The following is a 115343-nucleotide window of genomic DNA, read 5'->3' on the forward strand; positions in this document are numbered from 1 at the left end:
GGCCGTCACCATGGAGGCGCGCGGGTTCGGCGCCACACAGCGCACATGGGCGCGCCCCAGCACCTTCTCCCGCCTCGACCTGTGGGTCTGCGCCGCCGGCCTCGCCATCTCCGCCGCCGCGCGGTCGGGACCGCCGTGGTCGCGGGAACCTGGAACCCGATCTGGACCTGACGCGACCGCCAGACTGCCTCCCTCATCCCCGGAACGGTGCGGGCATCGGCCAGCGGTTGCGCGGCGCTCAGATCAGGTGGGAATGGGCAGCCCAGTGCTAACCGTCCCCGCCCACGCGCGCCACCGCACTGGTCCAATCCGAGTCCGCGACTGTCTCGCTTCCTTGGTTTTGATACGCGCGACTTATGCGACGGCAGCAGGGCGGCGAGAAGCCACTTTGGCGCGCATGGTGAGTTCGACAGCATCACTAACCTCGGTGTTTCATGCAGCCGGCGGGCGTGGTCCGGTGTGCCGGGTTTGACCGGTTCTGGCCTCGTGGTGGAGGCCGTGGCATTGGAAGGGCCCGGCTGTCGCGCCGGGTGGGCGGGGTTCCGAGGTCCTTTAGGTCGGAGGGGCAGGGTCGGCGGTCAGCCGAAGGCGGTGCGTATCCGGCTCCAGCCGGTGGCGATCGCGGTGGCCCAGCGCCAGGTGGCGTCGATGCGCAGCCGTGTCTGCCGGGCGGCTTTGGTGATGCGGGCGGCGACGTGCAGGACGCGGTAGCGGAAGGCGGCGATCTCGCACCTGGCCAGCGCGGGGTCGCCTGGGAAGGCGATGAGCTTGGTCCAGGCGATCAGGTCGGTGGCCATCAGGACGACCTCGAGCCAGGCGTTGTTCTCGTTCCAGGCCCGGCACGGCAGGTTCCGGAGCCCGGTGGCCTTGGCCTGGCGGATGCGGTCCTCGACGCGGGCGTGCTGACGGTGCCGTAGTTCGAGGCCGGCGATCTGCCCGGGGACGACGCCGGGTGGGGTGTCGGTGAGGAACGCGGTGATCCGCATGCCGTCGACGTCGGTGAAGGTCAGCTGCGCCCCGGGATGGGGCCGTTCCTTGCGCAGGATCAACCGGGAGCCCTCGGGCCAGGCCGTCAGGTCGACGGTGTCGGTGACTTCGGCGACCCAGGCGCCCTCGCGCAGCCCGTCGGTCTCGATGGCCCGGTGCCAGCACCGCTCGGGGATGGCGTCGACGATGTCCTTGATCCGGAAGTCCACGGGGAACCCGAAGGAGAACCCCACCCCCTTCTCGCGGCACGCGGCGGCGAACGTGTGGGTGGCGCCGGCGGAGTCCGACCGGGCCAGCACCCGCGGACCGTCCGCCTCGCCGGGGCGGGGCCGGGCATGCTCGGGCAGCGCGGCCAGCGCCATCTGGAGCACGGCGACGTGGTCGGCGGCAGTGTTCGACCCGGCGTTGCCCTTGCGCAGCAGCCCAGCGAGTGCCTCCCCGCCAGCGATCTCCGGGCGGTCGAGGAAGGCCAGCAGCGGGTGGAATCCGAAGGTGCGCTTCCAGGTCGCGGCGGCGTTCTCCTTCTCCGAGTGCGCGATGGTGATCGTGGCGTCGAAGTCGATCCGCAACTCCTCGGAAAGGTCCGGGCCCGCCCCGGCGGCCCACGCCCGCTCCCGGGCCGCCGCCCGGGCCGCGCGCACCGCGGGCAGGTGGTCGGCGTCGACCCGGTCCAACACCCGCCACACCGTCGGCATCGAGGCCACCGGCCCGAAGACGTCCTGCCGGTCCCCGAGGACGGCGATCCCGCTGATCGCGTCCGCGCCGTCGGCGACCGCGACCGCCAGATCGGTCAGCACCCGCCCCGGCGCGTGGATCGGCACCCCCCGGTAGGTGTCCAGCAGCGCGCCGTCCACCGCCTGGACCAGGCCGGTGTACCCGGCCAGCTCCCGCAGCATCCCCACCCCGGCGTGGGACACGACGCCCTCGCCGTCCGCGCTGACCTTCAACCGTCGCAGCGACCCGTTACGCTTCACCCGGAAAGTGCCTCTCTGGAGCGACTACCTGGACTCTCGACAAGCCCAAGTTTTCCGCACCAGACGGGCACTTTCCGCTATCCCGGCACCGTGTCATCAGCGACCGGCGTGAAAGGCCGAGGCTAACGACGCCATTTAACCCGCCCAGTCATCGGCTAGCGCTGATCAACCCCCACTGAACAGCCGGCGTCGACGGGGCGTGGCGCGGTGTCGAAGCTGTACGCACGTCCGCCAACGCCGTCGCGCCCGTCGTGCACCACCACCGCTCTTACCTGCAGGGCTCAAGGCATCGCGGCGACAAGCCCCGAAGGCGCTTTGGCACCGACGACGATGGCATCACAGCGCGGAACGTCCTCGCTCAGCCATTCGGGGTCGTGTCGAGGACGATGCGGAAGCGCGGTGCGCCCGCACTGATGCGGTCGAGAGCTTCGTTAGCCTGCTCGAGCGGCATGCGCTCGAGCATGGGCCGAACGCCGTTGCCGATGGCGAAACGCATCGCCTCTTCCGTGTCGAGCGCGCTTCCTGCCAGTTGACCGGTCACGATCTGTCCGTTCATGACGAAGCTGAGGAGGTCAACGGATCCACCGTCGACACCAATCAGTGTGAGACGTCCGTGGACCCGGAGTCCCTTGATGAGCTTGGCAACCGGAGCGGTGGTGGGAACTGTGCTGATGATCAGGTCCGCCCCGCCCATCTTGTGCAGTGCCGCGCCCGGGTCGCTGGCGGAAGTGTCGATGTAACCGTGTGCTCCCAGCTCGCGTGCGACACTCTCCCGTTCCCGGCCGCGGGCGATGGCCACAACCTCGTAATTCATCTTCGAAGCGAACTGCACGGCAAGGTGCCCGAGTCCGCCAAGACCGAACGCTGCTACACGGCCACCAGCCGACACGTGTGCATGTCGGACGGCATTGAACGTGGTCACACCGGCACCCCCATCGGCGCAGCATCAAACGGGGGTGAACCGGCTGACCACCGCCGGCCCGGCCGAGCCGGGCGCGGCGGCAACCGCCGGGTCCGGCCCACCGCGCCAGCGGGCGCGGTCAGGCGACGGTCATGGTCGCCGTCAGCGGTGTGTCCTCGCTCGACGTCCCGACGTGGACCACGTACTCCCCCGGCAGCACGACGAAGTCGTGCGCGCCGTCGTCCCACACCGACAGCGGGTGGTTGGTCGCGCGCGGGTCGATGACCACGCTGACGCGCTCGGACGCGCCCGGCTCGAGCCAGACCTTGCGGAAACCCACGAAGCGCTTGGGCGGCTCGTGCGCGGCCGCCGGAAGCGAGAGGTAGACCTGGGCCACCTCGGCGCCGGCCACGTCGCCGGTGTTGGTCACGGTGAACTCCAGGCTCAGCGGGGTGGTGCCGTCCGTCTCGGTGGCGTCAACCGTGAGGTGGGAGACCTCGAAGGTCGTGTACGACAGCCCGTGGCCGAACGGGAACAGCGGCTCGATGCCCTGGGCCTGGTACCAGCGGTACCCCATCTGCAGGCCTTCGCTGTAGCGGATCACCGGGTAGCCGGCGCCCTCGTCGGTGCCGGGGTAGCGCTCCGGGTGCCCCGCCACCGGGGTGTCCTCCCATGCCTTGGGGTAGGTGGTCGGCAACTTTCCGGACGGGTTGACGACACCGAAGAGCAGATCGGCAACGACGTGGCCGTCCTCGCTGCCCTGGTTCCACACCTCGAGCACGGCCGGGACGGCGTCGATCCACGGCATGAGCACCGGGTTGCCGTCCTTGAGCACGACGACGGTCCGGTCGTTGACCGACCCGACCTCGGCGATCAGCCGGTTTTGGTCGTTGAGCATGTTGGCGTCGGGCTGGTCCGCCCCCTCCGTGGCCACCAGCCCGGCCATGATCACGACCACGTCGGCGGCCGCGGCGGCCGCCTTGGCCTCGTCAAGGTTGGACAGGTCGTCGGCGACGGTTACCTTCTCGAGCACGGCGCTCGAGCCGAGGCCGTCCAGGACGTCGCGCAGGCCGTCCATCGGCCGCACGGTGTAGAGCGGGTCCACCTTGGAGCTGCCGCCGCCGCCGAGGCAGGCCTCGTCCACGTAGGTGGCCTGGCCGATGACGGCGATGCGCCCCACGCCCGGGTCCAGCGGCAGCACCCTGTCGTCGTTCTTGAGCAGGACGGCGATCTGCTCACCGATCCGCCGCGAGATCGCGCCGTGGCCGGCCGCGTCGATCTGGCCGGGGGCGTACGGGCGCTCGAACTGCCCGAAGCGGAACATCTGCGTGTAGCGGCGCACCAGCGCGCGGTCGACCGTCTCGATCTCCAGGCTCGTGTCCGCCAGCGCCGCCTTGACGTTGGCCTCGTTGAGCCATTTCGCGTCGGGCATCTCGTGGTCGAGGCCGGCGTTGATCGACGGCGCTGCGGAGCGGCAGGACCAGAAGTCGGACTGCACGTATCCCTCGAAGCCCCACTCCTCCCGCAGGACCGTGTGGAGGAGGTAACGGTTCTCGGTGGCGTAGGTGCCGCGAACCCGGTTGTAGGCGCTCATCACCGCGGCGATCTCGGCGTCCTTGACGAGCATCTCGAACGGCAGCAGGTACAGCTCGCGCAGCGTGCGCTCGTCGACCTCGACGTTCGCGCGGAAGCGCTCGTACTCCTGGTCGTTGACCGCGAAGTGCTTGGCCATGGCGATGACGCCGTGCTCCTGGATCGCCCGGGCGACCTCGACGCCCATGACGCCGGAGAGGTAGGGGTCCTCGGAGAAGTACTCGAAGTTACGGCCGGCGGTGGGGATGCGGTGCAGGCAGACGCCCGGCCCCTCCAGGACATGCTGGCCGAGGGTAGCGGTCTCCGAGCCGATGACCGTGCCGTACTCGCGGGCGAGTTCGGGGTCGAAGCCGGCGGCGAGGCCGATCGTCATCGGCAGCGCCGTGGCCGGCGGGCTGGGGGTGCCGTCGCCCATGCCGACGCCCACCGGCCCGTTGGTGATGCGGAAGCGCGGGATGCCGAGCTCGTCGATGCCGGCGACGTGGCGCTCGACGCGGATCTGCGCGGCCAGCTGCTCCATGTCCTCGCCGGACTCGGCCGCCTGGGCGGCGAGCGCGTAGATGTCGATGGTCTCCATCGCGCCGTGCAGCTGGGCGATCTTCTGCTCCAGGGTCATGGCGGCGACCAGCTTCTGGGCCCGTTCCCGGGGCGGGAGCGAGGTGTCCGCCCACGGGCGGTCCGTGAGGGCTTGGGCGGTGGTGGCGTTGGCCATGACGATCTCCTTGCAGTTGGTGGGAGCGTGGGCGACGGCGAAGCGCTGCCGCGTCGCGTCCCCGATGGCGGGGGCTGGGAGGAGCCGCCCGTCGGGGGGCGTGGTTCCTCGGGCGTTCTGTTCGGTTGGGCGCCGCGAGCGGCCTGGCCCGTCCCGCCCGGGCGGGACGGCCCAGGAGGCTCAGCCCTCGGCGGCCAGCGCGGCGGCCTTGCGAGCCTCGGTCTCGGCGGTGATCTCCTTGAACCGCGCGTCGGTCAGCGGGTAGCGCGACATGACCAGCACGGCCAGCAGGGCCAGCGCCGCGGGAGCCAGGCCGGCGGCGATGCGGATGCCCTGGATCGCCTCGGCGCTCTGGACCGCCGCACCACCGACGTACCCGGTCAGCCCGATGATCCCGGCGGCGGCGAAGCCACCGAAGGCCTGCCCGAGCTTGCGGACGAAGGAGAAGACCGCGTACGTGGTGCCCTCGGTGCGCTTGCCGGTCTGCCACTCGCCGTACTCGACCGTGTCGGCCTCCATGGCCCACATCAAGATGTTGACGAGCCCCTGGCCGGCGCCGAGCAGGAAGTAGCCCACGTAGGCGAAGACGGGTGTCGAGGACGGGGCGAGCCAGAGGATGAGCGCGCCGGCGAAGAACACCAAGCCACCGAGGAGGTAACCGTTCTTCTTCCCGATCCTCGACACGAGCTTCCCGACGAAGGGGGCGACGACGAAGATGGCGCCGGTCATGAGCAGCGACAGGACGGGGTAGATGCTGGCGTTGCCGAGGACATCGCGGGCGTAGTAGATGCCCAGGGTGTTCAGCGCAAGGGTCGCGGTGAGCATGATGAGCGCGCTGATGCACAGCATGAGCAGCGGCTTGTTCCTCAGCACGGTCCTCATCGCGGCCCCGAATCTCACCGAGTCCTCGGCCGGGCGGGCGACCTGCTCCCGGGCGGTGAAGAAGGTGAAGAGGTACAGCCCCAACCCGACGACCACGAAGATGAGGGTGATCGTCGTCAGGGACGACTGGAGGCCGGCGGCGGCCTCGGCGGAGGCCGCGGCCTGGGCCGCGTCGAGCTCGGCCTGGCTGGCACCGGCGCCCAGCTCGGCGGACTTGGCCGCGAAGAGGTTCGCGGAGCTCCACCGCTGCACCTGGGGGGCGACGACGAGAGCCAGCAGCAGGCCCGTGGCGGCGGCGCCGACGTTGCGGAAGGTGGCGAGCTTTGCCCGCTCGGTCGGCACCTGGGTCATCGTCGCGGCGAGCGAGCCGTAGGGAATGTTGACGACCGAGTACAGCGTGGACAGCACGCCGTAGCTCACGTAGCCCCAGAAGAGCTTCATCGCGTCGGAGTCCGCGGTCGGCAGGGTGAAGGCCCAGACGCTCGCCAGCAGCAGCGGCAGGGAGCCTAACAAGATCCACGGCCGGAACTTGCCCCACCGGGAATGGGTCCGGTCCACGAGGCGGCCGATGACGACGTCGACGAACGCGTCATAGACGCGGACGACGAGGAAGATCGTGCCGGCGGCGGCGGCGGGGATGCCGACGACATCGGTGTAGTACAGGAGCAGGAACATCGAGGCCATGGAGAAGGCCAGGTTGTTCGCGGCGTCCCCGGCGGCGTAGCCGAGGTAGTTGCTCAGCCTCAGCTTCGCCGGGAGCTTGGCGACTGTCGTCGCGCGGGACACGCGTTCGGTCATTGGATTCTCCGTCTCGTTCACCAGCGCATCGGTGCGCCGATCCGGCACCTGCGTGCCGCCCACAGTGAGTGGCGGCACACAGAGCGCCCAAAACGTTGCCGAAAGTTGCCGTGGCAAGCACAGTTGCCAGACCGTCCGGCGGCCCCCTGAAGGGCGCGCGTGCGGCGGTAAATGCGCACGTCACGGCGAAGGCGCCCCGCAGCCGCCCGGTCGCCGGTCCGCACGGCAACAGACGGCAACGGATGGCCACCGGCGTCCACCGGCGGTCAGAGTGGGGTCACCCACGACGCCCCGCTCACCGAGGAGCCCCGCCCATGCGCCCGCCGCCCGGACCACCGGTCGAGATGACTGCCGACACCGGCCCCGGCACACCCCTCCGAACCCGCGGCACGACGGCTCGGTGCTGCGGTGGGGCGCGTCGCACGGTAGGGGCAGGGTCCGGGTGAGCCGCACCGTCCGGCGGCGGGCGGTGAGCCCCCTCGGCTACGCCGACGGCCGCATCGCGGGCACGCCGCTGGAGATGCTGGCGCAGGCCTTCGCCGACTTCCATGACATCGGCTTCACCGCCGTCCGGGTCGACGTGCCGCCGGACATGCACCTGGACGACTACGCGCACTGGATCGGCACCTACGAGCTCGCCCCCGTCCCCGGCGTGTTTGCCGCGACGTTCGACGGCGCTGAGGACCTCGCCCCGATGCTGGAGCGCGCCCGGCTGCTCGCGGCGCAGCACACGGCCCTCGGACTCGACCGGATCATGCTCATCGCCGCCCCCGTGCCGGACCGCCTGGCCCGGCCGGCCGTCGGCGCGAACTCCTCCCGCGCACGACTCGCCCGCGTGGTCGACGAGCTGGGTGCCGTCGCGGCGACGCTGGCGAGCGAGGGCGTGCGCCCGCTGCTCCACCCCCGGGTCGGCGGCCTCGTCGAGACGGAGGCGGAGGTGACGGCGGTGCTCGCGTCGTCCGACGTGCTCGGCTTCGGCCCGGACACCGGGCACCTGCGCTGGGCCGGCATGGACCCGGCCGCGCTGATACGGCGCTACGCCGACCGGGTCGGTGGGGTGCACCTGAGCGACGTCTTCGCCGACTTCACCCAGCCCGCCCGCCGGGGCCGCGGGAAGAGCTACGGCGAGCTCGTCGCCACGGGCCGGGTCTGGGCCGAGCCGGGGGCCGGCGTCGTCGACCTCGAGGCCGTCCTAGCCGCCCTGCCCGGGAGCTTCGACGGCGACGTCGTCGCCGAGATCGAACGGCCGAGCCACTTCTCGGTCTACGAGTCCCACCGTCTGGCGTACGAGTGGATGTCGGCCCACACCCTCGTCCCCGTCGCCTGCTGAAACGTACGACCCGACCGACGCCCACCTATCGAAAGGATCCCCATGCTGCGTCCCCAGGACACCGCCACCCGCGAGAAGAAGCGGCTCGACGGGTTGTGGAGCTTCGCCCTCGACCCGGACGGCGAGGGCCGCCGGGCCGGCTGGGAGCGCGGCGCGCTGCCCGGCGGCCGTCTCATGGCGGTGCCGGCCAGCTTCAACGACGTGGTGGCGGACCCGGCGGTGCGCGACTACTTCGGGGACATCTGGTATCAGACCGTGGTGCGCGTGCCCCGGGGCTGGGCCGGGGAGCGGATCGTGCTGAACCTCGAGTCCGCCACGCACCGCGCGACCGTGTGGGTGAACGGGCGCGAGGTCGTCCAGCACGAGGGCGGGTACACGCCCTTCGAGGCCGACGTCACCGACGTCGTCGCGCCCGGCGAGGAGGCGCGCATCACGGTCGTCGTGAACAACACGCTAACCTTCCAGACCATCCCCCCGGGCGTCATCGAGGAGACCTCCAGCGGAAAGAAGCAGCGGTACTGGCACGACTTCTTCAACTACGCCGGCCTGCACCGCTCGGTCTGGCTCTACAGCACCCCGCCGGCGTACGTCTCCGACATCACCGTCGTCACGGGGCTGGATGGCGCCACCGGCACGGTGCAGTACGCGGTGGAGACCGAGGGCGGGGCCGCGGACGTCGCCGTCGTGCTCCGCGACGCCGACGGCGCCGAGGTGGCGACCGGCTCGGGCGCCTCCGGCACGCTCACCGTGCCTGATGTGCACCGCTGGGCTCCCGGGGACGGCTACCTCTACGACCTGGAGGTCAAGCTCCTCGACGACGGCGCGACGGTGGACAGCTACTCCCTGAAGGTGGGCGTGCGGACCGTGGAGGTGCGCGGCACCGAGTTCCTCATCAACGGCGAGCCGTTCTACTTCAAGGGCTTCGGCATGCACGAGGACCACGCGGTGATCGGCAAGGCCCACAACGACGCCCACCTCGTCAACGACTTCGAGCTGCTGCGCTGGGTCGGGGCGAACTCCTTCCGCACCTCCCACTACCCCTACTCCGAGGATGTGCTGGAGCACGCGGACCGCCAGGGCATCGTCGTCATCGACGAGACCGCCGCCGTCGGGCTGAACATGGGCCTCGGCGGCGGCATCTTCGGCGGCCAGGGCTACACCACCTTCTCCCCCGAGACCGTCAACGACGCCACCCAGGAAATCCACGCGCAGGCGATCCGCGAGCTCATCGCGCGGGACAAGAACCACCCGAGCGTCGTGCTGTGGAGCATCGCCAACGAGCCGGAGTCCGAGACCGAGGCGGCCGAGAACTACTTCCGTCCCCTCTTCGACGTCGCCCGGCAGGCGGACCCGACACGGCCGGTGGGGTTCGTCAACGTCATGCTCGCCCCGCACGGCAAGTGCCGCGTCTCCCAGTTCGGGGACGTGCTCATGCTCAACCGGTACTACGGCTGGTACGTCGACACCGGCGACCTCGAGGCGGCCGCCAAGAACTTCAAGGCCGAGCTGGACGCGTGGGCGACAGAGGGCAAGCCGATCATCATCACCGAGTACGGCGCCGACACCTACCCCGGCCAGCACGACCTCGTCCCCCAGCCCTGGTCGGAGGAGTACCAGGTCGCCTACCTCGACACCAACCACGCCGTGTTCGACAGCGTGGAGGCGGTCGTGGGCGAGCACGTCTGGAACTTCGCCGACTTCGCCACCACCTCCGGCATCATGCGGGTGGGCGGCAACAAGAAGGGCGCCTTCACCCGCGACCGCCAGCCCAAGGCCGCCGCGCACGTGCTACGCAAGCGCTGGCGGGACTGAGCCTACCTAGGGGCGCCGGCGCGACCTTCGCCGACGCCCCAGACCCAGAGCCCCGCCGCTGCCCCGGACTCCGGCGGCAGCAGCGGGGCGCCGGTACCTTGGCGGAGAACTCGCGCGATTTTGCAGAAGTAAGCGCGATTTTACTGAGGTACGACCACGCCTAGGGCGTGTCTCTTAATGCCTTGAGCCAGATGGTGATCGCTCGCAGGACGACGCCGCCGCGGTAGGTCAGCGCGAGCTTGTCGTAGCGGGTGGCCAGGGCGCGCCACTGCTTGAAGACGTTGAAGGAGCGTTCGACGACGTTGCGCCGCTTGTAGGCCTCTTCGTCGTAGGTGACGGGCCGGCCGCCCTTGGACCCGCGTCGCTTGCGGTTGGCGATCTGGTCGGAGCGTTCGGGGATGACGGCCTGGATGCCGCGCCGGCGCAGCAGCGCCCGGTTCGCCCGGGAGGAGTAGGCCTTGTCGGCCAGGGCCCGCACCGGCGTGGTCCGGGCCCGCCCAGGACCCAGCCGGGGCACGCGCACAGAGTTCATCAGGTGCTCGAACATTGGCGAGTCCCCGCCCTGCCCGGGTCCGAGCACCATCACCAGCGGGCGCATGTTGCCGTCGCAGACGTGGTGGATCTTCGTGCTCAGTCCGCCGCGGGAGCGGCCGATGGCGTGATCAGGCGGCTCCTCGCCGGGTTTCATGTAATTCGACAGCTCCCCCTGTGTCCCTCGGGAGGTTCGTGGCGTGCTGGTGGGCACGGTTGATCGTGGAGTCCACCGACACCTCCCAGTTGACCAGTCCGGCCGCATCCGCCTGCGCGAGCAGGGCGGTGAGGATCTTGTCCCAGGTCCCGTCGCCGCTGAAGCGGCGGTGCCGCTTCCACACCGTCTGCCACGGGCCGAAGCACTCGGGCAGGTCCCGCCAGGCGATCCCGGTGCGGTAGCGGTAGACGATGCCCTCCACCACCGCGCGGTGGTCCCGGAACCGCCGTCCCCGACGGCCCTCCGAGGACGGCATCAACGGCTCGATCAACTCCCACTGGGCATCCGTCAGCACGGCATAACGTGACACCACCGCAGCGTTTCAGTCCACCGGCCCCACTATTGGGAGACACGCCCTAGAACAGCCGGTCCGGCAACGCCGGCTTCCACCACGAGCCGTTCGACGGCGAGGGCATCTGATCGACGTACGTCCGCAGGCCGCGGCCATGGCGCAGGCACCACCGGGGCGGTCAGCCCGCCGTGCCGCCTCCAGCGTCGTCTGCTGCCTTCGGGCGGTCGGAGCTTCGCAGCGTCATCGTCGACGCGTCGTTGCGCAACTACGAGGGCGGCATCCAAATGTCACCGTCGTTCAACTTCGGGCGGGGCTGCAGGGGCTTGTCTTGCTCCCTGTCGGTAACGTCCTCCACCTCTTCCAACGGTGTTATCTCCAACGCTCGCAGCACCTGTCCTTCCTCGTTCCTGATAGCCAGGAAGAACGGACGCTTCTTCTTGTCTGGGTGCGCATCCCTACGCTCCTTGAGCCAGGCCGTCACCTGATCGGTAACGTGGTCGAGCAGCAACTGGTAGCTATGGCCAACGAGAGCGTCCGCACCTTCCGACTTAGTTCATCTTGCCGCTGCTGGGGCCCTTGGAGAGTCCGCCGATGCCGGGGTGGTAGTCGAAGAGAACCTGGCGGTCCCGCCCGCAGGGGCCGACCGGTCCCCGCCCATGGTTGCCCACGGCAACGATGGTGGTGATCTCCCGGGCGCCGTCCGCTCGGGCGGCGCCGAGGGCCACCAGCTCCGCGCAGGGCCCACCGGGGTGAGTCGGCCACCACAATTCCGGCGCTGCCACCAGGCGCCGCGGTGCCGTCCCCCGCTGCTCGCGACACATTCAGTGCGTGAGGGCGGCACCGCGAGGGACACCGACTGCCCTTACGCCCAGTCGCGGCTGTCCCGGTCGCCGGCCAAGTGCCGGCAGACGCTCGCTCGCGAGATGCCGAGCGCCTTGGCGATCTGCGTAGGGCTTTCCCCATTCGCGCGGACGGGCGCGGACGGCGGCGAGTTTGTGGGGTCCATGACCGTGGGTCGGCGCCGGTACGCCCCTGCGCCCGGGCGCTTCGAGGCCGGCCCTCGTGCGTTCCCGGATGAAGTCGCGCTCGAACTCGGCGAAGGCGGCCATCATCGTGAAGAAGAACTTCCCCTCCCCCATCGGCGTGTAAGTCCCTGCCGGAGTGCCGGTCAGGATCCGCAGGCTGATCCCCCGGGCGCGGAGGTCGTCGGCGATCTTCAGGACGTCCTTGGTCGACCGGCCGAGCCGGTCTAGCTTCCACACCACCACGTGTCCATGCCGTCACGGAGGTAGTCCAGCGCGGCGGTAAGCCCTGGCCGATCAGTGGACCGGGTCGTGATCTTCTCCTCGAAGACCCGGATGCATCCGGCCGGCTGGAGGGCGTCGCGCTGCAGCTGGGAGTCTGGGACTCGTGAGCGCCGCCAGCCGATGGTTGTCTGGGCGGCGTTCTCTGGTCAAAGCGTTCAGGATGCCGCAGGGCCGGTGGCCGGCACACAGGCCCAGACGTGCTTGATCCTGCCGCTTTCGCTGGTGTGCCAGCCTTAGTCCCGGCTGAGGGCGTCCACGATCAGCAGGCCGTTGCCGCCCGGACCGGGCCGCCGGCGGATACATCGCGGGCGTGCGGCGCGGGTGGTGGTCCTCGACGTCGATCACCCACCCGTTCCGGGCTTGGTAGAGCCGCGTGGTCACCGGCGCGCCGCCGTACTTCAGCGCGTTGGACGCCAGCTCAGAGACCACCAGCGCGAGGCGGTCGAGCAGGCCCGCGGCCTCGACGCCGTCCTCGGTCAACTCAAGGACCACCGCGAGCAGGGCCTCCCGCAAAGGGCCGAGACCGTCGGGAGAGGCGAGCTGCCAGCGCGCCAGCGCGGGTGCCGAGACAGGAGGTCGGAGCTGGCGAACGGCCATACCCGCCGCTGACACCAGGACCTGCCTCCTCAATCGAAACGAAGCAGACGTGCGGGCGCAGTCCAGGAACCCGCGTGCCAGCCCGCCTCTCGAGGACCGTGGCACTCGTGCGGAGGTGCTGGTCAGCCGCTCCTCTTCCGGTGGGGGCTGAGGTAGTAGGACAGGCGGAACTTGCCGATCTGGACCTCGCCGCCGGCGTGCAGGGGATGAACTCGATGCGCTGGGGGTTGACGTAGGTGCCGTTCAGGCTTCCCACGTCCCGGACGGCGAATCACCGTTGCTCGGCGACGAACTCGGCCTGCCTGCGGGAGACCGTGATGTCATTGAGGAAGACGTCAGCGTCGGGATCGCGGCCGACGGTGGTGCGGTCGGTGTCGAGCCGATACCGCGCGCCGGGGCGGTATCTCCTGCGGTCAGAAGCTCGCTCGAGGCCTCACGGCGCGACTCCTCTCCGAAGAGGCTGGCTCCCACGATGGTGGTGTCGTCGCGCTGCTCCCGGTCGGTCATGACCCCTCCCTCGACGCTCTACCCCTCCCCCGCCCGGCGCCGCCACGTGCTCGGCTCTGCCCGGCCCGGGCTGCAGCGCTCCAGGTCCAGTTCTTCGGCGCGCCGGCCCGCAACTCGGATACGGCCGGTTTTTCTCCGGTTCACCACGCCCTCGCTGAATCGTCTGGTGCGCCCCATTCTCGCGTCGGCCGGCGGCCGATTGTTGTTCACCGTCGGCTGAAAACGTGGCTCCCGGTCGGCCGGGGGGCCGGCCGTAAATCCGACAGGAGCCACGTCACTGTGAACGCCAGATATCTGCTTCACCGACCGACCCGCCTCACCGCAACCGCTCTAGCACTCGCCGCCTCCGGCGCGCTGCTGGTGCCCGCCGCCGCCACCGCCGCTCCAGGCGGCAGCCCGGAGGGCACGCCCTGGGCCGAGACCGCCTACCGAGGCGGCGTCGACGTCGTCAAGGGACCCGACGAGAACCAGGAGATTCTCGACGGCACCGTCTTCGTAGACAAGGACAAGGACTCAGTCCAGGACCCCAACGAGCAGGGCCTCGCCGGCGTGACCGTGTCCAACGGACGCGACGTCACCACCACCGACAGCCACGGCCGATACGACCTCCCGGCGTTCGACAACATGACCGTCTTCGTCACCCAGCCCCGCGGCTACCAGGTCCCGGTCGACGAGGACAACGTCGCCCAGTTCTTCTACCACCACCTGCCCGCCGGATCACCGGAGCTGAAGTACGGCGGCATCGCCCCGACCGGTGACCTGCCGGACGAGGTGAACTTCCCACTCGCCAAGTCCGCGCTCACTCAGTCCCCCGAGCAGCACTGCGTCATCGGGGCCGACGTGCAGACCTACGACCTGGAAGAGGTCGAATTCGCCCGCAACGGCGTCTTCGCCGACCTGGCCAAGCGCACCGACTACGCCGGGTGCGGCGCCCTGTTCATCGGCGACGTCGTCGGGGACGACCTGTCCCTGTACCCGCAGACGCGGGAGTTGGTCAGCGTGCTCAATGGCCCGGCGCGCTTCCTGCCGGGCAATCACGATCTCGACTTCGACTCGCCCGAGAGCGAGCACAACTTCGACACCTTCAAGGCCCAGCTCGGCCCGGACTACTACTCCTACGACGTCGGCAAGGCCCACGTCGTCGCCCTGAACACGATCGAGTACCCGACCAAGGTGCCCCCGCGGAAGAGTGACTACACCTACGGTCTCGACGCGGACCAGATGGAGTGGCTGCGCAACGACATCGCCCAGGTGCCCGAGAACACGGTCATCGTGCTCGCCTCCCACAGCCCGCTGCTCGAGTTCTACTACAGCAACTCACACCGCACGAAGCAGCTCGAGGAGATCTACGAGATCCTCGAGGGCCGCGAGGTCGTGGCCGTCGCCGGCCACACCCACATGTCGGAGAACCTGCGCGAGGGCGACCTCATGGCCGGATGGACGGACATCGTCGGGGACGAGGGCCTGCCGTTCACCCATCTCACCGTCGGTGCGGTGTCAGGCCAGTGGTACGCAGGAAGGGTGCTGGACGAGGGCTACCCCACCGCCATCCAGCGAGACGGCACTCCTCCCGGCGTACTGACGCTGGACATCAAGAACGTCGAGGTCACGGAGCGCTACACCGTGGTCGGCGGCGACGAGTCCGAGCAGATGGCGCTGGGCCTGAACACCCTGCGCTACCGCGACTGGTACGAGGACAACGTCAGCAAGCCGCGCGGCACGGCGCCGGCGCTGGAGAACCCGCTCACGGTCACGGGCGACGACCTGGCCGGCGACACCTGGCTGACCACCAACTTCTGGATGGGCTCCACCGTCGAGGTCAGCATCGACGGCGGCGAGCCGACCGAGGCGGTCCGCACCCAGCAGATGCAGGGCGAAACCCCGCTCGTCGGGGCCGAATGGTCCGACCCGGCCGCCATTCATGAGCAGTTCGTCCACGGCGGCGGCCTGGCCGACCGCTCGATGCACCTGTGGCGCCTCGAGCTGCCCGCCGACCTCGCCGTCGGTGAGCACACCGCCGAGGTAACCGCGACCGACGTCCACGGCCGGACCTACACCGACACCCTCACCTTCGAGGTCACCGAGTAGTCCGGGTCGCCGCGGCTCGTTCCATCCCGGTGCCGGCACCCAGGAGGGCCCACGGCCCGGCTGGTTGCCGGCACCGCCGCATCGGCCAGCAACCTCGTGCCGGTCCGGCCGCTGCTCACCGCCGTCGGTGCACGTCAGGCGTGACTCCAGGGGATGCTCTGCAGCACACGCTCGAGGTCCAGCTCCCCGAGTCGGGTCTGGCCGCCGCGGTCCATGAGCACGCGATGCCTACAGGGCTCGCTTCGGGGTCGCGCCGATCAGCCGCCGTGCTGAACCAGCACGGCTACGAGATCGCCCCGAGCACCTACTACGCCACCAAGGCCCGCGGCGCCTCCGCCGCGTATCTTCAGGATCCGTACCTCGCGAATACCCTGCGGAACCTGTTCGAGCTCAACCGGGGGCTGTACGGGATCCGCAAGCAGTGGAGTCCACTTCACCCACACCACCCGGAGCTTCCGAAGAGCGAGAAAATTCGGTCTGCGGCTCCGTCGGACCAGCCCATCAGCACGAATTCACGTGGGCAGACTTGAACCACCGTGGAGCGCGGTCGCGGCACATTGCGAACGAATTCGGGACGAGCAAATGGTCGCTGCGTGCGTTCTCCCAGGCAGCGACCATGTGATGGAGCTAGAGGGACTCGAACCCTCGACATTCTCCCGGAGGTTCGCAAGCTTAGGCACTCCCTGGAGTCCGTTGTCTCGAACGCTCGCTGACCACGTCGTAGCCTCCAGAAACGGCGAAATATCAATAGTTCTCAGCGAGCTGACTCCAGGGTCGCACCTCTCCTCAGCGTGGTCAAACACAGTCATTCGACAGTCGCAGACGCGTGGAACTCGCGTGGAATCGGGGCTCACGCCTGGAACTCGCGTGGAATCCTCTGAGCCCATGCCAAGGGGGTCTACAGGCAACGGCAGCCACGGGCGATTCTCACAACAGGTGCAGCTCTCGTTCATATCCGAGCCCGAGAACCTCCCTTATGACATTGCGTAGTCTCCGGCTCCCTCCCCCGCTGTCGAGTGCCACTGAAGTTGAGCAACTCCCACTGGATCCGAGCCGCGGCCTGCGCAAGTCCCGTTGGAGTTGAGCAGCGCGCCTCCCCCGCTCGGTGGGGCGGGTGATGTGGACTGGCGGCGTGTCAGCGTTGACGCTCCAGAACGCGCCGGCCACTTCGCGCAGCGGCGTGGCCGCGGACGGGTTCGCGCTGCGTTATGTCGACGCTTCGGGTGTCGAATGCGACGTATCGCTCGAGGACGCTGAGCTGCGCACTGCCCGAAGGCCAAGCACGATGAGCCAAGCGAGCATGCTCAGGTTGAATGGTCCGGCCAGGAAGCTCAGGCCAGCGAAGATCCCGGACGATGCGGCAGCGAATCCGAGCACGCCGGTGAACACGCCCCAATAGCCGAACCATGGTGGTGCGCCCAAGTCGCGCAGGAACCCCATTCCTGTCATAAGCGCGCCGAGCCCCAACACACCGAAAGCGAGCACCGACGCGGATGAGGCCACGGCCCAGAGTGCGTCGCCGGCGGCACTGTCCGACCCGCCCGAAGCGGCCATCGGCCGGATGATGCCGTCGTAGAGGCCGATCACGAGCAGGTTCTCCACTAGATGGATCGTGGCCGCCAGCGCCAGCTCCCCTGCGCCGACGGCGACCAGCGCCGAGCGGTGTCCATACCGAGCCATCAGCCACCAGGAGAATCCGGCGAGGATGACCATTGCAAGAATGAGGACCCAAGCTCCCGCGATGGCGCGATCGATGCTCACTACCCGTTCGGCCAGATCCGCCGCGGAGTGGTGGGCTTCGGGCATCTCCGCACCGGTGAGCCAGAGAGCGAGGCCGACAATAGCCGCGGCAGCGAAGCCGATTGCGGAGAGGCCGCCCCAGCGCGCGAACCCTGCAGACGTCATGCTCGCTTATCCTGTGCTCGTTCGTGCCGGACCTAGGACCGCTCGGGACTCCGGGGCCGCTACTCGGTCGGCCCGTCGCGGAGGGTGCGCCGCAGCGGGATCGAGGAAGCGATGGCGAGGGTGAGCCCGGACGCGAGGCCGATCGCCGCGACCCAAGCTCCTCGCGGGGTGGTGAGCGCCAGGTCGGGCCCGCCGATGCCGGACGGCGTCGCCGCGAGGCCCGCGATCAGGACGAGCACGACGACGCCGCACAAGGCGCGCCAGCCGGCTCGGCCCCGTCCCGCGAGTGCGAATCCGCCACCGATGCCGATGATGGCGAAGGCGATGGCGTCGCCCCCGAGACCCGCGGTGAGCAGGCCGACGAGCGCACCCGGCATGAGCAGCGGGGCGTCGCGAGCGCCAACGGGGCGAGGACCAGGAGCCGCAGGTGCTGCGCCCAGCCTAGCAGGGCGCCGGTGACGACGGCGGGCACGAGGATGGCAAGGAACGTCCCGCCCCAGCTGAAGGTCGACTGCGCCCCGGCCATCTCGGCCATGTAGGCGCGCAGGCCCGCCCCCCAAGCGAGACCGAAGACGGCGCCGACGGCGACGTGGGCGGCCGCGGACGGCCTCTGGAGTTGCTGCTCCGGCGGTGTGGTTTTGGGTGAGCTGGTCCGACATGGCGGTCTCCAGAAGCTCAGGGTCTTTCGGGTGATGGACGGCTTTCGGAGCCGAGGAGAACTCCCGGAGCCGAGGCGTTAAGGTTCCCTGACAGTCAGGCCAACTTAGAACCGAGCAGCGTGCCGCCGCAAGACCAGAACACCATCGCGATGCTCGGGCAGGCGTACAGCCTGTTCGGCTTCCGGATCGTCGAGTGCGTCGTGGGTGCGGGCTATCCGCAGAAGCCGCGACACTTGGCCGTGTTCGCGCAGATCAGCCCTGATGGCTCCCGCCTGAGCAACCTCGCCCGCGGCGCGAACATGACGCCGCAGTCGATGGGCGAGATCGTCGACGAACTCGAGGAGCTCGGCTACGTGCGGCGCGAGCCCGACCCCTCCGACCGGCGGGCGAAGCTCATCCGGCTCACCCCGCTCGGGCGCCGGACCGTGGACGCCGGCAAGGCCACCGTCAACGGCATCGAGGAGAGCCACCGCGGTGCTGGGGCCGAGGGGCATGCCGAGCTCCGGCGCCTGCTCGGGCGTCTGCTCGCGTCGGCGGAGGGTCAGCGGTAGCGAGGGAGCAGCCGTCGCGCGCGGACGCGCGCCGGGGGTGGGGGTCGCTGTCGCATCAGCGGGGCCAGTGCCGACACACGTGCTGGCTGTCGGATTCCCCGAGCGTGGTCAGTGCGGCGGCGTAGCCGTTCAGCGGTGGTCGCAGCTCGCTCGTTGCCGCATCCGCCTCGACCGCAGTCAGCCGTGGGACGGCATGCCCTTGTGCCAGTGCAGCCGTCTGCGCCTTGAGCGCCGCCTCCCGGTGCACCCAGTCTTGAGCGGCCCGGGGGTCGGCGAGGTCGGACACCCGCTGGACGTCGACGCCCACCGGCCCGTGCGGGCTCAGGGCGACGACGACCAGCAGGCCGGAGTGCGAGACGGACACCCAGGGCCCCGGCGCGCCGGGCCCGATGATCCGCGGGGCGCCGTGGGTTCCGCCGCACTCGGTGCAGGTGCGGTCCACCACCACCTGGTCTGGCCGCATCCCGAGGTGAGCGGCGGCCGCTACGCGGAGCAGTGCGGCGCCAACCAAGGAGCGGCCACGGTCAGCCGGACGCTCAAGGGACTCCACCCGCGCCCGCTCCGTGGCGTCGAGCAGGGCGAGCAGGTCGCGGTGCGCCGCGGCGAGGGAGGACCACCACACCTCCACAGCCACCCGATTTACCTCCCGCTTGTGTGCCGTATATAGGTAAGGCTAACCTCACCCGTCGTGGCCGCCCTGACTCCCACCATCCTTCCGCGCCCCGGCGGCACGCTGCTGCCTTGGCCCGCGGACCCTACTGTGCTGGGACGGCCCGCGCTGCTCACCGCGTCCGGGGACGTCCTCACCTACGAGGAGCTGCGTGCACGCGTCGGGGACCTCGCTGGCCGGCTCCCGGACGCCGACGACGGCCGGCGGCTCGTGCACCTGCCGCTGCGGCCAGACGTCGCAGGCGTGACGGCGTACCTGGCCACCCTCCAGGCCGGTCACGTGGCGCTGGTGACTGCCGACGACGCCCGCACGGCGGCGGGCATCCTCGATCGCTACCGGCCGGACGTCACGGCGACCGGCGACGTGGAGCAGCCGTTCGAGGTGACCTCGCCGGCCCCGCGGCACCTTCTTCACCCGGACCTTGCGCTGCTGCTGAGCACCTCCGGCAGCACCGGCTCGCCCAAGCTCGTGCGGCTGTCGCACCGGAACCTTCTCAGCAACGCCGCCGCGATCGCCGAGGCATTGCGGATCACCCCGGCCGATCGGGCGATCACCAGTCTCCCCCTGCACTACTGCTTCGGGCTGTCCGTGCTCCACTCCCACCTGGCGGCCGGCGGCTCCGTGCTGCTGCACGACGGGTCGGTCCTGGACGAGGCGCTGTGGCGCGCGGTGGACGACCTACGGGTCACGACGCTGGCGGTCGTGCCGCACATGGTCGAGCTCATGGAGTCCACCGGCGTGCTGCAGCGGGCGCACCCCGCGCTACGCCTGCTGGCCCAGGCCGGAGGACGGATGCACCCGGACCGCGTGGTCCGCACCGCGGCCCTGGGCCTCGAGCAGGGCTGGGAGCTGGCCGTCATGTACGGCCAGACCGAGGCCACGGCTCGCATCTGCGTGCTCGACCCGGCGTTGGTGGCCGACCACCCCGACGCCGTCGGACGCCCCGTGGCCGGCACCTCCCTCCATCTCGACACCACCGTGCCGGAGGCCACCGACGGCGCCGGGGAGGTGGTGGTGCGCGGTCCCGGCATCATGATGGGCTACGCCGAGCACCCCGACGACCTCACCGTCGGCCCCATGCTGGACGAGCTGCGCACCGGCGATCTGGGCCGGGTGGGGCCGGACGGCCTGCTGCGGCTGCTCGGCCGGCGATCCGGCTTCGTGAAGGTGATGGGCCTGCGGGTCGACCTCGCCACGGTCGAGAGCGCCCTCGAGTCCGCCGGACTGACCGCGTGCGTCGGCGGTGACGACACCGGCCTGACGGTGGCGGTCGAGCCGGAGGCAGCCAGCAGTGCCGTCGAGACTGCCGCGCGGGCGCGGCGCCTCGCCGGCGAGGCCTCGGGCCTCGGCCCCGCAGCGGTGGCCGTCGCCGTCGTCGAGCTGCCCCGCCTGGACAACGGCAAGGTCGACCGCCCGGGATGTGCCGCAATCGTGCGTGGGGGCTCGCCGGAGGCGTGCGAGGAGACCCGGCTGCGCACCGCCGAGTCGGTCGGTGCCAGCCCCACCCTCGCCGTCCGCGTGGCCCGCGCCGTCGGCGAGGTGCTCGGCCTGGACGCCGTCGACCTCGACCGCACCTTCGTCCAGGCGGGCGGGGACTCCCTCAGCCACGTGCAAGCCTCCGTCCGGCTCGAGGGCCTCATCGGCCCGCTCCCCCGCGGCTGGCACCACCGCCCCCTGGGCGAGCTGGTGGAGCTGGGGCGCTCCCGTGCCGGCTCCCCGGCGTCAAAAGCGCGGGCGCACTCCGAGGACCCCCTCGGCGGGCGGCGCGGATGGCGCACCGTGGAGACCTCGGTCCTGCTGCGCGCGATCGCCGTGGTGATCATCTGCGGCTCACACGCCGACCTGTTCCGCATCCTCGGCGGCGCGCACACCCTGCTCGCGGTGGCCGGCTTCAACGCCGCCCGCTTCGGCCTGTCGGCGCCCACGGCGGGCGGTCGGTGGCGGGCGACCGCCCGCACGCTCATCGGGGTCGCGGTCCCCACCATGGCGGTGGCCCTGGTCGGCATGGTGGCCCAGGAGCGCTACGGGTGGGCCAACGTCGTGCTGGCCAACTGGATGGTCGGCGACGTCACCTACGGGTTCCGCAATGAGCTGTGGTTCGTCGACGCGCTGGTCGCGAGCTCGCTGGTACTTACCGCCGTCCTGTCGGTGCCGGCGCTGTCCCGGTCCTGGCGCCACGACCCTTGGCGTGTGGCGGCGGCGGTCGCGGTCGTGGCCCTCGTGCCGCGCTTCGTCGTCCTCCACCTCGGGGAGGGCGTGCTGCGCGGAATCATGCCGACGACGTTCTGGCTCTTCGCGGTCGGCGCGGCCGTGGCACATGCCGACACCCGCCGGCGCCGCCTGCTCACCCTCGCCGTCGCCGTCCTCGGCGGGGCGACCTTCTTCCCCGACGACCCGGTGCGCAATGCCACCGTCCTGGCCGGCCTCGCGGCGCTGACGCTGGTGCCGGAGGTCCGCCTGCCCGGCCGGTGGGTGCCCGTGATCGGCCTCCTCGCGGCCGCCTCGCTGTACGTCTACCTCATTCAGTTCCAGATCCTCGACCGCGTCCCCACGCCGCTGGGCGCCACCGCCGTCGCGATCGCCGCCGGCTGCCTGTTCTGGCGCCTGGCCGACCGGCCGGTCCGGCGGTTGCAGGACCTCGTTCCCCTCTCGAGCCGACGAAACGGAAAAATCTCGTGTCCTTGAACCGCCACCCCTTGCTCGCCGCCCTGCTGGCCCTTCCTTTGGCGCTCTCCGCCTGCGCCGCCAAGGGCGAGGGCGAGCAATCCTTCGAGGCCGAGCCCGATGCGCTGCAGGTCTACTCCTCCCAGCACCGCAACGTCACCGAGGCCTGGGCGGAGGCGTTCACAGAGGCGACGGGCATCGAGACCCAGGTCCGCGAGGGCCAGGACTCCTCGATGGGACACATGATCGTCGAGGAGGGCGAGGCGTCGCCCGCGGACGTCTTCCTGACGGAGAACTCCCCGGCGATGACCGTGGTGGAGCGCGCCGGCTTGCTCGCGCCGGTGGCCGAGGAGACCCGGGCGCAGGTCCGCCAGGGGATGGCACCCTCTTCCGGCCTGTGGACGGCGATCGCCGCCCGGTCGACCGTGCTCGTCTACAACACCGACCAGATCAGCGAGGACGAGCTGCCCACCTCGCTCATGGACCTCGCCCGCCCGGAATGGGGCGGCCGGTGGGGTGCGGCACCCGGCGGCGCCGACTTCCAGGCCATCGTGGCCGGCATGCTGGCCGACCGCGGGGAGGCCGAGACCCGTACCTGGCTCGAGGCGCTGGCCGACAACGCCGAGGTCTACCAGAACAACATCGCCACGATGAAGGCTGTCAACGCCGGCGAGGTACCGGTCGGGATCATGTACCACTACTACTGGTACCGCGACCAGGCCGGGGACAAGGAGGGCAGCGCCAACACGGCGCTGCACTACTTCGGCCACCAGGACCCCGGAGCCTTCGTCAGCCTCTCCGCCGGCGGGGTGCTCGCCTCGTCCGACATGCCCGACGAGGCCCAGCAGTTCCTTTCCTACGTCACCAGCCCCGAGGGCCAGCAGGTCCTCCTCGACAGCGGCTCGATGGAGTACGCGGTCGGCGCCGGCGTCGAGTCGGACCCGGCGCTGCCCCCGCTGGATGACCTCGAGGCGCCACCGGTCGACCCGTTCACCCTCAACTCCGACGAGGTCGTCTCGCTGATGACGGATGCTGGCATTCTCTAGGGCGCGAGGAGTCGCGGTCCCCGCCGCCCTGGTTGCCGCGCTCGCCGTCCTGCCGCTGCTGGTGGTGCTCGCCAATGCGCTGTCCGCAGGAACCGAGGGTGCCGCCGAGTACCTGCTCCGACCCCGGGTCGGCGAGCTGCTGGGCCACACCGGCATGCTCGTCGTCGTGACGGTGCCCGCCACCGTCGTCGTGGGCACCCTCGCCGCCTGGCTCGTGGAGCGCACCGCCCTGCCGTGGGCGGGGCTGTGGCGTGCCCTGCTCCTGGCCCCGCTGGCGGTGCCGGCGTTCGTCAGCGCCTACGCGTGGGTGACCGTGGCGCCGTGGCTGACCGGTTTCGCCGGTGCCGCCCTGGTGACCACGCTGGCGTACTACCCGTTCGTGTTCCTGCCCGTGGCCGCCCTGCTGCGCACGCTCGACCCCGCCGACGAGGAGGTGGCCCGCTCCCTGGGCCTGTCACCGGCCGCCGCCGTCGCCCGCACCGTGCTCCCCCGCCTCCGGCCCGCGCTGAGCGGCGGGGCGCTGCTGGTGGCGCTGCACCTGCTGGCCGAGTACGGCGTGCTGGAGATGATGCGGTTCCAGACGTTCACCACCGCCATCATGCAGCGGTACGCCGTCGGATTCAGCGACAGCTCCGGCAGCCTCCTCGCCTCGGTGCTGCTGGCGCTGTGCCTGCTGGCGCTCACGCTCGAGGTGGTCGCCCGCGGGCGCCGACGCGTGGCCCGGGTCGGCTCCGGGGCCCAGCGTCCCGCTCCGCGGCTCGCCCTGGGAGCCTGGACGGTGCCCGCCCTACTGTTGCTGACCGCGGTCGTGTGCCTGTCTCTCGTCGTCCCCGTCGCCACAGTGTCGCGCTGGCTGCTCTCCGCCCTCGGCACCGCCGATGAGCTGGGCGTCGACCTGCTGCGCGTGACCGTCAGCACGCTGGGGCTGGCGTTCCTCGGCGGACTTGCGACCACATTGGCCGCCCTGCCCGGGGCGTGGTTGCTGAACCGGCACCGCTCGGCGCTGACCATGCTGCTCGAGCGCGCCACCTACCTCGCCAGTGCCCTTCCCGGGGTGGTAGTGGGCCTGGCCCTGGTCACCCTCGCCGTGGACTGGGCCCGACCGTTCTACCAGACCGGCTGGCTGACGATCCTGGCCTACGCCATCCTGTTCCTGCCCCGCGCCATGGTCTCGCTGCGCGGCGGGCTTGCCGCCGCACCGCCGGAGCTGTCCCAGGCCGCCCGCTCGCTCGGCCTTCACGGCCCGGCGACCTTCGTCCGGGTCGTCCTTCCGCTCATGGGGCCGTCGGTGCTCACCGGGTTCGTCCTCGTGGCTCTCGCGGTCAGCACCGAGCTCACCGCCACGCTGCTGCTGGCCCCCACCGGGACCGACACCCTCGCGCTGGCCTTCTGGAGAGAGACCGGCGAGCTGGACTACGCCGCCGCGGCCCCCTATGCGGCCGTCATGATCGCGTTGTCCGTGCCCCTGACCATGCTGCTGCGGCGACAGATCCTGGAGGAGCGATGACCGAGGTCCGGCTGCGGGCCGTCACGGCCGGCTACGGTCGGGAGGCCGTCCTCAACGAGGTGGACCTCGTCGTGCCGGAAGGCACCACGACGGCGGTCCTGGGTGGCTCGGGAAGCGGCAAGACGACGCTGCTGCGGGTCATCGCCGGCTTCTTGCGGCCACGTTCGGGGCAGGCCGTCATCGGTGGCCGCACCGTCGCCGGTGCGGGCGTGTGGGTGCCGCCCGAGCGCCGTGGCGTCGGCTACGTCCGACAGGAGGGCGGGCTGTTCCCCCACCTGTCGGTCGCGGGAAACATCACCTTCGGGCTCCCGTGGCCGCGGCGCCGGCACCGGGATCGCGTGCTCGAGCTGCTGGACCTCGTGGGCCTCCCCGCCCAGATCGCCGACCGGCGGCCCGACCAGCTCTCCGGCGGGCAGCAGCAACGCGTAGCCCTGGCCCGGGCCCTCGCCCCGCGCCCGGGGCTCGTGCTCCTCGACGAGCCGTTCTCCTCGCTCGACACCGCCCTGCGCGCCGCCACCCGGGAGGCAACCGCCCGCGCCCTGCGCGCCACCGGCGCCACAGCCGTCCTGGTCACGCACGACCAAGCCGAGGCACTGTCCTTCGCCGACGAGGTCGCAATCCTCGGCAACGGCAGCATCCGGCAAGTAGCGCCGCCCAGGGTGGTCTACGGCGAGCCCATCGATACCGAAGTGGCGGAGTTCCTCGGCGACGCCGTCCTCGTCCCCGGAACCGCGACCGAGGGCCGGGTGGACTGCGCACTGGGCACGCTGCCAGTGCGGGGTTACGTACCCCGTGGCGCCGTGGAGGTCATGCTTCGACCTGAGCAGATCACCCTGACGCCCGCCGGCGCCGGCCACCTGGATGCCACCGTGCGCAGCGTCGCGTACTTCGGCCACGACGCCGTGGTGGAACTGGACCTGACCGACAATTCATCAGCGCAGGGGGTCCGGGCCCGCGTCGTCGGCCTGCAGCCACCCGAGCCCGGGGACCGCGTCGGCCTGGCCGTGGTGGGGCCGGTGCGTGCGTTCCCACGCGACTGACCCGGGTCGTCAGGTCCTCCGCGTTCCCGGAGACAGGACCACCCTCTGCTAGCCAGGTGGTCAACCCCGTCGTGGCAGCCGAGGACGGTTCACAACCTCGGTAGAGACATACCAGGTGCGTCCTTCAGGACGAGTTTGTTGCGGGCCTAGCCTCGGCCTTTCACGCCGGTCGCTGATGACACGGTGCCGGGATAGCGGAAAGTGCCCGTCTGGTGCGGAAAACTTGGGCTTGTCGAGAGTCCAGGTAGTCGCTCCAGAGAGGCACTTTCCGGGTGAAGCGTAACGGGTCGCTGCGACGGTTGAAGGTCAGCGCGGACGGCGAGGGCGTCGTGTCCCACGCCGGGGTGGGGATGCTGCGGGAGCTGGCCGGGTACACCGGCCTGGTCCAGGCGGTGGACGGCGCGCTGCTGGACACCTACCGGGGGGTGCCGATCCACGCGCCGGGGCGGGTGCTGACCGATCTGGCGGTCGCGGTCGCCGACGGCGCGGACGCGATCAGCGGGATCGCCGTCCTCGGGGACCGGCAGGACGTCTTCGGGCCGGTGGCCTCGATGCCGACGGTGTGGCGGGTGTTGGACCGGGTCGACGCCGACCACCTGCCCGCGGTGCGCGCGGCCCGGGCGGCGGCCCGGGAGCGGGCGTGGGCCGCCGGGGCGGGCCCGGACCTTTCCGAGGAGTTGCGGATCGACTTCGACGCCACGATCACCATCGCGCACTCGGAGAAGGAGAACGCCGCCGCGACCTGGAAGCGCACCTTCGGATTCCACCCGCTGCTGGCCTTCCTCGACCGCCCGGAGATCGCTGGCGGGGAGGCACTCGCTGGGCTGCTGCGCAAGGGCAACGCCGGGTCGAACACTGCCGCCGACCACGTCGCCGTGCTCCAGATGGCGCTGGCCGCGCTGCCCGAGCATGCCCGGCCCCGCCCCGGCGAGGCGGACGGTCCGCGGGTGCTGGCCCGGTCGGACTCCGCCGGCGCCACCCACACGTTCGCCGCCGCGTGCCGCGAGAAGGGGGTGGGGTTCTCCTTCGGGTTCCCCGTGGACTTCCGGATCAAGGACATCGTCGACGCCATCCCCGAGCGGTGCTGGCACCGGGCCATCGAGACCGACGGGCTGCGCGAGGGCGCCTGGGTCGCCGAAGTCACCGACACCGTCGACCTGACGGCCTGGCCCGAGGGCTCCCGGTTGATCCTGCGCAAGGAACGGCCCCATCCCGGGGCGCAGCTGACCTTCACCGACGTCGACGGCATGCGGATCACCGCGTTCCTCACCGACACCCCACCCGGCGTCGTCCCCGGGCAGATCGCCGGCCTCGAACTACGGCACCGTCAGCACGCCCGCGTCGAGGACCGCATCCGCCAGGCCAAGGCCACCGGGCTCCGGAACCTGCCGTGCCGGGCCTGGAACGAGAACAACGCCTGGCTCGAGGTCGTCCTGATGGCCACCGACCTGATCGCCTGGACCAAGCTCATCGCCTTCCCAGGCGACCCCGCGCTGGCCAGGTGCGAGATCGCCGCCTTCCGCTACCGCGTCCTGCACGTCGCCGCCCGCATCACCAAAGCCGCCCGGCAGACACGGCTGCGCATCGACGCCACCTGGCGCTGGGCCACCGCGATCGCCACCGGCTGGAGCCGGATACGCACCGCCTTCGGCTGACCGCCGACCCTGCCCCTCCGACCTAAAGGACCTCGGAACCCCGCCCACCCGGCGCGACAGCCGGGCCCTTCCAATGCCACGGCCTCCACCACGAGGCCAGAACCGGTCAAACCCGGCACACCGGACCACGCCCGCCGGCTGCATGAAACACCGAGGCTAGCGGCTGAGCTCATGCTGGCGCTGGTTGATTTCTCGGCTCTTTCGCGCCTTGGGCGCCTTCTTGCCGGCGGCCTTCACGGCTTCGGACGGGTGTGTGGCCTGGCTGACGTCGGCCGTCATACGGGCGGCGACGGTCTCCTCGTCGATGCCACGTCGCTCGAGGTCGGCGGCGAACGCTTCGCGCCGCGCGGCGCTGTCGTAGCTCGGCCGCCCTCATGTCTCCACCAGGGCCAAGTCGCCGGTGCGGGCCAGGGCGGGGCGCAGGTCGAGCAGGCTCTCGAGCACCACGGCCGCTTTCTTGGGCGGCTGGTAGGGGCCGATCTGGTCTCCGACCAGGCCGTCGTGGGCGGCCTGCCACCGCGCGAGCCGCAGGGTCGGGGCTGCTACAAGCACTTCGAATCCGCCTGGCCGCCACCCTGCTCGCCGACCTCGGCATTGGACATTGACCGAGGTCCACGTCCTTAGCCCCCTGAATGCGCTGCTCTCCGTGACCGCCGGGCTAGGAGCCGCCTCGCTTGGCTTGACGATCGCGCTGGCGGCGTAGGGCTGATCCCGATGGCCCGCCCCCGACTTGGGCATGAGATGATCGCCAGGCCTCGCGAGCGAATGGGGCAGATGCGGGGGGCGGTCTTCCCCGGTGTCATCATGGTCACGCGCTCCTATGCTGTCGGATTCGCGCAAGCACCCGGGTCACGACCATCGACCTCCACGGCCACCAGGGCACCGGCCAGCGTGGCGAACATATAACCGAACGCCATCCCAGGGGCCCGGACAGCGACCAGTTGCTGGATGTCGAGCGTGTAGGTGGAGAACGTTGTGAATCGGGCGTGACGCGCTTTGCTGGCGTGCATTGTCGTTTGTGGCGAGGTGCTGCGGTTAGAGCTGGCCTCCGAACCGTGTTTCGGCGGCGGTAGGGCGTTTCTAGGCCGCGGGGCGGCCGCTCGGCCGCTGGAAGAGGGCTCCGGGGGCAGGCCGCGCCGGCCCCCCGGTGGCCCATTCAGGCCATTGCGGGTGCTGCCCTGAACAGCTTGAGGATGTTATGAACGGTCGCGGCGAAATGGAGCTCACTACGCACCGCTCGGAGCCCGCGGCGGGAGAAGCGTCTGAGCCCAATGACGTCTTCGAGCCGGCCGTTCGTGCCCTCGACCATCGGCGCGCGTTGCCGGTACAGCTCGCGGCCCTCTGGGGTGCGCAGGCGGTGGTCCATGGCTTCTAACGGATCCGCCCCCTCCGGTGGTGGTCCGCTGGTCGGCTCCTGTCGAGCGCGGCGTGCGTCGTCGCGGCCCTGGCCGGTCGCGATCAGGCGCGCCGGCCCGGGCACGGTGACGTTCTCCACGCTGCGGTAGCCAGCGTCTGCCAGCACCACGCCTACTTCTGTCTGACTGCTCCCGCAGGCGGTGAGCACACCGACGGCCTCGTCCAACTCGGTGAGCATCGGGACGAACGCGACGTTGTCGGCAGGGTTCTGCACGACATCGGCGACGAGGATGACCTGGTCCTGGCTTACGGCGAGCTGAGCGTTGTACCCCTGAACCCAACCCTTGCGGGTCGCCATGGACCTGGCGTCGGGATCGGTGATGTTCCGAAACCACTCCTTCGCGTTCCCACCCGGCCTCTCCCGTGGGGGCGGCCCGGCAGCGGCGCGTTCCTTCGCCCGTTCCAGCGCCTCACGCGCCCTGGCGACCCGGACGCACGCCTCCATGCTCACCGGGGCCCGGCCGCTGGGCGTGCGGCCCAGGGCGGCGGCCTGAGCCTTGCGCCGCTCCCAGCTATCGAGCTTCTGCTGATGGGCCGCCACCGCCCGGTCGAGCCGCATTTGCGCCACCACCACCGGATCGACACCCCGCGGCGCGCGGCCCGGATGCTCCCGTTCCGAACTAGGCAGGGTGGGGTCCGACATCATCTTCACCCACGCCTGAGCCTTGGCCTTGTCCTTCTCGCTGCGCTCGGCCACCTTCGCCGACTTCTCGGCCTCGATATCTGCCAGCGCCTTCTTGATCCGATCCTGCCGAGTCACCGGGTCCGCGAGGTCGGCGGGCAGCTCGTCGCCGAGCGCATCACCGAAGAGGGCGTCCTCGCGGGCGCCAACCTGCTCCGCCTCGGCCAAGATCTTCTCGACCTCCTCACGCAACCACTTCTCACTTCGCAACGCGTAGTCCGAGGCGTTCGCGGCGATCTTCGTCCCGTCAATCGCGACGGTACCGAGCTTGGCCAGACCGGCCTTCCCGCACAGCTGGAGGACCTGGGTGAACAACCCCCTCACGGCATCCTCCCGGTCCTTGCGGAACCGGGACAACGTGGTGTGATCGGGCACGTCCTGGGCACACGCAATCCGGAAAGCGACGTCGCTGCGGCACAACCGCTCAATCTGCCGAGAAGACTTGACCCCCATCGCGTAGCCATAAACCAGCACCGTCAGGAGCATCCGAGGCGCCTACCCCGCCCGGCCCACCCCGCCGAGCCGGGACCCGGCCTCGAATTCGCTGATGTCCAATGAATCGATCACCGAGATCACGAACCACACCAGATGCCCCGGCGGCAACCACTCCCGCATATCCGGAGGCAACAAGTACTGCTGATCCCGATCGACCGGCCGGCACCCCCTCGCCATACCCCATTCTCGAAGACACCGAGCCCCGAGCTGCGGAGCCACGCCATTTCGCAACAGGCCCACTCCCCGGAGCCCGTTGTCACTAACGCTCGCTGACCACGTCACGTCCTCCAGGAACGGCGGAATATCAACGGTTATTCAGCGAGTGAGACTCCAGGGTCGCACCTGTCCCTAGCGTGGTCAAATACAGTCATTCGACAGTCGCAGACGCGTGGAACTCGCGTGGAATCGGGCCTCACGCGTGGAACTCGCGTGGAATCCCTTGAGCCGATGCCGAGAGCCCCTGAGGGTGACGGCAGCCACGAGGGAGATTCTCACAACAGGTGCATCTCTCGTTCATCTCCCGAGCCCGAGAACCGACGCTACGCCAGTTGCTACCTCTCCAGAGGGACAGATCCATTCTCTCGTTTGTCTCTGTCCGGTACGGCTGCCAAGGACTCCAGCTCGTTTGGCGACGGAATTCGTCCCTGTGCACCAACTGCCGTCGTGGATAGGGCAGCCGACGCAGACGCGAGGTGGGCTGCATCAGCGAGAGGTGTCCCTTGGGCGACGTAGTGGCACAAGGTGCCGGCGAAGCAGTCGCCGGCACCGGTCGCGTCCACCGCGTCGACGATGAAGGGTGGGATGAGCACGGTCGTGCCGTCGGGATGGTGGATGCTTGCCCCCTTCTCACCCTGGGTGCGTACGACCGGCGCTTGTGGGACTGAGCCGGTGGCCGTGAGCGCGGCGTAGCCGGCGTCGTTGGTGATGACAAGCCGGCACCGGGCGAGGGCATGAAGGAAGTCGTTGTCTGCGAGCATCCAGCCCTCGAGGCCCGCGACGAGGCGGTCGCCCAGCCCCTCGCGAATGAGCCGGGTCACGGCCTCTGGGGAATAGCTGACGTAAATGAGGTCGCAGGCGCGCAGATCCGCGACCGCGGTCGGTGCGTTCGCGAGTGGGCTAAGTCCGACGCCGATGTCGACGATCACGGTGCGACCGGTGCCCCGACGAAGGATCGTCGCGGTCGCGGTGGTACCTGGGCTGACGGCGACGTGGGTGGTGTCGATGCCACGTTCGGTGAGTGCGCGCCTGACCCAGTCTCCGGTCGGGTCGTCACCGACGTTTGCGTGCAGGCTCACCTGAGAGCCGAGGGTGGTGGCCACCGCGGCCGCGTTCGCTCCTGTTCCTCCGAGCAGCCTGGCGGTGGCCCGGGGGATGACTTTCTCGTCCGGGGCGTCGGCCTCGTCGAGGTCGATGACGTAGTCGAACGCCACGTCGCCGACGACGCCGATGCGGCCGCTCACGCCTCGCAGACTCCGGACAGCATCTCCATGGCGACGCCGCACGCCAGGCGGACGCTGATCCCGGAGAGGTCGTAGATGGGCGCGATCTCGACGAGGTCCATCGCGATCGGGTTGGCCCTGCCGAGCAGGCGGGCGATCTTCAGGGTCTCGCGGGAGGTGAACCCTCCGGGTTCGGGTGTACCGGTGCCCGGGAACGCGGAGGCATCCACGGAGTCAAGGTCGAAGGAGACGTACAGCCCGTCGACTCCGTCGCTGGCGGTCTCGATGGCTTGGGCGATGGCGCGTTCGATGCCGAGTTCCTCGATCTTCTCCATCCCGTACCAGGTGATGCCCTTCTCGGCTGCGGCCTGGACCTGGTCCTTGGGGTTCAGCCACCCGTGGATCCCGAAGACCACGACGTTGGCAGGGTCGACGTTGGGGATCTCGGCCGCCCGCATGGTGGGGCAACCGCTGGTGAGGGTCTCACCGGCCCAGTCGGTGGCCGTGTCGAGGTGCGCGTCGATGCTGAGGTAGCCCATGCGCCCGACGGTGGAGGCGGCTCCGCGGGCAGCTCCGATCGCCAGCGCATGGTTGCCGCCGACGGAGAAGGGGATGGCACCCTGCCTGCGCACCGTCCTGACGTGCTCGGCGATCAGGTCCATCGTCCGTTCGGCGTTGGGCGGCATGACGGGCACGTCGCCGACGTCGACGGTGGGCATGGCCTCCCACAGGTCGAAGTCGCGCTGGGCGTCGTAGCCAAGGAACCAGCTGGACGCGTCGCGGAAGGCGCGCGGGCCCATGTTCGCCCCGTTGCGGCCCGCGTTGCCCTCGTCCCACGGGATGCCGACCATCGCGCAGCGGGCCGCCCCGATCTCCTCGGGTCGCACCAGGGGCCGGCCGAAGAAGGTCGCGACCCCGGACTGGATCACCCGGAGCTCCTCGAGGCCCGTCATCGGACTGGTCATCTCGCCTTACCTCTTTCATTGGTTTTTGCGCCGGCGGACCCGCCGGCAGGATCGGTGTCTACTTGCCGACGCCCATCGTCAGACCCTGCACAAGGTGGCGCTGCATGTACAGGGCGGTGAGCATGCCGGGCAGCGCGGAGATCACCGCGGCGGCGGCCATCCAGCCCCAGCGCACCTGGTCGAAGCCGATGGCCTGAAGGATCCCGACGGTCACCGGCTGCGTGTTCTTCCCCGAGAGCACCAGGCCCATGAGCAGGTTGTTCCAGCTGAAGATGAAGGCCAGTATCGCGGCGCTGGCCACCCCGGGCCGGATGACCGGGAGGACGACCCGACCCAGGGTCCGCAGCGGCCCGCAGCCGTCCAACTGCCCGGCCTCCTCGATCTCAACCGGCACGTCGTTGAGGAAGGTGCGGACGATCCAGATCACCAGCGGGATGGTGATGAGCTGGTGGGCAAGGATCAGCCCGAGGTAGGAGTCGTAGAGCCGGACGTTCTGGAAGATCCCGTACAGCGGGATGATCACCATGAGCTCGGGCGCGAATCGGAAGGACAGAAACGTGAAGGCAATGGATTCACTGCCCTTGGTACGCCCACGGACCAGGGCGTACGCGGCGGGAATCCCCACGGCGAGGGAGAGCAGGACCGCGCCGCCGGAGACGAGGACCGAGTTCAGCAGATAGCCCATGAACTCGCCCGCACCACTGCTCATCGCCCCGGAGTCGCCGAAGAGCACGGACCGGTAGTTCTCGAGCGTGGGGGCGAAGAGGAAGGTCGGGGGGTAGGCGATGACGTCGTCGTACCCCTTGAAGGACATCAGGAGGACCCAGACGATCGGGAAGAGGATGAAGGTGATGACCGCGACGTAGGCGACCAGAAAGCCGAGCTTCGGGATGTTTCGGGACATGGGTCACCCAACCGCGTTGATGGTGCGCCGCCACAGCTTGAGCAGCCAGAAGCTGACGACGTAGACGATGAGCCAGAGGATGAAGATGATCGCCATGGCACGGGCGGGGCTGGAGAAGCGGAAGGCCTCCTCGTAGCCCATCACGTGCAGCAGACGCGTGGAGTCGATCGGGCCGCCCCGGGTCACCGGCCAGATGAGGTCGAACTGCTTGAGGGAGTCGGCCACGCGGAAAATCGCGACGAGGAGGACGTAGGGCGCGATCCACGGCAGGCTGATGTGGCGGAAGAGCTTCCATGGGCCTGCGCCGTCCATCTTGGCCGCCTCGTCAAGCTCGGGGGGCAGGGACTGCAGACCGGCGAGGATGATGAGCGTGCTGAAGGGCAGGAACGCCCATGTGTCGATCACGACCACGGAGATGAGCGCGCTGGTGGTGTCGGTCAGCCAGGGCAACGGACCGATTCCGACGAATCCGAGCAGGTAGTTGAGCACCCCGGAGCTCGGCTGCATCATCGTCTTCCACATCAGTCCGGCCACGATCGGCGGGACCAGCAGCGGCAGGACCAGGACGCGGCGGCCGAGGTAGCTGCCCAGGCTGGTCCGCGCCAGCAGCACCGCTACACCGATGGCGAGCGGCAGCTGAATCGCGAGCACCAGTGCCACGTACAGCAGGGTCCGGCCGAGGCTGCCGAGGAAGCGCGGGTCTCCGAACAGCTCGACGTAGTTGGCCAGCCCGACGAAGCTGGCGGTGGGGCTGTAGCTCTTCTCGTTCGTGAGGCTGGCCCACACCCCGTCGGCGAAGGGCACCATGATGCCGATCAGCAGCAGCAGTGCCGGCAGGAGCATGAGGGTGTAGGCGCGGCGGGCCCTGTGCTGTGCCCCGCCACGGCGGGCCGCCCCCTCGGGGACGGCCACGCCTGGTGACCGGGTCGGCGCAGGTGCGGGCCTGAGCGACGTCGACATAGTTCTCCTTCGAACAGCGACCACGGGTGTTGCGTTAGGGAGCGAGGATCGTGGAGATCTCGTCGGCGGCGGCTTGCAGGTTCTCTTCCGTCTTGCCGTCGAAGTAGGACTTCTGGAGGGCCTCCGCCCAGATGTCCAGGACGCGGGTCAGCTCGGGGTGCGGGGGGAAGCGTATGGCGGCGATCTCTCCGGTCGCCTCCACCACCTCCCGGTACTGCCCCGGGGTCTCGCCCCAGGCGTCCACCATGGCCGAGAGCTCTGGGTCCTCCCAGGCCGAGGTCCGGACCGGGTTCATGTTGCCCGCCATGTGGGTCTCGAGCAGGACATCAGGGCTGGTCAACCACTGCATGAATGTCCACGCGGCACCCTTGTCCTCCGAGGCCGCGCTCATGCTCACCTGCCAGATCCAGGCGCTGGACGCTCGGCCCTCGGGCCCCTCGGGGATCATGGCGTAGCCGATGTCGTCGCTGACGGCGGATTCCTCGGGGTTCTCGTACGTGGCGGCGAACAGGTCAGCCTCGTTCACTGCCATGGCGAAGCGGCCGCTGGCCATGCCCTGCAGCACCTCGTACCAAGTGAAGGCGCTGGCGTCCTCCGGCGACCCGGCCTTGATGATCTCCACGAACGTCTCAGAGGCCTCGACGGAGGCGTCGGACGCGATGGCCACCTCGCCGTTCTCGTCCAACAGCTCGACGCCGTAGGACTGCGCCATGGACCCGAAAGTCAGGTAGGTGAGGTCCCAGTACCTGTCGAACCGGGTGACGACGGGGTACTGGTTGCCCTCCAGCGTCTCGCTGAGCGCCGTGGTGGCGTCGAGCAGCTCCTCGTAGGTCTGCGGCACCTCGACCCCGGCCGCCTTGAGCATGCTGGGACGGTAGGTGAGGTTGTAGGCCTCGAAGTTGATCGGCAGCGCCCACGTGGATCCTTCACCGATGCCCGAGAGCAGTTCGCGGTTCCAGCGTCCGGCGTCGTAGATACCGGGGATGAAGTCCTCGACGTTGTACTCAGGCATGGTCACCGCGTCGTTCTCGACGTACCCCTCCAGGGGCTCAAGCCAGTCGGCGGCGGCGTACTGCCAGTTGTGCAGGGGGTCGGTCATGAAGACGTCGTAGTTGCCGGCTCCCGCCGAGAGGTCGGCCTGCAGCTTGTCGAAGCCCTGCTGCTCGCTGAGCACCTCGATGTTGACCTTGATCCCCGTCTCCTCCTCGAACTGAGGGAGTAGCGGCTCGAGCGCCGCGACGAAGGGATGCTCGATGAGCAACAGGTTCAGTTCGGCGCCCTCGAAGGCGCGCGGGTCGTAAGACTCGCCCGCGCGCAGCTCGGCTCCTCCGCCGTCGCCGGCCCCGCCACCGCTGTTGGCAGGGCCGCAGGCAACGAGCGCGAGCGTCGAGGCGCAGATGAGGCCTGTGAGAGCCGTCGTCCGACGATTCATGATCGACTCCTTGAACGTGGGGGGTTGGGGGTTAGAGGTTTGCCTGGGCGACGCGGGTAACGTCGTTGGCGAGCTGTTCCAGGTCGAGGTCGTTCGCCTGTACGACCTCCGCGAACTTGTCCTTCGGCACGGCACCGAAGCCGCTGTACGCACCGGCGATCGCCGAGGCCATGCAGCCGACCGTGTCGGAGTCATCACCGGCGTTGGCGGCAGCCACGGCGGTCCACCAAGGGTCACCGGCAGCGGCGACGAAGAAGCCGATCGCCGCGGGAACCGCCTCGGAGGTGTGCAAGCCTGTGCCGACGCACGCGGCGATCTCGGTGATGGCGGTGTCGAGGTCCGGGCTTGTCGAGGCGATCTGGACGGCCTGCTCTATGCGGCGGCGTACCAGGGCGCCGGCGACCTCGCGCCCCTCGGTTGCGCCGATCTCGTGGCCGAGGTCGGCGCCGGTGAGCGCTCCGCGGACGACGTCGAGGATCGTTGCGTCGTCGCGAAGCGCTACGGCGACTGCGGCGGCGATGGCACCCGCGCCGGAGACCCCGATCGATGTGAAGTGGCTCGGCTGGCACGTCACGGCGGCGACCCTGACGGCAGCCTCGATGTCGCCAGGGTGTACCAGGCCGGCAGGAGCGACGCGCATGGCCCCACCGTTGCTGGCCCCGACCGTCGCCTCACGGCCGTCTCGTCCGATGGTCTCTGGATCTGCGCCGGCCTTCAGAGCGTCGATGGCCTTGCGCGTGCTCGGACCCGCGAAGTGGGGAAAGTAGTCAGGGTTCCGGGACCAGGTGATGAGCATGTCCGCCACGTCCCGTGCCGTGACGGTTCCTCCGCCGCGCACGAGAGCCTCGGCCAGCAGGATCATCTGGCTGGAGTCGTCGGTGATCTGCGCGGCGCGGCGGCCCTTGGCGTACGGGGAGTCCATCGGCGGGGCGAAGAAAGTCTCGACCCGGCCGCCGAAGGTCTGACGGATCTCGGCGATGCTGCGCTGCTCGGTCGGTGCACCGAGGGCGTCACCGATGGTGGCGGCGGCCAGCGAGCCGAGGATCTTCTCCCTCAGCCGGGTGAAGCCGGCTGCCGGCTCCCTCGTCACGGACAGTTCCTGTGCGGTCATCGTGTCCCCTCGTCTCGGCGGCCGACTCTGGCCACCCGGCTGGTGACGTGGAACACTAGGATGTGTACCAACAAGTGTCAACACTTGTTAGAACAAGTTGTGACGAGTCGTCGGACGGCCGGCCGTACCTGGATTCCAGCCGCTCCGCGGTCAACTGGCGACAGGGAGCCTGAGATGACAACCGCACATCAACGCGTCGCCGAACTCTTGCGCGAGGAGATCTCCAGCGGACGCTGGGGGCCGGGCACACAACTTCCCGGCGAGCTCGAGCTCATGGGTACTTACGGAGTTTCCCGGAACACCATCCGGCGCGCCCTGGACACGCTCTCGAACGCCAACCTGGTGCGCCGGCAGCAAGGAAAAGGCACCTTCGTCGCCGAACAAGGCGTCAGTCACGTCCTCGGCGACCTCAAGAGCTTCACCGACATCATCGCCGACCTCGGGATGCAGCCTGGCATTCGGGCGGTGCGCGTATGCGTCGACCCCAGCGCGCCGGACGCCGCGCGCAAGTTTCTACCGGGTGCGCACCTCTGGCTGATCGAACGGGTCCGCACAGCCAACAGCCAGCCATTCGGCTTCATGCAGTCATGGGTTCCAGACGCGCTGGCGACCGCGGTCACCACGGAGGCCCTCACGGAGAGGCAATCCCTCTACCGCTTGATGGACGAAACCTTTGGCCTCAGGCCGAGCGAAGCCACTGAGATCATCAGGGCCGAAGCTGCGACCGCCAGCGAGGCTCAGGCCCTGGAGGTTCCGGAGGGCAGCCCGTTGCTGAGCACCTATCGCTGGACCATGGACCACCGAGGCCAGCCCATTGAGTACGTCAGAAGCGCGTCCCCGGGGAGCCTCTACGAGTACGTCGTCAAGCTGCAGCAATAAACCTTGCCCTACAGCGTTGCAGCGTCGGATCAGCCTCATCGGGGGCGTAAGCCCGAAGCTCGCCGCATGGGCATGGTCCGAACCACCCCGTCGAGGACGATCCGATAAGCACCACATCCTTATGACAAAACGTCGTCTGCGTATCTCATCCGATACATCACCGCGTGTCGAGCCCCACTGAAGTTGAGCAATTCCCACTGGACCTGAGCAGCGACCTGCGCAAGCCCCATTGGAAGTGAGCAGCGCGCCTCCCCTGGTCGGTGCGTGGGTGGCGTGGACTGGGCGGGTGTCGGCTTGACCCTTCAGGCCGCAGCGACTAGGGCGTGTCTCCCAATAGTCGAGCCGTTGGGCTGAAACGCTGCGGGGGTGTCGCGTACTGCCGTGCTGACGGATGCCCAGTGGGAGTTGATCGAGCCGTTGATGCCGTCCTCGGAGGGCCGTCGGGGACGGCGGTTCCGGGACCACCGCGCGGTGGTGGAGGGCATCGTCTACCGCTACCGCACCGGGATCGCCTGGCGGGACCTGCCCGAGTGCTTCGGCCCGTGGCAGACGGTGTGGAAGCGGCACCGCCGCTTCAGCGGCGACGGGACCTGGGACAAGATCCTCACCACCATGCTCGCGCAGGCGGACGCGGCCGGGCTGATCGACTGGGAGGTGTCGATCGACTCCACGATCAACCGTGCCCACCAGCACGCCACGAACCTCCCGAGGGACACAGGGGGACCTGTCGAATTACATGAAACTGGACGAGGAGCCGCCTGACCACGCCATCGGCCGCTCCCGCGGCGGACTGAGCACGAAGATCCACCACGTCTGCGACGGCAACATGCGCCCGCTGGTGATGGTGCTCGGGCCAGGGCAGGGCGGGGACTCGCCAATGTTCGAGCACCTCATGAACTCTGTGCGCGTGCCCCGGCTGGGCCCTGGGCGGGCCCGACCACGCCGGTGCGGGCCCTGGCCGACAAGGCCTACTCCTCCAGGGCGAACCGGGCGCTGCTGCGCCGGCGCGGCATCCAGGCCGTCATCCCCGAACGCTCCGACCAGATCGCCAACCGCAAACGCCGCGGTTCCAACGGCGGCCGGCCCGTCACCTACGACACCGAGGCCTACAAGCGGCGCAACGTCGTCGAACGCTCCTTCAACGTCTTCAAGCAGTGGCGCGCCCTGGCCACCCGCTACGACAAGCTCGCCCTGACCTACCGCGGCGGAGTTCTCCTGCGAGCGATCACCATCTGGCTCAACGCATTAAGAGACACGCCCTAGGAGACCGACTCGGGACGGGTTTGTACTGCGCTATGTCCCCCTGCAGATGTCGCGCGCGACGCATAGTTCGAAGCTGGCGCTGAGGTGGCATTGGAGCACGGTCGTCCCGTGCGGGAGTTCCCGTCCTACCGGGGCCAGCGGAACTGGCGAGCCTGTGGGGGTCGGCCACCGTGGGCGCACACGTGGGCTATGAGTCCTGGCTCGAGCGCGACCACGTCATGGCGCTGGACTTCGACAGCAAGGCGCTGGAGTTCGACAGCAACGTGGTGGCGTTGGCCCCGCAGCCGTTCTGGTTCGACTTGAGCTTCAGAGAGCGTCATCAGCGTGCGGGCCCAGGTGATGTCCTCTCTGCGGCACCTTGTCGCGGAGTCCGTGCCGGAAGGTTGCCACGACGATCTGAAGCGCCAGCTCACCGTGCCACGACTGCCGTCGCCGGCCGATCCCGTGCGCAACCGGCACTTTCCCGCACCACGTTGCGGAAACGGATCCGTGTGCCCACCGTCAGGTGAGGGCGGAGCGCTCATGGCGCGGGAGCGTGGTGAAGCTGTTGCACACGTCGGATGGTTCCACTACCTTGTGACCGCAGTCACAAACCTATATGGCCGTTGAAGCGCGGCGGGAGAGTCCCGTCCAGCACGATCGGTCGGGCGCCGAAGGAGCAATTTCCTCCCCGGGAAACTCTCAGGCCCCGTACCGCCGCGACGAGGCGCATCTGGAAAGTAGCACGTTGTCGTGCTCGCCGAAGGAGCAAGCCCCGCCCCTGTCTGGGTGGGGCGGAAACTCTCAGGCTGTGCAACAGATCGGGGAGGAACCAAGAAGCCGCGCGGCGACCGCGCAGAATTCTGGAGTTCCTCTATGACGATCATCTTGGCTCGCCCCACCACTGTGCGCGCGAGCGACGAGCACGCTTTCGCCCACCGCCACATCGGCCCCTCCGACGCCGACGCCGCGTCGATGCTGCACACCCTCGGCTACGACAATCTCGAAGAGCTGGTCGATGCCGCGGTGCCCGCGGACATCCGCCAGAAGGCACCGCTGGATCTGCCTGCGCCACGCGCCGAGGCAGAGGTCTTGCGGGACCTGCGCATGCTGGCCTCGAAGAACGTTCCGAAGACCCAGATGATCGGCCAGGGCTTCTACGACACTCTCACCCCGCCGGTAATCCTGCGCAACGTCCTGGAGAACCCGGCCTGGTACACCGCCTACACCCCGTACCAGCCGGAGATCTCTCAGGGTCGTCTGGAGGCGCTGCTGAACTTCCAGACGATGGTGGCGGATCTGACCGGGTTGCCGGTGGCCAACGCCTCGCTGCTCGACGAGGCCTCCGCCGTGGCCGAGGCCGTGCTGTTGATGCGCCGGTCCAACAAGGCCCGGGCCGAGGCGAAGACCGTCCTGGACGTGAACCTCTTCCCGCAGACCATCGCCGTCGTCAAGGGCCGGGCCGAGGCCCTGGGCTTCGAGGTCGAGGTCGCTGACCTCTCCGCGGGGCTGCCCACGGGTGAGATCTCCGGGATCGTGCTCCAGCAACCAGGTGACAACGGCGCGGTCGTGGACCACGCGTCGGCCATCGCCGCGGCCAAGGACCGCGGGGCCATGGTCACCGTGGCCGCCGACATCTTGTCCCTGGCGTTGATCGTCCCGCCCGGGGAGCAGGGTGCGGACATCGCCGTGGGCAACACCCAGCGCTTCGGGGTCCCGCTGTTCTTTGGCGGACCCCACGCTGCCTATATGGCCGTTCGTCCGGGCCTGGAGCGTTCCCTGCCGGGCCGCCTGGTGGGCGTGTCCGCCGACGACGCCGGAGTGCCGGCCTACCGCCTGGCCCTGCAGACCCGTGAGCAGCACATCCGCCGGGAGAAGGCCACCTCCAACATCTGCACCGCCCAGGCGCTGCTGGCTGTCGTGGCGTCCATGTACGCCGTCTATCACGGCCCGGCCGGCCTGAAGGCGATCGCCCAGCGCGTTCACCGCCACGCCCGCACCCTCGCCGCGGTGCTGGCTGGGGCCGGCATCGAGCTGGTGACCGGGCAGTTCTTCGACACCGTTCGCGCCCGCGTGCCAGGCCGCGCCACGGCAGTGGTCGAGGCCGCCGAGGCGCGAGGTGTGAACCTGCGCCTGGTCGATGAGGACACCGTCTCGGTCTCGGCCGACGAGGCGACCACGCTTGAGCACCTGGTGACAGTTGCGGAGGCCTTCGGCGTCGCCGACGCCGAGCAGGCGGTGGATACCGCACAGGACCAACTGCGTGGCGGGGACTACGCCCTGCCGTCGGAGCTCGTGCGCACCTCGGCGTACCTGACGCACCCGATCTTCAACACGATCCGCTCCGAGACCCAGATGCTGCGCTACCTGCGCCGGCTCGCCGACCGGGATCTGGCCCTGGACCGGACGATGATCCCGCTGGGCTCGTGCACCATGAAGCTGAACTCCACCGCCGAGATGGAATCCATCTCCTGGCCGGAGTTCGCCAGCATCCACCCCTTCGCCCCCGGCCACCAGACCGCCGGGTGGCGCGAGCTCATCGCCGACCTCGAGGCGCGCCTGTGCGCCGTCACCGGCTACGCCGGGGTCTCCATCGCCCCCAACGCCGGCTCCCAGGGCGAGTACGCCGGGCTGCTGGCCATCCGCCAGTACCACCTCGCCAACGGCGACACCGAACGGACCGTCTGCCTGATCCCCGCCTCCGCCCACGGCACCAACGCCGCCTCCGCCGTGCTGGCAGGGCTCAAGGTCGTCGTTGTGAAGACGGCCGCCGACGGCACCATCGACGCCGCGGACCTCGACGCCAAGATCGAGGCGCACCGCGACCAGCTGGCCGCCATCATGATCACCTACCCCTCCACGCACGGGGTGTACGACGCCGACGTGCGCGAGGTCTGCGACAAGATTCACGCCGCCGGCGGCCAGGTCTACATCGACGGCGCCAACCTCAACGCCCTCGTCGGGCTGGCCCAGCCCGGCCGCTTCGGCGGGGACGTGTCCCACCTGAACCTGCACAAGACCTTCTGCATCCCCCACGGGGGCGGCGGGCCCGGCGTGGGCCCCGTGGCCGTGGCCGAGCACCTCATGCCGTTCCTGCCGGGAGTCGCGGCCGGGGAGTCCAACGGGCGCGCCGGCACACCGGTCACCTCCACCCCGTATGGCTCCGCCGGCGTGCTGCCGATCTCCTGGGCCTACATCGCGATGATGGGCGCCGAAGGCCTCACGGACGCGACCAAGACCGCGCTGCTGACGGCCAACTACGTCGCGGCCCGCCTGACCGAGCACTTTCCGGTCCTCTACACCGGCAACCGGGGCCTCGTCGCCCACGAGTGCATCCTGGATCTGCGCGAGCTCACCGCCAAGACGGGGGTCACCGCCGAGGACGTGGCCAAGCGCCTGATCGACTACGGCTTCCACGCCCCCACCCTGTCCTTCCCGGTGGCCGGGACGTTGATGGTCGAACCCACCGAGTCCGAGGACCTCCCCGAGCTGGACCGGTTCATCGAGGCCATGATCGCGATCCGGCAAGAGATCGACCAGGTCCTGGCCGGGGAGTTCACCGTGAAGGACTCGCCGCTGCGCCGGGCCCCGCACACGGCGACCGCGGTCGCGGCCACCGACTGGGACCGCCCCTACAGCCGCGAGCAGGCCGCCTTCCCGGTCGCCTCGCTGCGCCAGGACAAGTACTTCCCTCCGGTGGGCCGGATCGACGGTGCGGCCGGGGACCGCAACCTGATCTGCTCCTGCCCGGCCCCCCAGGCCTTCGAAGACTGAACCGGCGCAGCCACGAAAGGCACCGACATGACTGTCAGCACCACTTCCCGACACACCGCCCTGCACGAGCAGCACGCCGCCCTGGGGGCCTCCTTCACCGACTTCGGGGGCTGGGACATGCCGTTGAAGTACGCCTCCGAGCTGGCCGAGCACCGAGCTGTGCGCCAGACGGCCGGGCTGTTCGATCTCTCCCACATGGGTGAGGTGCGCGTGCTGGGACCGGACGCGGGCACGTTCCTGAACACGGCCTTGGTCGGCAACCTCGCCGCGATGGCCGTGGGGCGGGCCAAGTACTCCCTGATCTGCACCCCTGAGGGCGGGATCATCGACGACCTGATCAGCTACCGGCTGGCGCAGAACGAGTACCTGGTGGTGCCCAACGCCGGCAACGCACCGGCCGTCGTCGCCGCCTTGGAGGAACGGGCGGCCGATTTCGACGTGGCGATCGTCAACGAGTCCGCCGAGACGTCCCTGGTCGCGGTCCAGGGACCGGCCGCCGAGGCGCTCGTGCTGGAGCTGGTCCCGGCCGCGCAGCAGGAGCTGGTCACAGGCCTGAGGTACTACGCCGCCACAGCCGTCCCCGTCGCCGGGACCCCGGTGCTGCTGGCCCGCACGGGCTACACCGGTGAGGACGGGTTCGAGCTCTACGTGCCCAACGCCCAGGCCGCGTCCCTCTGGGATGCGCTGTTGGAGACCGGTCAGGGACACGGGCTGATCCCGTGCGGGCTGGCCAGCCGTGACTCCCTGCGCCTGGAGGCCGGGATGCCGCTCTACGGCCAGGAGCTCTCCCGGCAGACCGATCCGTTCTCAGCCGGGCTGGGGGCGGTCGTGTCTTTCAAGAAGCAGGAGAACTTCATCGGCCGCCCGGCGCTCGAGGCCATGAGGGCCTGCGGTACGCCCCGGCGCCTGGTGGGCCTCAAGGGCCTGGGCCGGCGCGCCGGCCGCAGCCACTATCGGGTGCTCAAGAACGGGACCGTGGTCGGGGAGGTCACCTCCGGGGCGCCAAGCCCCACCCTGGGCTACCCGATCGCCCTGGCCTACGTCGAGAGCGAGTTCACCGAGCTCGGCACCACGCTGGAGGTGGACCTGCGAGGCAAGGCCGAGCCCTTCGAGGTCGTGCCCCTGCCCTTCTACCACCGCCACAAGTAGTCCCCTTACCGGCTTACTGAAAGGACCACACCATGAGCACTGTCCTGCCCGCGCTGCGTTATTCCGCAGAGCACGAATGGGTCGACGACGCCTCACCGGCCAGGATCGGCATCAGCCAGGTGGCCGCCGACAACCTTGGCGACATCGTCTACGTTGATCTGCCCGAGGCCGGGTCCACCATCACCGCCGGGGAGGCCTGCGGGGAGATCGAGTCCACCAAGTCCGTCTCCGAGCTCTACGCCCCGGTCACCGGCACCGTGGTAGAGGTCAACGCCGAGGCCGTGGACAATCCGGGCCTTCTCAACGAGGACGCCTACGGCGCCGGCTGGCTGTTCACCGTCGAGGTCGCCCAGGAGGGGCCGCTGCTGTCGGCCCTGGAGTACGCCGAGGCCTACGGGGGCGAGCTGGCATGACTGCCCACACCAAAGCCCCTAGCACCACCTTGGACCTGGACCTCGCCCAGCTCGACCCCGAGGTCGCCGAACGCATCGACGCCGAGCAGCGCCGCCAGCAGGACGGGCTGGAGATGATCGCCTCGGAGAACCACACCGCCGTCGCGGTGATGCAGGCCCAAGGCTCGGTGCTGACCAACAAGTACGCCGAGGGCTACCCGGGCCGGCGCTACTACGGCGGCTGCGAACACGTCGATGTCATCGAGCAGCTGGCCATCGACCGGGTCAAGGCCCTCTTCGGGGCCGGCTACGCCAACGTCCAGCCCCACTCCGGGGCCCAGGCCAACGCCGCGGTGATGCACGCCCTGATCAAGCCCGGGGACACCATCCTGGGCCTGAACCTGGCCCACGGCGGGCACCTGACCCACGGGATGAAGCTGAACTTCTCCGGCAAGCTCTACCAGGTCGTGCCCTACGGCGTGGAGGAGGCCAGCTGCACCGTAGACATGGACGACGTCGCCCGCCTCGCCCGGGAGCACCGCCCGAAGCTCATCATCGCTGGTTGGTCGGCCTATCCCCGGCAGCTGGACTTCGCCCGCTTCCGGGCGATCGCCGACGAGGTCGGCGCCTATTTCATGGTCGACATGGCCCACTTCGCCGGTCTGGTCGCCGCCGGGCTGCACCCCAACCCCGTTCCGCACGCCCACGTGGTCACCTCCACCACGCACAAGACCCTCGGCGGACCCCGTGGCGGGATCATCCTGTCCAACGAGGCCGACCTCGCCAAGAAGATCAACTCTGCGGTGTTCCCCGGCCAGCAGGGCGGTCCGCTGGAGCACGTGATCGCCGGCAAGGCCGTGGCGTTCAAGATCGCCGCCAGCGAGGACTTCCGCAGGCGGCAGGAACGCACCCTCGAGGGCGCGAAGATTCTCGCCCACCGCCTGCTCTCCCCGGACGTGACGGCCGCCGGGATCACTGTGGTCAGCGGTGGCACCGACGTGCACCTGGTGCTCGTGGACCTGCGCAATTCGGTGCTAGACGGCCAGCAGGCCGAAGACCTGCTGGCCCAGGTCGAGATCACCGTCAACCGCAACGCCGTGCCCTTCGACCCGCGCCCGCCGATGGTCACCTCCGGGCTGCGCATCGGCACCCCGGCCCTGGCCACCCGCGGCTTCGACGAAGAAGCCTTCACCGAGGTCGCCGACATCATCGCCGAGACCCTCATCGCCGGTGCCACCGCCGGGGCCGACGGGGCCGACCCGGCCGTGCTGGCCGCCCTAAAGGCCCGGGTCCAGGCCCTGGCCGCGGCCCACCCGCTCTACCCGGGACTGGCTCCGCTGAGCGGCGGCTGACCGCCGAGCGGTAAGGGCGCCCGCCCCCGGGCACCTACGACGGCGTGTGGTGCGGACCGGGGCACGACCCGGCCCGCACCCACCGCACAAAGCTTCCCTCGTCTGGAGCATCACCATGGCCATCAGCGTCTTCGACCTCTTCACCGTGGGCATCGGCCCCTCGAGCTCCCACACCGTCGGCCCCATGCGCGCCGCCCTGCGCTTCGCCCAGACCCTGGTCGAGGACCGTCTCCTGGAGCGCACCGCGGACCTGCGCGTCGACGTCTACGGGTCACTGGCCGCCACCGGCCGCGGCCACGGCACGTTCACCGCGATCCTGCTCGGGCTGGAGGGCTACGACCCGGAACAGATCCTGCCCGCCCAGGTCGAGAAGCGACTGGCCGGCATCGCCGCCACCGGCACCCTGCGGCTGTGCGCCCCCCTCGGACACCGCAAGGACATCCACTACACGGTCGAGGACATCGTGCAGCACCCGCTGACCGTCCTGGATCGGCACACCAACGGCATGCGTTTCCAGGCCCTGGACGCGACTGGTGGGGTGTTGGCCGAGGAGACCTGGTTCTCCGTCGGCGGCGGATTCATCGTCCGCGACGGCGAAGAGGGCACCTCCGCCGAGCTGGCCGGCGCCGGCACCCGGGTGCCATACCCCTTCCGCACCGCCCAGCAGCTGCTCGGCCACTGCCGGAACACCGGGCTGAGCATCGGTGAGGTCATGCTCGCCAACGAGAAGGCTTGGCGCAGCGAGGAGGAGATCCGGGCGGGGCTGTTGCACATCTGGGAGGTGATGGAGCAGAGCAAGGACTCCGCGATCGCCCGCACCGGCGTGCTGCCCGGGGGACTGAACGTCCCCCGCCGCGCCCCCGGCTGGCACGGGCGCCTACGCATCGAGGACCCGGACCGGGATCCGGGCTTCTGGCAGGAATGGGTGAACCTGGTGGCCCTGGCGGTCAACGAGGAGAACGCCTCCGGGGGCCGGGTGGTCACCGCACCCACCAACGGGGCGGCCGGCATCATCCCGGCGGTGCTGTTCTACGCCACCCACTACTCCCCCACCATCCTCGCCGCTGCTATGGAGTCCCCGGAGGCGCACGAGGCGACGAAGCAGGAGATCGTCACTCGGTTCCTGCTCACCGCCGGAGCGATCGGGGTCCTGTACAACGAACAGGCCTCGATCTCCGGGGCCGAGGTCGGCTGTCAGGGCGAGGTCGGATCCGCCTCTTCGATGGCCGCGGCCGGGTTGGCCGAGATCATGGGCGGCACCCCGGCCCAGGTGGAGAACGCGGCCGAGATCGCCATGGAGCACAACCTCGGGCTGACCTGCGACCCGATCGGCGGGCTCGTCCAGATTCCGTGCATCGAACGCAACGCGATCGCCGCGGCCAAGGCGATCAACGCCGCGAAGATGGCGCTGTGGGGCGACGGCACCCACCACGTGAGCCTTGACGAGGTCATCGTGACCATGCGCGAGACCGGCAAGGACATGAGCCACAAGTACAAGGAGACCGCCCTGGGGGGACTCGCCGTCAACGTCGTCGAATGCTGACCCGGCACGGGCCGGAACAGCCGGCTTGAGACACCCCCCGGAACCACCCATCGGTCAACGCCACGATGACCACGAGCAAGGGAGCTCGCCCATGACCGTCCCCCCGAAGGCCGGCGCATGCTGCGCATCGAGGCCCGCAACGTCCAGACCCCGATCGAGCGCAAGCCCGAATGGATCAAGGCCAAGGTCAAGACCGGTCCCGCGTACCTTGACCTGAAGAAGCTCGTCAAGGCCGAGGGGCTGCACACGGTGTGCCAGGAGGCCGGATGCCCCAACATCTACGAGTGCTGGGAGGACCGGGAGGCGACGTTCCTCATCGGCGGCTCGGCGTGCACACGGCGATGCGACTTCTGCCAGATCGACACCGGCCGCCCCCAGCCGATCGATCGCGCCGAGCCGTACAAGGTCGCGACCACTGTCAAGAAGATGGGGCTGCGCTACGCCACCGTCACCGGCGTCGCCCGCGACGACCTCGACGACCAGGGGGCCTGGCTCTACGCCGAGACCGTCCGCCAGATCCACCAGCTCAACCCGGGAACCGGGGTCGAACTGCTGATCCCGGATTTCTCCGGCGAGCCTGCACTGCTGGACGCGATCTGCGATGCGGCACCTGAGGTCTACGCGCACAACCTCAAGACCGTGCCCCGGCTGTTCAAGGCCATCCGCCCGGCCTTCCGCTACGACCGGTCCCTGGCGGTGCTCACTCACGGCCGGGACCGGGGACTTATCACCAAGTCCAACCTCATCCTCGGCATGGGCGAGACCCATCAGGAAGTCTCCCAGGCCATGGGCGACCTCCACGAGGCCGGCTGCGACCTGCTGACCATCACCCAGTACCTGCGCCCCTCCCCACGCCACCACCCCGTGGAGCGCTGGGTGCATCCCCAGGAGTTCGTCGAGCTCCAGCACGAAGCCGAAGAGATCGGCTTCCTGGGCGTGATGAGTGGACCACTGGTCCGCTCCTCCTACCGCGCCGGACGTCTCTGGTCCCAGGCCATGGCCCGCAAGGGCCTGCCCACCCCGGCGCCAGCGGCGATCTGACCCACCAGCATGCGGCACATGGGCAACCCGCCCGGCCCGCCGGTTTCCACCACCCATCCGAAGATCCCATTCGAAGAGGCCACAACATGAGCGCAACCCACCAGCCGCCGCACCTCGACAGAGCGCTGTCCAGTCGCCACATTCAGCTCATCGCCATCGGCGGCGCCATCGGAACCGGCCTGTTCATGGGCGCCGGAAAAACCATTGCCGTCGCTGGCCCATCGGTGATCTTCGTGTACATGATCATCGGCTTCATGCTGTTCTTCGTCATGCGCGCCATGGGAGAGCTGCTGCTGAGCAACACCAACTACAAAAACTTCTCCGACTTCGCCGGAGACATCCTGGGCCCCTGGGCCTCCTTCTTCACCGGCTGGACCTACTGGTTCTGCTGGGTCGTGACCGGCATCGCCGACGTGGTCGCGATCGCCCACTACGTCTCCTTCTGGTGGCCCGACCTGCCGCTGTGGATCCCGGCCATCGCCTGCATCCTGCTGCTGCTGGCCCTGAACCTGCCAACGGTGCGCGCGTTCGGTGAAACCGAGTTCTGGTTCGCCCTGATCAAGATCGTCGCAATCCTGGCGCTCATAGTCGTGGGACTGGTCATGATCGTCACCGGCTTCGAGACCGACGGCAGCCGCGCGGCCTTCTCCAACCTGTGGGCTCACGAAGGCATGTTCCCCACCGGCTTCATGGGCTTCGTGGCCGGGTTCCAGATCGCCGTGTTCGCCTTCGTCGGCGTCGAGCTCGTGGGCACCACCGCCGCCGAGACCAAAGACCCCGAGATCAACCTGCCGCGTGCGGTGAACTCCATCCCCATCCGTGTGCTGCTCTTCTACGTCGGGGCCCTGGTCATCCTCATGGCCGTGCGTCCCTGGACCACCTACAGCGGCGGCGAGTCCCCGTTCGTGGGCATGTTCGCCCTGGCCGGGCTGGCCGGGGCCGCCGGCGTGGTGAACTTCATCGTCCTGACCTCGGCGACCTCCTCGGCGAACTCCGGCATCTACTCCACCTCCCGCATGGTCTACGGCCTGGCCCAGGACGGCGACGCACCCAAGGCCTTCGGCCTGCTCTCCCGCCGCAAGGTCCCGCGCAACGCACTGCTGTTCTCCTGCATGTTCCTCCTGGCCGGTGTCGCCCTGCTCTACGCCGAGGGCAGCGTCGCCGAAGCCTTCACCCTGGTCACCACCATCTCCGCGCTGTGCTTCATGTTCGTCTGGTCGATCATCCTCATCAGCTACATCGTCTACCGACGTCGCCGCCCCCACCTGCACGCCGCAAGCAAGTTCAAGATGCCCGGCGCAACGTTCACGCCCTACATGGTGCTGGCGTTCTTCGGCTTCATCATCTGGGCGCTGACCACCCAACCGGACACGCTCGCCGCCCTGCTCTTCACCCCACTGTGGTTCGTGGGCCTGGGCATCGGATACCTGGTGCTGCGCCGCAACCCGGAGCACGCCGCCCTCCGGGCACTCCACGACGCCAAGGCCCTCCAGGAGAACGCCACCGCCGCGGGGTGGAACTCGATCCCTGAAGCGGTCGGCGCCGCTCGCCCACTGTCGGGGCGAGGCGACGGCTCACAATGATGTCCTTCGACAACGATTGCGGCGGAGTGACTCCCCTGGAGTGGTGTACGTAGCCGGCAGGCCATGGCGGCGCAGCGTGAGCCGAACGCCTTCACATTTCCCCCGGCACCCCGATCCTCCTGCTAGAAGGAGTCACTCGAGACGCATCAGGGCGAGGTATCGAGTGGTTCTCCGCATGGCACCGGCCCCACACCGTCTTCGACGTCGACGCACACGTCGGACTTGACCGCCCCACGGCCGCGCAACCGGCACTGTCGGACCGGTGACGGCGCCCTGACGGAGCTACGCAACCTGGTGCGGGAGCTCGCCACGCTGCTCGACGTCTGAGCGAGTTGAGAAGCAGCGAGTTCACGCACCGATGCAACTCGCCCCCTACTGGTCCGATAAATTGACTATATCGATTCGCGCTCTATGAAGCTCTATGAAACCGCTCTCCTCGCCGCTGTTGACACGTCAGGTGAGGAACCTTTCCGCGCGGATACTTTCACCCTGAATCAAGCGGTGGTGTGCGAAGAGCTGGGAAAGTCTCCGAAGTTCACTGGCGGACGTTCATCCTGACTGCCGGCCGCATCCAGGACGCGGATGACGATGTCGGCGGGTAGGCCAGTCTCCTTGGTCAGCCACTGGACGATGTTGGACCCGTCAAGCAGCGCCACGGCACGGGGAATCAGGACCGGCGCTTCGGGCGGTCCAAGTGGGCCGGGCTCAGGCAGTCCCCAACTGCTCAGCTGGCGCATCGCTCGCTGGTAAGTCGTGTCTCCGAAGCGCCCAAGCTTGTAGGTGCGCACGACAAGGGCCCTCAGGCTCACTCCCCACCGACGCTTGAGGGTATGCAGCACCGACCAGTCCAGCCGCGCCGGCAGCTCTGGGCCAATCTGCGCGGCGGGAGCCAGGAACTCTGCAGCGAAGGCATGCGCCTGGTCCTCGATAAGGCGAGAGCCCGGCTCGGTGTCGTGGTGCATCAGCAGGTGCCCCAGTTCATGCGCAGCGTCGAAGCGACTGCGCGCCTTGTCCCCCTTGAGAGGGTTGAGGAGGACCAGGGGACGCGAGCCGCTCTGGTGCGAGAACGCGTCCACGCGTCGCGTCGCGTCGTCCAGGCGCACGACCGCAACACCATGCGCTTCCAGCAGCCGCACCATGTGCGGTACCGGACCGGAGCCAAGGCCCATGCGCGCACGCGCCTGTTGGGCGAGCTGGACCACCTCCTCTAGATCCAGGTTCGGCGAGACATCCAGATCCGGGAGACGAATGGCGGGAAGCTCGACGTAGCGCTCGACGGCCTCGAGGACGACGAGCGTGAGCTCAGCGAACGCCAGGGCCTTCTCTCGTTCCAGAGAGCTCGTCGACCGCAGGCTGCGAAAGTGCGCGCTGCTAGCGGGCAGGGCCTGCACCGGGTATCCGGCACGGAAGAAGTCCGGCGGGACTCCCAGCACCTCACACATCGCTTCCACGACCGGCAGAGTCGGCTTTATCTGCCCCTTCTCGTACTGCGTTATGGCCGCGGGGGTCACTCCCACAGCTCGGGCTATCCAGGTTCGCTGCAGGCCAGCCAACCGCCGACCCAAGGCGAGGCGGGACGGGTCGAAGTCGGAGGCAACACCTGCAGCGCGACGGTGCGTAGCTCGCTTACGAGCAGCCTGGAGGTCAGCTGCTTCGCTCATGCGGAGTCACGAGCGCCCTGGGCCTCGATCGGGCGCGGACGCCGCCTGAGGACGAGGTCCGGCTCGGCCATGGCGTTGTGATCGGGCGCGAAGGGCGCACCGTCCCCGCCGAGCGGCATGCCGCCGCCGGAGCGACCGTCCTTAATCATCTTGACGGCCATCCATGGGGATGGTCCGGCGCTAGGAAAGCCAACGAAGATTCGGACATGCCCCTCATTCAGGCCTTGCCACGCGAGATGGAGGTGCTTCAGCGCCGCCAACTGCCCTGTTGGGTGCGGGGTCTCCACTGGCAAGCTCTCGAACAAGGTGCCCTCAACCGGGGTGTAGACGCGAGAGTTCGCCGCAGCGCCGTCAACGCGTACGTCGCTCGCGCTCCAGTCGATGGAGTGAGGGTCCCAGCGAGGGTTTCGTGTGCGCACCTTGCTGGTGTGCATTACACGGCCAGCGAACTGGACCTCGAGCGTCTGACCGCCCCGGACGCGGAGGCCGTCAACGTTGCGGACGCGCAGGCGGGCCTCGGCGCGGTGAAGGATATTGCGGCTGCACTGAATGCCCAGCGAGGTCGCGTCGTCACCAAGGGCCTCCGGCTCGTGCCGCTCGAGGTTTATCTTCCACACGGTTTCCACCGTCTGCACCAAGGCGTCGAGCGGTCCGTCGTGCCTCCAGTGCTCGATGACCTCAGCCAGCAGAGCCTCGGCGGCACTCTCACCGTTCATGGGTCAAACTGTAGCAGTAAGCCACCACTTTGGTCTGAAAATTAAGTGGGCGTGTCTCACCGCCGTGGTGTCCCGGCCCGGGCCCGTGAACCGTCGGCCATCGAGGTCGAGGTCGTGGGCGTCCCAGCCCTGCCGCTTCAGGGCGGCCTCGATCGCCCGGGCGGGCTGGGCGTGCAGGGAGGTGTCCGGGCCGGCGTCCTGCCCGGCCGCCCGCACGGTGGCCAGCACCGCCCACCCCTGCTCGGCGGCGTGCGCGCGGGTGGTCAGGACCACCGCGGCGGCGCCGTCGGAAATCGGCGAGGCGTTCCCGGCGGTGATGGACCCGCCCTCGACGAACGCCGGCCGCAGCTTGGCGAGGGGTCTGAGGCGTGGTGTCGGGCCGGATGCCCTCGTCGGTGTCGACCACGCTCTCGCCCTTGCGGCTGGTCACCGTCAGCGGGACGACCTCGGCGGCCAGCACGCCGTCGGCCCACGCCTTGGCGGCGCGCTGGTGCGACGCGGCGGCGACGGCATCCTGCTGCTCCCTCGTGAGGGGGTAGCGCTCGGCGGTGTACCGCTCGGTCGAGGTGCCCATGGCCTCGTGGTCGAAGGCGTCGGTCAGCCCGTCGTGGGCGGTGTGGTCCAGCAGCGTGACCGGCCCGTAGGCGTACCCCGCGCGCGACCCGGGCAGCAGGTGCGGGGCGTTGGTCATCGACTCCAGCCGCCATCGGCGCCGGCAGCCGGCGACGACGACGTCGGCCTCGCCCGAGCGCAGGGCGGCGCGGACCCCGCAGGGCAAGCTGCGCGGCCAGCTCGCGCCGTTCACCGCCGACGAGCTCGGCGCCGCCGCGATCCGCGGCGCGCCCTGGCCGATCTCTGGGCGCTCATGCCTGCACCTGAACGGCGGTCAGCGCCTCGGAGACGGTCAGCTCCGGCTCGGTGCGCTCGCGGACCTCCGCCACGGACACCCCGGGGGCGGTCTCGACGAGCACCAACCCCTCGGAGCGGACGTCGATGACGGCCAGGTCGGTGATGATCCGGTCGACCACGCCGCGTCCGGTCAGCGGCAGCGAGCACTCGGAGACGATCTTCGCGGCGCCGTTCTTAGCGTTGTGCTCCATGAGCACGATGACCTTCCCCGCGCCGTGGACCAGGTCCATCGCCCCGCCCGGGCCCTTGACCATCTTCCCCGGGATCATCCAGTTCGCCAGGTCCCCAGCCGCGCTGACCTGCATGCCGCCCAGGATCGCCACGTCGATCTTCCCGCCGCGGATCAGCGGGGCGGGAGGTGGTGCTGCAGTCGGAGGAGAGGGCCTCCCTGACCACTACGAGACGGAACGCCGACCGGTAGCATCCCGAGTCATCCGCGACGCACGCGCGAACATGGAAATCCTCTCCAAGGAGCTGTTCGTCGAAGGACTCGACGTCGACGACGACGATGGGCGGCAATTGCGCCGTGAGGTGGCAGGACGGAACGCAGAGGTCAAGAGGCCAGAGATGTGGTCACCCGGGCTCATACTCGGTCAGGAGTACTCCTCTCCTCTCCTCATACCCGACTCGGTCTCCAGGCCGGCCGAGAGCGTCACCGAGTTTGAACCAACACTGGCCACAGGCCTACGGCTACCGCACGCGTGGCTGTCCGAGAGCAGGTCGCTGTTCGATGCACTCGGACGCGAGTTCACACTCCTCGTACTGGACCGGCGAACTGACATCTCACCGATCGTTACCGCAGCAGCGGCAAGGAAGGTTCCTCTCACCGTCCTTCCGCTGGACGATCCGACCCCCCAGGGGCTTCTTTCCAGTCCTCTGGTACTGGTGCGACCCGACCGAATTGTGGCCTGGCACGGCCAGGAGCCGACGGACATTGACCTGTTGTGGGACACCGTCATCGGCAGCCCCTTGTCCCAGCAAGAGCCAATCCGCACAGCTACTCCGTCCGAACTGACGCACCGCACCTGACTTCCCGGGGGATCACCCGGGATCGCCTGGCTCATCACGGCCCGTGCGTGTCGAGCTGCTCTACGTCGACGTCTGCCCGAACTGGCCCGTCGCGCATGCGGGCTCGCCCACGTGCTCGAGGCCAGCGGACTACAGGCAGAGCCGATCGAGGTCATCGAGGTCGGACCGGACGCGCAGCCGAGGCGGCCTCGATTTTGCCGAATCGCCCACGACTCGGATGAACGGGCACGACACCTTTCCCGCTCGCGGGCGGAAGCCAGGAACTGCTGGGCGGCCTGTCAACGACGGCTGAAAGCGGACCCTCGTGTGCTCCTTGCGCCGTCCCGGCCCGGCGAGGTAGAAGATGGCCGCACCACCTGTCGTGGTGCGGCCATCTCCCGCGGGGTGTTGCTCCCGCATGTCCAGCTGCAGGTGGTCAGACCACCTGCCAGTTGACGGTGTTCGAATAGCGCGGTGTGGGGGTGGCAGCAGCGGTCTCTCGTTTGACGACGGGGAGCACTTCGGTCATGAAGAGTTCGAGGGATTCGTTGACCATGTGCCAGGGAAGGTTGCCCACGTCGATCTGGCCCAGGAAGCGATCGATCCCGAGCAGTTCCACGCGCTTCATGATCTCGTCGATGACCTGCTGCGGGCTACCCACGGGCAGGCCGTGCTCGATCCATTGGTCGTAGGCCTGGCGCGGGAACGCGCCGCCTCCAGTCATGCCCATCTGGCGGAAGTACTCCGCGTAGTAGGGATAGAAGGAGTCACGGGCGCCCTGTGAGGTCTTGCCGACGAACATGTGCCCGCTGGCACCGAGGCGCAGCCTGGCGGGGTCGTGTCCGGCTTGCTCGGCGGCGCGGTGGTAGAGCTCCACGCGCGGGACGAACTGCTCGGGGCCTGTGAAGAAGCCCATGATCATGGGCAGGCCGAGGGCGCCGGCGCGCATGGCGGAAGCCGGGGTGCCGCCGATGGCCACCCAGACCGGCAGCGGTTCCTGCTTGGCGCGCGGGATGATCGGTGCCTGGTTCAGCGGAGCGCGGTGCCGGCCGTGCCAGGTGACCACCTCGTCCTCACGGATCTGCAGGAGCATCTTCAGTTTCTCGTCGAAGAGCTCGTCGTACTGGGCGAGGTCGTAACCGAAGAGAGGGAACGATTCGGTGAAGGCACCTCGGCCGGCGACGATCTCGGCGCGCCCGTGGGAGAGATGGTCCAGGGTGGCGTACTGCTGGTACACGCGCACGGGGTCCTGGCTGGAGAGCACCGTGACACCGCTGGTCAGGCGGATGCGCTCGGTCACGGAGGCCATGGCGGCCAGGACCACCTCGGGGGCGGAGATGGTGAAGTCGGGGCGGTGGTGCTCGCCCAGGGCGATGACGTCCAGCCCGCCCTGGTCGGCCTTACGGGCGAGCTCCACGAGCCGGTCCAGGCGGGTGGTCACGTCCGTGGTGGCCTTGCCGTCCGGGTGCTGGTTGATCTCCCCGAAGGTGTAGATACCGAGTTCCATGGATGATTGTCCTTCTCGTAGTCGTCTTGGTCGGCCATGAGGGCGGGGCGGTGTGTGGCCGGACGGTCAGCGGACCGTGGCGGCGCGGGCGAGCTCGAGTTGTTCCTCGAGGCCCGGCCGGTCGAACCAGCCCGTGAAGATCTCGGTGCCCGGTTCCAGGGCCGCACCGGCCGCCAGCGGGCCGGCATCCACGGCATCGAACCCCAGGCGATCGATCAGCTCCATGGCCCTGGCGCGGGCGGCGTCGTCGTCCCCGGCCACGGCCAGGGCGCGCCGCGCCGGGGCCCCGGCCGGGGCGTGGTCCATCTCGAGGTCGTGGTAGCCGATGTGGTTCAGGGTTTTGACCACGCGCGCTCCCGCCAGGTGCCCGGCCACCATCTCCGAGGAGGACCGGGCGGCCTCGAGGGCGGGCACGTGCCCGTCGGTCTCGGCCCAGTAGTTCATCGCATCGACGACGACCCGCCCCGTGAACATTCCCGGGTCGAGGGTGGCGTACCTGTTCAGCGGCACGGCCAGCACCACAAGGTCCGAGGCCCGGGCCGCCTCGGCGGCGGTCACGGCTCTCGCGCCGGGTGCCATGACCTCGACGATCAGCTCGATGGCGGCGGGGTCGCCCGACGCGGCGATCGCCACGTCGTAGCCGGCGCGCAGAGCCTGGCGCGCGATCGCCGTCCCTACCCGGCCGGCGCCCAGGATGCCGAGGGTGGGGCTCATGCTGGCACCTTCGTGCCGAGCTCGGCGTCGACGAGCGGCTTGACCTCGGTGCCGAGCAGCTCGATGGAGCGCAGGAAGTCGCGCTGGGGCAGGTGGCCGATGTCGATCTGGAAGATCTGGCGCACGTGGCCCAGGTCCCGGTGCAGCGCCACGATGCGGGCCGCGACCTCCTCCGGGTTGCCGACGAAGAACGCACCGTCCGGGGCGGTGTCGCGGTCGTACGCACGGCGGTCGGGCCCGCGCCACCCGCGGGTGGGGGCCAGGGCGGCCATCATGTTGCCCCAGTGGGTGAACCACAGGTCCTTCGCCCGGGCGGCGTCGTCGTGGATGAAGCCCAGGTTGGCGACCGCGACCTTGATGTTCTCCTCCGGGTGTCCGGCGCGCCGGGCGGCGGTGCGGTACAGGTCCGCCAGGCCGGCGAAGCGGGCGGGCTGGCCGCCGATGATGCCGTAGGCAATCGGCAGGCCCTGCTGGCCCGCGCGCATCGAGGAGGACGGGCTGCCGCCGGTGGCCCGCCACAGGGGCAGGCGGCCGCCGTCGGGGCGTGGGACGACCACGGCGTCGGTCAGCGGGGCACGGAAGCGGCCCTGCCAGCTGATGGTCTCGTCCTCACCGAGGTCGTTGAGCCGCATCAGCAGGGCGAGCTTCTCCTCGTACAGGGCGTCGTAGTCCTCCAGGGCGTAGCCGAAGAGCGGGAAGGACTCGATAGAGGAGCCGCGGCCGGCGGTTATCTCCGCGCGCCCGCCGGAGATCGCGTGCAGGGTGGCGAACTGCTGGAAGACCCGCACCGGGTCGTCGGTGCTCAGCACGGTGACGGACGATCCGAGGCGGATCCGCTCGGTGACGGTCGCCGCGCCAGCCAGCACGGTGGCGGCCGCCGACGCTGGCATCTGCCGGGTGTGGTGCTCGCCGATGCCGAAGTAGTCCAGCCCCACCTGGTCGGCCAGCCGGATCGCCTCGAGCAGATTGCGCTGCGCCTCGGCGGTGCTGCCCAGCCGACCCGTCGCAGGGTCGCGTTGCACGTCGCCGAAGCTGTAGATCCCGAGCTGCAAGCTCTCGTCCTCTCCTCTATGCGACCGCGGCAGACCTCGTGGCCGACACGTTGTTCAACCGACGATATTTGCTGCTGATGGATTGTGCAACCACGCACCTCCGGTAGCATTGGTTGCATGAACTTCGAGTCACCGGACCGCGGAACCGGCGCCCACGCAGAGGACTTCGGCTGGTCTTTGGGAGTCCTGCTGCGCGCCTACAAGAGCGCAGTCACTGGGGCCGTCGAGGACCTCCCGCACGGCCACCGCGGCTACCAGATCCTCAGCACGGTCGTCCATGACGACCAGCCCAGCCAGCTGGCCCTGGCCAACCACCTGGGCATCGACCGGACGGTGATGACGTACCTCCTCGACGACCTCGTTGAGGCAGGCTTGGTCGAGCGCCGACCCAACCCGGCCGACCGGCGTCAGCGCAGGATTGTCGCCACCGAGGCCGGCACCCAAACCCTGACCAAGTTCGAGCGGCGCGTCCAAGAGGCCCGGGATGACGTCCTCGCCGCCCTCGCCCCTCGCGAGCGGGAGACGCTCTGCACCCTGGTGCGCCGCGCCGCCTGCGACGTCCGCGGCGTCGACACACGCGAGGACCCCTGCGAGGTGGCCGAGAAGGTGCTGGCCGACACCCAGCAGGCAGTCACCCCTCAGGGCTAGATCGCATCGCTCACGTACTAGTCGATCCCGGCTGGGCGCGCACTACCGCGCGCTCGCTGCTGAAGCTTTTCCGTGCTCCACCAACCGATCGAGGGACATGCCCGACCTCAGCGCCTCCTGGCTCGCCCGCCTGAGTGCCTCGCGCCAGCAGCCCCTGCAGGGCGACACGGTCCGCTCCCGCGGCGCGGGGCGCGCCGCCGTCGCGGCCCCCACCCGTACCGACCCGGCGGAGGCGGTGCCCTGGTCGGTGCGGGCCGTGGCGGCCTGGTCGTGGCGCGTCCTGGTCATCGTCGCCGCCGGCGCGACGCTCGTCTACGCCGTCGTCACCTTCAAGACGGTCGTGGTCTCCTTCCTAGCCGCGCTGCTCATCGCTACGCTGCTGGAACCCTTTTCGGCCTGGCTGCGCCGCAGGCTGCACTTCCCGCAGGCGCTGGCCTCCCTGACCGCGATCCTCGCGGCGGTCATGTTCATCGGCGGGCTGCTCACGCTGGCCGGGCGCTCGATCTACCACGGCTTCGGCCAGCTGGCCGACCGGGCGGTGCAGGGCTTCGGCGAGCTCACGGCCTGGCTGGCCGAGGGGCCGCTGGCCATCCCGCAGGACCAGATCGACCAGTGGATGGGCCAGCTCACCGACCAGGTTCAGGCGAACTCCGACGTGCTGGTCTCCGGCGTCGCCAACGTGACCGGCTCGGTGACGACGGTCATCACCGGCGCCCTCATCGCGCTGTTCTGCCTGTTCTTCTTCCTCAAGGAGGGACGCCAGATCTGGCAGTGGTTCGTCCGGCTGGCCCCGCGCACGGCCCGCGAGAGCATCAACGAGTCCGGCATCCGGGCCTGGGTGACCCTGGGCGGCTACACGCGAACCCAGATCCTCGTCGCCTTCGTCGACGCCGTGGGCATCGCCCTGGGCGCCGCCATCCTCGGCGTCCCGCTCGCCCTGCCGATCGGCGTGCTGGTGTTCCTCGGCGCCTTCATCCCCATCGTCGGCGCGCTGCTCTCCGGGACGGTGGCGGTGCTCGTTGCACTCGTGGACCAGGGCCTCGTCACGGCGCTGATCATGCTGGCCATCGTGCTGGCCGTGCAGCAGATCGAGGGCAACCTGCTCCAGCCCTGGCTGCAGAGCAACGCCCTCGCGGTGCACCCGATCGCGATCCTGCTCGCCGTGACCGCCGGCACCGGCATCGCCGGCATCCTCGGCGCCCTCTTCGCCGTGCCCGTCGCCGCGGTGATCAACACCGTGGTGCTCTACCTGCACGGCCACGACAAGTACCCCCAGCTGGCCACCGACCTCAACCGGCCTGGCGGGCCACCGGGCGCCGTCACCTCAGCCATCGAGGAGGACTACGCCCACACGGGCGACGAAGCCAGCACGGCCGTTCCGGTCTGAGGAGGCCGTCGACTGCGCCGGAAGGGATGTCGGGGCCACCATGTCGTTCTCAGTGGCGGCCGACGGCGGGACCTTCATCCGCACTGATGTCACCCTAGCCGGTGCGCATCTAGGGCGTGTCTCCCAATAGTCGAGCCGTTGGGCTGAAACGCTGCGGTGGTGTCACGTTATGCCGTGCTGACGGATGCCCAGTGGGAGTTGATCGAGCCGTTGATGCCGTCCTCGGAGGGCCGTCGGGGACGGCGGTTCCGGGACCACCGGGCGGTGGTGGAGGGCATCGTCTACCGCTACCGCACCGGGATCGCCTGGCGGGACCTGCCCGAGTGCTTCGGGCCGTGGCAGACGGTGTGGAAGCGGCACCGCCGCTTCAGCGGCGATGGGACGTGGGACAAGATCCTCACCGCCCTGCTCGCGCAGGCGGATGCGGCCGGGCTGATCGACTGGGAGGTGTCGGTGGACTCCACGATCAACCGTGCCCACCAGCACGCCACGAACCTGCCGAGGGACACAGGGGGAGCTGTCGAATTACATGAAACCCGGCGAGGAGCCGCTTGACCACGCCATCGGCCGCTCCCGCGGCGGACTGAGCACGAAGATCCACCACGTCTGCGACGGCAACATGCGCCCGCTGGTGATGGTGCTCGGGCCAGGGCAGGGCGGGGACTCGCCGATGTTCGTCCACCTGATGAACTCTGTGCGCGTGCCCCGGCTGGGTCCTGGGCGGGCCCGGACCACGCCGGTGCGGGCGCTGGCCGACAAGGCCTACTCCTCCCGGGCGAACCGGGCGCTGCTGCGCCGGCGCGGCATCCAGGCCGTCATCCCCGAACGCTCCGACCAGGTCGCCAACCGCAAGCGCCGCGGTTCCAAGGGCGGCCGGCCCGTCACCTACGACACCGAGGCCTACAAGCGGCGCAACGTCGTCGAACGCTCCTTCAACGTCTTCAAGCAGTGGCGCGCCCTGGCCACCCGCTACGACAAGCTCGCGCTGACCTACCGCGGCGGCGTCGTCCTGCGAGCGATCACCATCTGGCTCAACGCATTAAGAGACACGCCCTAGTCGCCTGTCGGGCACGCTCCGCCGGTGGCCTGCGCCCGACCGGTCTCGATGACCCCCTGAGGGACAGCGGAGGCGTCAGGGGCGAGCCGGGAACGCACGGTCGAGCATCTCGGCCGTGACGGGTTTCACCATCTCGTTGCGGCGGATGTAGTCGGGCTGACAGGATTCAAACCTGCGACCCCTTGTTCAAATGGGGCTGGCCCTCCGACCTCGCGCAACGACGCGTCATGTCTAGCGAAACCGCTCAACACCTGCGGTTTCGCCTTTGATTCGAGCCAGGTACATCACGCATCGATTTGCGGCGTCGAGCGCCGACGATTGGTGTTTATGCGGGGTTTTCGTGGGGTCTTCCAGTCTCCACGATCGATGCCCCCCACTGCTGTCGATGCCGCGCCCCCCCCCCAGCCCAGTCATTTGTACGGGCCCCCGCTCGTCCTTCAGGCTGGCGAGGAACTCGCCCAGGTCGGACAGGGTAACGCATGCAGCAGGCGCAAAGGGGCGTAGCTGACCGCCTCAGACTTCCAAGGGGAGCGCCTCGCGTTGGCCGCCGCCGCCGCACAGGGCGACGGCGGCGCGCTGGATGCCGTCGGAGGCGAGCTGGTGGGCGGCGTGGACCACGAGGCGGGCGCCGGAGGCGCCGATGGGGTGGCCGATGGCGATGCCGCCGCCGTGTGGGTTGACCTTGGCCGGGTCGACGCCGAGCTCGGCGGTGGACTGGGCGACGACGGCGCCGAAGGCCTCGTTGATCTCGATGAGGTCGAGGTCGCCGGCGTCCCAGCCCTGCCGCTTCAGGGCGGTGGCGATGGCGATGGCGATGGCGATGGCGATGGCGAGTCCACGTGGGCAGACTTGAACCACCGTGGAGCCGGGCCCCGGCAAGTTGCGAACGAGTTCGGGACGAACGAACGGGCACTGCATGCGTAATCGCATGTCAGCGCCCATGCGGTGGAGCTAGGGGGTGGGAGCTAGGGGGATTCGAACCCCCGACCTTCTCCCGGAGGCTCACAAGTCCCGGCACTCCCCGGAGTCCGTTGTCTCGAACGCTCGCTGAGACGTCCTGACCTCTACAAACGGTGCAATACCAACGGTTCTCAGCGCGCGGACTCCAGGGTCACACCGCGTCGCAACCGTGGTCAACCGCCGTCATCTGATGGCTCGAGATGCGTGGAACTCGCGTGGAATCGGCGCTCACGCGTGGAACTCGCGTGGAATCCCATCTCCTAGTTGTCCCGAGTCGGGACGTCGGATCGCCGTAGGAGCCGAAGAACGGTGTGTGGTCTCACTGAGCTTCTGGGGGCCAAGCACGTGAGGCTCCGGGTCGCTCCTGACCCCTTCATCAGGGCTGCGCCGGTACACAGAGCCACGGTAGAGACGCGTGCTGCAAGGCACGGACAGGATCCGAGGGAGATCGTCCCTCGACGGTGGGTGAAGCGCCCCGGGTTGGGTGGAGGCTCGGTTAGTTGGTTCCGGCCTCGATCATGACGGGGCTCTCAGGGTAGTGCTGGGCGTGGCTGACGTACGCGACGATGCGCAATCGCCGCGCGTTCATGCTCGCTCGCGTGGCAGAACCGTGGCAGAGGAGCCGATCCGTGGCACAACCGTGGCACGAATTCGTCCGCCGACGATTTGGGTTCACCGTCGGCCATGGGGACGGGTGGTAGCCACACACCCACCCGCCCCCGCCTGCGCGCCCTGGTTACGGCCCTGCAAGAGCGGAACAGCTCAGCCGGTGCCCTAGCCGGCCTTGACCAGGTCTGCCCCCTTCTCACCGATCATCACGACGGCAGCATTGATGTTGCCCGACACGATCGTCGGCATCACGGACGCGTCGATCACTCTGAGGCCCTGCACGCCGTGAACCCGCAGCTGGGGGTCGACGACAGCGAGCTCGTCGGTGCCCATCCGGGCCGTTCCCGAGTAGTGGAACCCGGTATCGGCCGAAGTGCGGATGTATTCGAGGAGCCCTTCGTCGGCGTCGCCTTCCGGACCGGGTGCGATCTCCTGTACCTCAAGACGCGCGGGCATGGCGTCGGCGATCTGTTTGGCGATCTTCATGCCGGCGAGGATGGTGCGGACGTCCTCCTCCTCGGCCAGGTGGTTGAACACGAAGGACGGGCTCTGCCTGGGGTCCGCTGACGTGATCTGCATACGCCCGCGGCTGAGGGGCCGGTTCTGGTACATGCCCAGGCGGAACCCGGAGAAGTTCGCCAGGCCCCAGCCGGCGTCGGCGGGCATGAACGGCAGATAGTGCAGGTGCAGATCGGGGGCCTCGACGTCCGGTCGAGTCTTGATGTAGGCGCCGCCGAGGGAGGCGCCGATCGTCAGCGGCCCGTTGCGCTTGCCGGCGAAGTAACCGAGACCGGTCAGCGCCTGTTTGAAGATGTTGCCGGCCTTGCGGTTCAGCGTCCACGGGCTCGAGGTCATGTACTTGCGTCCGACCTGAACATGGTCCATGAGGTTCTCGCCGACGCCTGGCACGTCCTGGAGCACCTCGATCCCGTGCTCCCTGAGCAGCTCCCCGGGGCCGATCCCGGAGACCTGCAAGAGCTGCGGAGTCTGCAAAGCCCCGGCGCTCAGGATGATCTCGCGCCTGGCTCTGACCCGGTAGCTCTTGCCGTTGCGCTCGTAGATCACGCCCGAAGCGGTCGTGCCGTCGAACTCGATCTTCGTGACGAACGCGCCGGGGAGGACCCTGAGGTTTGCCCGCTTCCGGTTGGGGTGGAGGTAATTCAGCGAGGTCGAGGACCGACGACCGTTCCACGTCGCCAGATCCCAGTACCCGGCACCTTCGATGTCGGGCCGGTTGAAGTCGGAGTTCCGCGGGATGCCGAGGCTGGACGTGGCGGCGTCGATGAACGACTCCGCCAGCGGGTTCTGCCACCGGGCCAGTTCGATGCCCAGCGGACCGTCCCCGCCGTGGTACTCCCCAGCACCTCGGTGATCGCGCTCGGACCTCTTGAAGTAGGGCAGCACGTCCTTGTAGCCCCAGCCCTCCGCCCCCTGCGCCTCCCAAGTGTCGTAGTCCAGCGGAGTACCGCGCACGTGGACCAGGCCGTTGATCGCGCTCGAGCCACCCACGAGCTTGCCGTGCGGCAGCGCGTACTTCTTGTTGTTCAGGTGCGGTTCTGGCTGCGTTTCGTGGTCGTACCACATGTACTTGGCGTTGAAGAGGATCTTGGCGAATCCCAAGGGGATCCGGGACCAGAGGCTCGTGTCCTTCGGGCCCGCCTCGAGCAGGAGGACATTGGTGTTGGGGTCTTCGGAGAGCCGCGTGGCGACAATGGCTCCGGCGGAGCCTGCTCCGACGACGATGTAGTCGTAACCGTTGGTTGTAACTGACACTGTGTGCGCCTCTTTGCTTCTCGTTGGGTTCTGCCGTCGCTGGATCTCAACTACGTGTTTATCCGCGTCCGACGCCCCAGCCGATGGACTTCGTCTGCAAGTACTCGTCGATGCCCCAGGCTCCGTATTCCCGTCCCAGTCCGCTGGCCTTGTATCCGCCGAACGGCATGCTGATATCGGGGAAGGCGCCGCCACCTCCGTTGATGATGACGGCGCCAGTGCGCAGGCGTCGCGCGATGCTGTAGGCCCGCACCGGGTCGTGCGCGTGTACGGCGCCGGACAGTCCGTACGGGTTGTCGTTGGCAAGTGCGACCGCCTCGTCGTCGGTGTCGAAGCCGATGACGACGTTGACCGGGCCGAAAATTTCCTCACGGGCGATGCGCATGGTGTTCTCGACATCGGTGAACAGCGTCGGCTCGATGAAGTAGCCGCGTTCGAGTCCGGCCGGTCGTCCGCCGCCGGTGACGAGCGTGGCCCCGGCTTCCTTGCCCGCTGCGATCATGTCCTCGACCTTGTGCCGCTGCGCTGCGGAGATGAGCGGCCCCATCTGGGTGGCGGGGTCCGAGGGGTCGCCGACCCGCACGGCTTCGAGGCCTGCGGCGATCTTCTCGACCAGTTCGCTCTGTCGTGAGCGGTGCACGAGGGTGCGGGTGAGCAGTGAGCAGCCCTGCCCGGCCTGGATGATCGTGTGCGTGACGACCTCGGTGGCGACGGCATCGAGATCGGCGTCCTCGGTGACGATGTTGGCGCTCTTGCCTCCGAGTTCGAGTACCACCTTCTTCAGCGATGCTGCAGCCTGCTGGTAGATCTGGGTTCCCACGGCATCGGACCCGGTGAAGCTGACCATGTCGACATCGGGGTGATTGACCAGCGCCTGCGTCGGCACTCGGTCGCCGGTAATGACGTTGAGCACCCCCGGCGGCAGGCCAGCTTCCTCCCCGATCTCGGCGAGGACGAGGCCCTCGAGCGGCGTCGTGGTCGCCGGCTTGAGGACGACGGTGCATCCGGCAGCAAGTGCGGGAGCGAGCTTGGTCATATTGAGCCACAGCGGGAAGTTGTAGGCGCTGATGAGCGCAACGACTCCGTAGCTCTCGCGGACGACCAGGCCCTGACCGATGCCGTTGCCGAAGTGCGGCTGCGAAGGCTGCTCCCATGCAAATGATGCCATCGCGTCGATCGTCGATCTCAGGTGGGCGATTGCCCCTCCTACCTGGCCGGCCTCGGCGAACCAGCGCACTGAACCGCATTCGGCGACGTTCATCTCGACCAGTTCGTCCTTGCGCCTGTCCATGATTTCGGCGAAGCGCTGGAGCACCTCGCGGCGCTCGGCCGGGGTAGTCCTGCCCCAGCCCCCCTCGTCGTGTGCCCGGCGGGCAGCGGTCACCGCCCTGGCGACGTCGGCACTCGTCGCCGCCGGAACCCGCGCGATGATCTCCTCAGTCGCTGGGTTCTCCACGTCGACGAGGGTGTGGTCCGACGGCGAGGTCCATCCGCCGTCGATGTAGATGCCGCTCTCGCGGATCGCGACCGCAGATTGCTGCACGATGGCCATTTCTCGATCACATTCCCTTCAGTTGTTGGAAGTAGTTTCGCTCCGAGCATCGAACGAACGTGGGGGATGACTCCTGCCGGGCGAGCAGCTGGCGGCGCGAGAGCGCCTCGGGGTGCTCCTTCACCGGCCTCTTCCGCTCGCTCCCCCTGTTTGCGCTGACGGGCGCGCGTCCAGGCGGAATTTCGCCAGGTCCGCGTCGTGGCCATGCCCGAGACCGGCAGTGGGAATCGGCCGTGAGCCCATCGCCGCTACTGGCAGGCGGCTCGGCAAGGAAACCTCCCCGCCGGGGGTGGTCCGGACACCCATCGAGGAGCCACCTGTTCACGATTCGCGAGACCAAGCGCCGGCAGCACGGGCTCAGACGATCCCACTCCCGCCCGCACGGTTTCATCGAGCGAGAGCCACCGAAGGCTGCCGCGGGGATGTGCGCCGGTGGTGGTTGTCGATGCTCATAGCGATGACGCCGGCCAGGACCAGAAGGCCGGCCATGACGAAGTAGGTCACGTCTTGGGTGCCGGTGAGGTCTGTGACGAAGCCGGTCAGATAGGGGCCGACGAAGCCCCCGATGCTGCCGAGGCTGTTCACCAGGGCGGTTGCGGCAGCAGCAGCCACGCCGGCGACGACCTTGGGAACGATCGCGAAGATGGTCGGCGCGATCGCGGACAACCCGAACGCGGTGATGGACAGCATCGCGATGAGCGCATAGGGGTTGTCGACGAGGGCCGCGCCGATGGCGCCGACGGCACCGATGGTGCCGGCTAGCAGCGTGACGGTCCCAGGGCGGCCGGTCCGGTCTGCCAGTGTCGACAGGAGGAGCGCGCCGATGATGGCGCAGACCCACGGGATCGCGTTCAGGCCGGCCTGGGCGCCCCCGGACAAGTCGGTGCCGAACCGGGCCTCGAAGCCCGCGACGATCGTGGGCAGGAAGAAGGTCAGGCTGAAAACCCCGAACGGAAGCGCAAAGAACGCCAGCGACAGGAGAAGAACCTTGGGGTTCTTCAAACCCGCCAGGGCGCGATGGCTCGAGTCGGAAGCGACATCTTCTTCACGTGCGATCGCATCGAGCAGGATCGTTCGCTCGCGCGCGCTGAGCCAGCGGGCCTGCTGGGGGGAATCCAGGAGCACGAACCACGCGGCGATACCCGCGAGGATCGCTGCGACGCCGGTGATCAGGATCATGGTGCGCCAGCCCGCGAGACCGGGGATCAGGTCATTTGAAGCAGTCGTCAGCCACGACATGAGGGGGCCGCCGATCGTGTTGGTCACGAACGGCACGAGGAGAAACAGGGAGAACGCCCAGACTCGGCGGCTCTTAGGAATCCAATACATGAGGTAGACCAACACACCGGGGGCGAATCCGGCCTCGGCGACACCGAGGAGGAAGCGGGCCCCGACGAGCCACCCGGCTGAAGGCACGAAGGCCATGAGAGCCTGGACGATGCCCCAGGTGACGATGATCCGCGCCAGCCAAGCGCGCGCACCGAACTTTCCGAGGGCGATGTTGCTGGGCACCTCGAGCAGGATGTATCCGGCGAAGAAGATCCCGGAGGCCAACCCGAAGGCGGTGGCGGTCATCTCGAGGTCGTCCGTCATGCCGTGAGGTCCGGCGAAGCTGATGGCGATCCGGTCGACGAAGGAGATGAAGTACAGCAGCCCGATGAATGGCATGATGCGCCACAGGACCTTGTTGACGACAGCGCGATCCGCGCTGTCCGCAATGGCAGAGCTCATGTTTTCTCCTTTGAAAGCGTGATGAGCCTGGAATCTGGAACGAAGCACGAGCGGTTGTTCGGTGAGACTTCGTATGTCGGCGCTAGTCGTAGCGCTCTCGCGGGGAACCGGGATGCGCGCCAAGGGCGATGGCGTCATCCGGCTGGCCGGAGCCGGGCGGCTGCACCCGTATCGCGTTCACTCAGGCGGCCATGACGCCGCGGGGCGGACGATTGTCTGGCCTCGCTGCTCGGCTCATGGATGATTCCTCCAAGCGCGGCGTTGTCCCGCATGAGTGGAACTGTTGCACAGTGGTGCAGATAACATGTGTAACACAGCCTTCGCTTCCGCGCAACGAGCTGTGTGACAGTGGACGTCTGCTCGCTACGGCCGGAGTCGTCTGCGTTGCACCCTGCGAGGGGAGGAGGCTTCCCGACTTCCCGACGGGCGCGGCTCCACTTACGACGTTCGTGCAGATGACCGGTCCCTGCCGGAGACGGAAGCCACGCCAGGGCGGGTCGGAACGCAGCGACCGCGTGTGCGGGGTCGCCGGCTCGCGCCCCACCTCATGGGAGTGCGTGGACGATCGACAACGCCGTCGAAACGCTTATGGATTGGGATTGGTCACGACGAGTCGCGCCGCCGACCCGTCCTTCAGGCGCTGGTAGCCCTCGTTGATCTCCTCGAGACGTATGGTCTCGGTCACGAGCTCGTCCAGGCGCAGAAGTCCGCGTGATGCGAGGCTCGCGAAGTAGGGGATGTCTACCTTCAGGTTCGCCGACCCCATATAGACGCTCTCTAGTCGGTTTCGGTTTCGCATGAAGGTCATGGCGTCGACGTGGATTGAGACATCCTTGCCCCCGATCCCGACCAGGTAGAGGCCGCCGCCATAGGAGAGCATCTCGAGCCCCTGCTGTGCGACCCGTTCCGATCCGACGAAATCGAAGACGTAGTCGGCCCCCTGCGGCATAATCCGCATGACCCCCTGGACTGGGTCTTCAACGCCGGAGTTGATCGTATGCGTCGCGCCGAACTCCAGGGCACGGTCAAGCTTGGCGGGAGAGATGTCCACGGCGACAATCGTGGACGCGCCAGCGATGACCGCGCTGCTGATCGCGTTCAATCCCACGCCACCTGCACCGACGACGACCACGGTCTCGCCGCGGCCGACGCCGGCCGTGTTCAGCACGGCGCCCGCCCCGGTGATCACCCCGCAGCCCAGGAGGGCGGCCTGCTCGAACGGGAGCTCCTTCGGGACCACGGCCAGCTGGTTCTCGTGTATGAGGGCCTGCTCTGCGAAGCCACCCAGGCCGAAAGCCTGATTGATCGGCCCGTCGGCGTCGCTGATCCGAGGCGAGTCGCCCGTCGAGCGTTCCGTGCGTTGGGAGTTCCGGCAGTAGTACGACCGTCCTGACAGGCAGCGTTCGCACTCACCGCAGAATCGAATGAGCGTTCCCACGACGTGGTCGCCGACCGTGATCGACCGGACGCTGGCCCCCACCTCCGCGACAACGCCTGCGACTTCGTGCCCGAACACGGCAGGCATCGCGAAACCGAGGTCCGAGCTCGCCAGAGTCAGATCGGAATGGCACAGTCCTACGGCTCTGACGTCGATAAGAACCTCGTTGGGATGCGGGGCATCCAGGTCAACCTGCTCGATCACGAAGCCGGCGCCGGGTGACTTTACTACTGCGGCCTTCATAGATCTCCTCGAATGGGATGAGCAGGGCTGGAACTACTGGGATGATGACGCGCGGGTGCTCGGGCATCGCCGCGCCGGGGCGACGGGTTCGGTCCGGCTACGCGTTCGGCCGGTTGAGGAAGATCGACTTGAGGACCTGGTAGTGGCTTAGTCCCTCCGGGCCGAGCTCACGACCCAAGCCGCTGGACTTCACGCCGCCGAAGGGCGCCACCGGATCCGTGGCGTAGCCGTTGAGACCGATGGTCCCGGTCCTCACCTGTCGAGCGACCCTCAGTCCGCGCTCTTCGTCTGAGGTCCAGACGCTGCCGGCCAGTCCGTAATCGGAATCGTTGGCGATACCGATCGCGTCCTGTTCGTCGACATAAGGGATGACCGTCAGCACCGGGCCGAAGATCTCCTTCTGAGCCAGGACGTCCTTGCGACCGACGTTGGCGAACACCGTCGGCTCGAGGTACCAACCACGGTCGAAGCCCTCGGGCCGGCGCCCACCGACAGTGACCCGACCGCCCTGGCGGACCCCCTGGCCGATCAGACCCTCCACACGATCTCGGTGCTTCTCCGAGACCAGAGGGCCAACCTGCGTCTCACGGTCGAGCGGGTTCCCCACTCGCAAGCCGGACACCATGTCAGAGACGATCCGAACGGTTTTATCGTACTGCGCCTGCGGCGCCAGGATCCGGGTCGAGAGCCAGCAGACCTGGCCGTTGTTCATCATCGTCGACGAGAACAGCGCTTCGACGTTGTTCTCCAGGTCTGCATCGTCGAGAACGATGGCGGCTGACTTTCCACCGAGCTCCAGAGTGACCGGTCGCAGGAGCCTTCCGCACACCTCGCCGATCATCCGCCCGACCTCAGGTGACCCGGTGAAGGAGACCTTGTCGATGCCGGGATGCTGGACGAGGTACCCACTCGTCTCTCCGCCGGCGGGAACGATGTTGAGGACTCCGGCGGGCAGTCCTGCCTCGATCGCTGCCTCTGCCACCAAGAAGGCGTCGAGGACGGTCTCAGGCGCGGGCTTCAGGACGACTGTGCATCCGGCAGCCAGGGCAGGGGCGAGCTTCAGGAAGGTGATCCCCTGCGGGACATTCCACGGGACGATGGCCGCGACGACCCCGACGGGCTCACGAGTGACGAGGGTCTGCTTGCCCTTGATGCCCGGGCGAAGCTCATCGCCCTGACGTTCGATCAGGTCGCTGAAATAGCGCAGGAGGGTGGCCGGGTTGCTTGTCTCCCACTTCTCCGAGAGCCAGATCGGCATGCCGTTCTGGACGGTCACCCGGCGCGCGGTCTCCGGCCCCCGCGCCTCGAGCGCATGCGCGAACCGGCGCAGGACCTCCCCGCGCTCCTGCGGTGCCCACCGAGACCATCCCCGGGGGTCGTCGAACGCAGCTCGGGCGGCGGAGACCGCTCGGTCGATGTCCTGCTTCCGTCCGTCCGGAACACGGCCGATGTACTCCTCGGTCGCCGGCGAATGGACGTCGATCCACGACGATTCCTCGGGAGTGACCCACTCTCCGCCGATGAAGAGCCGGTCATACTCAATCGTCGCCACTTCGAGCTTCATACCTCGTCACTTTCCCAGGCTGGTCAGCCCCTAGATCCACAAGGCAGGAAGCCCCAATGTGCCGCAGCCGTACTGCGCCCGACGGACCGCCGGTGGTGACGGTGCCCAACGACGGGGCGTTGCCACTCATCGGAGATGCTTCATGGGACTGCCGAGCCTGTGGACTCGACCGTGGAGCGGGTCGGGCTAGCGGCGTCGGACCACCAGCCTATAGAGCGTCGATCCCTGTTTGTCGAACTGTGCAACAGTGCATCGCCCTTCACCCTACAGACGAGTCGACGCGACTTCAAGCACACTCAGCGGTGCTCAGAGGTCCGAACCGGGGTCGGCAACAGAGAACGCATCTGCCTCTCGCGTGGCGCCGACGACGAACCGTGCGTGCGACGCCTGCGGGTGCACCGGAGTGCCTACCCGGTCCGAGCCCGCCGACCCGGTCACTCGGCGCCCCGGGCCGGACGGCGCCATCGACCGAGGGTGGTCGCGTCACGGCACCTGGGAATCCGCGAATCGAATGGTCACCGGATCCAGTGCGTCACCGGCGAAGTAGTTACCCATGAAGAGGTACTGCCCGTCGCGAGCCAGCGACGCAGAGAAGCGGACCTCAGGTGCTCCCAGACGGCCGACCTCGAGAGCCAGATCGGCGATGTCCATACGCACAGCCCGACCATCAACTTCGTCCACGGCGGCGGAGAGAGTGACACTCCCGTCCTGGCCGAACAGGACTTCTGGGTCGGCGATCACCACGGACAGCGCCCCGAAGTGCGCGGTGAGGGCCACTCGACCCGAGAAGGCGAGAACGGTGCCGCCAGCCCCCTCCGGCCCGAACCCCAGTCGGTGGGGGAAGCCGAACTCTCCTGCGGCATTCCGGACCGCACCATCGGTCAGCCCGTAGACGTGGTCGGGGAGCCGTTCGAAGTAGCGCCGGAAAGATTCCTTGAGCCCCCACTCAAGGGAGTGAGCCCTAGCCCTCCCCTCGATCACGGATTCCAGCAAAGAGGGAGCCACTCTCGATACTCGACTCCTCGGCTCCATCGCGTCATACCTCTTCTCGTGGACGGGTTCGCGGCCGGAGCGCACACTTCGGTTCACTCAACCAGAGCATGCTAGTCATCCCGGCTGCCCGGCGGCCGAGCGACGACCGGGGGCCACTCGCGGTCTCCCGGGGCGAGGAACAGCTTCTTCGCGGTGGGGCTGGCGCTGCGCCGTGTAACTGTGCCACAGTGCAACTGCTACGTAGACGGTGTGATACTCCGTACACTGGTGCGACGACCGCTCACCGACGAGAGGGGGCTCGTCACCAGGAGCTTGACGAGGATCTCCTGGCAGACGTTTCCGTACCGACGAGTTCGGTCGGCCTGGGTAGAGCACTGGAATCAACTGACGAAGGAGGAGTTGTGACCGCAACTCAAGCCGAGACGCACACACGTGTCCCCGACGAGATCGCGCGGCAGATCGTGCTTCCGACGGGCCACCTGGACGAGACGGCCCTGTTCAGCGCGTATGAATGGCTGAGGAACAACGCCCCCCTTGCCAAGGTCGAGGTTGACGGTTACGACCCGCTGTGGCTGGTCACCAAGCATGCCGACATCCTCGAGATTGAGCGACAGCCTGAGGTGTTCCACAACGGCGGCGGTAGCGAGAATCCCGGAACCCACAACCCGATCCTCAACACGAAGGCCGGCGACGCCTGGACGATGAAGACCCATGGCACGCTCCGGCCGCTGGAGTCCCTCCAGATGATGGACCCGCCCGAGCACACGATCGTTCGTGACATCGCTCAGGGTTGGTTCAGGCCGGTGGAGCTGAAGAAGTGGGACGCCCGTATCCGGGAGCTGGCCAACAAGGTGATCTCCAGGCACCTTGTGCCCGGCGTCAACGAGATCGACTTCTCCCGGGACTTCGCCTGGTTCTATCCCTTGCACGTCGTCATGACGCTTTTCGGGGTTCCCGAGGAGGACGAGCCCCACATCATGCGACTGGCCCACGAGCGCTTCGGCGTCAATGACCCCGAGTCCCGCCGCCCGGGCATCAGCTCCGATTCCGCTACGGCGGCGGCTGAGCAGAACACGGCGAACATCCGCGACTTCGAGGCCTACTACGTCGGCCTCGTCGAGAGCCTTCGGGAGAATCCCCAGGACAATCTGGCGAGCCTCATCGCAAACGCCCGCCAGGACAACGGCGATTACTACCCGATGAAGACGTGCATCGGGTACTACATCGCGATCTCCGGCGCAGGCCACGACACGACGTCGACGACCGCGGCGACGATCTTCGAGGAGCTGGCCAAGCGCCCAGACCAGCTCAAGGCAGTGCAGGATGACCTCTCGCTCATCCCTACGCTCATCAACGAGGGCCTCCGTTGGGCCTCGCCGGTCAAGCATTTTGTCCACCAGGCCGCCCTGGACTACGAACTGCGCGGACAGCAGATTCGCAAGGGCGACCGGCTAATGTTGCTCTTCCAGTCCGGGAACCGCGACGAAGACATCTTCGACGTGCCCAAGGAGTTCCGCCACGATCGGAAGCCGAACCCGCACATCGCCTTCGGCAATGGTCCGCACGCCTGCCTTGGCCAGCCCCTTGCGCGGCTCGAGCTGCGCATCCTGCTCGAAGAGCTCCTGCCCCGGGTCAGGAACATCGAACTGATCGGTCCCCGCAAGGTCCTGCAGACGAACTTCGTCGGCGGCCTGAAGTCTCTGCCCGTGCGATTCGAGCTGGTGGACTGATCCGCCGGCGCGACCAACCCGCATTCCGGCCCTCCTGCGCACGGCCCGGTTTGGAGCGCTCGACGATTCGGTCGGGCGCTCCAGCCTTGTCGCGAGGGATCGAATCCCTAACCGGTGCCCCGTCCTGGGCGGCCGCGCGACGAGCCGAGATACGGCTTGCGTCGACCTGCCGCGTAACGACTCCGGGGCTCTCTCGGCGAGAAGGTGCCCTGGCGCAGCGGGAACGTGCTCGGAGATCACTCTTCGAGGAGGTGCTGCTGAGATCACTCAGTGTGAAGAAGCCTGGCCGGCGCTAGTTCCGTGCCGGCGGGGTAGACGTTGTTGAACGTCTCGACGCCACTGGCGGCGAGCTTGAGGGGCACCTCCAGGACGCCGTTCCCCGACTCTTGATGGTCGCCGGCAGAGATGCCGATCGTCTCTCGTTGCGATGTGTCTGGCCACGCCATGAGGTCCACGACGCTGAGCTCAGCGCCTTCCGGCGTCATCGTCAGCCACGGGTTCATGAAGATGACGAGCAGCATGCCGCCGTGTGCCGTCAACCTGAGGTCGCCACCGAACTCGAGGCGGACGCCGCCCCCGGACAGCTCGGTACGAGCGACGAACGGGAAGACGTAGGCATCGCCCGGCTCGCCGGGGTGTACACCGCCGTTGGTGACGATGCGCGAGTCACCCAGTCCGTCCAGGTACGACAGAAAGCTCGGCTTGATCCCCCACGCGAGATCTCGAGGGCCGTGCCCCAGACCTGCCGAACCAGTCATGCGCGACCCGTCACTGATGCCGTCTTGTGCCGAGGGGACTTCCAGGGGTCGCTCGTGAAGTGGTCGCTCACCAGCGCGATCGCCTCGAGGTCCGCCGCACGCAGTCCCTCGACCAGCGCCACGTGCTTCGCCTTCCATTCATCGAGGGGCAGCTGCTCCAACCAGTCGATCGACTGGAGTCGGCACAGGCGAAACTCGTCCAGCATGTCGGCGAAGGCACGGCTCAGCCGGGGGCTGTGCGCCATATCCACCAGCGTCTGGTGGAGGTTGCAGTCCGCGTCGATTCGAAGCGCCCACGAGTCATCCTCCGTCATGGACACGATGCGGTCGAGCGCCCGGGCCACCTCAACGCCTGGCTTCGTCCCCTCCGCGAGGGCTACCCGGTAGGCAGAGGCCTCTAGGCTCTCGCGGAGCAGGAGGATGTCGGCGTACTCCTCGCGACCGAAGACAGGGACCGACCATCCGCGGTTCTCGCGGTACTGGAGCAGCCCCACGTTCTCGAGGCGCGTGAGCGCAGCGCGCAGGGTGTGCCGAGACACCTCGAGCTGCTGGGCCAGGGGGGATTCCTTGAGCTTCTCTCCGGCAGGGATCTTGCCGTTGAAGATGTCTGAACGGAGGCTCTCTTCCAAGGCGTCCACAACTGAGACGGTCTGTAGCCTTCCGGCCGTCAGTACATTATCGCTTCTTCTTGCCATGGCGATCCGACCGCCCTTCCCATTTGATCGAGTCGGTGGATGCATGCCCGTTCCGTGTGGTACTGCTCAACAGTACCCCAGAGGCTGGCGGCGCCGACGGAGCTGCGCCACCGCGACGGCCGCCCGTCGGCACTCCTGACACCGCCGAACGGTCAGCCCGTAGCAGGCCGAGCCTCTCCCCCAGCCCCTGGAGGACGAGCCGCCGGTCGCTCACGGTGTTGACCACTCGGGCGCCCAGGTTTGTCCAGTGGTCAAGCTCGTCTCGCGACTCCTCAGGCGTGCGTCCCCGGTACAGGGTCGCGAACAGGGGCGTCGATGCACGTCTCGCCGAGGCGGCGATCGAGTCAATCTCCGAAGCAACCTCGGGAGCCCTGTTGTCGCCGTAGTGACCCATCTCGTGGGCGAGGTCGAAGGTGCCCAGGAACACGGCGTCGATGCCGGGGACCCCGAGGATCTCGTCCAGCGCCGCGGCACCGGCCTGGCTCTCGATGGCGACGGCCACGAAGACGTTTTCGTTGGACCACTGGGCGAAGGCGCGCCAGTCCGATGCCATGTGCTCGGCGGCACGCACGCTGGGGCAGGCACCGCGTGATCCCGCCCCCGAGTCGTCTGCGTAGCGGGCTGCCTCCACGGCCGCCTCCGCCTGCTCTCGGCTGGCGATGTGCGGGACGACGACGCCCAGGGCCCCCGCGTCGAGGGCACGCTTGATCCAGACCTCGTCGTTCGAGGGGATCCGGACGATCGGCGTGACGTGCGCGACCTGTGCTGCGCGGATCATCGACACCACGGCATCGGTCCCGAACGAGCCGTGCTCCCAGTCGATCATCACGTGGTCGTACCCGGCATATCCCACCATCTCGACGATTTCCGGGCTGTAGGTCTGCACGTTTACACCGAGGGCGGTCCCGCCGTCGCGAAGGGCCTGGAGGATGTTGTTCGTCCTAGATCGCACGGCCACCGCTCCCCCACCCGACGACGGCATCGGCCGACGTCGCGATGTGCCGGGCGATGATCCTGCCGAACACCGCCCCCTTCCCGAGCGAGGTCCCCGTCATGTAGGCCGCCCCGTGGAAGCCTCCCGTGACCTCGCCGACGGCGTAGAGCCCCTCGATGACCTCACCGGCCACGTCGGTGACCTGGCCCTGGGGCGTGATCGTCAGGCCGCCGTACGTGGTGGTCATCAGCGTCTTCGCCGGGTAGGCGTAGAAGGGGCCGGTCTCGATGGGCATGAGCGCACCGACGCCGTTGCACAGGTGTGTTCGTCCTACCTCATCCGCCGATTCACCGCGGACGGCCGCGTTGTAGCGCTCGACCGTCCGCACGAGGCCGTCCCTCTCGATTCCCGCGATGGCGGCAAGGTCCTCGAGGGTGTCGGCCTTGAAGAGGTGCCCGAGATCTTCCAGGGTGTCCATGTCCTTGAGCGCGATGCCGCGGTGGGACTTGGCCCGGACAGAGGCGTCGAAGATCTGGAACGCCAGGCCCTGCGGTTGGGTGAGGACTGCCGAGCCGAGGGTCTTGTAGTCGAGCGACTCGTCGATGAATCGTTTGCCGTGGGAGTTGACGATGATGCCGCCCATGTAGAAGGACGTGAGCAGCTCGTGCTGGTCGTCCGTCGTCTCCGGGTGGGATCCGTACGTGCCCGAGATCGAGGACATGTCGGCCAGTCCCGCGCCGACTCGCCACGCCATGCGCAAGCCATCACCGGTGTTCCCGAGTCCCCCGTAAGGAATGGCCGCCAGCTGTTCTGGGGCGAATACGGCCAGGAGCTCCTGGGACCGCGAGAATCCGCCGGCGGCGATGACCACCCCGCGCCGCGCGTACATGACGACGGGCCCGTCCGGGGTGTCTACCTCGACCCCGCGGACTCCGTTGACCTCGTCGCGGACCAGCCAACGCGCTCGATGGTTGAAGAACGTCGCGCCTCCGCGCTCCTGGAAGTCCTTGTGCAGCGACGTGAGGACCTCACGGATGCGCGTGCTGTGTCCGCGCGGCGCCGACTGGCCAGAGCTGATCTCGACCTCGCCGAACTCGACCCCGTGCTCCTTGAGCCAGCCGTACGTGTCCAGCTGGTTGTCCAGGTAGGCATCGACGAGTGCCCGGTCGTTGCGATGCGCTCCTACCTCAAGCAGGTCCCGACGGAACTGGTCGAGGGAGTCGTGAATGCCGCGAGCCTCCTGCTCGGCGGTTCCGGTGAAGGCGAACCACCCCCCACTCATCGCGGATGAGCCGCCGATGGCACTGGTCTTCTCGATGAGTCCGACGTCGAGCCCGAGTTCTGCGGCCGACGTGGCCACCGTGAGGCCGGCGATGCCGGCGCCGATGACCAGAAGGTCCAGTTCGGTGGTTTTCACGTTGATTCTCCCGTCGTTGCGAGCAACCTGCGGTGGTAGATGGAACATGAGGAGCAAACTCCCGGTGTTTGTGAGTGGTGCGATGGGGTCACGCTTTGATGGCGGTCGGTCTCATGAGGCGACCGCCGCCGACACGCGTTTCCGGGCTTGTTCCGGACTGGTAGGTCGATGCCGGGACATCAGCCACGGGACGAGGCTCCCGACGAGCGAGATCAGCAACAGGCACGCCCAGGCGACGAGATATCCGGCGTGGTCAACGGCGACCCCGAAGAGGAATGGCCCAGCCGCGAACCCTCCGAAGGTGCTGACGGAGACCACGCCCGAGATCAGGCCGACGCGGGACACCGGAAAATACCGCAGTACCGCGGCTGCCAGGCACACAGGGATCAAGGCGAAACCGGCGCCGATCACGGCGGCTCCTGCCCAGAAGGCCCAGGTGGACTGCGCGACTACCCCCCAAAGGATGATCGCCTCGCCGATAACGAGCGCCGAGCCGAGCACGATCATCACCGTGCGTACGCGGTCGAACCTGTCGGCGACGACGCCCCAGGCCAGCCGTGTCGCGAATCCGACGGCCCCGAGGACGGCGACCGCCAGGGATGCCGTCCGGGCATCGAGCCGCAGTGTCTCGTAACCCACCAGCGGAAGGCCGAACAGGGTGGCCTGGAAGCAGATGCCGGTCAGCAGGGCGAAGACCGACAGCACCACGAGGAGACGGTCGGGCCGTACGGGCGCGACAGGGTGGCCCTCGGAGCCTTCGCGATCTGGCGCTGGGGGTTCGCCGAGTCGGAGGCGGGCGGTCGAAAGCACCGGGACCAGCGTCACGATGACGAGGGCGGCCGCGGCTGCGAGCCCGGCGCGCCAACCGAAGGACGCTGCGACGAGGGGGCACAAGAATCCGGCCAGCATCTGACCGATCTGGACGCCCATCTGCTTCGTCGCGATCATTCGCCCCCGACGAGTGGTCTCGGCGTACTGGCTGACCAGACGGTTGGTCACCGACGTCGACAGGGCTAGGGCGCCACCTCCTGCCGCCGCAGCGAGCAGCAGTCCCACCAACGACTGAGACACGGCCACGCCAACGACACCCACCACCTCCAGCACGAATGTGACTGCAATGCCCACAGTGGGTGCCGAGCGATCAGCCAGGCGTCCGAAGGGGATGGACAGCGCGGCCGCCGTCAGGAACACGGCCACGGCGAAGAGGCCGAACTCGGCCCGGGTCAGCCCGAGGTCCTGACGAAGTTCGGGACCCAAGGCGCTGACGCCCGCCGTCAGGAGTGCTGCCACTCCCATCGTCGACGTCAGCGCCCCGGTGAATGCCATTGTCTGCAGCCGCGTCATCGCGAACTAGCTCTCGTGGTGCGGACTCATCCGAAGATGCCGCCGTTGACGTCAAGCACGGCACCTGTGATGAAGCTCGAGTCTTCGGAGGCGAGGAAGGACACGGCTGCGGCCAGCTCGTCTGCGGTTCCGACCCGCCTGAGCGGCACAGACTGGGAGAAGACCTCGTGCAGGTTCTGGGACGAACCGAGGCCGCTCACGTCAGACAGTGGCGTCTTGATGCGTCCGGGCGCGACGGTGTTCGCCGTCACGCCATAGGGCCCGCACTCGCCCGCCAGTGTGCGTGTGAAGCCGATGACCGCGGCCTTGCTCGCCACGTAGTGGGCTCCGCTGATAGGCATGTACATCCTGCCCGCGCGCGAGGACACGTTGACGATTCGACCCCAGCCGCGCTCCTTCATGACGCCCATGGCCCACTTCGACAGCAGGAAGGTCGCCGTGAGGTTGACGGTCATGACGTGGTTCCACTGGTCGAGGGAGATCTCCTTGATCGGGAAGTGGCTGCCGTCCTCCCGCTTGGGGTGGATCCCGGCGTTGTTGACCAGGATGTCGAGCCCGCCGTACGTGGTGGTGATCGTCGAGGTCAGCCGGTCGATGTCGTCCGGCGAGGCCAGGTCCGCGATCTCGGAATGGACGGGCACCTCGTTCGTCGAAAGCTCCTGCGCGACGGAGTGGGCGGCTTCCGAGCGGTCCGCGATGACCACCGCATGCCCGTCCTCTTGGAGTCGCCGCACGGTGGCGAGACCGATGCCGCTGGCTCCTCCGGTCACGACAGCGATCCGGCCGGTAGGCGTCGTCGCCTGTGCACTCATGTTGCTCCTTCAGCGATGCGGGTTGGGGCCGGTCACTGCTCCAGCAGGATCGCCTTGGCGGGGCAGGCCGCGACAGCACGACGGACTGCCGGGAGCAGATCATCGGACGGGTTCTCCTGCAGCAGGACGACGACGCCGTCCTCGTCGCGCTGGTCGAAGACCTCCATGGCCTCCATCACGCAGGCGCCGGCCGCGATGCACTTGTCGGTGTCCACTGTCAGCTTCATGGGTTCTCTCCTAGTTCCGGACGAGTTTCTGCATCGCCGCGGCCCGGAGGTCGCGACGATAAGGGATGAGTTGCTTGGCGGCGTTCTTGCCGATCACCGCTTCCACGTACCCATTGTTCTTGAGCACCGCCACGAGCCGGTTCGCGTCAATGTCGTCGAGGACGACCTCCAGTTCGGCGTCACCGTGGACGTAGCCGTACGCCTGCCACTTCTCGTCGTACTGATCGGTCCAGAAGAACGGGAGGTCCAGGTGCGGAACGTCGGTGCCGGTCAAGACCGCCGCCACCACCTGGGCCTGGTCACCGGCACTGAGCCGGTGTTCGATCCGCTGGTTCACGCCCAGCAGGGGATGGAACCAGTTGGCCACATCACCGACGGCGTAGACGTCCTGCGCGGCCTGTCCCTGGCTGTCGCAGACGATGCCGTTCGCGACCTCAAGGCCCGCCCCATCGAGCCACCCGACCGCGGGGGCGGTTCCGATCCCCACCAGGGCGGCATCGGCACGGAGCGTCTCGCCGTCTGACAGGGTGACGGACTCGATCCGCCCCGTGCGCACGTTCCATTCCTCAACGACCTGTCCGAAGTGGAACCTCACGCCCTTTATGAGGTGGGTTCGCTCGATCCTCTGCGCCAGCTCGGTCGGGAACTTCCCGAAGAGCACGCCGGGTGTGGGCTCGACGACGTCGACGACGCATCCCTTGGAGATGGCGGTCGCCGCAACCTCCAGGCCGATGAACCCCGCGCCCACGATGATCACGTGCTTGCCGTGCGCCATCTGCGCCCTGAGGTCCATGGCATCCGCGAAGGTGCGGAGCGTGACGACGCCGGCGATCCCCTCCGCGGGCACGAGCCTGCGCGCATCGACGCCGGTCGCGATCACCAGCGAGTCGTAACCGATCGCTTCGCCGCCCGCCAGGTGCACGAGCTTGTTCCGGGTGTCGAGCCGGGTCGCCTCGACACCCAGGCGGAGGTCGATGTCGCGGCTCGTGCAGGCTTCGTGCGTCGTGAGCTGGACGAACTCGAACTCTTCTTTGCCCGCCAACAGCTGCTTGGACAGCGGCGGCCGGTCGTAGGGAAGGTGGGGCTCGGCGCCGACAAGGACGATCTCACCTGTCCATCCACGATCGCGCAGCGCCTCGGCAGTCGCCAGGCCCGCGGCGCCCGCCCCGACGATGACAGCGCGGTCGTTCATCATGAGCGCGGCTCCTCGAGAGTCCAGTTGACCTTCAGTGCCTTGGGTCCACGCATGAGCATCTGCTCACGCCAGTCCTCGGCCGGCTGGGCCGCTTCAAGAGTGGCGAAGCGGTCGAGCACCGCACCGAGGACCTCGCGGATCTCCATGCGTGCCAGCTGATTGCCCGGGCAGGCGTGCGGGCCAAAACCGAAACGGAGATGGGGCGCGTCCTCGCGGTCGAAGTCCAGCTCGCGAGGGTTGGTGAAGACACGTTCGTCGAAGTTCGCCGGGTGGACGACGGGGTGGATCCCGTCGTCCTTCTTGACCACGACGCCCCCGATCTCGACGTCCTCGGTGGCAATCCGCACCCTCGTCCCGGTTCCGGCGGGCACCACACGCAGGAACTCCTCGATGGCGCGGGGCAGCACGTCCCGGTTGTTCTTGAGGTACTGGAAGCGCTCGGGGTCGTGCGCGAGCCAGTACAGGATGCCGCCGATGATGGAGGCCGTGGAGTCGTGGCCGGCGGTCAGGAGCACGAACCCCACGCCGCCCAGCTCCTCGTCGTCCCAGATGCCGCCCTCGAGGTCGCCCAGCAGGGCGCTGATCAGGTCGTCGCCCGGTTCCGCACGTCGGCGCGCGACCAGTCGATCGAAGTACTCGTTGACCTTGGTGATGTGGGCGTTTGCCTGTTCCTCGCTGGTGATCCGCCCGTTCATGTGGTCGAGCGCGGCCTCGAGGAAGACGTCGGTCTCGTCCTCGGGGACGCCGAGAAGGTCCGCGATGACGGAGAGCGGGACGTGCTCGACGAACTGCGTCATCAGGTCCGCACCCTGTCCCATGGCAATGAAGTTGTCGAGGAAGCGCTCGATCTTCGCTCGGGACTCATCACGCATGCTCATCACCCGGCGCACGGACAGGTGCCGCGCGAGGACGCGTCGCCGAGCGATCTGCTCCGGGCCGTCCATCTTGTCGAACGCCATGCGGAAGGGAGGCTTGTGCCCTTCGCTGTGCCGGAGGCGCGGGTAGTTGTTTCCGCGGTGCTTCCACACGACGAAGCGATCGTCGCTCATGACCTGCTGGACCTCGGCATAGCCGATGGCGATCCAGGCGCGCCCCTCACCGAACGGCATCACGGCAGGCACCACAGGTCCGTACTCGTGGCGAAGGGTCTCGAGCTCGGTCTCGAGCGCGCCCGCGACGATCAGGTCCTGCCGCGACTGCATCGGATACGGGACTGGATAGGTCGTCGTTGTCATACCCTGCACTTCTTGGTCAAGCATGGTGCCCTCCCGGCGGCTGCGCGACGATGCGTGAACTGTGTAACAGTTGACCATAACGTTCGTCACAGTGCAACCTTCGAGTCAAAGCGACGCCTGACCAAGGAGACCGTCCATGAGCACACTTCGCGCACGCCTCAAGGAGGGCGGCGTCGTCGCCCCCGGGGCCCACGACGCACTCACTGCCGTCCTCGCGCGTCGCGCGGGATTCAACACGATCTATGTCTCTGGTTTTGCCTTCGAGGCGACCCAGCTCGCGGCACCGGACATGGGCATGGCCACCATGACCGAGCTGGCCGCACATGTCTCACACATCGACTCTGCGGCGGGCGTCGAAGTCATCTGCGACGTCGACACCGGCTTCGGCGGACCCAACAGCCTGCACCGGACCGTGAGGGAGCTCGAGCGTTCCGGAGCGGCCGCCATCCAGATTGAGGACCAGGCCGAACCGAAGAGGTGCCCGTTCGTCGGCGGTCGCCAGGTCGTCGATCGCGACACTGCCGTCGCCCGCATCCGCATCGCCGCGGAGTCGAGGCAGAGTGACATGTTGATCATCGCTCGAACGGACGCCGACGAGATCTCCACGGACGAGGTCGTCGAGCGGTGCCGACTCTTCGCCGCCGCCGGTGCTGACCTCGTGCTGCCCATGGTCAGAAACCTCGATGGCCGCCCCATCACCGATCGCACGCCGTCGGAGCGCATGCGCATCTGCGAAGATCTCGTCGAGCGCATCGGCCACCCGGTCGTGACGCTCGATCCGCCGGCCGGCCACACGGCACAGGACCTGTTCGACATCGGTGTCTCGCTGGTCATCATGCCGCTCGCATCGCTCGAGGCCGCGACGACGGCCGTCGTCGAGTACTTCGACTCACTGCGGGACACCGGATCCTCGGAGGCACACACAACCGCATACCCGCCACGGCTGGCGGCCAACCTCGACATGATGAATGCCCTCGGACTCGCGGAGTACCTGGAGCGCGATGAAGCGATGCCGCGCCGCTGACCGCCTGCAGGAGCCTGCAGTAGCGAGAGGAGGCGGAATCTCGTCGATCTCGCCGGAGCGGAGAACGCATGGCTCGCGGTCCCCTGACGGCGATCCGGCACACATGTCATCCATGCGTCGACGATGGGAAGGAGGGTGGGTGTGCGGTACGCGCGTCGTCAGCTGGCCCGTAGCGACACTGCTCCGGTGAGCAAGAGCGCATCCGACGCCCCGGCCCCCCTGCGGACCGCCCTGACCGTGTGGGTGGCTGGGCTCATCGCGTACATCTTTGCCGTGAGTGCGCGCACGTCCCTCGGCGTCGCCGGTCTGGAGACCGCCGAGCGGTTCGGCATCTCGGCGGCCGAGCTGTCGCTCTTCGTCGTCGTCCAACTCGCGGTGTACGCCACTGCCCAGGTGCCCGCGGGGCTTCTTCTCGACCGGCTTGGTGCCAAAGCCGTCATCGCAGCCGGTGCGATCGTCCTCGCGGTGGCTCAGGCGACGCTCGCGGTGGTCGACACCCTCGCTCTCGCCATGGTCGCCCGGGTGCTCGTCGGGATCGGGGACGCGACGGCGTTCGTCTCGGTCCTGCGTCTCATCACGGCCTGGTTTCCCGAGCGTCACGTGCCGGTGCTCACGCAGATGACTGGCATCATCGGGCAGACCGGCCAGATCGTCTCAGCGGTCCCATTCATGGCCCTTCTGCACGGGCAGGGCTGGGCGCCGGGGTTTCTCTCGCTCGCCGGGCTCGGCGTCCTCACGACGATTCTCGTCCTCGCGGTCGTCCGAAACGCGCCGACGCCCGCCACTGCCGTCTGCGACGGCCGTGGAACAGGGCGGCCGCCCGCTCTGGCACGGCCCGAGCCGTTGCGGCAGGTGCTCACCCTGCCCGGGATGTGGTTAGGGTTCTTCACCCACTTCGTCTCCCTCTTCCCGACAACCACGTTCATGCTGCTGTGGGGCGTGCCGTTCCTGAGCGTGGGTCAGGGTGTAAGCACCGAGACCGCCAGTGCCCTGCTCACACTCGCGGCATTGACCGGCGTCGTCACCGGCCCGGTCGCCGGGTCATTGCAGGCCCGGTACCCAACGCAGCGCTCCTGGCTCGTTCTCGGGGCCCTCGTTCTTACCGTCGGGGTCTACGCCTCGGTTCTCGTGCCTGACACGCCGCGACCGATGTGGCAACTCGTCCTTCTCGTCGTTGTCCTCACCCTGTCGGCCACGGCGTCTGCCGTCGGGTTCGACTTCGCCCGCACGTCCGTGCCGTCGGGGCGCCTGGGCACGGCCAGCGGCCTGGTCAACGTCGGCGGGTTCATCTCGTCGCTTGTGGCGATCTACCTCATTGGACTCATCCTCGACCTCGTGCGGCCCGACGGGCACTACCGGCTCGACGACTTCCGCCTCGCCCTGGCGAGTCAGGGCCTGCTGTGGGCCGGCGGACTCGCGGGTCTGCTGTGGTCCCGACGCGCGGCCCGCCGGCGCATGGTGGCCGAAGGCATCGTCGTACCCGCTGCGCACGGTGATGGCCGACGGGGCGGGGCGCAATGCACGGCTACGTTGATTGGTACGACGGCCCACACCGAAACATCGCGGCCTTAAGAGGGCGGATCCCGGCCGAAAGAGGACGTGGTGACTGTCCAACTCGCGGTGGCGGGGCCGGTGCGGGTGTGTTGGCGTAGGGCTCCGCGGAATGACGGCGGGGATGGCCGGCGCCCCGCGGGTGGCGTGCCGAGAGCACGGGGTGGTGGCGCATGTGCCCTGGGCAGGGCACGGGGCCGGGCACACGGCCGGCGTTTGATGACCGGGCCCCCTGCTCCTCCACCACCGCCGGCAAGAGCGGTGCGCGTACTACTCCGTCCCGGCCGCCGACTCCGGCAACCCGGTGACGCACGCAGCGACGGGCCGGTGGCCGCTCGCGGCTACCGGGCCCTTCGCTCCAGGGCCTCGTCAGACCAGCGCGGGGCTAGCGTCCAGATACTGGGCAAGCCCGGGAACCGGGGGCAGGACGCTGCGCCCCGACCCGCGGTACCACTCCACGAGGCCGGCTGGCAGGTCGAGGTCGACGAGCCGTCCCTCCACCGAGGTCTCGATCTCGTCCGTCCGCCCCTCGGTGGCCTTGCGCGCGAACTGCGGCTCCACGAGAGCCGCGCGGCCCACCGCCACGAGGTCGCCGTGCGCCAGCGCACTCTCGGCGTCCTCCGCCGTGAAGACGTCGGAGACGATGACGACCGGGCAGCGGCCGGCGACGGCCTCCCGGGCGATCTGACCGTAGCTCTTGCCCGAGCCGGCGGGGCGGGCGTTGTAGCCGGTGAACAGCGAGAAGTGGACGTAGTCGACGCCCGTGCCCGTGAGCCGGTCGACGAGGACACTCGACTCCTCGGCGGTGTAGCCGACAGTTTCGCCGTGGATCTCGTCGGCGCAGAGCCGGATGCCCACCACGAACTGGTCGGCGCCCGCCTCCGCGCGAACCCGGAGCACCTCCTCCGTCACCGCGAGGATGAACGCCATCCGGCCGTCGAGGTCACCGCCCCAGGCGTCGGTCCGGTGGTTGGAGTACACCGAGAGGAACTGCTGCAGGAGGTAGTGGTTGGCGCCGTGGATCTCGACGCCGTCGAACCCGGCCGCGAGTGCGCGGCGGGTGGCCCGGCCGAAGTCGGCGATCAACTCGGAGATCTCCGCCCCGCTCATCTCCTCGGGCACGTAGGGCAGCCAGGGGAACTCGTGGTGCTCGGGGCCACCGCCCTGCCGAACTCTGTTGCGGCCGGGTGGGCCTCGCGGCCACCGTGGTAGATCTGGACGATTGCGAGGTTGCCGTCCTTCTTCATGGCGGCCGCCATGCGCGCCAGGCCCTCGACGGCGCCGTCCTCGGCGATGGAGAGCTGCCGCTCGAAGCCCCGACCCTGGCGGTTCACGAAAGCCGCACCGGTGACGATCATGCCGGCGACACCCCTCCGCCGGGAGAAGTAATCCACGTCCTCGTCGGTGACGTGCCCGTCCGCCGGGTCCGACCCCTGGACGACCATGGGTGCCATGACGATGCGGTTCGGGACCACCGCGCCGCACGGCAGGGCGAGTGGTGTGGTCAGTGTGGTGTGCACGGGGGTTACCTCCTGGTCCGGGCGAGCCCCGCGCCCATCGGATCCAGGCGCCTGGTGCTCATGGCTTCGACGCTACGGATGCGGAGCGGCGGGCAAGCGGGACCATCGGCCGGTCGGTGTCGCGGCGGAACGTGAGTCGGACCACACCGCAGCCCGGGCTCGGGGCCAAGGTCCCAGGTGCAGCGGTCGCACCCGAACCACCGTGGAACCGTGTCGCGGCACATTGCGAAAGAATTCGGACAAACAAATGGCCGCTGCCTGCGCTATCGCAGGTCAGCGACCATGTGGTGGAGCTAGAGGGACTCGAACCCTCGACCTTCTCCCGCCGGTTCACACCACCGGCACTCCCCGGAGTCCGTTGTCTCGAACGCTCGTCGACCACCCCGTGACCACCAGAAACGCTGGAATATCAACGGTGGCCAGCGAGCTGACATCAGGGTCGCACCGCTCCGCAACCGTCGTCAACCGCAGTCATTCGCCAGCCCCCGACGCGTGGAACTCGCGTGGAGCCGCCCTCTCGCGTGGAACTCGCGTGGAATCCGCAGCCGCAGGTAAGAGCCCAAGTTCGAGGTCGACCTCACTCGCGCCGGCCGCTTCGCCCACCGGCTGCTCGCGGGAGAGCAGCCGGGAGACCGAGGCACCAGCCACGCCAGGGCGTCGCGGGTGTCGACTGACTCGGCGCGTGCGAAGTTCTCGACGACCTATACGGTCGAGGCCCTATAACCGGGTGGCGCTCGTTGTGGGGCGAGTTGCGTAGCGCACCCATTTTGTCAACGACGGCTGAAAGTGAACCCCCTGGCGACGACTGAAAATGGACCCCTCTCCTGGTCTGGTTGTCGGTTAGTCGTCGGTCGCGCCGGTGGGGGTGCGGCCGAGGTCGCGGTTCTTGAGCCGGTAGGAGTCGCCCTTGAGGGCGACGACCTCGGCGTGGTGGACGAGTCGGTCGATCATGGCGGCGGCGACGGTGTCGTCGCCGAAGACCTCGCCCCAGCGAACTGGAAGTGGCACAGGTGCCTGCCTGCTGATTTGGCTCGCAGTCTCGGGGAAGTCCAGGTTTGCGCGTGTCGCGGATCTGTAGCTCGGAGCGGCTTCTTTAAGGTGACGCCTAAGGATTCTCAGTGCTGAGAAGGTGTGCTCTTGAATCAGCCTCGATTCCAGGTCCTTCCCGGTGGAGCGCCCCCCGCTGCTGTTGCGGCGACCGCGGCCGATCCGTTCGTCTTTCAGGCCAGCTGCGTGGAGGCTTACGAGGCCTCGCAGACCGCTCGTGGGTTCAGCCCCGTGACGATGGAGAACGGTGCCGGGGTGCTGGCCCGGTTCCTCGCGGCCTGCGGCAAGCCGGCGTGGGACGTTACCCGAGAGGACGTCGATCGGGTAGTGGGAGAGCTGGCCGGGCAGGGTCTGGCGGTCTCGACGCGGCGGGGCTACGTGCAGGCGTTCAAGGGCTTCTTCGTGTTCCTGCTCGCACGCAAGGCGGCGGAGATCGAGGCGTCGTTCGGGGTGCGCCTGGTCGATCCGATTGATGAGTTCAACGCGGCCCGTCACGTCGCGGACGACAGTCCTCGGGTCCAGGTACCGCCGACGCGGGAGCGGTGCGTAGAGTTCTTCGACTTCCTCAAGGAACGGGTCGCGACCTCGCGGAAGTACGCCACCGCGGGCCGGGACTACGCCTTGTTCCGGACGTTGTACTTCGCCGGGCTGCGGGCGGACGAGGCCGCCTCGTTGGACCGGTGCGATCTGTACTTCGACCGGGGACCGTTCGGCAAGATCCACGTCCGGTTCGGCAAGGCCGCGAAGACCTCGGGGCCGCGTCCGCGGTGGGTGCCGATGCTCGACGGTCTGGACCTGATCCTGCGCTGGTATGTCGAGGAGATCCGGCCCCGGCTCGCCGACGGCCCGGCGCTGTTCTGCGACGAGGGCGGTGGCCGGATCCACCGGGGCACGATCCGTAACCGGTTGCGCTACCTGCAGGACCTTGAGGGCAAGGGCACCGCTGATCGGTTCAGTCCTCACACGTTGCGGCATGCGTGCGCGACCCACAACTACGAGCGCGGCGTGGACCTGGTCGCGATCCAGCAGATGCTCGGGCACTGGCACGTGGGCACGACGATGCGCTACGTGACTCCGTCGGCGACGTTCATCGAGGATGCCTACCGGCGCGCGGTCACCGACGTGCTGGCCGAGCTGGAAGGAGACCGGCATGGAGATTAGGTGGCGGCTGCGGATGGCCGCGGCCCAGCGCGAGGTGTGGACCGGGGCGCAGCTGCGCCGCCTGCTGGCCGAACGCGCCGAGGTGGAGATGTCCGCGGCGAGCGTCTCGGCGCTGCTGACCAAGCAGCCCGCCCAGGTCAAGCTGTCGACCCTGGCCGCGCTGTGCACCGCCCTGGAGTGCTCCCCGGCCGATCTGATCGAGGTCGACACCACCCCGGTCCAGCGGCCCGCCGACCCGGTGGTGCGCCGCAGCGAGCCGAAGGTCGCGCGGGGCCGCTCCCTGCCACCGGTGTGAGCGGTGGCGTCCCGGCGGTCCCACCCCTGCGCCGGCTGCGGCGCCCCGGCGCTGCTGAGCCGGGAGCACTGCTGCGCCTGCCGGCGCCGCCAACAGGCCCAGGCGGTCCAGGCCGCCAAGCGTCCCTGCGGGCGCTGCGGCCGGCTCCGCGCCCTCGACGAGGCCGGGGTGTGTGTGGTGTGCGCCCGCGCGTGCGAGCGGTGCGGGACGCCCGTGCGGCGCAAGGACCGGACGTTGTGCACCACCTGTCACCGCCGCGCCGAGCGTGAGGCAGCGAAAGCACCGTGCCCGCGGTGCGGTCGTGCGGGGTTCTTGCGCGAGGAGACCGGCTGGTGCGGCTCGTGCTCGCGCCCGGGTCCGGCGAAGAAGCCACCGCGGCGGTGCGTGGCGTGCGGGCAGGTCCGCAAGCATGCCGGCAACGGCAGGTGCGCGCGGTGCTGGCAGCGCGACCCGCTGCGCCCGATCCGGCAGGCCGAGCGCCTCGCCCAGCACCGCGACGCCGCGCCGGAGTGGCTGGCTGCCTTCGCCGTCTTCGTCACCGACCGGCACAACGTCGAGCGGGCCTGCCAACAGCTCTGCGCACTGGGCCGCCTGCTCGAGGGGAATCCGGGGATCGGCAACCAGGCGCTGCTCGAGAGCGCCCGCCGGCCCGGCCGGTCGATGGGAACCCTGGCCAGGTCGCTGGAGGACTTCCTCGCCCCGCAAGGGCTGGCCTTCCCCCTCGACCAGGAGGCCCGCCTGGCCGCCGGGCCGTCGCGCCCGCCGGATCGGCGCCACCCCTGAGCCGTTGCGCGAGACCGTGGCCCGCTACGCCGACGCCGAGCTGACCGCCCAGGCCCGGGCCCGCCGCGCCGGCACCCGCCCGCGCGCCGATTCCACCATCGAGGCCAACCTCGCGATCCTGCGGGACCTCGCCGGCTTCGTCCTGCACGAGCGCGGCATCGCCGACTGGGCCCTCGTCGGCGTCGGCGACGTCGAGGCCTTCCTGAACCGGCGGCCGGCCAGCGCCGGGCGGAACCTGTCCGTGGTGCGCCGCTTCTTCCGCTGGGCCCGCCACCACCGCCTGACCCTGACCGACCCCACCCGCGGGATCAGGCCCAAGCGGCTGCGCGCCTTCCACGGCGCCACCCTGACCCGGCCCGAGCAGCGTGCGTGGGCTTCCCCTCTTATCGTGGAGGCATCGCCCCCAAGGAGGAACGGCGATGGAGACGCGGCGGAGGTTCGACCGGGAGTTCAAGGAGGGCGCGGTGCGGATCGTCCGGGAGACCGGCAAGCCGATCGCGCAGGTCGCACGGGAGCTGGGCATCAACGACGGCACGCTGGGGAACTGGGTCGAGCTCGACCGGCGGGCGCGCGAGGGCGGGGACGGCACGCTGGAGGAGAGCGAGCGCGCCGAGCTGCGCCGGCTGCGCAAGGAGAACGCCGAGCTGGCGATGGAGCGTGATGTGCTCAAGCGCTCGGTCGCCCTCTGGGTCAAGGAAGCGATGGGGCACTGAGCCTGGCTGCCTTCATCGCCGCCCAGAGGGCAGTGCACCACGTCCCGTACGCGGTGTCCTGCCGCGCCCTGGGGGTCTCCCCGGCCTGGTTCTACAAGTGGGTCGGCGGGGAGGTCTCGGTGCGGCGTAAGCGCCGGGCGGCGCTGGCCGCCCAGGTCGCCTATCTCTTCGCCCGGCACCACGGCACCTACGGCTCCCCGCGGATCACCGCGGACCTGCGTGCGGCCGGCTGGCGGGTCTCGGTGAACACCGTCGCGGCGCTGATGGCCGAGCAGCACCTGGCCGCCCGGCCCAAGCGCCGACGCCGCGGCACCACGCGGGCCGACCGGCGCGCCCGCAAGGCCCCCGACGCCCTGGGCCGCGACTTCGCCCCGCCGCCGATACCCGATCAGCGCTGGTGCGGGGACCTGACCGAGCTGCCCACCGACGAGGGCAGGTTCTACCTCGCCGCGGTGCTGGACCTGCACTCGCGCCGCTGCGTCGGCTTCGCGATGGACGCCCACCACGACGCCCCGCTGGCCCGGGCGGCCCTGTGCGTGGCGATCGCGAGCCGCGGCGGGTCCGTGGCCGGCGTGGTCTTCCACTCCGACCAGGGCGGGGAGTACACCGGGGAGATCTTCGCCCGGGCCTGCCGCAGCGCCGGCGTGACCCAGTCGATGGGCCGCACCGGCTCCGCGCTGGACAACGCGGTCAGCGAGAGCTTCAACAGCACCGTCGAGTTCGAGCTGCTGCGCCGGCACCACTTCGCCACCCGCGAGCAGGCGCGCCGCGTGACCGCCGGATGGATCGATGAGTACAACACCACCCGCCGGCACTCCACCGACGCCATGCTCAGCCCCGTCGAGTACGAACGCTCCCTCGCCACCGGCCAGGGCCACCGGGACAAGCTCGCGGCATGAACTGCGCCGCACAAGCAGGCGGAGGCGGCTGCGCCGCCCGATCTCATCCGGCGCACCGCCCGCGCGGCCCAGGGTGGCGGTGCCGCCCCTCCGGCCTCAAGGGTCGCTGCGCGATCGCTGCGCGACGGCCTCCGGCCGCCCTTGACCCCGGAGCCTCTGCGACCCCGCCCGCGAGCCAGGACGCGGACAGGACGCCCACTAATCAGGTCTCCACGGTTCCAGGGGATTGCCAGCGCTCCTCACACGCTGGAAGGACCCGAGCACTGCCCATCCCCACGAACGCCTCACCGGGTTGCTCGCACTCCTCCACGCCGCCAGCCAGGCCGAGCTGCGCCACCTGCGCGTGACGGACGTCGACCACTCCGGGCGACGAGTCCGGCTCGGGCACCGACCACACCCCGTCCCGCTCGACCCGACCACCTGGGCGGCCCTGCAGGCCTGCCTGGACCACCGCACCACGCTCGCCACGACGAACCCGCACGTGCTCGTCACCCGCGGCACCAAGGCCCGCCAGACACCAGCCTCGGTGGCCTACCTCTGCCACGTTCTCGACGACGCCGGCGTCGCGGTCCGCACCCTGCGCGCCACCCGGGTCACCGACCTGCTCGCCGCGCTGGACCCCAAGATCGTCGCCACCGCGCTGGCCATGGACGCCGAAGGGGTCCTGATGTACCTGCGCGAGGACGTCGACACCGCCCGCCTGCCCGCGAACCCGTAAGAAGTTCGGTGCCACCACGCACACCTCCGCGCGAACCTGTGCGCTTTGCCGAAGGGCTTGTTCGAGGTGACGATGAGCGAGGCGCGTTCGTAGCGGGCGGAAACGAGCTGGAAAAACAGGTTCGCGGCCTCGGGCTCGAAGGGGATGTAGCCGACCTCGTCGATAACCAGCAACGGGTAGCGGCCCAGGCGGCGCAGCTCGTCTTGGAGGCGGCCGTCGTGGTGGGCGGTGGCGAGGCGGTCGACCCATTCGGCGGCGGTGGCGAACTGGCAATCCCCTGGAACCGTGGAGACCTGATTAGTGGGCGTCCTGTCCGCGTCCTGGCTCGCGGGCGGGGTCGCAGAGGCTCCGGGGTCAAGGGCGGCCGGAGGCCGTCGCGCAGCGATCGCGCAGCGACCCTTGAGGCCGGAGGGGCGGCACCGCCACCCTGGGCCGCGCGGGCGGTGCGCCGGATGAGATCGGGCGGCGCAGCCGCCTCCGCCTGCTTGTGCGGCGCAGTTCATGCCGCGAGCTTGTCCCGGTGGCCCTGGCCGGTGGCGAGGGAGCGTTCGTACTCGACGGGGCTGAGCATGGCGTCGGTGGAGTGCCGGCGGGTGGTGTTGTACTCATCGATCCATCCGGCGGTCACGCGGCGCGCCTGCTCGCGGGTGGCGAAGTGGTGCCGGCGCAGCAGCTCGAACTCGACGGTGCTGTTGAAGCTCTCGCTGACCGCGTTGTCCAGCGCGGAGCCGGTGCGGCCCATCGACTGGGTCACGCCGGCGCTGCGGCAGGCCCGGGCGAAGATCTCCCCGGTGTACTCCCCGCCCTGGTCGGAGTGGAAGACCACGCCGGCCACGGACCCGCCGCGGCTCGCGATCGCCACGCACAGGGCCGCCCGGGCCAGCGGGGCGTCGTGGTGGGCGTCCATCGCGAAGCCGACGCAGCGGCGCGAGTGCAGGTCCAGCACCGCGGCGAGGTAGAACCTGCCCTCGTCGGTGGGCAGCTCGGTCAGGTCCCCGCACCAGCGCTGATCGGGTATCGGCGGCGGGGCGAAGTCGCGGCCCAGGGCGTCGGGGGCCTTGCGGGCGCGCCGGTCGGCCCGCGTGGTGCCGCGGCGTCGGCGCTTGGGCCGGGCGGCCAGGTGCTGCTCGGCCATCAGCGCCGCGACGGTGTTCACCGAGACCCGCCAGCCGGCCGCACGCAGGTCCGCGGTGATCCGCGGGGAGCCGTAGGTGCCGTGGTGCCGGGCGAAGAGATAGGCGACCTGGGCGGCCAGCGCCGCCCGGCGCTTACGCCGCACCGAGACCTCCCCGCCGACCCACTTGTAGAACCAGGCCGGGGAGACCCCCAGGGCGCGGCAGGACACCGCGTACGGGACGTGGTGCACTGCCCTCTGGGCGGCGATGAAGGCAGCCAGGCTCAGTGCCCCATCGCTTCCTTGACCCAGAGGGCGACCGAGCGCTTGAGCACATCACGCTCCATCGCCAGCTCGGCGTTCTCCTTGCGCAGCCGGCGCAGCTCGGCGCGCTCGCTCTCCTCCAGCGTGCCGTCCCCGCCCTCGCGCGCCCGCCGGTCGAGCTCGACCCAGTTCCCCAGCGTGCCGTCGTTGATGCCCAGCTCCCGTGCGACCTGCGCGATCGGCTTGCCGGTCTCCCGGACGATCCGCACCGCGCCCTCCTTGAACTCCCGGTCGAACCTCCGCCGCGTCTCCATCGCCGTTCCTCCTTGGGGGCGATGCCTCCACGATAAGAGGGGAAGCCCAAACAGCTGAATCGCCCCGGGTTTGGTGGAGGCTCGGTTAGTTGGTTCGGGCCTCGATGAGGACGCGGTTGTCAGGGTAGTGCTGGGCGGGTCTGGTGGCCCAGAAGGTGGCCTCGTACTCGGCGGGCGGGACGTGGCCGAGCTCGCCGTGCAGGCGCCGGTGGTTGTACCAGTCGACGTACTCGGCGACGGCGATCTCGACGTCACTGATGGACTTCCAGCCGCCGCGGCGCATGACGGGGTTGCGGATGCACTCGGCCTTGAAAAGCGAGTTCAGCGCCTCAGCCATCGCGTTGTCGTACGAATCGCCCTTGCTGCCGACCGAGGCGACCGCGTCGGCCTCGGCGAGTCTGTCGGTGTAGCGGATGGCTCGGTATTGCACGCCGCGGTCGGAGTGGTGGACCAGACCCGCAGTGTCCTGCCCGGCCCGGCGCCGAGCCCAGAGGCCCATGTCCAGGGCGTCGAGGGCGAGGTCGGTGCGCAGCGAGGTGGACACCTGCCAGCCGACGACCATGCGCGAGAAGACGTCGAGGACGAACGCGGCGTAGACCCACCCGGAGTAGGTGCGGATGTAGGTCAGGTCCGCCACCCACAGCTGGTTCGGCGCCTCGGCGACGAACTGCCGCTCGACCAGGTCCGCCGGGCGTGGCGTCTCGGCGCCTTCGCTGAAGGTGGTCCTGCGGGTCTTCTCCCGGGCGATCCCACGCAGCCCCTGTTCACGCATGAGCCGCTCGACGGTGCAGCGGGCCACCCGATGGCCTCTGCGGCGCAGCTCGACCGCAAGATCAAGTAGCAACCGAGGTGCCGACCGCGGTGGTGGTCGAGTACATCATGCCCACCGGGACCGGCTCGTCGAGGGCCGCCGGCTCGGGGTCGAGCCGATCTGCGCCGTGCTGAAGGACGCCGGCGTGCAGATCGCCCCGAGCACTTACTACGCCGCCAAGAACCGTCCGCCGTCCGCACGGGCGGTCCGCGACGTCGAGCTGCGTGAGGAGATCAAGACCGTGCATGCCGAGAACCTGGGCGTCTACGGGGCCCGCAAGATTCACGCCGAGCTCCGCGGCCGCGAAAAAAGCCGCGGAGGTCTTCAGGATCTCGTTCGCCCGGCGCAGCTCACGGACCTCACGTTCCAGCTCGGCGATCCGGGTCGCGTCATCGGTGGTGGTGCCCGGGCGAAGCCCGCCGTCGACCTCGGCCTGACGGACCCAGTTGCGCAACGCCTCGGGGTGAATCCCGAGCTAGTCCGCGATCCTGTTGATCGCTCCCTGGCTCGTCGCCGGGTCCTTCCGCCCGTCCATCGCCATCCGGGTAGCGCGGTCCCTCAACTCCTCGCTGTACTTCCGCGGTGCTGCCATGACTCTCATCCTCCCGTGGAATGAGAGCCTCCATCAGACCCGGGGCGATTCACCTCCCCAGACGCGATCACGACGCCACCCTCCCGAACCAACCGGGATGACCATGCAACCCTGGAACGCCGAGAACGTGGTGGCTCCACGCCTGCCGATGTCCCCTACATGAACAGGCCCGCACCATTGTCGCGAATGGTGCGGGCCTGCCCCGGAGAAGCTCAGTTCACCGTCAGTCGACGTAGATCTTGGGTCCAGGTGTGAACGTCACCGGCATCGACTTCACCCCACGGTTGAACGCGGTGTTGGCCCAGTGCTCGACGCGGCCGGCAAAGATGTAGTCCGGAAGGCGTGAGAGTACCTGCTCCGCGACGACCGCCATCTCTAGTCGCGCGAGGTGCTCGCCGAGACAGCGGTGAGAACCATGACCGAAGCCGACGTGACGTACGCGCCCTCGATCCAGCCGAAATTCCTCCGGATTTTCGAACTGGTGGGGATCGTGGTTCGCGGCTCCCAGAACCAGTCCCACCTTGTCGCCCGGCCCGTACGAAGATCCTGCCAGTTCGCCGTCCACGACCGCGGTCCGAGCGATCATCTGAACCGGGGACTCCATCCGCACTGACTCCTCGACCGCGGCAGGGATGAGACTGGGTTCCTCCACCAGACGCGCACGTGCCTCGGGATTCTTACCCAGCAGGGCGAGCATCGACGAGATGCCGTTCACGGTTGTTTCCTGACCGGCAATGACGATGGTGATCACCGTCGCTACCGCCGCCATGTGGGTGAGAGGCTTGCCGTCCACAGTTGCGGTGACGATGGTCCCGAGGAGGTCGTCCCGCCCGGGATCGTGCTCCGCGGCGGTCACGATCGAGTCGACGTACTGGAACATGGCCGCGTTCGCTGCTGCTCGCCCCTCAGCGTCGCCTTGTTGTGCGGCCGTGTTGAGCCAGTTGGTCAACTCCACCATCTTGGGCCCGTCCTCAGGCACGCCCAGGATGGCGGCGATGATCGGTGGCGGGAGCTGCCGACCGATGAGCACGAGGTCGGCCTCCCCCTGTTCAATAAATCCATCGATGATCCGATCGACGGTCTCCCTGATCATGTCGGTCCACAGCTCCACCCGCTCAGGCCGGAAATGCGGCACGAGGAAACGGTGGTACTTGGCATGCTCGGGCGGGTCCAGCTCGACGGGGATCAACGGAATGGGGCTCTTGAGCGGAGGGATCACCATCCCTTCCGCCGAACTGAGGCGTGCCGCATCCATGAGCGCCGTGCGCACGGCGTCATAGCCGACGGCGGCTAGGAGACTGCTGAACAATGCGTGTCCCTGCCCGGTCTTGGTGTGCGGTTCCGGAACGCTTGGGGCATGCAAGGTCGATCGAGAGATCAGCGGGATCTGTTCGACGCGGAGTCGATGGCCGGTGAGCTGCTTGAGCCGGGCAGCGTGTACGCGTTCTTGGCCGAGCACCGGCTGGCGTTGTTCCCGGAGGAGTTGTTCGCGGACCTGTTCCGCTCGGCGCGCGGGCGCCCGTCGGTGCCGGCGGACGTGGTCGCCACGGTGCTGGTGCTGCAGACGCTGAACGGGCTGTCGGACCGGGAGGCGGCCGAGGCGGTCACGTTCGACCTGCGGTGGAAGGCGGCGTGCGGTCTGCCGGTGCAGGCGCCGGCGTTCCATCCGACCACGCTGACGTACTGGCGCCGCCGCCTCGCCGCGAGCCGGCGGCCGTACCGGATCTTCGAGGCCGTGAACGCGGTGGTTTTGGAGACCGGGATCCTGACGGGCAAGACCCGGCGGGCGCTGGACTCCACGGTGCTGGAGGACGCGGTCGCCACTCAGGACACCGTGACCCAGCTGATCGCCGCGATCCGCCGGGTCGCCCGCGAGGTCACCGGCGGCAAGAAGGCGGTCGCGGCGCACTGCACCCGGCACGACTACAGCTCGCCGGGTAAGCCGCGGATCGCCTGGGACGACCCGGCCGCCCGGGACGAGCTCGTCTCGGCGTTGGTCACCGATGCGCTGGCGCTGCTGGACCACCTCGACGTCGATGCGCTGCCCGAGGACCAGGCGCAGGTCGTGGCGCTGCTGGCGGTGGTCGCGGGTCAGGACGTCGAGCCCGCCGAGGGCAGCGACGGCACGGACGGGCGCTGGCGCATCGCCCGCAAGGTGGCCTACGACCGGGTCATCTCCACCGTCGACCCGCAGACCCGGCACGCCCACAAGACCGTCCATCAGCGCCGTGACGGGTTCAAGGCCCACGTCGTGGTCGAGCCGGCCACCGGGCTGATCACCACCACCAAGTTGACCAAGGCCGCCGGGGCCGAGTCCGCCGACGGCGCGGTCGGCATCGACCTGCTCGCCACCGACACCACCCTGAACCCCGAGACCACCGAGAGCACCGCGAGCCCGGAGAACCCCGAGAGCGCCGCGAACCCCGAGGCCGCGCAGGCCGGCGAGGCGCCCGTCGTCGCGCAGGTCCCGGTCGAGGTCCTCGCCGACTCCGCCTACGGCACCGGCGAGGCGCTGGCCGCCCTGGAGGCGGCCGGGCACACGGCGATCATCAAGCCCTGGCCGTTGCGCCCGGCCATCCCGGGCGGGTTCACGCTCGAGGACTTCACCGTCGACCCGGCCGCCGGCACCGTGACCTGCCCGAACGGGCTGACCCGGAAGATCAGCCCCAAGAACCGCGTGACGTTCGGGGCCGGCTGCCGCGGCTGCCCGCTCCGGGCGCGCTGCACCACCTCGACCAGAGGCCGCCAGCTCGACCTGCACCCCCACGACGCGCTCCAGCGCGCCCACCGCGCCCGGGCCCAGCAGCCCGAGTTCCAGCAGACCTACCGCACCTGGCGGCCGATGGTCGAACGCTCCATCGCCTGGCTCACCCGCGGCAACCGCAAGGTCCGCTACCGCGGGATCGCCAAGAACGACCACTGGCTCCACCACCGCGCCGCCGCCATCAACCTCAAGCGGCTGCTCACCCTCGGCCTGCAGCGCACCGCCGGGGCCTGGGTGATGGCCACGGCCTGACCGGCTGGGCCCTCGCCCCGGCCCGCACGGGCCCGCCAGGCGCATCATGAATCCGACGGGCAGGCCCGACCTCGACGTCCAGCCCAGCGCTGTGACCGCCGCGAGACGGCCCTGAGGCGACCTGCCCGCGCACGCTTCTGCTCACGCGGGTACAACAACGCCGTCTTGTTCAGCAGTCTCCTAGGTAGTCGTAGCCGCCTAAGGGTTCACCCGGCACGACAGGCCCGTTGGTGATCACTTCCCTGTAGGCCGCACCTAATTGGTCGGCCGTAGTCGTCTTGGCGAGGTCAAACCGGACGGCCTGCCCAGTCTTCGTCACAGGCTCGGTCATCCAGCACTCCATCGTTAGAGCTGAGTCGTGGTAGCTCGTAGTGAACCACGTCATTTCGTTGGTACGCGACGTCGTCCCGATAAGCGGTACGGCGCGTCCGGTCTAACGGGACCCGACCCGGTTGCCGAGCCTTGGAGAGTCCCCGGCTGGGTGCGGTTCGAGCCCGCACCACACCCGTGCGAGGCGATGGCCGACAAGGCTCCTCCAGGCCATCCGGGCGCTGCTGCGCCGTCGCGGCATTCAGGCCGGCATACGCGAACCGCTCGGCCGGCGACATGTGCTGGAACATCGGCAGGTGTGTGTCAACCGGTCAACGGCGGAGCGAGCCGATCTGGCTGGTGCGCGAAGCAGCCCTCATGCGCGAACCTCAAGTCGCCACCGTGTCGGGCTCGATCACGCAGATCAGGTCGCCGCCACCGACGTCCTGGCGTGTGGCCACAGCGAGCCGCACCACCCGGCCGGCGAGCGGTGCGGTGATGGCGGCCTCCATCTTCATCGCCTCGATGGTCGCCACCTGGTCTCCGCGCGCCACGCGGTCCCCCTCCGCCACCCGGAGGGTCACGGCGCCGGAGTAGGGCGCCGCGATCTCGCCGGTGACGTTCTTGTCGGCCTTCTCGGCGCTGCGAGCCACCGCCGCGACGCCACGGTCGCGGACGTATACCGGCCGCAGATGGCCGTGCAGCGTGGCCATGACCGTGCGCACACCGTGGTCGTCGGGCTCGCCGACTGCTTCGAGGCCGATGTGGAGCTGAACGCCCCGGTCGATCTCGACGACGTGCTCCTTGTCGACCTGCAGCCCGTAGAGATAGTCAAGCGTCTCGACGACGGACAGATCCCCGAACCGCTCGCGATTCTCCTCGAACATCCGGGCCGGCCGGGGGAACAGGAGGCGGTTGAGCGTCACCCGCCGCTCGGTTCCACTGGCTGCGAGGGCGGCCGCCTGGTCGTCCGTCAGCCGCCGCACGGCCAGGTCCGGCGCCCTGCCGTGGAGCACCCGTGTGCGGAACGGTTCAGGCCAGCCGCCCGGGAGCTCGCCGAGCTCGCCCGCCATGAACCGGATCACGGAGTCGGGGATGTCGTACGCCCCGGGGTCCGCCGCGAACGCGGCCGGGTCGGCGCGGGTCGCGGCGAGCTGGAGCGCCAGGTCCCCGACGACCTTCGAGGACGGGGTCACCTTGGGGATCCGCCCGAGTATCCGGTCGGCCGCGGCGTACATCTCCTCGATGAGTTCGAAGTCCTCCGCCAGGCCCATCGCGATCGCCTGCTGGCGCAGGTTCGACAGCTGCCCCCCGGGGATCTCGTGCGCGTAGACCCTGCCGGTCGGCGCGGGTAGGCCGGACTCGAAGGGCCGGTACGTCTGGCGCACCGCCTCCCAGTACGGCTCCACGTCACCCACCGCGGAGAGCGAGAGGCCGGTGTCCCGGTCGGTGTGCGCTAGCGCGGCGACCAGCGCCGAGGCTGCGGGCTGGCTCGTCGTTCCGGCGAGCGGGGCGCTGGCGACGTCGACTGCGTCGACGCCTGCCTCGCTCGCAGCGAGGAGGGTGCCGAGCTGGCCTCCAGCGGTGTCGTGCGTGTGCAGGTGGACCGGCAGGTCGAACCGCTCGCGGAGTGCGCGCACGAGTTTCGACGCCGCGGCCGGGCGCAGCAGGCCGGCCATGTCCTTGATGGCCAGCACGTGGGCGCCGCCATTGCTGATCGTCTCAGCGAGCGTCATGTAGTAGTCGAGCGTGTAGAGGCGCTCCGCCGGGTCGAGGAGATTGCCGGTGTAGCACAGCGCGACCTCGGCCACCCCCGTCCCGGTCTCGAGCACGGCGTCGATCGCCGGGCGCATCTGCTCGACGTCGTTAAGAGCGTCGAAGATCCGGAAGATGTCGACGCCGGTGGCGGCGGCCTCCTCGACGAAGGCGCGCGTGACGACCTCGGCGTATGGGGTGTACCCCACAGTGTTCCGGCCACGCAGCAGCATCTGCAGCGCGATGTTCGGCATCGCCTCACGCAGGGCGGCGAGCCGCTCCCACGGGTCCTCACCCAGGAAACGCAAGGCGACGTCGTAGGTCGCGCCGCCCCAAGCCTCCACGGAAAGCAGCTGAGGCGTCAGGCGTGACACGTAGGGCGCCACCGCAACCAGGTCACGAGTCCGCACCCGGGTGGCGAGGAGGGACTGATGAGCGTCCCGGAACGTCGTGTCGGTGACGGCGAGCGCGCGTTGCCGGCGCAGCTCCTGCGCGAAGCCGGCCGGGCCCAGCACGGCCAGGCGCTCGCGCGAGCCGGGCGGCGGTGGCGCACCGAGGTCCACGCCCGCGGGCAGCTTGTCCTGCGCGGTGGCCACTCCCGGCCGGGGCCCGTGCGGCTGATTGACCGTCACGTCCACGAGCCAGGCGAGCACCTTGGTGGCACGGTCCTGCGGCTTTCGCGCGGTCAACAGATGGGGGCGCTCCTCGATGAACCGGGTGCTCAGGTCACCGGACACGAGCGCCGGCTCGTCCAGTACGGCCTGGAGGAACGGGATGTTCGTCGCCACGCCGCGGATCCTGAACTCCGCCAGCGCACGACGCGAGCGTCCGACCGCCGTCGGGAAGTCCCGGCCGCGACAGGTGAGCTTGGTGAGCATGGAGTCGAAATACGGGGTGATCTGCGTCCCCGTGTGCACCGTTCCGCCGTCGATACGGATGCCGGCGCCGCCCGGAGAGCGGTAGGTGGTGATGCGGCCGGTGTCGGGACGGAAGTCGGCGGTGGGGTCCTCGGTGGTGATGCGGCACTGCAGCGCAGCGCCGCGCAGCCGGATGCTCTCCTGCCGCAGTCCGAGATCGGCCAGGGACTCACCGGCGGCGATGCGCATCTGCGCTTGCACCAGGTCTGTGTCGGTCACCTCCTCGGTGACTGTGTGCTCGACCTGGATGCGCGGGTTCATCTCGATGAAGACGTGCTGCCCCGCGCGTGGCCCCTCGGTCTCGACGAGGAACTCCACCGTTCCGGCGTTGGAGTACCCGACGGCGCGAGTGAAGGCGACGGCGTCGGCGTGCAGGCGCTGCCGTACCGCGTCGTCGAGGTTGGGCGCCGGGGCGATCTCGATGACCTTCTGGTGACGGCGCTGGATCGAGCAGTCCCGTGTGAAGAGGTGCACGACGTCGCCGTGGTGATCGGCGAGGATCTGGACCTCGATGTGCCTCGGCCGCAGGACCGCCTCCTCGAGGAACATGGTCGGGTCGCCGAACGCCGTGCCGGCCTCCCGCATGGCGTGTTCGAGCGCCGGACGCAGTTCCTCCAGCGTCTCGATCCGCCGCATGCCGCGCCCGCCGCCGCCCGCGACGGCCTTGGCGAAGAGCGGGAAGTCCAGCTTCTCGGCCGCGGCGACCAGCTCGTCGAGGTCTGCCCACGCAGGCGTGGAGCGCAGCACAGGAATCCCGGCCGCGGCGGCGTGCTCCTTGGCGGCGACCTTGTGGCCTGTCCGTTCCAGCACGTCCGCCGAGGGGCCGATGAACACCAGACCCGCCGCCCGAGCCGCCCGGGCCAGCGCCGGGTTCTCCGAGAGGAAGCCATAGCCGGGGTAGATCGCCTCTACCCCGGCTTCCACGGCGACCCGGACGACCTCGGCGACGTCGAGATAGGCCGCCACGGGCTGGCCCCGCGTGCCGATCTCGTAGGCCTCGTCGGCCTTCTGCCGGTGCAGCGAGCCGCGGTCCTCGTAGGGGTACACCGCGACCGTGCGGGCGCCGAGCTCGTAGGCCGCCCGGAAGGCGCGGATAGCGATCTCGCCCCGGTTGGCCACCAGGATTTTGCTGAACATGGTCCTCCTCGCTGCGGAAGATGTGCGTTTACGTCGCGGGGCAGTTCGGAGCGACAATCGCCGAAGCTGCAGGCGGCGGCGTGCGCCGCCCAGCGCAGATCAGCGCCGGGAGACCTTGCCCGTGAGCGAGGCGACCGAGTTCAGGATCACGGGCCGTGCCGCGACCCAGGCCACGATGATGACCACAAGCGAGGCGGCGAAGTACCAGAAGCCGACCCAACTGGCGTCGTCGCGCGCGCCGTACATGTGGTTGAGGTTGCGCAGGGCTCCGGTGGCGAGCACCAACGTCACGTGGGCGACGATGAAGAGCACGAAGTAGATCATCACCGGGAAGTGCAGCTTGCGGGCGAGCTCGAGCGGGAACACGCGGCTGGCCCGCGTCCAGTCCTTCGACCAGGCCCCGGACATGCGCAGCCCGGTGATCGCCGCCAACGGGGCGGCGACGAAGACCGTCACGAAGTAGGCGAGGAGCTGCAGGGAGTTGTAGTTCACCCAGCCGTTCTCCGTCGGCCAGTCCAGGGAGAGGTACTGGATGGCGACGGAGACCGCGTTCGGGAACACGTCCCAGCTCGTGGGCACGATCCGCACCCACTGGCCCGTCGCGAAGAGCAGGACGGCGAACACGAGCCCGTTGAGCAGCCACAGCGCGTCGAGGCTGAGGTGGAGCCACAGGTTCAGGCTGATCTTCGTCGGCGGCCGCTTCGTCCTGATCGGGCCGGAGTTGTTCCTGGTCCAGTACGCGGGCGGCTTGGCCTGCGTGCGCACCAGCCATCCCGACCGGATGATGAGCACCATCAGGAAGACGTTGAAGAAGTGCTGCCACCCGAGCCAGGCGGGGAAGCCGACCGGTGCGCTCTCCGGGAGCTCCGTCTCACCGGGGTAGTCCTGGATGAACGACGCCACGGCCGGCACCTCGCGAAGCCACCGGGCGACGAGGACGGCCACGAAGAGCAGCACGAGACCACCGACGACCGCGACGGCCAGCCTGGCGATCCGGTTCTGTTTGACATCAGCGAGAGCGGACATGGGTTGTGGTTACCTCGTCACGGGGATTCTGGAGCGCACGGCTGGTTCACGCGAGGGTGGCTGCGCTCGACTGTGCCGGCCGACGGCTGTTCTCGATGGACTCGATCAGCTGCGGCACGACCTTGAACACGTCCCCCACCACACCGAAGTCGGCGATCTCGAAGATCGGGGCGTCCGGGTCCTTGTTGATGGCGACGATGGTCTTCGCCGTCTGCATGCCCGCCCTGTGCTGGATCGCGCCGGAGATGCCCAGTGCGACGTAGAGGTCCGGCGAGACGGTAGTACCTGTCTGTCCCACCTGGGCGGCCTGGGCGATGAAGCCGGAGTCGACGGCGGCCCGCGACGCCCCCACTGCTGCCCCGAGAGCGTCGGCAAGCTGTTCCACCAGGGCGAAGTTCTCCTCGGAGCCAAGCCCGCGCCCGCCGGAGACGACCCGTGCGGCGCCGCGGAGGTCCGGCCGATCTGAAGATGCCGCAACGCCGTGAACGGCGTCGATGACCGCGCCGACGCCGGCCTCGGCGCGCACGGTCGTCACCTCGGGCGTCGCCGGCGCCGTCTGTCCGTCGATCGCGCCGTGCCTGACGGTGATCACGGCCAGCCCGTTCTCGACGGTCGACTGGACGGTGTAGGCGCCACCGAAGACGGAGTGGGTAACGATGAGGCGGCCCTCGTCATACCGGACGTCGACGGCGTCCACCGCCACGCCGGCCCGGATCCGTACCGCGAGCCTGGCCGCGGCCTCGCGCCCGTCCACCGAGTGCGGCACGAGGACGACCTCGGGCTGATACTGAGCGACGGCGACCTCGAGCGCCGTGACGAGCGGCGTCACCAGGCCGACGGCGGCGTCATCGCTCTCGACCACGAACACCTGGGCAGCGCCGAGGCTCCCCAGCTCAGTGGCGAGGTCGTCCGTACTGGCACCCGGCGCCACGCTGACAACGGCGACGGGCATGCCGAGACGGGCCGCGGCAGTGATGAGCGAGGCCGCTGAGCCGCTGATGCCCTGCTCCGGGCCGTGCTCAATGAGGGTTAGAACGTGAGACACGATAAGAGGTCCTCTCCGTCAGATCAGGTTGGCCGAGGTGAGGAACTTCGCCAGTTCCGCCCCTGCGTGACCGTCGTCGACAATCTTGGTCCCACCTGTGCGCGCCGGGCGTTCGACCGCCGACACGACGGTGGACCGCGCCGCCTCGGCTCCCGCCGCCATGGCGTCGACGCTCACGTCGTGGACACACAACACCTGCAGGGGCTTTTTCTTGGCCTTCATGATCCCCCGGAAGTTCGGGAAGCGTGGCTCCGGGGCACGCTCGGTCACGGAGATGACCGCGGGCAGCGACGCGTGAACATCGGCCGCTCCGCTCTCGGTCCCGCGCTGCCCGCGCACGCCCTCCGCGGTGATCTCGACCGAGTTGAGGTGGGTGGCGTGAGGCACGCCCAGGTGCTCGGCGATCATGGCCGGCACCACCCCGCCGCGGCCGTCGGTCGCCTCGTTCCCCGCGATGACGAGGTCGAACCCGACCTCCTTGACCGCTGCGGCGAGCACCTCCGCGGTCCAGCCCAGGTCCGCTCCGGCCAGCGCGTCGTCGAGGATGTGCACGGCTGAGTCGGCGCCCATCGCCAGTCCCTTGCGCAGGACGTCGACGGCGCTCCCCGGTCCCATCGTGATCACGACGACATGGGCATCGTGGTCGTCCTTGTAGGCGAGGGCTGCCTCGAGTGCACGCTCGCCGACCTCGTCGATGACCGCGTCGCTCGCGCTGCGGTCAACGACCCCCCTCGCCGGATCGAGCTTGCGCTCGCCCCAGGTGTCGGGGACCTGTTTCACCAGTACGACGATCCTCATCGCCAGCCCTCCTGCAACGTCCTCGTTGGGATTGTGATCTCCGACCGCCGTCAGCCGACGGACCTGGCCGCCTGGTTGGCGGCGTGCTCACCCTGCGTGCGTCTCACGTCCCGCACGCGTGGCCAGGTGTGCGAACTCGCCCGGCCGGTCGCTATGATAACGGTCAGTCGTTGCAATCTACGAAGTTTCGGCGACACGGTCAAGGAGTGCCTGCACCCTGAGACGCGAGCACGGACCGCACGATGCCATACCGGGACACCTCCCCTTCGCGTCGCCCGCAGCCCGGCGGGCCGTAGACAAAACGAGTTAGTGACCGCTAACCTAGCCGTGTTATCGATCGATAACAGGAGCAGCGGAAGTGCCGCTCACCGTGGGCGGCCCCGGCGGCGCCGTACAGGTGCCCGACGCGAACATCGACGGCCGAAGAGCACTGCACCACTGATAGGAGCGAGCAATGAGCGAACGGACGACTGCGACGGCCCGTGCGGGCCTGCACGACCCTGCCGCCGGGCGCGGTCTGGACAAGGTGGTGGGTTCGGCCGCGGAGGCGGTGGCGGACATCGGCGACGGTGCGTCGCTGGCGGTGGGTGGCTTCGGGTTGTCGGGCAACCCGATCGCGCTGATCGAGGCGCTGCTGGCGCAGGGCGCGAGCGGCCTGTCGGTGGTGTCGAACAACTGCGGGGTGGACGACTGGGGGCTGGGGCTGTTGTTGGGGGCGGGGCGGTTGGTGAAGATGACCGCCTCGTATGTGGGGGAGAACAAGGAGTTCGAGCGGCAGTTCCTCTCCGGTGAGCTGGAGGTGGAGCTGACCCCGCAGGGCACGCTGGCGGAGAAGCTGCGCGCCGGGGGGTCGGGGATCGCGGCGTTCTTCACCCCGACCGGGGTGGGCACCCAGGTGGCCGAGGGCGGTCTGCCCCGCAGGTACGACGGCGCGGGCCAGGTGGCGGTGGCGTCCCCGGTCAAGGAGGTGCGCACGTTCGACTTCGCCGGCGGGAGCCGCGACTTCGTGCTGGAGGAGGCGATCACGACCGACTTCGCCCTGGTGCACGCCCTGCGGGGGGACCGGAACGGGAACTTGGTGTTCAACAAGGCGGCCCGGAACTTCTCCCCGTTGGCGGCGATGGCGGGGCGGGTGTGCATCGCCCAGGTCGAGGAGCTGGTCGAGCCGGGAGTGCTGGACCCGGACGCGATCCACCTGCCGGGGATCTTCGTCCACCGGGTGGTCGAGGTCGGGCCCGACATCGAGAAGCGGATCGAGAAGCGCACCGTGCGTGAGCGGAGCAACTGATGGCGTTGTCCAGGCAGGAGATGGCCGCGCGGGCGGCCCTGGAGCTGGCCGACGGGGCTTACGTGAACCTGGGGATCGGGTTGCCGACCCTGGTGCCGAACTACGTCCCGGCCGGCCGGGCCGTGGTGCTGCAGTCGGAGAATGGGATTCTCGGCGTCGGCCCCTACCCGGTGGACGCGGACGTGGACCCGGACCTGATCAACGCCGGCAAGGAGACGGTGACGACCCTGCCGGGGGCGGCGTTCTTCGACTCTGCCCTGTCCTTCGGGATGATCCGGGGCGGGAAGATCGACGTGGCGATCCTGGGCGGCATGCAGGTCTCCGCCGCGGGGGACCTGGCCAACTGGATGATCCCGGGGAAGATGGTCAAGGGCCCGGGCGGGGCGATGGACCTCGTCCACGGCGCCGGGAAGGTCATCGTGCTGATGGAGCACAACGCCAAGAACGGCGACGCGAAGATCGTCAACGAGTGCTCCCTGCCGCTGACCGGGCGGGCGGTGGTGGACCGGATCATCACCGACCTGGCCGTCATCGATGTCACGCCGGAGGGGCTGGTGCTCGTCGAGACCGCCCCCGGGGTGTCCGTGGAGGAGGTCCGGGCCCGCACCGAGCCCGCGTTGCGGGTCGCCGAGGACCTGGTCACCGTGGGGGTGCAGGCATGAGCGCCACCAATTCCACCACCACCACCACGTCGTACCCCGCCAGCGAGGAGACCCACCCGTGAGCATCACCGAGACCACCGCCGTCCCCTCCGAGCAGGCTCCGACCGATGTGGTGATCGTCGGGGCGGCGCGGACCCCGCACGGCAAGCTGCGCGGCCAGCTCGCGTCCTTCGCCGCGACCGAGCTCGGCGCCGCCGCCATCCGCGCCGCGCTCGAGCGGTCCGGGGTGCCGGCCGAGGCGGTCGAGGCGGTGGTCCTTGGGCAGGTGCTGCAGGCCGGGGCCGGGCAGAACCCGGCCCGGCAGGCCGCCATCGGCGCCGGCATCCCGTGGTCCGCGCACACCACCACGGTGAACAAGGTCTGCCTGTCCGGGCTGACCGCGGTCATCGACGCCGCCCGGCTGCTGCGCTCCGGCGAGGCCGAGGTGGTCGTCGCCGGCGGCATGGAGTCGATGACCAACGCCCCGCACCTGCTGCCCGGCTCCCGCGCCGGCCACGCCTACGGCAGCATCGAGCTGCTGGACCACACCGCGCACGACGGCCTCACCGACGCCTTCGACCACGAGGCCATGGGCACCGCCACGGAGCGGTACACCACCGAGAAGTTCCCGCTCACCCGGGAGCAGCAGGACACCGTCGCCGCCGCGTCGCACCAGCGCGCCGCCAAGGCATGGGAGAACGGCCTGCTGGCCGCCGAGGTCGTCCCGCTGACGGTGACCACCCGCAAGGGCGAGACGGTCGTGGACACCGACGAGGGCATCCGGCCCGAGACCACCGTTCAGACCCTGGCCAAGCTGCGGCCCGCGTTCACCCCCGACGGGTCGATCACCGCGGGGAACGCCTCACCGATCTCCGACGGCGCCGCCGCCGTGGTCCTGACCACCCGCCAGGTGGCCCAGGAGCGGGGCTGGACGGTGCTGGCCACCGTACGCGCGGCCGGACAGGTCGCCGGGCCGGACACCTCCCTGCACGCCCAGCCCGCCCGCGCGATCCAGACCGCCCTGAAGCGCCAAGGCTGGGACGCCCACGACCTGGACCTGATCGAGATCAACGAGGCCTTCGGCGCCGTTGTCGCCCAGTCCACCGCCGAGCTCGGCGTCGACCCCGCCAAGGTCAACCCGCACGGCGGCGGCATCGCGATCGGGCACCCGATCGGCGCCTCCGGCGCCCGCCTCGTCGTCCACGCCGCCCACCAGATCGCGTCCGACGGCGCCCAGCGCGCCGCCGTCGCCCTCTGCGGCGGCGGCGGACAGGGCGAAGCCCTCCTCCTGGAGCGGTAAGCAGCACGCTGAATCCCATTGACGTCAGGAAGTAGGAGTACATGTTCGAGTTGTCAGCCGAGCACGAGATGTTCCGGGCGGCGGTGCGCGACTTCGCCGAGTCAGAGATCAGGCCACACAGCGCTCAGTGGGACCAGGAGCACCGGTTCCCGGTCGAGATCGTCCCGAAGATGGGCGAGATGGGCCTGTTCGGCCTGACCGCGCCCGAAGAGTTCGGGGGCGCCGACGGCGACTTCCTCTCGCTGTGCGTCGCCATCGAGGAGCTCGGCCGCGTCGACCAGTCGATCGGCATCACCCTGTCCGCCGGCGTCGGGCTGGGGATCAATCCCATCCTGTCCTTCGGCACCGCCGAGCAGAAGGAGCGGTGGCTGCCGGCGCTGGTCGCCGGTCGCCAGCTCGCCGCGTTCGGCCTCACCGAGCCCGGGGCCGGATCCGACGCCGGCGGTACGCGTACCCGTGCGCGCCGCGAGAACGGCGAGTGGGTGATCAACGGCTCGAAGAGCTTCATCACGAACTCCGGTACCTCCATCACCTCCGTCGTGACGGTGACCGCCCGCACGGGTGAGCAGCCCGATGGCAGCCCGGAGATCAGCGCCATCCTCATGCCCGCCGGAACGCCGGGATTCACCGTCGACCCCGCGTACCACAAGCTCGGATGGCACGCCTCGGACACCCATGGCCTCACGTTCGACGACTGCCGTGTCCCGGCGGAGAACCTCGTCGGGGAGCAGGGCGCCGGGTTCCGACAGTTCCTCCAGATCCTCGACGACGGCCGAGTGGCAATCTCCGCGCTCGCGCTCGGGCTGGCGCAGGCCTGCCTCGAGCTGGCCACCGAGTACGCCAAGACCCGGGTGGCCTTCGGCCGTCCGATCGGCGCGAACCAGGGTGTCGCGTTCCAGGTCGCCGACCTTGCCGTCGCGGTCGAGGCCGCCCGCGCGTTGACCTACAAGGCTGCCTGGCTCAAGGACGAGCGCGATGCCGGCCGCCGTTCGGCCAAGGAGCTCAGCCAGGCCGCCGCCATCGCGAAGCTGTACTCCACCGAGGCCGCCGTCACGGCCACCCGCACTGTCACGCAGATCCTGGGCGGCAACGGCTTCATGGAGGAGTTCCCCGCGGCCCGGTACTACCGCGACGCGAAGATCCTGGAAATCGGCGAGGGCACGTCGGAGATCCAGCGCATGGTCATCGCGCGTGGGCTCGGCCTGCCCCGCTGACCGTGTGGGACCCGCCGTGCCGGCTGGTCCCTGACTTCCCGAGCAGCCGGGGCTCGCGGCATGAGCGAGCCTCGGCTGCTCGCACGTCGATGAGGACCGTGCACACACACAAACCAACCAAGCCGGAGGCTTCCCATGACCGCACAGGACAGCGAGCAGCAGGGCGACGAGCAGCCCGAACAGCTGCCGCCGGGGATGATCTGGGGGGTCAAGCGCTCCTTCGTCCGCTACATTGCGCAACTCATGGACGGCGGGCATTCCGCCACCGCGGGAGCCACCCTCGCCCTGGGCAGCTTGTTCCACTTCGAGCAGGCGGACGGCTCGACCTACGACCCTCACACAGGTACCGGGGCCCTGAGGTTCCGCGGCGAGGTCCGCCTCACCGGCCATTTCGGGATGCTCTCCGTGACGCTCGCCGAGCCCTGGGTCGAGTTCCGCGACGACGGCGCCGTGCTGACCGTCGTCGACCACCGATCGCCGGACGGCGGCATACGCCTCGATCTCGCCACGCTGGAGGCGGGTGCCCCCGCCGAGCCCCAGCCCGGCGTTCATGTGTGGCAGAACGTGCCGGTCACCCTGACGGCGGCGGGTCAGTGGCTGTTCAACGACCAGTACCCCGCGGGACAACAGCTTGACCCGCTCTTCATCGTCCACCGACGCTGAGCGCACCGCACGGCCGGCGGGCACGGGCGGCTGGCTAGCCGCTCCGGCTCAGCGCTCCCGGTGCCAGGAGTGCCCCCAGCGCCATGCTGCGCAAGAGGACGCCGGTGGCCTCACGCCCGAGCCGGGCGCTGTGCGGAGTCGAGTTGATTAATCCGAATGCGGCGTGCGCCGCCGAACGGGCGGTTGGCTCATCGGTGCCTGGGACCGCGGCTCGGATGGCGTCCGCCCAGATCTCCACGTACCCACGCTGCAGCCGGCGCACCTTCCGGCGCTCGGACTCTGCCAGGTTCTCCAAGTCGCGGAACTGAATCGTGATGAGCGCCGGGTTGTCGAGCGCGAACTCGACGTGCCAGTCGACCAGCTTTCGCAGCGTGCCCTCCCCCGGCTCGGTGCCCGCGACCCGCTCCTGCGCGACCCGCAGCAGCCTCTCGCTGATGCCCACCAGCATCTCGGCGAGTACGGCTTCCTTGTTGGCGAAGTGCCGGTACAGGGCCGGCCCGGAAATGCCCACGGCCCCGCCGATGTCGTAGATCGAGACTCCACGGAACCCGTGCTGGGCAAAGAGCTCCGCAGCGGCGTCCAGAATCTGCTGGCGGCGGGGGGCGATGGGGCCTGTCTTGGGGCCCGCAGCGGTCGACGGCATACCCGCATAGTAGACGCGCGCGTTAGCAAGTGCTAACGTCTCAAACCGTTATCGTTCGCTAACTAGCACCAAGGAGCCGTCATGGCCGACGGGCACCAGCCGGCGAGGAGCCTGGCCGAGCAGCAGCCGGCGACCAGCCTGGCCGAGCTCGCCGCAGAACTTCGCGAGCGCCTCGTCCACGTCCGCGAGGGCGGCAGCCCGCAGGCGCGGGAGCGGCACGTCGCGCGTGGCAAGCTGCTGGCCCGAGACCGGGTGGATCGGCTCCTCGACCCGGGCTCCCCCTTCCTCGAGCTGTCCCCCCTGGCTGCGGACGGCATGTACGGCGGGGAGGTGCCCTCCGCCGGGATCATCACCGGGGTGGGCCGGATCGCGGGGCGCGAGTGCGCCATCGTCGCGAACGACGCCACCGTCAAGGGCGGGACCTACTACCCGATCACCGTGAAGAAGCATCTACGCGCCCAGCAGGTGGCGGCAGAGAACCGCCTGCCGTGCGTCTACCTCGTGGACTCCGGCGGCGCCTTCCTGCCGATGCAGGACGAGGTCTTCCCCGACCGGGAGCACTTCGGCCGCATCTTCTTCAACCAGGCCCGTCTCTCCGGCGCCGGAATCCCGCAGCTGGCTGCCGTCATGGGCTCGTGCACGGCCGGCGGCGCCTACGTGCCGGCGATGTCGGACGAGACGGTCATCGTGCGCGAGCAGGGCACGATCTTCCTCGGCGGCCCGCCGCTGGTGAAGGCGGCAACGGGCGAGGTGGTCACGGCCGAGGAGCTCGGCGGTGGCGACGTCCACGCCCGCAAGTCAGGCGTGGTCGACCACCTGGCCGCCGATGACGAGGAGGCGTTGGCGATGCTGCGCTCGATCGTTGCCACGATCGAGCGGCCGGCGGCACCCTCGCTGCATCAAGCTCCCCCGGAGGAGCCGCTGGAGGATCCCGCAGGCCTGTACGACGTCGTCCCCGCGGACCTCCGTACTCCCTACGACGTGCGTGAAGTCATCCGCCGAGTCGTGGACGCCTCCCGCCTGGAGGAGTTCAAACCCCTGTACGGCGAGACGCTCGTATGCGGTTTCGCCCGCATCTGGGGCTATCCGGTGGGCATCGTCGCCAACAACGGCATCCTCTTCAGCGAGTCCGCCCTCAAGGGCGCCCACTTCGTGCAGCTGTGCAACCAGCGCGGCATCCCCTTGGTGTTTCTGCAGAACATCTCCGGCTTCATGGTCGGCAAGGACTACGAGACCGGCGGGATCGCCAAGGACGGGGCGAAGCTGGTCACCGCCGTCGCCTGCTCAGTAGTCCCCAAGTTCACCGTCGTCATCGGCGGGTCCTTCGGGGCCGGAAACTACGGCATGAACGGCCGCGCGTACGATCCACGGTTCATGTGGATGTGGCCGAATGCTCGAATCTCCGTCATGGGAGGCGAGCAGGCGGCCGCGGTCCTGGCCACGGTCCGCCGCGACGGGCTCGAACGTGCCGGCAAGACGTGGTCGGCGCAGGAGGAGGAGGAGTTCAAGGCGCCGATCCTCGAGCAGTACGAGCGGCAGGGGTCGCCCTACTACTCCACCGCCCGTTTGTGGGACGACGGCATCATCGACCCGGTCGACACCCGCCGCGTCCTCGGCATGGCGCTCGCCACGGCCGCCAACGCGCCGCTGCCCGAGCCCTCCTACGGAATCTTCAGGATGTGACGTCGCCATGACCTTCGGCACACTGCTTGTCGCCAACCGGGGCGAGATCGCGGTCCGGGTCCTGCGGGCCGCGCGCGCCGCCGGACTGCGCACCGTCGCCGTCTACTCCGACGCCGACCGTGACGCGCCGCACGTGCGCGAGGCGGACACGGCGGTCCGGTTGGGCCCGGCCCCGGCCGCCGAGTCGTACCTGTCCGTTGCCGCGCTCCTGGAAGCCGCCCGGGTGTCGGGCGCGGACGCCGTCCACCCCGGCTACGGCTTCCTGTCCGAGAACGCCGCCTTCGCGCGCGCGGTGACCGACGCGGGGCTGACCTGGGTCGGCCCCCCGCCCGCCGTCGTCGACCTCATGGGCCGCAAGGACGAGGCGCGACGCGTGGCCGTGGCGGCCGGAGTGCCCGTCGTCCCCGCCGCCGAAGGCAGCGATGACGTCGAGCTCGCGCGCCGCGCGGTCGAAGAGATCGGGCTGCCGCTGCTCGTCAAGGCCGCCGCGGGCGGCGGCGGCAAGGGCATGCGCATCGTGCGCGACGCCCAGGACATCCCGGCCGCGCTCGCCGCCGCCAGGCGTGAGGCCCGCTCGGCGTTCAGCGACGACACGCTCCTGGTCGAGCGTTACGTCGAGAACGGACTTCACATCGAAGTTCAGGTCATCGCCGACACACACGGCAACGTGCTGCACCTGCTCGAGCGTGACTGCTCGGTCCAGCGCCGTCACCAGAAGGTGGTCGAGGAGGCCCCCGCCCCGACGATCTCCGCCGCGGTGCGCCAGATCGTGACCGAGTCCGCCGTGCGGTTGGCAGGACGGGTGGGATACGTCGGCGCCGGGACGGTGGAGTTCCTCGTCGCCGGTGAGGAGGTGTTCTTCCTCGAGATGAACACCCGCCTGCAGGTGGAGCACCCTGTGACCGAGGCGATCACCGGGCTGGACCTCGTCGAGCTCCAGTTGCTCGTGGCCCGTGGAGAGATGCTGCCCATCGCGCAGGAGGACGTCCAGGCACGCGGCCACGCCATCGAGGCCCGGGTCTACGCCGAGGATCCCGATGCAGGCTTCCTCCCGCAGGCCGGCGTGGCCACCACCGTGCGGTGGACCCAGCGCGCGCGCATCGACGCCGCGCTGGAGCCCGGCCAGGAGGTGACCACCTGGTACGACCCGATGCTCGGCAAGATCATCGTCCACGGCACCACCCGTGAGGCGGCCCGGCGGGCGCTCGTGGCGGCGATCGACGACACCGCCGTCATCGGCGTCACCACCAACCTCGGCTTCCTGCGTCGCCTCGTCGACTCTGATTCCTTCCGTGACTCGAATATTCACACCGCCTGGCTAGACGCCCGACCCGACGCGTTTCCGCGCGAAGACCCTGATGTGGCCGCGTGCGCGGCAGGGTGGGTGCTGGCGGAGCAGCAACGCCGCAGCGACAGCTCCCACCCGTTCGGGTGCGCGGACGGGTGGCGCCTCGCCGGCCCTCCCGCCCCGATCGTGCTGGACCTGGACCGTGACGGCACCCAGGAGTGGTGCCACGTCGACCTCGAGGCCGGGGAAGTCCGGATGGGCGAGCGGTCCTGGCAGGTCCATCCGCTGGCGGCCCCCGCCGGGCACCTCCGTCTGGAGATCGACGGTCTCGTCGACGAGTTCACCACCGAAGTCGCGGCGGGCGAGGTGACCGTGGTCCACCACGGCGACGCCTACACATTCCGGGTGCGCGAGGCGTTCGGGGCCGCCACCGACGTCGCCGGGGACGGCAACGTCACCGCCCCCATGCCCGGGCTGGTGCAGAGCCTCACCGTGGCCCCGGGGCAGGCGGTGCTCACCGGCGACGTCCTGGGCGTGCTCGAGGCGATGAAGATGGAGGTCGCCATCAAGGCGCCGCTGGACGGCGTCGTCGCCAGCATCGGCGTGGCTGCCGGGGAGCACGTCAAGCTCGGTCAAACCCTGTTCGTCGTCGCCGAAGGGAGCACGGACTGATGGGGATCCCCACCTACGCCCCCCACCCCGTGCCGGGGCTACCGGCACGGGTGCGCATCTACGAGGTCGGCCCACGCGACGGCCTCCAGAACGAGGCGGCCGTCGTGCCCGCCGAGGTCAAGGTCGAGTTCATCGAACGGCTCGTCGCGGCAGGCCTACGCACCGTGGAGACCACCAGCTTCGTACACCCCCGCTGGGTCCCGCAGCTCGCCGACGCCGCGGAGGTGCTGGCCCGGCTCGCCCCTGCACCGGGGGTGCGTTTCCCGGTCCTCGTGCCCAACGAGCGCGGCCTGGACCGCGCCCTGGAGGCCGGCGTGCAGGAGATCGCCGTGTTCGGCAGCGTCACCGAGACCTTCGCCCGGAAGAACCTCAACCGCACGGTCGACGAGTCCCTGGACATGTTCGCCCCGGTTGTCGCGCGCGCCCGGGAGGAGGGACTCCAGGTGCGGGCGTACCTGTCCATGTGCTTCGGCGACCCGTGGGAGGGCAGCGTCCCGGTCGAGCGCGTGGTCGACGTGGCCGCCCGAATCATGAGCCTTGGCGCCACCGAACTCTCACTGGGCGACACGATCGGCGTCGCCACGCCCGGCCACGTGACTGCGCTCATCACCTCACTGACTGAGGCGGGCATCGCGGCGGACGACCTCGCGGTGCACTTCCACGACACCTACGGCCAGGCGCTCGCGAACACGCTCGCCGCGCTCGGCAGCGGGGTCTCCACGGTCGACGCCGCGGCCGGCGGACTCGGTGGCTGTCCGTACGCCAAGAGTGCCACGGGCAACCTCTCCACCGAGGACCTCGTCTGGCAGCTCCACGGCCTTGGCATCGAGACCGGCGTGGATCTGTCCGCGCTGGTGAGCACCAGCGTGTGGATGGCCGAGCAGCTCGGCCGGCCGAGCCCCTCCCGGGTGGTCCAGGCCCTCGCCAAAGAACTGACGGAGGTTTGACCGTTGTCGTTCGTCAACGTGGAAATCAAGGACGGGCACTGGGCGGAGATCCAGCTCGACCGTCCCGAGGCGCACAACGCCATCAGCACCGCCATGGCCGAGGACCTCGTCGCGGCCTGTGCGCGCGTGGCGTCCGAGCCCGGGGTGCGGGCGGTGGTGATCAGCTCAACCGGGGAGAAGTCGTTCTGCGTGGGCGCCGACCTGAAGGAGCGTAACTCCTTCTCCGACGCCCAGCTCCTGCAGCAGCGGCTCGTCTTCCGGCAGGCCTTCGGCGCGGTGCGACAGCTCCCGGTGCCGAGCATTGCTGCGGTGCACGGCTTCGCGCTCGGCGGCGGGCTCGAGATCGCCCTGTCCTGCGACCTCATCGTGGCCGACGAGACCGCCGTGCTCGGGCTGCCCGAGGTGCGCGTCGGCCTGGTCCCCGGTGGCGGCGGCACGCAACTGCTTTCGCGCCGCATCGGCCCTTCGGCCGCCGCCGACCTCATCTTCACCGCGCGGCAGGTCCGGATCGACGAGGCCGAGGCGCTCGGCCTGGTGAACCGCCGGGTGTCCGCCGGCCAGGACCGTTCGGCCGCAGCCGAACTCGCGGCACAGATCGCCGTGAACTCCCCCGTGGGCCTGCGCAACGCCAAGCACGCCCTGGTCGCCGGACCAGAGGTCCATCTGGACGCCGGTCTGGACATCGAGGACGGGGCCTGGCGCGCCACGGCGTTCTCCGGCGACCGCCACGAGGGCATTGCCG

93 protein-coding genes, 8 pseudogenes and 1 riboswitch (2 of these 102 running past the window's edge) are annotated in these 115343 nt (G+C 69.2%); of the genes and pseudogenes, 43 read left to right on the forward strand and 58 right to left on the reverse strand.

Annotated features, from left to right (window positions below; all coding sequences use genetic code 11):
* Positions 1–171: pseudogene (locus ACF0H8_RS18380) on the forward strand (energy-coupling factor transporter transmembrane component T family protein) (it extends 662 nt beyond the left edge of the window).
* Between the two features lie 407 nt (positions 172–578).
* Here the strand turns inward: ACF0H8_RS18380 and ACF0H8_RS18385 are convergent.
* From ACF0H8_RS18385 to ACF0H8_RS18400, 4 genes are all read right to left on the reverse strand, one after another.
* Positions 579–1961 (reverse strand): IS1380 family transposase, encoded by a 1383-nt coding sequence (locus ACF0H8_RS18385; protein WP_395290305.1) that lies wholly within the window; start codon positions 1959–1961, stop codon positions 579–581.
* A gap of 358 nt (positions 1962–2319) precedes the next feature.
* Complete coding sequence (locus tag ACF0H8_RS18390) at positions 2320–2883, reverse strand: zinc-binding dehydrogenase (RefSeq protein WP_395290306.1); 564 nt, start codon at positions 2881–2883, stop codon at positions 2320–2322.
* Positions 2884–3001: 118 nt separating this feature from the next.
* The gene (locus ACF0H8_RS18395; protein WP_395290307.1) at positions 3002–5167 is read right to left on the reverse strand and encodes a beta-glucosidase; all 2166 of its coding nucleotides are present in this window, start codon (positions 5165–5167) and stop codon (positions 3002–3004) included.
* Positions 5168–5347: 180 nt separating this feature from the next.
* On the reverse strand, positions 5348–6847 hold the full coding sequence (locus ACF0H8_RS18400) for a glycoside-pentoside-hexuronide (GPH):cation symporter (RefSeq protein ID WP_395290308.1): 1500 nt from the start codon (positions 6845–6847) through the stop codon (positions 5348–5350).
* 442 nt (positions 6848–7289) lie between these two features.
* Between ACF0H8_RS18400 and ACF0H8_RS18405 the strand changes: the two genes are divergently transcribed.
* Both ACF0H8_RS18405 and uidA read left to right on the forward strand, forming a co-directional pair.
* Positions 7290–8177, forward strand: a complete 888-nt coding sequence (locus tag ACF0H8_RS18405) for a sugar phosphate isomerase/epimerase family protein (RefSeq protein ID WP_395290309.1) — start codon at positions 7290–7292, stop codon at positions 8175–8177.
* A 42-nt stretch (positions 8178–8219) separates the two neighbouring features.
* The gene (gene uidA, locus ACF0H8_RS18410) at positions 8220–9989 is read left to right on the forward strand and encodes a beta-glucuronidase (RefSeq protein ID WP_395290310.1); all 1770 of its coding nucleotides are present in this window, start codon (positions 8220–8222) and stop codon (positions 9987–9989) included.
* 160 nt (positions 9990–10149) lie between these two features.
* Here the strand turns inward: uidA and ACF0H8_RS18415 are convergent.
* The 5 genes and pseudogenes from ACF0H8_RS18415 to ACF0H8_RS18435 form a co-directional block, all read right to left on the reverse strand.
* Positions 10150–11047, reverse strand: a protein-coding gene (locus tag ACF0H8_RS18415) for an IS5 family transposase (RefSeq protein ID WP_395290831.1) whose coding sequence is annotated in 2 segments (ribosomal slippage) — positions 10150–10710 and positions 10712–11047 — 897 coding nt in all. Because the reading frame shifts where the segments join, the coding sequence is not laid out codon by codon here.
* Positions 11048–11294: 247 nt separating this feature from the next.
* Positions 11295–11537 carry a hypothetical protein gene (locus tag ACF0H8_RS18420; RefSeq protein WP_395290311.1) on the reverse strand — a complete coding sequence of 81 codons (243 nt, stop codon included), beginning with the start codon at positions 11535–11537 and terminating at the stop codon, positions 11295–11297.
* A 40-nt stretch (positions 11538–11577) separates the two neighbouring features.
* On the reverse strand, positions 11578–11754 hold the full coding sequence (locus ACF0H8_RS18425; RefSeq protein ID WP_395290312.1) for a hypothetical protein: 177 nt from the start codon (positions 11752–11754) through the stop codon (positions 11578–11580).
* Positions 11755–11850: 96 nt separating this feature from the next.
* On the reverse strand, positions 11851–12297 hold the full coding sequence (locus ACF0H8_RS18430) for a recombinase family protein (protein WP_395290313.1): 447 nt from the start codon (positions 12295–12297) through the stop codon (positions 11851–11853).
* A 907-nt stretch (positions 12298–13204) separates the two neighbouring features.
* Positions 13205–13258, reverse strand: a pseudogene (locus ACF0H8_RS18435) (hypothetical protein); the annotation flags it as partial.
* 461 nt (positions 13259–13719) lie between these two features.
* Between ACF0H8_RS18435 and ACF0H8_RS18440 the strand changes: the two are divergent.
* Positions 13720–15528, forward strand: coding sequence for a calcineurin-like phosphoesterase C-terminal domain-containing protein (locus tag ACF0H8_RS18440; RefSeq protein ID WP_395290314.1), 1809 nt, complete (start codon positions 13720–13722; stop codon positions 15526–15528).
* Between the two features lie 266 nt (positions 15529–15794).
* Positions 15795–16058: a hypothetical protein gene (locus tag ACF0H8_RS18445; RefSeq protein ID WP_395290315.1), complete on the forward strand. Its 264-nt coding sequence runs from the start codon at positions 15795–15797 to the stop codon at positions 16056–16058.
* A gap of 676 nt (positions 16059–16734) precedes the next feature.
* On the opposite strand, the gene ACF0H8_RS18450 is transcribed toward ACF0H8_RS18445, so the two are convergent.
* The gene (locus ACF0H8_RS18450) at positions 16735–17433 is read right to left on the reverse strand and encodes a hypothetical protein (RefSeq protein WP_395290316.1); all 699 of its coding nucleotides are present in this window, start codon (positions 17431–17433) and stop codon (positions 16735–16737) included.
* Positions 17434–17492: 59 nt separating this feature from the next.
* Positions 17493–17810 carry a hypothetical protein gene (locus ACF0H8_RS18455; protein WP_395290317.1) on the reverse strand — a complete coding sequence of 106 codons (318 nt, stop codon included), beginning with the start codon at positions 17808–17810 and terminating at the stop codon, positions 17493–17495.
* 401 nt (positions 17811–18211) lie between these two features.
* Here ACF0H8_RS18455 and ACF0H8_RS18460 point away from each other — a divergent pair, with 401 nt between their 5' ends.
* Positions 18212–18643, forward strand: coding sequence for a MarR family winged helix-turn-helix transcriptional regulator (locus ACF0H8_RS18460; RefSeq protein WP_395290318.1), 432 nt, complete (start codon positions 18212–18214; stop codon positions 18641–18643).
* 55 nt (positions 18644–18698) lie between these two features.
* Here the strand turns inward: ACF0H8_RS18460 and ACF0H8_RS18465 are convergent, their stop codons facing one another.
* Positions 18699–19277, reverse strand: a complete 579-nt coding sequence (locus tag ACF0H8_RS18465) for a 4'-phosphopantetheinyl transferase family protein (RefSeq protein WP_395290319.1) — start codon at positions 19275–19277, stop codon at positions 18699–18701.
* Positions 19278–19331: 54 nt separating this feature from the next.
* Between ACF0H8_RS18465 and ACF0H8_RS18470 the strand changes: the two genes are divergently transcribed.
* The 5 genes from ACF0H8_RS18470 to ACF0H8_RS18490 all read left to right on the forward strand — a co-directional run bounded on the left by ACF0H8_RS18470 (position 19332) and on the right by ACF0H8_RS18490 (position 27225).
* Positions 19332–21998, forward strand: a complete 2667-nt coding sequence (locus ACF0H8_RS18470) for an AMP-binding protein (RefSeq protein WP_395290320.1) — start codon at positions 19332–19334, stop codon at positions 21996–21998.
* On the forward strand, positions 21989–23023 hold the full coding sequence (locus tag ACF0H8_RS18475) for an iron ABC transporter substrate-binding protein (RefSeq protein ID WP_395290321.1): 1035 nt from the start codon (positions 21989–21991) through the stop codon (positions 23021–23023). The genes ACF0H8_RS18470 and ACF0H8_RS18475 overlap by 10 nt, the downstream gene beginning before the upstream one ends.
* Positions 23007–24530 carry an ABC transporter permease gene (locus ACF0H8_RS18480; RefSeq protein ID WP_395290322.1) on the forward strand — a complete coding sequence of 508 codons (1524 nt, stop codon included), beginning with the start codon at positions 23007–23009 and terminating at the stop codon, positions 24528–24530. Before ACF0H8_RS18475 ends, ACF0H8_RS18480 begins: the two co-directional genes overlap by 17 nt.
* The gene (locus ACF0H8_RS18485; protein ID WP_395290323.1) at positions 24527–25570 is read left to right on the forward strand and encodes an ABC transporter ATP-binding protein; all 1044 of its coding nucleotides are present in this window, start codon (positions 24527–24529) and stop codon (positions 25568–25570) included. Before ACF0H8_RS18480 ends, ACF0H8_RS18485 begins: the two co-directional genes overlap by 4 nt.
* A 272-nt stretch (positions 25571–25842) precedes the next feature.
* On the forward strand, positions 25843–27225 hold the full coding sequence (locus tag ACF0H8_RS18490) for an IS1380 family transposase (protein ID WP_395290305.1): 1383 nt from the start codon (positions 25843–25845) through the stop codon (positions 27223–27225).
* Positions 27226–27381: 156 nt separating this feature from the next.
* Here the strand turns inward: ACF0H8_RS18490 and ACF0H8_RS18495 are convergent, their stop codons facing one another.
* The 9 genes from ACF0H8_RS18495 to ACF0H8_RS18535 all read right to left on the reverse strand — a co-directional run bounded on the left by ACF0H8_RS18495 (position 27382) and on the right by ACF0H8_RS18535 (position 36629).
* Positions 27382–27504 (reverse strand): hypothetical protein, encoded by a 123-nt coding sequence (locus tag ACF0H8_RS18495; RefSeq protein ID WP_395290324.1) that lies wholly within the window; start codon positions 27502–27504, stop codon positions 27382–27384.
* Positions 27505–27597: 93 nt separating this feature from the next.
* A complete protein-coding gene (locus ACF0H8_RS18500; protein ID WP_395290325.1) occupies positions 27598–27777 on the reverse strand; it encodes a hypothetical protein in 180 nt (59 codons plus the stop codon).
* 604 nt (positions 27778–28381) lie between these two features.
* Positions 28382–29809, reverse strand: a complete 1428-nt coding sequence (locus ACF0H8_RS18505) for a transposase (RefSeq protein WP_395290326.1) — start codon at positions 29807–29809, stop codon at positions 28382–28384.
* A gap of 560 nt (positions 29810–30369) precedes the next feature.
* Positions 30370–31278 carry a carbohydrate kinase family protein gene (locus ACF0H8_RS18510; RefSeq protein ID WP_395290327.1) on the reverse strand — a complete coding sequence of 303 codons (909 nt, stop codon included), beginning with the start codon at positions 31276–31278 and terminating at the stop codon, positions 30370–30372.
* Complete coding sequence (locus ACF0H8_RS18515) at positions 31275–32222, reverse strand: agmatinase family protein (RefSeq protein ID WP_395290328.1); 948 nt, start codon at positions 32220–32222, stop codon at positions 31275–31277. Before ACF0H8_RS18515 ends, ACF0H8_RS18510 begins: the two co-directional genes overlap by 4 nt.
* Positions 32223–32280: 58 nt before the next feature.
* The gene (locus ACF0H8_RS18520) at positions 32281–33126 is read right to left on the reverse strand and encodes a carbohydrate ABC transporter permease (protein ID WP_395290329.1); all 846 of its coding nucleotides are present in this window, start codon (positions 33124–33126) and stop codon (positions 32281–32283) included.
* A 3-nt stretch (positions 33127–33129) separates the two neighbouring features.
* Positions 33130–34086, reverse strand: coding sequence for a carbohydrate ABC transporter permease (locus ACF0H8_RS18525; RefSeq protein WP_395290330.1), 957 nt, complete (start codon positions 34084–34086; stop codon positions 33130–33132).
* A gap of 34 nt (positions 34087–34120) precedes the next feature.
* Positions 34121–35518, reverse strand: coding sequence for an ABC transporter substrate-binding protein (locus ACF0H8_RS18530; RefSeq protein ID WP_395290331.1), 1398 nt, complete (start codon positions 35516–35518; stop codon positions 34121–34123).
* 31 nt (positions 35519–35549) lie between these two features.
* Positions 35550–36629, reverse strand: a complete 1080-nt coding sequence (locus tag ACF0H8_RS18535) for an ADP-ribosylglycohydrolase family protein (RefSeq protein ID WP_395290332.1) — start codon at positions 36627–36629, stop codon at positions 35550–35552.
* Between the two features lie 174 nt (positions 36630–36803).
* Here ACF0H8_RS18535 and ACF0H8_RS18540 point away from each other — a divergent pair, with 174 nt between their 5' ends.
* From ACF0H8_RS18540 to ACF0H8_RS18580, 9 genes and pseudogenes are all read left to right on the forward strand, one after another.
* Positions 36804–37508: a GntR family transcriptional regulator gene (locus tag ACF0H8_RS18540; protein WP_395290333.1), complete on the forward strand. Its 705-nt coding sequence runs from the start codon at positions 36804–36806 to the stop codon at positions 37506–37508.
* A 381-nt stretch (positions 37509–37889) separates the two neighbouring features.
* Positions 37890–38771, forward strand: a pseudogene (locus ACF0H8_RS18545) (IS5 family transposase).
* Positions 38772–39377: 606 nt separating this feature from the next.
* Positions 39378–39477: riboswitch (glycine riboswitch) on the forward strand.
* 149 nt (positions 39478–39626) lie between these two features.
* Entirely contained in the window at positions 39627–42524 is a 2898-nt protein-coding gene (gcvP, locus tag ACF0H8_RS18550; RefSeq protein WP_395290334.1) for an aminomethyl-transferring glycine dehydrogenase, read from the forward strand.
* Between the two features lie 27 nt (positions 42525–42551).
* Positions 42552–43673, forward strand: a complete 1122-nt coding sequence (gene gcvT, locus ACF0H8_RS18555; protein WP_395290335.1) for a glycine cleavage system aminomethyltransferase GcvT — start codon at positions 42552–42554, stop codon at positions 43671–43673.
* Between the two features lie 32 nt (positions 43674–43705).
* Entirely contained in the window at positions 43706–44086 is a 381-nt protein-coding gene (gcvH, locus tag ACF0H8_RS18560) for a glycine cleavage system protein GcvH (RefSeq protein WP_395290336.1), read from the forward strand.
* Positions 44083–45417, forward strand: coding sequence for a serine hydroxymethyltransferase (glyA, locus tag ACF0H8_RS18565; RefSeq protein ID WP_395290337.1), 1335 nt, complete (start codon positions 44083–44085; stop codon positions 45415–45417). Before gcvH ends, glyA begins: the two co-directional genes overlap by 4 nt.
* 115 nt (positions 45418–45532) lie before the next feature.
* The gene (locus ACF0H8_RS18570; RefSeq protein WP_395290338.1) at positions 45533–46960 is read left to right on the forward strand and encodes an L-serine ammonia-lyase; all 1428 of its coding nucleotides are present in this window, start codon (positions 45533–45535) and stop codon (positions 46958–46960) included.
* A gap of 117 nt (positions 46961–47077) precedes the next feature.
* The gene (lipA, locus tag ACF0H8_RS18575) at positions 47078–48001 is read left to right on the forward strand and encodes a lipoyl synthase (protein ID WP_395290339.1); all 924 of its coding nucleotides are present in this window, start codon (positions 47078–47080) and stop codon (positions 47999–48001) included.
* Between the two features lie 86 nt (positions 48002–48087).
* Positions 48088–49584 carry an amino acid permease gene (locus ACF0H8_RS18580; RefSeq protein WP_395290340.1) on the forward strand — a complete coding sequence of 499 codons (1497 nt, stop codon included), beginning with the start codon at positions 48088–48090 and terminating at the stop codon, positions 49582–49584.
* Between the two features lie 494 nt (positions 49585–50078).
* Here the strand turns inward: ACF0H8_RS18580 and ACF0H8_RS18585 are convergent, their stop codons facing one another.
* The 4 genes and pseudogenes from ACF0H8_RS18585 to ACF0H8_RS18600 form a co-directional block, all read right to left on the reverse strand.
* The gene (locus ACF0H8_RS18585) at positions 50079–51245 is read right to left on the reverse strand and encodes a helix-turn-helix domain-containing protein (protein ID WP_395290341.1); all 1167 of its coding nucleotides are present in this window, start codon (positions 51243–51245) and stop codon (positions 50079–50081) included.
* Positions 51242–51961, reverse strand: a complete 720-nt coding sequence (locus ACF0H8_RS18590) for a hypothetical protein (RefSeq protein WP_395290342.1) — start codon at positions 51959–51961, stop codon at positions 51242–51244. The genes ACF0H8_RS18585 and ACF0H8_RS18590 overlap by 4 nt, the downstream gene beginning before the upstream one ends.
* Positions 51962–52063: 102 nt before the next feature.
* Positions 52064–52715 (reverse strand): annotated as a pseudogene (locus ACF0H8_RS18595) (acetyl-CoA C-acyltransferase); the annotation flags it as partial.
* 109 nt (positions 52716–52824) lie between these two features.
* Positions 52825–53217, reverse strand: a pseudogene (locus ACF0H8_RS18600) (CoA-transferase); the annotation flags it as partial.
* Between the two features lie 106 nt (positions 53218–53323).
* Between ACF0H8_RS18600 and ACF0H8_RS18605 the strand changes: the two are divergent.
* Positions 53324–53899 carry a hypothetical protein gene (locus tag ACF0H8_RS18605; RefSeq protein WP_395290343.1) on the forward strand — a complete coding sequence of 192 codons (576 nt, stop codon included), beginning with the start codon at positions 53324–53326 and terminating at the stop codon, positions 53897–53899.
* A gap of 415 nt (positions 53900–54314) precedes the next feature.
* Here the strand turns inward: ACF0H8_RS18605 and ACF0H8_RS18610 are convergent, their stop codons facing one another.
* The 3 genes from ACF0H8_RS18610 to ACF0H8_RS18620 all read right to left on the reverse strand — a co-directional run bounded on the left by ACF0H8_RS18610 (position 54315) and on the right by ACF0H8_RS18620 (position 57151).
* Positions 54315–55385: an LLM class flavin-dependent oxidoreductase gene (locus ACF0H8_RS18610; RefSeq protein ID WP_395290344.1), complete on the reverse strand. Its 1071-nt coding sequence runs from the start codon at positions 55383–55385 to the stop codon at positions 54315–54317.
* A 66-nt stretch (positions 55386–55451) separates the two neighbouring features.
* On the reverse strand, positions 55452–56099 hold the full coding sequence (locus tag ACF0H8_RS18615; RefSeq protein ID WP_395290345.1) for an NADPH-dependent F420 reductase: 648 nt from the start codon (positions 56097–56099) through the stop codon (positions 55452–55454).
* Positions 56096–57151 (reverse strand): LLM class flavin-dependent oxidoreductase, encoded by a 1056-nt coding sequence (locus ACF0H8_RS18620; protein WP_395290346.1) that lies wholly within the window; start codon positions 57149–57151, stop codon positions 56096–56098. The genes ACF0H8_RS18615 and ACF0H8_RS18620 overlap by 4 nt, the downstream gene beginning before the upstream one ends.
* A 117-nt stretch (positions 57152–57268) precedes the next feature.
* Here ACF0H8_RS18620 and ACF0H8_RS18625 point away from each other — a divergent pair, with 117 nt between their 5' ends.
* From ACF0H8_RS18625 to ACF0H8_RS18635, 3 genes are all read left to right on the forward strand, one after another.
* Entirely contained in the window at positions 57269–57799 is a 531-nt protein-coding gene (locus tag ACF0H8_RS18625) for a MarR family winged helix-turn-helix transcriptional regulator (protein ID WP_395290347.1), read from the forward strand.
* A gap of 97 nt (positions 57800–57896) precedes the next feature.
* Complete coding sequence (locus ACF0H8_RS18630) at positions 57897–59186, forward strand: AI-2E family transporter (protein ID WP_395290348.1); 1290 nt, start codon at positions 57897–57899, stop codon at positions 59184–59186.
* 159 nt (positions 59187–59345) lie between these two features.
* Positions 59346–60243, forward strand: a protein-coding gene (locus ACF0H8_RS18635) for an IS5 family transposase (RefSeq protein WP_395290931.1) whose coding sequence is annotated in 2 segments (ribosomal slippage) — positions 59346–59681 and positions 59683–60243 — 897 coding nt in all. Because the reading frame shifts where the segments join, the coding sequence is not laid out codon by codon here.
* Positions 60244–60756: 513 nt separating this feature from the next.
* Here the strand turns inward: ACF0H8_RS18635 and ACF0H8_RS18640 are convergent.
* The 7 genes and pseudogenes from ACF0H8_RS18640 to ACF0H8_RS18670 form a co-directional block, all read right to left on the reverse strand.
* Positions 60757–61056: pseudogene (locus tag ACF0H8_RS18640) on the reverse strand (acetyl-CoA C-acyltransferase); the annotation flags it as partial.
* A gap of 921 nt (positions 61057–61977) precedes the next feature.
* Complete coding sequence (locus tag ACF0H8_RS18645; protein WP_395290349.1) at positions 61978–63585, reverse strand: GMC family oxidoreductase; 1608 nt, start codon at positions 63583–63585, stop codon at positions 61978–61980.
* A 58-nt stretch (positions 63586–63643) separates the two neighbouring features.
* Positions 63644–65137: an aldehyde dehydrogenase family protein gene (locus ACF0H8_RS18650; RefSeq protein ID WP_395290350.1), complete on the reverse strand. Its 1494-nt coding sequence runs from the start codon at positions 65135–65137 to the stop codon at positions 63644–63646.
* A 387-nt stretch (positions 65138–65524) separates the two neighbouring features.
* On the reverse strand, positions 65525–66868 hold the full coding sequence (locus ACF0H8_RS18655; protein WP_395290351.1) for an MFS transporter: 1344 nt from the start codon (positions 66866–66868) through the stop codon (positions 65525–65527).
* Between the two features lie 586 nt (positions 66869–67454).
* Positions 67455–68549, reverse strand: a complete 1095-nt coding sequence (locus ACF0H8_RS18660) for a zinc-binding dehydrogenase (RefSeq protein ID WP_395290352.1) — start codon at positions 68547–68549, stop codon at positions 67455–67457.
* 97 nt (positions 68550–68646) lie between these two features.
* Complete coding sequence (locus tag ACF0H8_RS18665) at positions 68647–70113, reverse strand: aldehyde dehydrogenase (protein WP_395290353.1); 1467 nt, start codon at positions 70111–70113, stop codon at positions 68647–68649.
* A 483-nt stretch (positions 70114–70596) separates the two neighbouring features.
* Positions 70597–71094: an HtaA domain-containing protein gene (locus ACF0H8_RS18670; protein WP_395290354.1), complete on the reverse strand. Its 498-nt coding sequence runs from the start codon at positions 71092–71094 to the stop codon at positions 70597–70599.
* A gap of 413 nt (positions 71095–71507) precedes the next feature.
* On the opposite strand from ACF0H8_RS18670, the gene ACF0H8_RS18675 reads away from it, so the two are divergent.
* Entirely contained in the window at positions 71508–72836 is a 1329-nt protein-coding gene (locus ACF0H8_RS18675) for a cytochrome P450 (RefSeq protein ID WP_395290355.1), read from the forward strand.
* A 263-nt stretch (positions 72837–73099) separates the two neighbouring features.
* On the opposite strand, the gene ACF0H8_RS18680 is transcribed toward ACF0H8_RS18675, so the two are convergent.
* The 9 genes from ACF0H8_RS18680 to ACF0H8_RS18720 all read right to left on the reverse strand — a co-directional run bounded on the left by ACF0H8_RS18680 (position 73100) and on the right by ACF0H8_RS18720 (position 81453).
* Positions 73100–73594 carry an HtaA domain-containing protein gene (locus ACF0H8_RS18680; protein WP_395290356.1) on the reverse strand — a complete coding sequence of 165 codons (495 nt, stop codon included), beginning with the start codon at positions 73592–73594 and terminating at the stop codon, positions 73100–73102.
* On the reverse strand, positions 73591–74232 hold the full coding sequence (locus ACF0H8_RS18685) for a GntR family transcriptional regulator (RefSeq protein ID WP_395290357.1): 642 nt from the start codon (positions 74230–74232) through the stop codon (positions 73591–73593). Before ACF0H8_RS18685 ends, ACF0H8_RS18680 begins: the two co-directional genes overlap by 4 nt.
* 37 nt (positions 74233–74269) lie before the next feature.
* Complete coding sequence (locus ACF0H8_RS18690; RefSeq protein ID WP_395290358.1) at positions 74270–75175, reverse strand: HpcH/HpaI aldolase/citrate lyase family protein; 906 nt, start codon at positions 75173–75175, stop codon at positions 74270–74272.
* Positions 75176–75230: 55 nt separating this feature from the next.
* Positions 75231–76640 (reverse strand): FAD-dependent oxidoreductase, encoded by a 1410-nt coding sequence (locus ACF0H8_RS18695; protein ID WP_395290359.1) that lies wholly within the window; start codon positions 76638–76640, stop codon positions 75231–75233.
* Between the two features lie 111 nt (positions 76641–76751).
* Positions 76752–77984, reverse strand: coding sequence for a nitrate/nitrite transporter (locus tag ACF0H8_RS18700; RefSeq protein ID WP_395290360.1), 1233 nt, complete (start codon positions 77982–77984; stop codon positions 76752–76754).
* A gap of 26 nt (positions 77985–78010) precedes the next feature.
* Positions 78011–78796: an SDR family NAD(P)-dependent oxidoreductase gene (locus ACF0H8_RS18705; protein WP_395290361.1), complete on the reverse strand. Its 786-nt coding sequence runs from the start codon at positions 78794–78796 to the stop codon at positions 78011–78013.
* A gap of 32 nt (positions 78797–78828) precedes the next feature.
* Positions 78829–79023 carry a ferredoxin gene (locus tag ACF0H8_RS18710; RefSeq protein WP_395290362.1) on the reverse strand — a complete coding sequence of 65 codons (195 nt, stop codon included), beginning with the start codon at positions 79021–79023 and terminating at the stop codon, positions 78829–78831.
* 10 nt (positions 79024–79033) lie between these two features.
* Positions 79034–80218, reverse strand: a complete 1185-nt coding sequence (locus ACF0H8_RS18715; protein WP_395290363.1) for an NAD(P)/FAD-dependent oxidoreductase — start codon at positions 80216–80218, stop codon at positions 79034–79036.
* Positions 80215–81453, reverse strand: a complete 1239-nt coding sequence (locus tag ACF0H8_RS18720) for a cytochrome P450 (protein WP_395290364.1) — start codon at positions 81451–81453, stop codon at positions 80215–80217. The genes ACF0H8_RS18715 and ACF0H8_RS18720 overlap by 4 nt, the downstream gene beginning before the upstream one ends.
* A 136-nt stretch (positions 81454–81589) precedes the next feature.
* On the opposite strand from ACF0H8_RS18720, the gene ACF0H8_RS18725 reads away from it, so the two are divergent.
* Positions 81590–82477 (forward strand): oxaloacetate decarboxylase, encoded by an 888-nt coding sequence (locus ACF0H8_RS18725; protein WP_395290365.1) that lies wholly within the window; start codon positions 81590–81592, stop codon positions 82475–82477.
* Positions 82478–82618: 141 nt separating this feature from the next.
* Complete coding sequence (locus tag ACF0H8_RS18730) at positions 82619–84049, forward strand: nitrate/nitrite transporter (protein WP_395290366.1); 1431 nt, start codon at positions 82619–82621, stop codon at positions 84047–84049.
* Positions 84050–84397: 348 nt separating this feature from the next.
* Here ACF0H8_RS18730 and ACF0H8_RS18735 read toward each other — a convergent pair whose 3' ends face one another.
* The 3 genes from ACF0H8_RS18735 to ACF0H8_RS18745 all read right to left on the reverse strand — a co-directional run bounded on the left by ACF0H8_RS18735 (position 84398) and on the right by ACF0H8_RS18745 (position 86556).
* Positions 84398–85138: a hypothetical protein gene (locus ACF0H8_RS18735; protein ID WP_395290367.1), complete on the reverse strand. Its 741-nt coding sequence runs from the start codon at positions 85136–85138 to the stop codon at positions 84398–84400.
* On the reverse strand, positions 85135–85548 hold the full coding sequence (locus ACF0H8_RS18740; protein ID WP_395290368.1) for a hypothetical protein: 414 nt from the start codon (positions 85546–85548) through the stop codon (positions 85135–85137). Before ACF0H8_RS18740 ends, ACF0H8_RS18735 begins: the two co-directional genes overlap by 4 nt.
* A gap of 840 nt (positions 85549–86388) precedes the next feature.
* Entirely contained in the window at positions 86389–86556 is a 168-nt protein-coding gene (locus ACF0H8_RS18745) for an ATP-binding protein (protein WP_395290369.1), read from the reverse strand.
* Positions 86557–86850: 294 nt separating this feature from the next.
* On the opposite strand from ACF0H8_RS18745, the gene ACF0H8_RS18750 reads away from it, so the two are divergent.
* From ACF0H8_RS18750 to ACF0H8_RS18775, 6 genes are all read left to right on the forward strand, one after another.
* A complete protein-coding gene (locus tag ACF0H8_RS18750; RefSeq protein ID WP_395290370.1) occupies positions 86851–87756 on the forward strand; it encodes a tyrosine-type recombinase/integrase in 906 nt (301 codons plus the stop codon).
* Complete coding sequence (locus ACF0H8_RS18755; protein WP_395290371.1) at positions 87746–88051, forward strand: helix-turn-helix domain-containing protein; 306 nt, start codon at positions 87746–87748, stop codon at positions 88049–88051. The genes ACF0H8_RS18750 and ACF0H8_RS18755 overlap by 11 nt, the downstream gene beginning before the upstream one ends.
* 384 nt (positions 88052–88435) lie before the next feature.
* Positions 88436–88834, forward strand: a complete 399-nt coding sequence (locus tag ACF0H8_RS18760; protein ID WP_395290372.1) for a hypothetical protein — start codon at positions 88436–88438, stop codon at positions 88832–88834.
* Positions 88835–89253: 419 nt separating this feature from the next.
* Positions 89254–89547: a transposase gene (locus ACF0H8_RS18765; RefSeq protein ID WP_395288084.1), complete on the forward strand. Its 294-nt coding sequence runs from the start codon at positions 89254–89256 to the stop codon at positions 89545–89547.
* A 14-nt stretch (positions 89548–89561) separates the two neighbouring features.
* The gene (locus tag ACF0H8_RS18770; RefSeq protein ID WP_395290894.1) at positions 89562–90446 is read left to right on the forward strand and encodes an IS3 family transposase; all 885 of its coding nucleotides are present in this window, start codon (positions 89562–89564) and stop codon (positions 90444–90446) included.
* A gap of 292 nt (positions 90447–90738) precedes the next feature.
* Complete coding sequence (locus tag ACF0H8_RS18775; protein ID WP_395290948.1) at positions 90739–91164, forward strand: hypothetical protein; 426 nt, start codon at positions 90739–90741, stop codon at positions 91162–91164.
* A 44-nt stretch (positions 91165–91208) separates the two neighbouring features.
* On the opposite strand, the pseudogene ACF0H8_RS18780 reads toward ACF0H8_RS18775, so the two are convergent.
* From ACF0H8_RS18780 to ACF0H8_RS18800, 5 genes and pseudogenes are all read right to left on the reverse strand, one after another.
* Positions 91209–91430, reverse strand: a pseudogene (locus ACF0H8_RS18780) (ATP-binding protein); the annotation flags it as partial.
* 233 nt (positions 91431–91663) lie between these two features.
* Complete coding sequence (locus ACF0H8_RS18785; RefSeq protein ID WP_395290821.1) at positions 91664–92590, reverse strand: IS3 family transposase; 927 nt, start codon at positions 92588–92590, stop codon at positions 91664–91666.
* Complete coding sequence (locus ACF0H8_RS18790) at positions 92563–92856, reverse strand: transposase (RefSeq protein WP_395288084.1); 294 nt, start codon at positions 92854–92856, stop codon at positions 92563–92565. Before ACF0H8_RS18790 ends, ACF0H8_RS18785 begins: the two co-directional genes overlap by 28 nt.
* An 85-nt stretch (positions 92857–92941) precedes the next feature.
* Positions 92942–94259 (reverse strand): annotated as a pseudogene (locus tag ACF0H8_RS18795) (IS3 family transposase).
* A gap of 223 nt (positions 94260–94482) precedes the next feature.
* Positions 94483–95568: a cytochrome P450 gene (locus ACF0H8_RS18800; RefSeq protein WP_395290373.1), complete on the reverse strand. Its 1086-nt coding sequence runs from the start codon at positions 95566–95568 to the stop codon at positions 94483–94485.
* Between the two features lie 48 nt (positions 95569–95616).
* Between ACF0H8_RS18800 and ACF0H8_RS18805 the strand changes: the two genes are divergently transcribed.
* Positions 95617–97275, forward strand: coding sequence for a transposase (locus ACF0H8_RS18805; RefSeq protein ID WP_395289796.1), 1659 nt, complete (start codon positions 95617–95619; stop codon positions 97273–97275).
* Positions 97276–97444: 169 nt separating this feature from the next.
* Here the strand turns inward: ACF0H8_RS18805 and ACF0H8_RS18810 are convergent, their stop codons facing one another.
* From ACF0H8_RS18810 to ACF0H8_RS18830, 5 genes are all read right to left on the reverse strand, one after another.
* Positions 97445–97606: a hypothetical protein gene (locus ACF0H8_RS18810; protein WP_395290374.1), complete on the reverse strand. Its 162-nt coding sequence runs from the start codon at positions 97604–97606 to the stop codon at positions 97445–97447.
* A gap of 367 nt (positions 97607–97973) precedes the next feature.
* Positions 97974–101393 carry a pyruvate carboxylase gene (locus tag ACF0H8_RS18815; protein ID WP_395290375.1) on the reverse strand — a complete coding sequence of 1140 codons (3420 nt, stop codon included), beginning with the start codon at positions 101391–101393 and terminating at the stop codon, positions 97974–97976.
* A 99-nt stretch (positions 101394–101492) separates the two neighbouring features.
* Positions 101493–102419, reverse strand: a complete 927-nt coding sequence (locus ACF0H8_RS18820) for a cytochrome b/b6 domain-containing protein (RefSeq protein WP_395290376.1) — start codon at positions 102417–102419, stop codon at positions 101493–101495.
* 46 nt (positions 102420–102465) lie between these two features.
* Positions 102466–103464 (reverse strand): electron transfer flavoprotein subunit alpha/FixB family protein, encoded by a 999-nt coding sequence (locus tag ACF0H8_RS18825; RefSeq protein ID WP_395290377.1) that lies wholly within the window; start codon positions 103462–103464, stop codon positions 102466–102468.
* Between the two features lie 18 nt (positions 103465–103482).
* Positions 103483–104262: an electron transfer flavoprotein subunit beta/FixA family protein gene (locus ACF0H8_RS18830; protein ID WP_395290378.1), complete on the reverse strand. Its 780-nt coding sequence runs from the start codon at positions 104260–104262 to the stop codon at positions 103483–103485.
* A 454-nt stretch (positions 104263–104716) separates the two neighbouring features.
* Here ACF0H8_RS18830 and ACF0H8_RS18835 point away from each other — a divergent pair, with 454 nt between their 5' ends.
* The 5 genes from ACF0H8_RS18835 to ACF0H8_RS18855 all read left to right on the forward strand — a co-directional run bounded on the left by ACF0H8_RS18835 (position 104717) and on the right by ACF0H8_RS18855 (position 109368).
* Positions 104717–105550: a CoA transferase subunit A gene (locus ACF0H8_RS18835; protein ID WP_395290379.1), complete on the forward strand. Its 834-nt coding sequence runs from the start codon at positions 104717–104719 to the stop codon at positions 105548–105550.
* Positions 105550–106212 carry a CoA transferase subunit B gene (locus tag ACF0H8_RS18840; RefSeq protein ID WP_395290380.1) on the forward strand — a complete coding sequence of 221 codons (663 nt, stop codon included), beginning with the start codon at positions 105550–105552 and terminating at the stop codon, positions 106210–106212. The genes ACF0H8_RS18835 and ACF0H8_RS18840 overlap by 1 nt, the downstream gene beginning before the upstream one ends.
* Positions 106213–106270: 58 nt before the next feature.
* On the forward strand, positions 106271–107491 hold the full coding sequence (locus ACF0H8_RS18845; RefSeq protein WP_395290381.1) for an acetyl-CoA C-acetyltransferase: 1221 nt from the start codon (positions 106271–106273) through the stop codon (positions 107489–107491).
* A 41-nt stretch (positions 107492–107532) separates the two neighbouring features.
* Positions 107533–108705 carry an acyl-CoA dehydrogenase family protein gene (locus ACF0H8_RS18850; RefSeq protein ID WP_395290382.1) on the forward strand — a complete coding sequence of 391 codons (1173 nt, stop codon included), beginning with the start codon at positions 107533–107535 and terminating at the stop codon, positions 108703–108705.
* A gap of 135 nt (positions 108706–108840) precedes the next feature.
* Positions 108841–109368 carry an HtaA domain-containing protein gene (locus tag ACF0H8_RS18855; protein ID WP_395290383.1) on the forward strand — a complete coding sequence of 176 codons (528 nt, stop codon included), beginning with the start codon at positions 108841–108843 and terminating at the stop codon, positions 109366–109368.
* A 34-nt stretch (positions 109369–109402) separates the two neighbouring features.
* Here ACF0H8_RS18855 and ACF0H8_RS18860 read toward each other — a convergent pair whose 3' ends face one another.
* The gene (locus ACF0H8_RS18860; protein ID WP_395290384.1) at positions 109403–110011 is read right to left on the reverse strand and encodes a TetR/AcrR family transcriptional regulator; all 609 of its coding nucleotides are present in this window, start codon (positions 110009–110011) and stop codon (positions 109403–109405) included.
* Between the two features lie 81 nt (positions 110012–110092).
* Here ACF0H8_RS18860 and ACF0H8_RS18865 point away from each other — a divergent pair, with 81 nt between their 5' ends.
* The 4 genes in view from ACF0H8_RS18865 to ACF0H8_RS18880 are tightly spaced (at most 7 nt apart) and all read left to right on the forward strand, a layout consistent with a single transcriptional unit that may run on beyond the window.
* A complete protein-coding gene (locus tag ACF0H8_RS18865; protein ID WP_395290385.1) occupies positions 110093–111694 on the forward strand; it encodes a carboxyl transferase domain-containing protein in 1602 nt (533 codons plus the stop codon).
* A gap of 7 nt (positions 111695–111701) precedes the next feature.
* Positions 111702–113654: an acetyl/propionyl/methylcrotonyl-CoA carboxylase subunit alpha gene (locus tag ACF0H8_RS18870; protein WP_395290386.1), complete on the forward strand. Its 1953-nt coding sequence runs from the start codon at positions 111702–111704 to the stop codon at positions 113652–113654.
* Positions 113654–114601, forward strand: a complete 948-nt coding sequence (locus ACF0H8_RS18875) for a hydroxymethylglutaryl-CoA lyase (protein WP_395290387.1) — start codon at positions 113654–113656, stop codon at positions 114599–114601. Before ACF0H8_RS18870 ends, ACF0H8_RS18875 begins: the two co-directional genes overlap by 1 nt.
* A 3-nt stretch (positions 114602–114604) precedes the next feature.
* A protein-coding gene (locus ACF0H8_RS18880; protein WP_395290388.1) for an enoyl-CoA hydratase/isomerase family protein crosses the window boundary here: on the forward strand, positions 114605–115343 show its 5' portion. The gene runs 41 nt beyond the window's last position; only the first 739 of its 780 coding nucleotides appear in the window; the start codon lies at positions 114605–114607; its stop codon lies off the right edge, out of view.

The organism is Georgenia sp. AZ-5 (assembly GCF_043952095.1).
Lineage (GTDB): Bacteria > Actinomycetota > Actinomycetes > Actinomycetales > Actinomycetaceae > Georgenia.

Excerpts from the sequence above, each read along its gene's own strand:
- ACF0H8_RS18395 (WP_395290307.1), bottom strand. The coding sequence starts at position 5,167 with ATGGCCAACGCCACCACCGCCCAAGCCCTCACGGACCGCCCGTGGGCG.
- ACF0H8_RS18400 (WP_395290308.1), bottom strand. The coding sequence starts at position 6,847 with ATGACCGAACGCGTGTCCCGCGCGACGACAGTCGCCAAGCTCCCGGCG.
- uidA (WP_395290310.1), top strand. The coding sequence starts at position 8,220 with ATGCTGCGTCCCCAGGACACCGCCACCCGCGAGAAGAAGCGGCTCGAC.
- ACF0H8_RS18450 (WP_395290316.1), bottom strand. The coding sequence starts at position 17,433 with ATGACGTCTGCAGGGTTCGCGCGCTGGGGCGGCCTCTCCGCAATCGGC.
- ACF0H8_RS18455 (WP_395290317.1), bottom strand. The coding sequence starts at position 17,810 with ATGCCGGGTGCGCTCGTCGGCCTGCTCACCGCGGGTCTCGGGGGCGAC.
- ACF0H8_RS18480 (WP_395290322.1), top strand. The coding sequence starts at position 23,007 with ATGCTGGCATTCTCTAGGGCGCGAGGAGTCGCGGTCCCCGCCGCCCTG.
- ACF0H8_RS18485 (WP_395290323.1), top strand. The coding sequence starts at position 24,527 with ATGACCGAGGTCCGGCTGCGGGCCGTCACGGCCGGCTACGGTCGGGAG.
- ACF0H8_RS18495 (WP_395290324.1), bottom strand. The coding sequence starts at position 27,504 with ATGACGGCCGACGTCAGCCAGGCCACACACCCGTCCGAAGCCGTGAAG.
- ACF0H8_RS18505 (WP_395290326.1), bottom strand. The coding sequence starts at position 29,809 with ATGCTCCTGACGGTGCTGGTTTATGGCTACGCGATGGGGGTCAAGTCT.
- ACF0H8_RS18515 (WP_395290328.1), bottom strand. The coding sequence starts at position 32,222 with ATGACCAGTCCGATGACGGGCCTCGAGGAGCTCCGGGTGATCCAGTCC.
- ACF0H8_RS18520 (WP_395290329.1), bottom strand. The coding sequence starts at position 33,126 with ATGTCCCGAAACATCCCGAAGCTCGGCTTTCTGGTCGCCTACGTCGCG.
- ACF0H8_RS18525 (WP_395290330.1), bottom strand. The coding sequence starts at position 34,086 with ATGTCGACGTCGCTCAGGCCCGCACCTGCGCCGACCCGGTCACCAGGC.
- ACF0H8_RS18530 (WP_395290331.1), bottom strand. The coding sequence starts at position 35,518 with ATGAATCGTCGGACGACGGCTCTCACAGGCCTCATCTGCGCCTCGACG.
- ACF0H8_RS18535 (WP_395290332.1), bottom strand. The coding sequence starts at position 36,629 with ATGACCGCACAGGAACTGTCCGTGACGAGGGAGCCGGCAGCCGGCTTC.
- ACF0H8_RS18540 (WP_395290333.1), top strand. The coding sequence starts at position 36,804 with ATGACAACCGCACATCAACGCGTCGCCGAACTCTTGCGCGAGGAGATC.
- gcvP (WP_395290334.1), top strand. The coding sequence starts at position 39,627 with ATGACGATCATCTTGGCTCGCCCCACCACTGTGCGCGCGAGCGACGAG.
- gcvT (WP_395290335.1), top strand. The coding sequence starts at position 42,552 with ATGACTGTCAGCACCACTTCCCGACACACCGCCCTGCACGAGCAGCAC.
- gcvH (WP_395290336.1), top strand. The coding sequence starts at position 43,706 with ATGAGCACTGTCCTGCCCGCGCTGCGTTATTCCGCAGAGCACGAATGG.
- glyA (WP_395290337.1), top strand. The coding sequence starts at position 44,083 with ATGACTGCCCACACCAAAGCCCCTAGCACCACCTTGGACCTGGACCTC.
- ACF0H8_RS18570 (WP_395290338.1), top strand. The coding sequence starts at position 45,533 with ATGGCCATCAGCGTCTTCGACCTCTTCACCGTGGGCATCGGCCCCTCG.
- lipA (WP_395290339.1), top strand. The coding sequence starts at position 47,078 with ATGCTGCGCATCGAGGCCCGCAACGTCCAGACCCCGATCGAGCGCAAG.
- ACF0H8_RS18580 (WP_395290340.1), top strand. The coding sequence starts at position 48,088 with ATGAGCGCAACCCACCAGCCGCCGCACCTCGACAGAGCGCTGTCCAGT.
- ACF0H8_RS18585 (WP_395290341.1), bottom strand. The coding sequence starts at position 51,245 with ATGAGCGAAGCAGCTGACCTCCAGGCTGCTCGTAAGCGAGCTACGCAC.
- ACF0H8_RS18590 (WP_395290342.1), bottom strand. The coding sequence starts at position 51,961 with ATGAACGGTGAGAGTGCCGCCGAGGCTCTGCTGGCTGAGGTCATCGAG.
- ACF0H8_RS18605 (WP_395290343.1), top strand. The coding sequence starts at position 53,324 with ATGGAAATCCTCTCCAAGGAGCTGTTCGTCGAAGGACTCGACGTCGAC.
- ACF0H8_RS18610 (WP_395290344.1), bottom strand. The coding sequence starts at position 55,385 with ATGGAACTCGGTATCTACACCTTCGGGGAGATCAACCAGCACCCGGAC.
- ACF0H8_RS18615 (WP_395290345.1), bottom strand. The coding sequence starts at position 56,099 with ATGAGCCCCACCCTCGGCATCCTGGGCGCCGGCCGGGTAGGGACGGCG.
- ACF0H8_RS18625 (WP_395290347.1), top strand. The coding sequence starts at position 57,269 with ATGAACTTCGAGTCACCGGACCGCGGAACCGGCGCCCACGCAGAGGAC.
- ACF0H8_RS18630 (WP_395290348.1), top strand. The coding sequence starts at position 57,897 with ATGCCCGACCTCAGCGCCTCCTGGCTCGCCCGCCTGAGTGCCTCGCGC.
- ACF0H8_RS18650 (WP_395290350.1), bottom strand. The coding sequence starts at position 65,137 with ATGGCCATCGTGCAGCAATCTGCGGTCGCGATCCGCGAGAGCGGCATC.
- ACF0H8_RS18655 (WP_395290351.1), bottom strand. The coding sequence starts at position 66,868 with ATGAGCTCTGCCATTGCGGACAGCGCGGATCGCGCTGTCGTCAACAAG.
- ACF0H8_RS18660 (WP_395290352.1), bottom strand. The coding sequence starts at position 68,549 with ATGAAGGCCGCAGTAGTAAAGTCACCCGGCGCCGGCTTCGTGATCGAG.
- ACF0H8_RS18665 (WP_395290353.1), bottom strand. The coding sequence starts at position 70,113 with ATGAAGCTCGAAGTGGCGACGATTGAGTATGACCGGCTCTTCATCGGC.
- ACF0H8_RS18680 (WP_395290356.1), bottom strand. The coding sequence starts at position 73,594 with ATGACTGGTTCGGCAGGTCTGGGGCACGGCCCTCGAGATCTCGCGTGG.
- ACF0H8_RS18700 (WP_395290360.1), bottom strand. The coding sequence starts at position 77,984 with ATGACGCGGCTGCAGACAATGGCATTCACCGGGGCGCTGACGTCGACG.
- ACF0H8_RS18705 (WP_395290361.1), bottom strand. The coding sequence starts at position 78,796 with ATGAGTGCACAGGCGACGACGCCTACCGGCCGGATCGCTGTCGTGACC.
- ACF0H8_RS18710 (WP_395290362.1), bottom strand. The coding sequence starts at position 79,023 with ATGAAGCTGACAGTGGACACCGACAAGTGCATCGCGGCCGGCGCCTGC.
- ACF0H8_RS18715 (WP_395290363.1), bottom strand. The coding sequence starts at position 80,218 with ATGATGAACGACCGCGCTGTCATCGTCGGGGCGGGCGCCGCGGGCCTG.
- ACF0H8_RS18720 (WP_395290364.1), bottom strand. The coding sequence starts at position 81,453 with ATGACAACGACGACCTATCCAGTCCCGTATCCGATGCAGTCGCGGCAG.
- ACF0H8_RS18725 (WP_395290365.1), top strand. The coding sequence starts at position 81,590 with ATGAGCACACTTCGCGCACGCCTCAAGGAGGGCGGCGTCGTCGCCCCC.
- ACF0H8_RS18735 (WP_395290367.1), bottom strand. The coding sequence starts at position 85,138 with ATGAGCGGGGCGGAGATCTCCGAGTTGATCGCCGACTTCGGCCGGGCC.
- ACF0H8_RS18755 (WP_395290371.1), top strand. The coding sequence starts at position 87,746 with ATGGAGATTAGGTGGCGGCTGCGGATGGCCGCGGCCCAGCGCGAGGTG.
- ACF0H8_RS18765 (WP_395288084.1), top strand. The coding sequence starts at position 89,254 with ATGGAGACGCGGCGGAGGTTCGACCGGGAGTTCAAGGAGGGCGCGGTG.
- ACF0H8_RS18790 (WP_395288084.1), bottom strand. The coding sequence starts at position 92,856 with ATGGAGACGCGGCGGAGGTTCGACCGGGAGTTCAAGGAGGGCGCGGTG.
- ACF0H8_RS18805 (WP_395289796.1), top strand. The coding sequence starts at position 95,617 with ATGCAAGGTCGATCGAGAGATCAGCGGGATCTGTTCGACGCGGAGTCG.
- ACF0H8_RS18810 (WP_395290374.1), bottom strand. The coding sequence starts at position 97,606 with ATGACCGAGCCTGTGACGAAGACTGGGCAGGCCGTCCGGTTTGACCTC.
- ACF0H8_RS18815 (WP_395290375.1), bottom strand. The coding sequence starts at position 101,393 with ATGTTCAGCAAAATCCTGGTGGCCAACCGGGGCGAGATCGCTATCCGC.
- ACF0H8_RS18820 (WP_395290376.1), bottom strand. The coding sequence starts at position 102,419 with ATGTCCGCTCTCGCTGATGTCAAACAGAACCGGATCGCCAGGCTGGCC.
- ACF0H8_RS18830 (WP_395290378.1), bottom strand. The coding sequence starts at position 104,262 with ATGAGGATCGTCGTACTGGTGAAACAGGTCCCCGACACCTGGGGCGAG.
- ACF0H8_RS18835 (WP_395290379.1), top strand. The coding sequence starts at position 104,717 with ATGAGCGAACGGACGACTGCGACGGCCCGTGCGGGCCTGCACGACCCT.
- ACF0H8_RS18840 (WP_395290380.1), top strand. The coding sequence starts at position 105,550 with ATGGCGTTGTCCAGGCAGGAGATGGCCGCGCGGGCGGCCCTGGAGCTG.
- ACF0H8_RS18850 (WP_395290382.1), top strand. The coding sequence starts at position 107,533 with ATGTTCGAGTTGTCAGCCGAGCACGAGATGTTCCGGGCGGCGGTGCGC.
- ACF0H8_RS18855 (WP_395290383.1), top strand. The coding sequence starts at position 108,841 with ATGACCGCACAGGACAGCGAGCAGCAGGGCGACGAGCAGCCCGAACAG.
- ACF0H8_RS18860 (WP_395290384.1), bottom strand. The coding sequence starts at position 110,011 with ATGCCGTCGACCGCTGCGGGCCCCAAGACAGGCCCCATCGCCCCCCGC.
- ACF0H8_RS18865 (WP_395290385.1), top strand. The coding sequence starts at position 110,093 with ATGGCCGACGGGCACCAGCCGGCGAGGAGCCTGGCCGAGCAGCAGCCG.
- ACF0H8_RS18870 (WP_395290386.1), top strand. The coding sequence starts at position 111,702 with ATGACCTTCGGCACACTGCTTGTCGCCAACCGGGGCGAGATCGCGGTC.
- ACF0H8_RS18875 (WP_395290387.1), top strand. The coding sequence starts at position 113,654 with ATGGGGATCCCCACCTACGCCCCCCACCCCGTGCCGGGGCTACCGGCA.